The 111,475-nt window shown below is 66.5% G+C and carries 110 protein-coding genes and 1 riboswitch (2 of these 111 only partly in view); of the genes, 44 read left to right on the forward strand and 66 right to left on the reverse strand.

Annotated features, from left to right (window positions below; genetic code table 11):
* Nucleotides 1–344: the final stretch of a sensor histidine kinase gene (locus AO057_RS02770; RefSeq protein WP_057674194.1), read on the forward strand. Its footprint begins 847 nt before the window's first position; only the last 344 of its 1,191 coding nucleotides appear in the window; its start codon lies beyond the left edge, outside the window; it ends in the stop codon at nt 342–344.
* Nucleotides 345–453: 109 nt separating this feature from the next.
* Nucleotides 454–681, forward strand: a complete 228-nt coding sequence (locus AO057_RS02775) for a hypothetical protein (RefSeq protein ID WP_057674195.1) — start codon at nt 454–456, stop codon at nt 679–681.
* A gap of 247 nt (nt 682–928) precedes the next feature.
* Here the strand turns inward: AO057_RS02775 and waaF are convergent, their stop codons facing one another.
* From waaF to radA, 7 genes are all read right to left on the reverse strand, one after another.
* Nucleotides 929–1,933 (reverse strand): lipopolysaccharide heptosyltransferase II, encoded by a 1,005-nt coding sequence (gene waaF / locus AO057_RS02780; protein WP_256380104.1) that lies wholly within the window; start codon nt 1,931–1,933, stop codon nt 929–931.
* 102 nt (nt 1,934–2,035) lie between these two features.
* Nucleotides 2,036–2,242 (reverse strand): zinc-finger domain-containing protein, encoded by a 207-nt coding sequence (locus AO057_RS02785; protein ID WP_057674197.1) that lies wholly within the window; start codon nt 2,240–2,242, stop codon nt 2,036–2,038.
* Between the two features lie 66 nt (nt 2,243–2,308).
* A complete protein-coding gene (locus tag AO057_RS02790; protein WP_057674198.1) occupies nt 2,309–3,247 on the reverse strand; it encodes a branched-chain amino acid transaminase in 939 nt (312 codons plus the stop codon).
* A gap of 52 nt (nt 3,248–3,299) precedes the next feature.
* Entirely contained in the window at nt 3,300–3,737 is a 438-nt protein-coding gene (locus AO057_RS02795) for a hypothetical protein (RefSeq protein WP_057674199.1), read from the reverse strand.
* Nucleotides 3,738–3,750: 13 nt separating this feature from the next.
* Nucleotides 3,751–4,584 (reverse strand): aldo/keto reductase, encoded by an 834-nt coding sequence (locus AO057_RS02800; RefSeq protein WP_057674200.1) that lies wholly within the window; start codon nt 4,582–4,584, stop codon nt 3,751–3,753.
* Nucleotides 4,581–4,988 (reverse strand): GlcG/HbpS family heme-binding protein, encoded by a 408-nt coding sequence (locus tag AO057_RS02805; protein ID WP_057674201.1) that lies wholly within the window; start codon nt 4,986–4,988, stop codon nt 4,581–4,583. The genes AO057_RS02800 and AO057_RS02805 overlap by 4 nt, the downstream gene beginning before the upstream one ends.
* 44 nt (nt 4,989–5,032) lie before the next feature.
* A complete protein-coding gene (radA, locus tag AO057_RS02810; protein ID WP_057674202.1) occupies nt 5,033–6,400 on the reverse strand; it encodes a DNA repair protein RadA in 1,368 nt (455 codons plus the stop codon).
* A gap of 125 nt (nt 6,401–6,525) precedes the next feature.
* Between radA and hpaR the strand changes: the two genes are divergently transcribed.
* Genes hpaR through AO057_RS02880 form a run of 14 tightly spaced genes read left to right on the forward strand, consistent with a single transcriptional unit; the run spans nt 6,526 to nt 19,126 of the window.
* A complete protein-coding gene (gene hpaR, locus AO057_RS02815) occupies nt 6,526–6,960 on the forward strand; it encodes a homoprotocatechuate degradation operon regulator HpaR (RefSeq protein WP_057674203.1) in 435 nt (144 codons plus the stop codon).
* A complete protein-coding gene (locus AO057_RS02820; RefSeq protein ID WP_057674204.1) occupies nt 6,957–7,628 on the forward strand; it encodes a fumarylacetoacetate hydrolase family protein in 672 nt (223 codons plus the stop codon). Before hpaR ends, AO057_RS02820 begins: the two co-directional genes overlap by 4 nt.
* Complete coding sequence (locus AO057_RS02825; protein WP_057674205.1) at nt 7,625–8,377, forward strand: fumarylacetoacetate hydrolase family protein; 753 nt, start codon at nt 7,625–7,627, stop codon at nt 8,375–8,377. The genes AO057_RS02820 and AO057_RS02825 overlap by 4 nt, the downstream gene beginning before the upstream one ends.
* On the forward strand, nt 8,374–9,849 hold the full coding sequence (gene hpaE, locus AO057_RS02830) for a 5-carboxymethyl-2-hydroxymuconate semialdehyde dehydrogenase (RefSeq protein ID WP_057674206.1): 1,476 nt from the start codon (nt 8,374–8,376) through the stop codon (nt 9,847–9,849). The genes AO057_RS02825 and hpaE overlap by 4 nt, the downstream gene beginning before the upstream one ends.
* Nucleotides 9,850–9,851: 2 nt before the next feature.
* Nucleotides 9,852–10,775, forward strand: coding sequence for a 3,4-dihydroxyphenylacetate 2,3-dioxygenase (gene hpaD / locus AO057_RS02835; RefSeq protein WP_057674207.1), 924 nt, complete (start codon nt 9,852–9,854; stop codon nt 10,773–10,775).
* 9 nt (nt 10,776–10,784) lie between these two features.
* Nucleotides 10,785–11,210 (forward strand): 5-carboxymethyl-2-hydroxymuconate Delta-isomerase, encoded by a 426-nt coding sequence (locus AO057_RS02840; RefSeq protein WP_057674208.1) that lies wholly within the window; start codon nt 10,785–10,787, stop codon nt 11,208–11,210.
* Nucleotides 11,207–12,028, forward strand: a complete 822-nt coding sequence (hpaH, locus tag AO057_RS02845; RefSeq protein ID WP_057674209.1) for a 2-oxo-hept-4-ene-1,7-dioate hydratase — start codon at nt 11,207–11,209, stop codon at nt 12,026–12,028. Before AO057_RS02840 ends, hpaH begins: the two co-directional genes overlap by 4 nt.
* 9 nt (nt 12,029–12,037) lie before the next feature.
* Nucleotides 12,038–12,850: an HpcH/HpaI aldolase family protein gene (locus AO057_RS02850; protein ID WP_057674210.1), complete on the forward strand. Its 813-nt coding sequence runs from the start codon at nt 12,038–12,040 to the stop codon at nt 12,848–12,850.
* Between the two features lie 9 nt (nt 12,851–12,859).
* On the forward strand, nt 12,860–13,636 hold the full coding sequence (locus AO057_RS02855) for an SDR family NAD(P)-dependent oxidoreductase (protein ID WP_057674211.1): 777 nt from the start codon (nt 12,860–12,862) through the stop codon (nt 13,634–13,636).
* Between the two features lie 4 nt (nt 13,637–13,640).
* On the forward strand, nt 13,641–15,365 hold the full coding sequence (gene ilvD, locus AO057_RS02860; RefSeq protein ID WP_057674212.1) for a dihydroxy-acid dehydratase: 1,725 nt from the start codon (nt 13,641–13,643) through the stop codon (nt 15,363–15,365).
* Between the two features lie 30 nt (nt 15,366–15,395).
* Nucleotides 15,396–16,385: a Bug family tripartite tricarboxylate transporter substrate binding protein gene (locus AO057_RS02865; protein WP_057674213.1), complete on the forward strand. Its 990-nt coding sequence runs from the start codon at nt 15,396–15,398 to the stop codon at nt 16,383–16,385.
* Nucleotides 16,386–16,409: 24 nt separating this feature from the next.
* Entirely contained in the window at nt 16,410–17,189 is a 780-nt protein-coding gene (locus AO057_RS02870) for a class II aldolase/adducin family protein (protein ID WP_057674214.1), read from the forward strand.
* A gap of 33 nt (nt 17,190–17,222) precedes the next feature.
* Nucleotides 17,223–18,215, forward strand: a complete 993-nt coding sequence (locus tag AO057_RS02875) for a 2-dehydropantoate 2-reductase (protein WP_057674215.1) — start codon at nt 17,223–17,225, stop codon at nt 18,213–18,215.
* Nucleotides 18,216–18,220: 5 nt separating this feature from the next.
* Nucleotides 18,221–19,126, forward strand: a complete 906-nt coding sequence (locus AO057_RS02880) for a DMT family transporter (protein WP_057674216.1) — start codon at nt 18,221–18,223, stop codon at nt 19,124–19,126.
* A 21-nt stretch (nt 19,127–19,147) separates the two neighbouring features.
* On the opposite strand, the gene AO057_RS02885 is transcribed toward AO057_RS02880, so the two are convergent.
* From AO057_RS02885 to alr, 3 genes are all read right to left on the reverse strand, one after another.
* Complete coding sequence (locus tag AO057_RS02885) at nt 19,148–19,528, reverse strand: hypothetical protein (protein WP_057674217.1); 381 nt, start codon at nt 19,526–19,528, stop codon at nt 19,148–19,150.
* 181 nt (nt 19,529–19,709) lie between these two features.
* Nucleotides 19,710–20,921, reverse strand: a complete 1,212-nt coding sequence (locus tag AO057_RS02890) for an HD-GYP domain-containing protein (protein WP_057674218.1) — start codon at nt 20,919–20,921, stop codon at nt 19,710–19,712.
* On the reverse strand, nt 20,918–22,033 hold the full coding sequence (alr, locus tag AO057_RS02895; protein ID WP_057674219.1) for an alanine racemase: 1,116 nt from the start codon (nt 22,031–22,033) through the stop codon (nt 20,918–20,920). The genes AO057_RS02890 and alr overlap by 4 nt, the downstream gene beginning before the upstream one ends.
* Nucleotides 22,034–22,171: 138 nt before the next feature.
* Between alr and lplT the strand changes: the two genes are divergently transcribed.
* Genes lplT through AO057_RS02925 form a run of 6 tightly spaced genes read left to right on the forward strand, consistent with a single transcriptional unit; the run spans nt 22,172 to nt 27,131 of the window.
* The gene (gene lplT, locus AO057_RS02900) at nt 22,172–23,455 is read left to right on the forward strand and encodes a lysophospholipid transporter LplT (protein ID WP_057674220.1); all 1,284 of its coding nucleotides are present in this window, start codon (nt 22,172–22,174) and stop codon (nt 23,453–23,455) included.
* 48 nt (nt 23,456–23,503) lie between these two features.
* Nucleotides 23,504–23,830 carry a hypothetical protein gene (locus AO057_RS02905; protein WP_057674221.1) on the forward strand — a complete coding sequence of 109 codons (327 nt, stop codon included), beginning with the start codon at nt 23,504–23,506 and terminating at the stop codon, nt 23,828–23,830.
* Entirely contained in the window at nt 23,830–24,660 is an 831-nt protein-coding gene (locus tag AO057_RS02910) for an HDOD domain-containing protein (protein ID WP_057674222.1), read from the forward strand. Before AO057_RS02905 ends, AO057_RS02910 begins: the two co-directional genes overlap by 1 nt.
* 34 nt (nt 24,661–24,694) lie before the next feature.
* Complete coding sequence (locus AO057_RS02915; RefSeq protein ID WP_057674223.1) at nt 24,695–25,567, forward strand: DMT family transporter; 873 nt, start codon at nt 24,695–24,697, stop codon at nt 25,565–25,567.
* Between the two features lie 50 nt (nt 25,568–25,617).
* On the forward strand, nt 25,618–26,586 hold the full coding sequence (locus AO057_RS02920) for a Bug family tripartite tricarboxylate transporter substrate binding protein (protein WP_057674224.1): 969 nt from the start codon (nt 25,618–25,620) through the stop codon (nt 26,584–26,586).
* Between the two features lie 59 nt (nt 26,587–26,645).
* Nucleotides 26,646–27,131 (forward strand): glutathione peroxidase, encoded by a 486-nt coding sequence (locus AO057_RS02925; RefSeq protein ID WP_057674225.1) that lies wholly within the window; start codon nt 26,646–26,648, stop codon nt 27,129–27,131.
* Between the two features lie 13 nt (nt 27,132–27,144).
* Here AO057_RS02925 and glcF read toward each other — a convergent pair whose 3' ends face one another.
* The 5 genes from glcF to AO057_RS02950 all read right to left on the reverse strand — a co-directional run bounded on the left by glcF (nt 27,145) and on the right by AO057_RS02950 (nt 32,270).
* The gene (gene glcF / locus AO057_RS02930) at nt 27,145–28,371 is read right to left on the reverse strand and encodes a glycolate oxidase subunit GlcF (protein WP_057674226.1); all 1,227 of its coding nucleotides are present in this window, start codon (nt 28,369–28,371) and stop codon (nt 27,145–27,147) included.
* A 20-nt stretch (nt 28,372–28,391) separates the two neighbouring features.
* Complete coding sequence (gene glcE / locus AO057_RS02935) at nt 28,392–29,471, reverse strand: glycolate oxidase subunit GlcE (RefSeq protein WP_057674227.1); 1,080 nt, start codon at nt 29,469–29,471, stop codon at nt 28,392–28,394.
* Nucleotides 29,472–29,618: 147 nt separating this feature from the next.
* The gene (locus tag AO057_RS02940; RefSeq protein WP_057674228.1) at nt 29,619–31,121 is read right to left on the reverse strand and encodes an ammonium transporter; all 1,503 of its coding nucleotides are present in this window, start codon (nt 31,119–31,121) and stop codon (nt 29,619–29,621) included.
* A gap of 28 nt (nt 31,122–31,149) precedes the next feature.
* Nucleotides 31,150–31,488 carry a P-II family nitrogen regulator gene (gene glnK / locus AO057_RS02945; RefSeq protein WP_057674229.1) on the reverse strand — a complete coding sequence of 113 codons (339 nt, stop codon included), beginning with the start codon at nt 31,486–31,488 and terminating at the stop codon, nt 31,150–31,152.
* 26 nt (nt 31,489–31,514) lie between these two features.
* A complete protein-coding gene (locus tag AO057_RS02950; RefSeq protein ID WP_082605385.1) occupies nt 31,515–32,270 on the reverse strand; it encodes a TorF family putative porin in 756 nt (251 codons plus the stop codon).
* Nucleotides 32,271–32,476: 206 nt separating this feature from the next.
* Here AO057_RS02950 and AO057_RS02955 point away from each other — a divergent pair, with 206 nt between their 5' ends.
* On the forward strand, nt 32,477–33,994 hold the full coding sequence (locus AO057_RS02955) for a YifB family Mg chelatase-like AAA ATPase (protein WP_057674231.1): 1,518 nt from the start codon (nt 32,477–32,479) through the stop codon (nt 33,992–33,994).
* A 265-nt stretch (nt 33,995–34,259) separates the two neighbouring features.
* Here the strand turns inward: AO057_RS02955 and AO057_RS02960 are convergent, their stop codons facing one another.
* Entirely contained in the window at nt 34,260–35,480 is a 1,221-nt protein-coding gene (locus tag AO057_RS02960; protein WP_057674232.1) for an MFS transporter, read from the reverse strand.
* Between the two features lie 90 nt (nt 35,481–35,570).
* On the opposite strand from AO057_RS02960, the gene AO057_RS02965 reads away from it, so the two are divergent.
* On the forward strand, nt 35,571–36,770 hold the full coding sequence (locus AO057_RS02965) for an MFS transporter (protein ID WP_057674233.1): 1,200 nt from the start codon (nt 35,571–35,573) through the stop codon (nt 36,768–36,770).
* Here AO057_RS02965 and AO057_RS02970 read toward each other — a convergent pair.
* The 4 genes from AO057_RS02970 to AO057_RS02985 all read right to left on the reverse strand — a co-directional run bounded on the left by AO057_RS02970 (nt 36,767) and on the right by AO057_RS02985 (nt 42,553).
* On the reverse strand, nt 36,767–37,429 hold the full coding sequence (locus AO057_RS02970; protein ID WP_057674234.1) for an outer membrane lipoprotein: 663 nt from the start codon (nt 37,427–37,429) through the stop codon (nt 36,767–36,769). The two genes, AO057_RS02965 and AO057_RS02970, sit on opposite strands and share 4 nt — an antisense overlap.
* Nucleotides 37,430–37,566: 137 nt before the next feature.
* Entirely contained in the window at nt 37,567–40,287 is a 2,721-nt protein-coding gene (metH, locus tag AO057_RS02975) for a methionine synthase (protein ID WP_082605386.1), read from the reverse strand.
* 23 nt (nt 40,288–40,310) lie between these two features.
* Nucleotides 40,311–40,381: riboswitch (S-adenosyl-L-homocysteine riboswitch) on the reverse strand.
* Between the two features lie 55 nt (nt 40,382–40,436).
* Nucleotides 40,437–41,495 carry an RNA methyltransferase gene (locus AO057_RS02980; RefSeq protein WP_057674235.1) on the reverse strand — a complete coding sequence of 353 codons (1,059 nt, stop codon included), beginning with the start codon at nt 41,493–41,495 and terminating at the stop codon, nt 40,437–40,439.
* A gap of 8 nt (nt 41,496–41,503) precedes the next feature.
* Complete coding sequence (locus AO057_RS02985) at nt 41,504–42,553, reverse strand: homocysteine S-methyltransferase family protein (RefSeq protein ID WP_057674236.1); 1,050 nt, start codon at nt 42,551–42,553, stop codon at nt 41,504–41,506.
* A gap of 70 nt (nt 42,554–42,623) precedes the next feature.
* Between AO057_RS02985 and AO057_RS02990 the strand changes: the two genes are divergently transcribed.
* Both AO057_RS02990 and recQ read left to right on the forward strand, forming a co-directional pair.
* Nucleotides 42,624–43,019, forward strand: a complete 396-nt coding sequence (locus AO057_RS02990; protein ID WP_057674237.1) for a rhodanese-like domain-containing protein — start codon at nt 42,624–42,626, stop codon at nt 43,017–43,019.
* Nucleotides 43,020–44,864 carry a DNA helicase RecQ gene (gene recQ / locus AO057_RS02995; protein ID WP_057674238.1) on the forward strand — a complete coding sequence of 615 codons (1,845 nt, stop codon included), beginning with the start codon at nt 43,020–43,022 and terminating at the stop codon, nt 44,862–44,864.
* Between the two features lie 30 nt (nt 44,865–44,894).
* Here recQ and AO057_RS03000 read toward each other — a convergent pair whose 3' ends face one another.
* Nucleotides 44,895–45,194 carry a hypothetical protein gene (locus tag AO057_RS03000; RefSeq protein ID WP_057674239.1) on the reverse strand — a complete coding sequence of 100 codons (300 nt, stop codon included), beginning with the start codon at nt 45,192–45,194 and terminating at the stop codon, nt 44,895–44,897.
* Nucleotides 45,195–45,372: 178 nt separating this feature from the next.
* Nucleotides 45,373–47,703 (reverse strand): ATP-binding protein, encoded by a 2,331-nt coding sequence (locus tag AO057_RS03005; RefSeq protein ID WP_057674240.1) that lies wholly within the window; start codon nt 47,701–47,703, stop codon nt 45,373–45,375.
* Nucleotides 47,704–47,916: 213 nt separating this feature from the next.
* Here AO057_RS03005 and AO057_RS18395 point away from each other — a divergent pair, with 213 nt between their 5' ends.
* The gene (locus tag AO057_RS18395) at nt 47,917–48,045 is read left to right on the forward strand and encodes a hypothetical protein (RefSeq protein WP_256380078.1); all 129 of its coding nucleotides are present in this window, start codon (nt 47,917–47,919) and stop codon (nt 48,043–48,045) included.
* 10 nt (nt 48,046–48,055) lie between these two features.
* Here AO057_RS18395 and AO057_RS03010 read toward each other — a convergent pair whose 3' ends face one another.
* Genes AO057_RS03010 through modA form a run of 3 tightly spaced genes read right to left on the reverse strand, consistent with a single transcriptional unit; the run spans nt 48,056 to nt 50,742 of the window.
* Nucleotides 48,056–49,213: an ABC transporter ATP-binding protein gene (locus AO057_RS03010; protein WP_057674241.1), complete on the reverse strand. Its 1,158-nt coding sequence runs from the start codon at nt 49,211–49,213 to the stop codon at nt 48,056–48,058.
* Complete coding sequence (modB, locus tag AO057_RS03015) at nt 49,213–49,893, reverse strand: molybdate ABC transporter permease subunit (protein ID WP_057674242.1); 681 nt, start codon at nt 49,891–49,893, stop codon at nt 49,213–49,215. Before modB ends, AO057_RS03010 begins: the two co-directional genes overlap by 1 nt.
* A gap of 30 nt (nt 49,894–49,923) precedes the next feature.
* Entirely contained in the window at nt 49,924–50,742 is an 819-nt protein-coding gene (gene modA, locus AO057_RS03020; protein WP_057674243.1) for a molybdate ABC transporter substrate-binding protein, read from the reverse strand.
* A 189-nt stretch (nt 50,743–50,931) separates the two neighbouring features.
* Between modA and AO057_RS03025 the strand changes: the two genes are divergently transcribed.
* Nucleotides 50,932–52,812: a phosphoenolpyruvate carboxykinase (GTP) gene (locus tag AO057_RS03025; RefSeq protein WP_057674244.1), complete on the forward strand. Its 1,881-nt coding sequence runs from the start codon at nt 50,932–50,934 to the stop codon at nt 52,810–52,812.
* An 85-nt stretch (nt 52,813–52,897) separates the two neighbouring features.
* On the opposite strand, the gene AO057_RS03030 is transcribed toward AO057_RS03025, so the two are convergent.
* Together AO057_RS03030 and AO057_RS03035 are read right to left on the reverse strand one after the other, a co-directional pair.
* Nucleotides 52,898–53,509: a DUF6776 family protein gene (locus tag AO057_RS03030; RefSeq protein ID WP_156404456.1), complete on the reverse strand. Its 612-nt coding sequence runs from the start codon at nt 53,507–53,509 to the stop codon at nt 52,898–52,900.
* Nucleotides 53,510–53,715: 206 nt separating this feature from the next.
* Nucleotides 53,716–54,237, reverse strand: a complete 522-nt coding sequence (locus AO057_RS03035) for a hypothetical protein (RefSeq protein WP_205629990.1) — start codon at nt 54,235–54,237, stop codon at nt 53,716–53,718.
* A 118-nt stretch (nt 54,238–54,355) separates the two neighbouring features.
* Between AO057_RS03035 and AO057_RS03040 the strand changes: the two genes are divergently transcribed.
* Together AO057_RS03040 and AO057_RS03045 are read left to right on the forward strand one after the other, a co-directional pair.
* Complete coding sequence (locus AO057_RS03040; protein WP_057674246.1) at nt 54,356–55,315, forward strand: LysR family transcriptional regulator; 960 nt, start codon at nt 54,356–54,358, stop codon at nt 55,313–55,315.
* Nucleotides 55,316–55,402: 87 nt separating this feature from the next.
* Nucleotides 55,403–55,825 (forward strand): universal stress protein, encoded by a 423-nt coding sequence (locus AO057_RS03045; RefSeq protein ID WP_057674247.1) that lies wholly within the window; start codon nt 55,403–55,405, stop codon nt 55,823–55,825.
* 17 nt (nt 55,826–55,842) lie between these two features.
* Here the strand turns inward: AO057_RS03045 and AO057_RS03050 are convergent, their stop codons facing one another.
* Nucleotides 55,843–56,616 (reverse strand): EAL domain-containing protein, encoded by a 774-nt coding sequence (locus tag AO057_RS03050; protein WP_057674248.1) that lies wholly within the window; start codon nt 56,614–56,616, stop codon nt 55,843–55,845.
* A gap of 28 nt (nt 56,617–56,644) precedes the next feature.
* On the reverse strand, nt 56,645–57,493 hold the full coding sequence (locus tag AO057_RS03055) for a M14 family murein peptide amidase A (RefSeq protein ID WP_082605388.1): 849 nt from the start codon (nt 57,491–57,493) through the stop codon (nt 56,645–56,647).
* 43 nt (nt 57,494–57,536) lie between these two features.
* Between AO057_RS03055 and AO057_RS03060 the strand changes: the two genes are divergently transcribed.
* Nucleotides 57,537–58,055: a flavin reductase family protein gene (locus AO057_RS03060; RefSeq protein ID WP_057674249.1), complete on the forward strand. Its 519-nt coding sequence runs from the start codon at nt 57,537–57,539 to the stop codon at nt 58,053–58,055.
* Between the two features lie 13 nt (nt 58,056–58,068).
* Nucleotides 58,069–58,965 (forward strand): DMT family transporter, encoded by an 897-nt coding sequence (locus AO057_RS03065; protein WP_057674250.1) that lies wholly within the window; start codon nt 58,069–58,071, stop codon nt 58,963–58,965.
* A gap of 19 nt (nt 58,966–58,984) precedes the next feature.
* On the opposite strand, the gene AO057_RS03070 is transcribed toward AO057_RS03065, so the two are convergent.
* The gene (locus tag AO057_RS03070) at nt 58,985–59,983 is read right to left on the reverse strand and encodes a tripartite tricarboxylate transporter substrate binding protein (protein WP_082605389.1); all 999 of its coding nucleotides are present in this window, start codon (nt 59,981–59,983) and stop codon (nt 58,985–58,987) included.
* A gap of 105 nt (nt 59,984–60,088) precedes the next feature.
* Between AO057_RS03070 and AO057_RS03075 the strand changes: the two genes are divergently transcribed.
* Nucleotides 60,089–60,442, forward strand: a complete 354-nt coding sequence (locus AO057_RS03075) for a TfoX/Sxy family protein (RefSeq protein ID WP_057674251.1) — start codon at nt 60,089–60,091, stop codon at nt 60,440–60,442.
* On the opposite strand, the gene AO057_RS03080 is transcribed toward AO057_RS03075, so the two are convergent.
* Both AO057_RS03080 and AO057_RS03085 read right to left on the reverse strand, forming a co-directional pair.
* On the reverse strand, nt 60,439–61,689 hold the full coding sequence (locus AO057_RS03080) for a CaiB/BaiF CoA transferase family protein (RefSeq protein WP_057674252.1): 1,251 nt from the start codon (nt 61,687–61,689) through the stop codon (nt 60,439–60,441). The genes AO057_RS03075 and AO057_RS03080 overlap by 4 nt on opposite strands.
* Before the next feature lie 267 nt (nt 61,690–61,956).
* Nucleotides 61,957–63,153 carry an acyl-CoA dehydrogenase gene (locus AO057_RS03085; protein ID WP_057674253.1) on the reverse strand — a complete coding sequence of 399 codons (1,197 nt, stop codon included), beginning with the start codon at nt 63,151–63,153 and terminating at the stop codon, nt 61,957–61,959.
* A gap of 158 nt (nt 63,154–63,311) precedes the next feature.
* Here AO057_RS03085 and AO057_RS03090 point away from each other — a divergent pair, with 158 nt between their 5' ends.
* Nucleotides 63,312–64,211 carry a LysR substrate-binding domain-containing protein gene (locus AO057_RS03090; protein ID WP_057677148.1) on the forward strand — a complete coding sequence of 300 codons (900 nt, stop codon included), beginning with the start codon at nt 63,312–63,314 and terminating at the stop codon, nt 64,209–64,211.
* A gap of 6 nt (nt 64,212–64,217) precedes the next feature.
* Here the strand turns inward: AO057_RS03090 and AO057_RS03095 are convergent, their stop codons facing one another.
* From AO057_RS03095 to AO057_RS03130, 8 genes are all read right to left on the reverse strand, one after another.
* The gene (locus AO057_RS03095) at nt 64,218–65,366 is read right to left on the reverse strand and encodes a GGDEF domain-containing protein (protein WP_057674254.1); all 1,149 of its coding nucleotides are present in this window, start codon (nt 65,364–65,366) and stop codon (nt 64,218–64,220) included.
* Between the two features lie 72 nt (nt 65,367–65,438).
* Complete coding sequence (locus AO057_RS03100) at nt 65,439–67,532, reverse strand: acetoacetate--CoA ligase (RefSeq protein WP_057674255.1); 2,094 nt, start codon at nt 67,530–67,532, stop codon at nt 65,439–65,441.
* A 98-nt stretch (nt 67,533–67,630) separates the two neighbouring features.
* Nucleotides 67,631–70,708, reverse strand: a complete 3,078-nt coding sequence (locus AO057_RS03105; RefSeq protein ID WP_168163350.1) for a pilus assembly protein — start codon at nt 70,706–70,708, stop codon at nt 67,631–67,633.
* Between the two features lie 13 nt (nt 70,709–70,721).
* Nucleotides 70,722–71,294 (reverse strand): pilus assembly PilX family protein, encoded by a 573-nt coding sequence (locus AO057_RS03110; protein WP_057674257.1) that lies wholly within the window; start codon nt 71,292–71,294, stop codon nt 70,722–70,724.
* Between the two features lie 3 nt (nt 71,295–71,297).
* Entirely contained in the window at nt 71,298–72,311 is a 1,014-nt protein-coding gene (locus tag AO057_RS03115; protein WP_057674258.1) for a PilW family protein, read from the reverse strand.
* Nucleotides 72,308–72,877 carry a type IV pilus modification protein PilV gene (gene pilV, locus AO057_RS03120; protein ID WP_082605392.1) on the reverse strand — a complete coding sequence of 190 codons (570 nt, stop codon included), beginning with the start codon at nt 72,875–72,877 and terminating at the stop codon, nt 72,308–72,310. The genes AO057_RS03115 and pilV overlap by 4 nt, the downstream gene beginning before the upstream one ends.
* Nucleotides 72,874–73,341, reverse strand: coding sequence for a GspH/FimT family pseudopilin (locus AO057_RS03125; RefSeq protein ID WP_057674259.1), 468 nt, complete (start codon nt 73,339–73,341; stop codon nt 72,874–72,876). Before AO057_RS03125 ends, pilV begins: the two co-directional genes overlap by 4 nt.
* A gap of 13 nt (nt 73,342–73,354) precedes the next feature.
* Nucleotides 73,355–73,750: a type IV pilin protein gene (locus AO057_RS03130; RefSeq protein WP_057674260.1), complete on the reverse strand. Its 396-nt coding sequence runs from the start codon at nt 73,748–73,750 to the stop codon at nt 73,355–73,357.
* Nucleotides 73,751–74,032: 282 nt separating this feature from the next.
* Between AO057_RS03130 and AO057_RS03135 the strand changes: the two genes are divergently transcribed.
* Together AO057_RS03135 and AO057_RS03140 are read left to right on the forward strand one after the other, a co-directional pair.
* Nucleotides 74,033–74,641 carry a TetR/AcrR family transcriptional regulator gene (locus AO057_RS03135; RefSeq protein ID WP_057674261.1) on the forward strand — a complete coding sequence of 203 codons (609 nt, stop codon included), beginning with the start codon at nt 74,033–74,035 and terminating at the stop codon, nt 74,639–74,641.
* A 216-nt stretch (nt 74,642–74,857) separates the two neighbouring features.
* Nucleotides 74,858–75,757: an alpha/beta hydrolase gene (locus AO057_RS03140; RefSeq protein ID WP_057674262.1), complete on the forward strand. Its 900-nt coding sequence runs from the start codon at nt 74,858–74,860 to the stop codon at nt 75,755–75,757.
* Here the strand turns inward: AO057_RS03140 and AO057_RS03145 are convergent.
* From AO057_RS03145 to upp, 4 genes are all read right to left on the reverse strand, one after another.
* Nucleotides 75,744–78,482 carry a putative bifunctional diguanylate cyclase/phosphodiesterase gene (locus AO057_RS03145; RefSeq protein ID WP_057674263.1) on the reverse strand — a complete coding sequence of 913 codons (2,739 nt, stop codon included), beginning with the start codon at nt 78,480–78,482 and terminating at the stop codon, nt 75,744–75,746. The genes AO057_RS03140 and AO057_RS03145 overlap by 14 nt on opposite strands.
* A gap of 6 nt (nt 78,483–78,488) precedes the next feature.
* The gene (locus AO057_RS17675; RefSeq protein ID WP_156404457.1) at nt 78,489–78,629 is read right to left on the reverse strand and encodes a hypothetical protein; all 141 of its coding nucleotides are present in this window, start codon (nt 78,627–78,629) and stop codon (nt 78,489–78,491) included.
* Entirely contained in the window at nt 78,626–79,651 is a 1,026-nt protein-coding gene (locus tag AO057_RS03150; RefSeq protein WP_057674264.1) for an ABC transporter substrate-binding protein, read from the reverse strand. Before AO057_RS03150 ends, AO057_RS17675 begins: the two co-directional genes overlap by 4 nt.
* Nucleotides 79,652–79,828: 177 nt before the next feature.
* A complete protein-coding gene (gene upp / locus AO057_RS03155) occupies nt 79,829–80,482 on the reverse strand; it encodes a uracil phosphoribosyltransferase (RefSeq protein ID WP_057674265.1) in 654 nt (217 codons plus the stop codon).
* 133 nt (nt 80,483–80,615) lie between these two features.
* On the opposite strand from upp, the gene AO057_RS03160 reads away from it, so the two are divergent.
* Nucleotides 80,616–81,902, forward strand: coding sequence for a solute carrier family 23 protein (locus AO057_RS03160; RefSeq protein WP_057674266.1), 1,287 nt, complete (start codon nt 80,616–80,618; stop codon nt 81,900–81,902).
* Nucleotides 81,903–81,965: 63 nt separating this feature from the next.
* Here AO057_RS03160 and AO057_RS03165 read toward each other — a convergent pair whose 3' ends face one another.
* Nucleotides 81,966–82,523, reverse strand: a complete 558-nt coding sequence (locus AO057_RS03165; RefSeq protein ID WP_057677150.1) for a cob(I)yrinic acid a,c-diamide adenosyltransferase — start codon at nt 82,521–82,523, stop codon at nt 81,966–81,968.
* Between the two features lie 120 nt (nt 82,524–82,643).
* On the opposite strand from AO057_RS03165, the gene AO057_RS03170 reads away from it, so the two are divergent.
* Nucleotides 82,644–84,071: an FAD-binding oxidoreductase gene (locus AO057_RS03170; protein ID WP_057674267.1), complete on the forward strand. Its 1,428-nt coding sequence runs from the start codon at nt 82,644–82,646 to the stop codon at nt 84,069–84,071.
* A 21-nt stretch (nt 84,072–84,092) separates the two neighbouring features.
* On the forward strand, nt 84,093–87,479 hold the full coding sequence (locus AO057_RS03175) for a putative bifunctional diguanylate cyclase/phosphodiesterase (protein WP_057674268.1): 3,387 nt from the start codon (nt 84,093–84,095) through the stop codon (nt 87,477–87,479).
* Between the two features lie 53 nt (nt 87,480–87,532).
* On the opposite strand, the gene AO057_RS17680 is transcribed toward AO057_RS03175, so the two are convergent.
* The 12 genes from AO057_RS17680 to mnmG form a co-directional block, all read right to left on the reverse strand.
* Nucleotides 87,533–88,252: an OmpA family protein gene (locus AO057_RS17680; RefSeq protein ID WP_057674269.1), complete on the reverse strand. Its 720-nt coding sequence runs from the start codon at nt 88,250–88,252 to the stop codon at nt 87,533–87,535.
* A gap of 114 nt (nt 88,253–88,366) precedes the next feature.
* Nucleotides 88,367–88,783, reverse strand: coding sequence for a hypothetical protein (locus AO057_RS03185; protein WP_057674270.1), 417 nt, complete (start codon nt 88,781–88,783; stop codon nt 88,367–88,369).
* 57 nt (nt 88,784–88,840) lie between these two features.
* On the reverse strand, nt 88,841–89,677 hold the full coding sequence (locus AO057_RS03190) for a DMT family transporter (protein WP_057674271.1): 837 nt from the start codon (nt 89,675–89,677) through the stop codon (nt 88,841–88,843).
* A gap of 142 nt (nt 89,678–89,819) precedes the next feature.
* On the reverse strand, nt 89,820–91,187 hold the full coding sequence (locus tag AO057_RS17390; protein WP_082605395.1) for a deoxyguanosinetriphosphate triphosphohydrolase family protein: 1,368 nt from the start codon (nt 91,185–91,187) through the stop codon (nt 89,820–89,822).
* Nucleotides 91,188–91,235: 48 nt separating this feature from the next.
* Nucleotides 91,236–91,433, reverse strand: coding sequence for a hypothetical protein (locus tag AO057_RS17685; RefSeq protein ID WP_156404459.1), 198 nt, complete (start codon nt 91,431–91,433; stop codon nt 91,236–91,238).
* A gap of 158 nt (nt 91,434–91,591) precedes the next feature.
* Entirely contained in the window at nt 91,592–92,329 is a 738-nt protein-coding gene (locus AO057_RS03205; RefSeq protein WP_057674274.1) for a class I SAM-dependent methyltransferase, read from the reverse strand.
* A 15-nt stretch (nt 92,330–92,344) separates the two neighbouring features.
* Nucleotides 92,345–93,292: a ParB/RepB/Spo0J family partition protein gene (locus tag AO057_RS03210; protein WP_057674275.1), complete on the reverse strand. Its 948-nt coding sequence runs from the start codon at nt 93,290–93,292 to the stop codon at nt 92,345–92,347.
* Between the two features lie 19 nt (nt 93,293–93,311).
* Nucleotides 93,312–93,872, reverse strand: a complete 561-nt coding sequence (locus AO057_RS03215) for an RBBP9/YdeN family alpha/beta hydrolase (RefSeq protein ID WP_057674276.1) — start codon at nt 93,870–93,872, stop codon at nt 93,312–93,314.
* A 36-nt stretch (nt 93,873–93,908) separates the two neighbouring features.
* Nucleotides 93,909–94,694 carry a ParA family protein gene (locus AO057_RS03220; RefSeq protein ID WP_057674277.1) on the reverse strand — a complete coding sequence of 262 codons (786 nt, stop codon included), beginning with the start codon at nt 94,692–94,694 and terminating at the stop codon, nt 93,909–93,911.
* Nucleotides 94,695–94,721: 27 nt separating this feature from the next.
* Nucleotides 94,722–95,336 (reverse strand): LysE family translocator, encoded by a 615-nt coding sequence (locus AO057_RS03225; RefSeq protein ID WP_057674278.1) that lies wholly within the window; start codon nt 95,334–95,336, stop codon nt 94,722–94,724.
* Nucleotides 95,337–95,962: 626 nt separating this feature from the next.
* On the reverse strand, nt 95,963–96,631 hold the full coding sequence (gene rsmG, locus AO057_RS03230) for a 16S rRNA (guanine(527)-N(7))-methyltransferase RsmG (RefSeq protein ID WP_057674279.1): 669 nt from the start codon (nt 96,629–96,631) through the stop codon (nt 95,963–95,965).
* The gene (mnmG, locus tag AO057_RS03235; protein WP_057674280.1) at nt 96,628–98,589 is read right to left on the reverse strand and encodes a tRNA uridine-5-carboxymethylaminomethyl(34) synthesis enzyme MnmG; all 1,962 of its coding nucleotides are present in this window, start codon (nt 98,587–98,589) and stop codon (nt 96,628–96,630) included. The genes rsmG and mnmG overlap by 4 nt, the downstream gene beginning before the upstream one ends.
* A gap of 251 nt (nt 98,590–98,840) precedes the next feature.
* Here mnmG and AO057_RS03240 point away from each other — a divergent pair, with 251 nt between their 5' ends.
* Together AO057_RS03240 and AO057_RS03245 are read left to right on the forward strand one after the other, a co-directional pair.
* Nucleotides 98,841–100,133 (forward strand): Glu/Leu/Phe/Val family dehydrogenase, encoded by a 1,293-nt coding sequence (locus AO057_RS03240; protein WP_057674281.1) that lies wholly within the window; start codon nt 98,841–98,843, stop codon nt 100,131–100,133.
* Between the two features lie 11 nt (nt 100,134–100,144).
* The gene (locus AO057_RS03245) at nt 100,145–100,402 is read left to right on the forward strand and encodes a YkgJ family cysteine cluster protein (protein WP_057677151.1); all 258 of its coding nucleotides are present in this window, start codon (nt 100,145–100,147) and stop codon (nt 100,400–100,402) included.
* A 58-nt stretch (nt 100,403–100,460) separates the two neighbouring features.
* On the opposite strand, the gene AO057_RS03250 is transcribed toward AO057_RS03245, so the two are convergent.
* The 6 genes from AO057_RS03250 to AO057_RS03275 form a co-directional block, all read right to left on the reverse strand.
* Nucleotides 100,461–101,915 (reverse strand): aldehyde dehydrogenase, encoded by a 1,455-nt coding sequence (locus tag AO057_RS03250; protein WP_057674282.1) that lies wholly within the window; start codon nt 101,913–101,915, stop codon nt 100,461–100,463.
* Between the two features lie 27 nt (nt 101,916–101,942).
* The gene (locus AO057_RS03255) at nt 101,943–102,749 is read right to left on the reverse strand and encodes an ABC transporter ATP-binding protein (RefSeq protein WP_057674283.1); all 807 of its coding nucleotides are present in this window, start codon (nt 102,747–102,749) and stop codon (nt 101,943–101,945) included.
* Nucleotides 102,746–103,552 carry an ABC transporter ATP-binding protein gene (locus AO057_RS03260; protein WP_240480721.1) on the reverse strand — a complete coding sequence of 269 codons (807 nt, stop codon included), beginning with the start codon at nt 103,550–103,552 and terminating at the stop codon, nt 102,746–102,748. Before AO057_RS03260 ends, AO057_RS03255 begins: the two co-directional genes overlap by 4 nt.
* Entirely contained in the window at nt 103,545–104,573 is a 1,029-nt protein-coding gene (locus AO057_RS03265) for a branched-chain amino acid ABC transporter permease (RefSeq protein WP_057674285.1), read from the reverse strand. The genes AO057_RS03260 and AO057_RS03265 overlap by 8 nt, the downstream gene beginning before the upstream one ends.
* On the reverse strand, nt 104,570–105,460 hold the full coding sequence (locus AO057_RS03270) for a branched-chain amino acid ABC transporter permease (protein ID WP_057674286.1): 891 nt from the start codon (nt 105,458–105,460) through the stop codon (nt 104,570–104,572). Before AO057_RS03270 ends, AO057_RS03265 begins: the two co-directional genes overlap by 4 nt.
* Before the next feature lie 87 nt (nt 105,461–105,547).
* Nucleotides 105,548–106,738, reverse strand: a complete 1,191-nt coding sequence (locus tag AO057_RS03275; protein ID WP_057674287.1) for an amino acid ABC transporter substrate-binding protein — start codon at nt 106,736–106,738, stop codon at nt 105,548–105,550.
* A 173-nt stretch (nt 106,739–106,911) separates the two neighbouring features.
* Here AO057_RS03275 and AO057_RS03280 point away from each other — a divergent pair, with 173 nt between their 5' ends.
* Both AO057_RS03280 and AO057_RS03285 read left to right on the forward strand, forming a co-directional pair.
* The gene (locus AO057_RS03280; protein WP_057674288.1) at nt 106,912–107,865 is read left to right on the forward strand and encodes an AraC-like ligand-binding domain-containing protein; all 954 of its coding nucleotides are present in this window, start codon (nt 106,912–106,914) and stop codon (nt 107,863–107,865) included.
* A gap of 78 nt (nt 107,866–107,943) precedes the next feature.
* Nucleotides 107,944–108,699 carry a class II aldolase/adducin family protein gene (locus AO057_RS03285; RefSeq protein ID WP_057674289.1) on the forward strand — a complete coding sequence of 252 codons (756 nt, stop codon included), beginning with the start codon at nt 107,944–107,946 and terminating at the stop codon, nt 108,697–108,699.
* An 18-nt stretch (nt 108,700–108,717) separates the two neighbouring features.
* Here AO057_RS03285 and AO057_RS03290 read toward each other — a convergent pair whose 3' ends face one another.
* Genes AO057_RS03290 through AO057_RS03300 form a run of 3 tightly spaced genes read right to left on the reverse strand, consistent with a single transcriptional unit; the run spans nt 108,718 to nt 111,140 of the window.
* Nucleotides 108,718–109,989, reverse strand: a complete 1,272-nt coding sequence (locus tag AO057_RS03290) for an AsmA family protein (RefSeq protein WP_057674290.1) — start codon at nt 109,987–109,989, stop codon at nt 108,718–108,720.
* Between the two features lie 7 nt (nt 109,990–109,996).
* A complete protein-coding gene (locus tag AO057_RS03295; RefSeq protein ID WP_057674291.1) occupies nt 109,997–110,422 on the reverse strand; it encodes a c-type cytochrome in 426 nt (141 codons plus the stop codon).
* A 25-nt stretch (nt 110,423–110,447) separates the two neighbouring features.
* Nucleotides 110,448–111,140, reverse strand: a complete 693-nt coding sequence (locus AO057_RS03300) for a hypothetical protein (protein WP_057674292.1) — start codon at nt 111,138–111,140, stop codon at nt 110,448–110,450.
* Nucleotides 111,141–111,163: 23 nt separating this feature from the next.
* Between AO057_RS03300 and AO057_RS03305 the strand changes: the two genes are divergently transcribed.
* Nucleotides 111,164–111,475, forward strand: the start of a protein-coding gene (locus tag AO057_RS03305) for a hypothetical protein (RefSeq protein WP_240480722.1). It continues 432 nt past the right edge of the window; 312 of the gene's 744 nt are visible here — the first part of the coding sequence; its start codon is at nt 111,164–111,166; its stop codon lies off the right edge, out of view.

Genomic DNA, 111,475 nt, shown 5'->3' on the forward strand with positions numbered 1-111,475 from the left:
TCCTGGTTTCGGGCCTGACCCGCCTGCTGCGCCGCGCCCTGCGCAACCTGCTGGAAAACGCCCGCCGGCATGGCGGCGGCGAGGTGACCCTGACCCTGCAGACCCAGGGCGCGCACGTCGAGATCCGGGTCTGCGACCAGGGGCAGGGCATCCCGCCCGCCTTGCGCGAGCGCATCTTCGAGCCTTTCTTCCGTCTGCCCGGCGCCTCCGAGCGCGAGGGCGGGGTGGGCCTGGGCCTGGCCCTGGTGCGTTCCATCGCCCAGCGCCACGGCGGCACGGTGCACAACGAGGAACGCCCGGGCGGCGGTGCCTGCTTCGTGTTGCGCCTGCCGCTGACCAGCTGACCAAGCAAACGCCCCGGGCGTGAAAAACCGCACGCTGCCGGTCCGGCAGGGGCTGGCGCAAGCGGTCCGTGTTTCCTATTGTTATGACAGACAAGGGGGAACACACACCATGAGCGCCACCGCCACCCGTCCACCGCAGCCCGACCGCTCGACCATCGTCGCGCGGCACCAGAGCTACCGCGGCCTGAAGATCGAGCAGAACCTGCTGAGCCAGTTCACCATGTACGTCGTGGAACTGGACCAGTTCGGCCTGTTCATTTCCGATTCCCGGCCTGAAGCCTTCGATATGGCCTTCGAAGCCCTGTTCAGCGCCAGCCCGCAAGCCCGGACCGCCTGAAAACGCATCCTGAATGTCTTATTTCGAGACACTTTGGACGTCATATCCCCAATTTGTGGGATATGCCGGATGCAAACGGCTGGCTATATTTGTGCCTGTACTGCTGTCACAGTCAAGTTTCAAAGCTTAAGGCCGGTCCCCCGCCAGACAAGAACGAGGGGGCCGCCGTTCGATCCCAACGACGTCCTTTCGAGGACTTTTCAAAGCCACCCGCAAGGGTGGCTTTTTTTTCGGCTGAACCGCACCTTTAGAGCGCAGCGCGCACGCGATCAGCCGTGATGTCGTTGAGGCAGCGCAGATGGCCTAGCGGGCATACACGCTGGAAGCAGGGCGCGCAGTCCAGCGGTGGCTGGTAGGCGGGGTCATCCTTGAGCCAGAGCACTTTCGCGCGCGCGCTGAGCGGCGGCGTGTGCAGCGGGCTGCTGGAGCCGAAGATGGCGACCTGCGGCACGTCCAGCGCGGCGGCCACGTGCATGAGCCCGGTGTCGTTGCTGATGACGCGGCGCGCCGCCGCAATCAGGGCAAAGGCTTCGGCCAGGGTTGTGGTGCCAGCCAGGTTGCGGCAATCGGCCCCGGCAGCCAGCGCAACGATCTCGGTGCCCAGCGGCGCTTCCTTGCCCGATCCCAGCACGATCACCGGCGCGTCGAGCTGCTGTGCCAATTCGGCGTAACGCTGCACAGGCCAGCGCTTGGCCGGGCCGTATTCGGCACCCGGCACGAAGACGTAGTAGCCCCCACGTGCCAGCCCCAGCTTGGCCAGCACGGCATCACACTGGGCCGTATCGACGTGCAGGTGCGGCCGGTCGGCCTCGATACCCGCTTCTCCACTGAGCGCCGAATAGAAGGCCACCATGGGCGGCCGTTTGTCCTTCGGGGGGTTCTTCAAGCGGTGCGTGAGCAGGCCCACGCGCGCCTCACCCAGGTACCCCACGCGCTTGGGGATGCTGGCCAGGAAGGGCAGCAGCGCACTCTTGAGCGAATTGGGCAGCACATAGGCCACGTCGAAGCGGCCCTCGACCTGTTTGGCCAGCGAGCGCCGGGCCTTGAACTGCAGGCCGCCGTGGGCAAAGGGAAACTCGATGACTTCGGCCACCTGCGGCATGGCGCGGTAGACCGGCGCCACCCAGGGCAGGGCCCCGACGGTGAGCCGCTCGCCGCGAGCAGCGAGGCGTCGCATCAGCGGCTCGGTCATGACCGCGTCGCCGATCCACTGGGGCGCAATGACAAGCGCCGCTACTGCGCGGGTCGGCAGCTTTGTCGCGTGCTCGCTCACTCCTCGTCTACCTTTCCAGGTATGCCTCGTCGCTCGCTGCGCGGCTTCGCGCTGCCAACCCGCTCGCGACGCGGCGGGAAATCAGTGGTGCGCGGCGAAATGTTCACCGGCCTTCAACTTGTAGACGGTGCCGCAGTAGGGGCACTTGGCCTCGCCGGTGTGCGCCACGTCCAGGTAGACCTTGGGGTGGCTGTTCCAGATCTTCATGTCGGCCTGGGGGCTGGGGCAATACACGCCGCCCTGGTGGTTCAGGTCCTGGGCCAGCAGTTCAACGGTGGACTTGCTCATATTTGCCTTTTCAATCAGTGAGGGTCAGAACACATCGCTGACGCAAGTGGTCTGACCCGCCAGGTTTCACACCTTGGTGAGCCAGTGGGCGTACTTGGGATTGCGGCCGTTGACGATGTCGAAGAAGGCGCTCTGGATCTTCTCGGTGATCGGGCCGCGCGAACCGCTGCCGATCTCGATGCGGTCGAGTTCGCGGATCGGGGTCACTTCAGCCGCGGTGCCGGTGAAGAAGGCCTCGTCGGCAATGTAGACCTCGTCGCGCGTGATGCGCTTTTGCACGATCTCCAGGCCCAAGTCCTTGGCGATGTGGAACACCGTGTTGCGCGTGATGCCGTTGAGCGCGCCGGCCGACAGGTCGGGGGTGTAGATCACGCCGCCCTTGATGACGAAGATGTTTTCGCCCGCGCCTTCGGAGACGAAGCCGGAGGAATCGAGCAGCAGGGCCTCGTCATAGCCGTCGTCCGTGGCTTCCATATTGGCCAGGATGGAGTTGGTGTAGTTGCTGACCGCCTTGGCCTGCGTCATGGTGATGTTGACGTGGTGACGCGTGTAGCTGGAGGTCTTGACGCGGATGCCGCGCTTCATGCCCTCTTCGCCCAGGTAGGCGCCCCAGGCCCAGGCCGCCACCATCAGGTGGATGGTGTTGCCCTTCGGGGAAACGCCCAGCTTCTTGTCGCCGATCCAGGTCAGCGGACGCAGGTAGCAGCTCTCCAGCTTGTTGGCACGCACCACTTCCTTCTGCGCCTCGTTGACCTGCTCCATGCTGAAGGGGATCTTCATGCGCAGGATCTTGGCGCTGTTGAACAGGCGCTCGGTGTGCTCCTGCAGGCGGAAGATGGCCGTCCCGTTGACCGTGTTGTAGGCCCGTACGCCCTCGAAAGCGCCGCAGCCGTAGTGCAGGGTATGGCTCAGCACGTGGATCCTGGCGTCACGCCATTCCACCAGCTGGCCGTCCATCCAGATTTTTCCGTCGCGGTCGGACATCGAGGTCGGTAGGGGGCTCATCGGTTCTTTCCTAGGTAGGTGCTGCCCGTTTGGCCGGGCCAAAACGCTGATTTTACGGGGCCGGCGGCAGGCCCGGCATGGTGGTCGATCCGGGGTCGGTCACGTCCGGGCGGCGGAACTCCCAGCGCACCAGCTTGCCCGCATGGAATTCGCAGGTCACCGAGGCTTCGGACGGGTCGGTCCAGCGGAACTGCTCGGGTTGGCTGTCGGGCGGGCTCTGCGCTTCACCCAGCGAACGGGTCATGGCCACCACGTGCATCAGCGTCATGCCGGGCCTGAGCTTGGCCTGCAGCATCACGGCGCTGCCCACATAACCCAGGGGGCTGTCGGCCGCACGCTTGAGGATGTGCATGAGGCGGGTGAAGTGCAGCATCAGCCACAGCATGAGGGCGCCAACGGCAAAGGCCACGCCGGCCCAGCCCCCGAAGCGGTAGCCGGCCACGACCAGCGCCACGGCGCCGATGGGAATCAGGATTTTCTGAAAAGACATGGCCCCGATTGTCTCAGAGCATCTCCAGCGGCACAGGCCTGCCGGGCGGCGGGAACAGTTGGTCGAGTTCGGCCAGCTGGGCCGGATTCAGCGTGATCTCGCGGGCCGCCGCATTCTCCCGCACTCGGGCCGGGCTGGCCGACTTCGGGATGGCGATCACGCCCTCCTGCGCCAGCAGCCAGGCCAGCGCGGCTTGCGCCGGGGTCATGCCGTGGCGACGGGCGAAATCCTGCAGGCCCTTGTGGCCCAGCAGGCGCGCCTGCTCGATCGGCGAATAGGCCATGACGGGCACGCCGCGCTCGCGCAACCAGGGCAGCAGGTCCCACTCGATGCCACGACGGCCCAGGTTGTAGAGCAACTGGTTCGCAGCGCAGGTCTCGCCTCCAGGAACGCGCCAGAGCTCCTGCATGTCGGCCAGGTCCAGGTTGCTCACGCCCCAGTGGCGAATCTTGCCGGCCCGCTGCAAGGCCTCGAAAGCCTCCACGGTCTCGGCCAGCGGGTGTTGGCCACGCCAGTGCAAGAGGTAGAGATCCATATGGTCGGTCTTCAGACGCTTGAGGCTGCGCTCGCAGGCCGCGATGGCCCCCTGGCGCGAGGCGTTGTGCGGATAGACCTTGCTGACGAGAAAGGCCTGATCACGCCGACCCACGAGCGCCTCGCCCACCACCTGCTCGGCCCCGCCCTCGGCGTACATCTCGGCGGTATCGATCAGTGTCAGGCCCAGGTCCAGGCCGAGCTGCAGGGCGGCGACTTCGGCCTTGCGCGCGCTGCGGTCCTCGCCCATGTACCAGGTGCCCTGGCCCAGGGCCGGCACCTGCTCGCCCGAGGGCAGGCGCACGGTTTTCATGCGGCGAACTTGCCGGCAATGTAGTCCGTGACCTGCTGGTCCTCGGCCGAGGTCAGGCCGCTGACGCCGATGGCGCCGCGCAGGGTGCCGTCCTTGTCCTTGAGTGGCGAGCCCCCGGGCAGGGCCGTAAGCAGCGGGTCGCAGAAGTAGCCCATCTCGATGTTCTCGCGGTGCAGACGCTCCAGCACTGCCTGGGTCGTCACACCCATGCGCGCCGCGCTGTAGCCCTTGCCTTGCGAGATGGCGACACTGCGCACCGGCGCGCCCTCCATGCGCACGAAAGCCAGCAGCAGGCCGCTGGCGTCGCAGACCGAGACACAGACCGGCTTCTTGAAGTTCTGGGTGGCGTGGGCCATGGCCTGGTCGATCAGGTCACGGGCGATGGCGAGGGTAAGGTTGGACATGACAACTCCTGAGCATTGAATGCACAGGATTGTAGGAACAGGCCCTACTCCAGCGTCCGCAGCACCTGCAGCGCTTCCTCCACACGCTCCACGGCATGGATGGTCAGGCCCTCGATGGCTTTCTTCGGCGCATTGGCCTTGGGCACCACGGCCACGGTGAAACCCAGCTTGGCGGCTTCCTTCAGGCGCTCCTGCCCGCGCGGCGCGGGCCGCACCTCGCCGGCCAGGCCCACTTCGCCGAAGGCGAGAAAGCCCTTGGGCAAAGGCTTGCCGCGCAGCGAGGAGGTGATGGCCAGCATCACGGCCAGGTCGGCCGCCGGCTCGCTGATGCGCACGCCGCCCACGGCGTTGACGAAGACGTCCTGGTCCAGGCAGGCCACGCCGGCGTGGCGGTGCAACACAGCCAGCAGCATGGCGAGACGATCGCGGTCCAGGCCCACGGAGAGGCGGCGTGGCGACGGCCCGCCGCTGTCCACCAAGGCCTGGATCTCCACCAGCATGGGGCGCGTGCCTTCCAACGTGACCATCACGCAACTGCCGGGCACGGGCTCGGCGTGCTGGCTCAGAAAGATGGCGCTGGGGTTGCTCACGCCCTTGAGACCCTTTTCCGTCATGGCGAAGACACCGATCTCGTTGACGGCGCCGAAGCGGTTCTTGATGGCGCGGATCAGGCGGAAACTGCTGTGCGTGTCGCCCTCGAAGTAGAGCACCGTGTCCACCATGTGCTCCAGCACACGCGGGCCGGCCAGCGCGCCCTCCTTGGTCACATGGCCCACCAGCACGATGGCCGTGCCGCTGGCCTTGGCGGCGCGCGTGAGGTGCGCGGCGCATTCGCGCACCTGCGCCACCGAGCCGGGGGCGGAGGTGAGCTGGTCGGAGTAGACGGTCTGGATGGAGTCGATCACGGCAATCGCCGGCTGGTGCGCATCCAGCGTGGCCAGGATCTTCTCGAGCTGGATCTCGGCCAGCACCTGTACCCGTGAGCCGTCCAGCCCCAGGCGGCGCGCGCGCAGCGCCACCTGGGCGCCGCTTTCCTCGCCGGTGACGTAGAGCGTTTTCTGGCCGGCGCGTTGCAAGGCATCGAGCGCCTGCAGCAGCAGCGTGGACTTGCCGATGCCCGGATCGCCGCCGATGAGCACCACACCGCCTTCGACGATGCCGCCGCCCAACACCCGGTCCAGTTCGTCCTGGCCGGTGGGCGTGCGCTCGACGTCCGAGGCCTCGATGTCGGCCAGCGCGACCACCTCGGCGGTTTTGGCCAGCGCGGCAAAACGGTTCTTCGTTGGCGCGGCGCTCTCCGCCACGGACTCGATCAGCGAGTTCCAGGCATTGCAATGCGGGCACTTGCCCAGCCACTTGGGGCTGATGCCGCCGCACTCGTTGCAGGTGTAGATGGTCTTGTCTTTCGCCATCCGTGCATGGTACCCGAATACTGTATGAACTTACAGCCCGGGTAAGTCCGGGGCCTGCGGGGCGGGGCCCGGCTTGAATGCGGCGCCAAAACATTTAACATATTAAATAAATCGACACCCCCGACATGTCCACCGCCTTTCGCCATCGCAACCTGCCCCGCCTGCTGCTGCAGGCGCGCGAAGCCGTGATGACGCACTACCGCCCCGGCCTGCGCGACCAGGGCCTGAGCGACCAGCAGTGGCGCGTGCTGCGCGTGCTGGGCGAGCACGGCGTGGTGGAAACCGGCCGCGTGGCGCGCGAGGCCTACATCCTCGGCCCCAGCCTCACCGGCGTGCTGGCCCGCATGGAGCGTGACGGGCTGGTGCAACGCGAGCGCGACGCGGCCGACCAGCGCCGTACCGTGGTGCGCGCCACGCCCCGCGGCCTGGCGCTGGTCGCTACCCTGTCCCAGTCGATCGAGGCGCATTACCAGCGCCTGGAGCGCGGCCTGGGTAAGGAAAAACTGGGGCAGCTGTATGCGCTGCTGGACGAACTGATTGCCCTGGAGGAGCCCGCATGAGCCACGCACCCGTCCTGGCGGCCGGCACGGTCTATGGTGTGCTGCTCAACTCGAAGGACGAGTGGGCCGCCTGGACCGCGCAGATGAACGAGCCGCCCTACAAGGCGCCGCCGCAGGCACCCGTGCTCTACATCAAGACCGCCAACACCTGGAGCGCCTGCGGTGCGGCCATCGCGGTTCCTGCCCGCGCGCCGCAGGTCGAGATCGGCGCCAGCCTCGCCATGGTCATCGGCACTGCCGCGCACCAGGTCAGCGCTGACAACGCGCTATCGCACGTGGCGGGCTACGTGCTGGTCAACGACCTCTCGCTGCCACACGCCAGCTACTACCGCCCGCCCATCAAGTACAAGAACCTCGACGGTTTCCTCGGCATCGGGCCGTGCTGCGCCACACCGGCCGAGGTGGGCGACCCGAACCGGCTGCGGCTGGAGGTGCGCGTCAACGGACAGCTGCAGCAGACCGTGGACCTGGGGCGCATGCTGCGCCCGGCGGCACAGCTGATCGCCGACGTCAGCGAGTTCATGACCCTGCGCCACGGCGATGTGCTGCTGCTGGGCCTGGGGGACAAGCGGCCGCTGGCCCGCGCGGGCCAGCGCATCGAAATTTCCGCCATCGGCATGCCCGCGCTGGGCACGCTGAGAAACACGCTGGTGGAGGAAACCCCATGAAACACGCACGCGTGGCCTATGACGGCGCGATCCACGACGCCACCGAACGCGACGGCCGTCTGCTTCTGGCCGATGGCCGCCGGGTCGACTTCGATGCCGTGACCTGGCTGCCGCCACTGGCCCCCGTGCCCTGGCCACGCACGGTCCTCGCCCTGGGCCTCAACTACGCCGACCACGCGAAGGAACTGGCCTTCAAGGCCCCCGAGGAGCCGCTGGTCTTCATCAAGGGCGAAGGCTCGCTGATCGGCCATCGCGCCCATACCGTGCGGCCCGCCGGGGTGGACTACATGCACTACGAATGCGAGCTGGCCGTGGTGATCGGCCAGCGTGCCAAAAACGTGAAGCGGGCCGACGCCTACGACTTTGTGGCCGGCTATACGGTCGCTAACGACTACGCCATCCGCGACTACCTGGAGAACTGGTACCGGCCCAACCTGCGCGTGAAGAACCGCGACACCTGCACGCCGCTGGGCCCCTGGCGCGTCGACACCGGGGACGTGCCCAATCCCATGGCGCTGGCCCTGAGCACCACGGTCAACGGCAAGCTCACGCAGTCCGGCCACACGCGCGACATGATCTTCGACGTGCCCTACCTGATCGAATATTTCAGCAGCTTCATGACGCTACAAGCCGGCGACCTGATCCTGACCGGCACGCCCGATGGCATCGTCGACTGCCGGCCCGGCGATGTCATCGTCACCGAAATCGAGGGCATCGGTACCCTCGTCAACACCATCCGCTCCGCATGAACACCGTCATCAACCACCTCATCAACGGCAAGCCGGTGGCCGGCGTCGATTACTTCGAAACCGTCAACCCCGCCACGCAGGAAGTGCTGGCCGAAGTCGCCGCCGGTGGCGCCGCCGAAGTGCACGCCGCCGTGGCCGCCGCCAAGGACGCGTTCCCGAAGTGGGCCGGCCTGCCCGCCCCCGAGCGCGCCAGACTCATCCGCAAGCTCGGCGAGCTGATCGCGCAGCACGTGCCCGAGATCGCACGCACCGAGACCGCCGACACCGGCCAGGTCATCGCCCAAACGGCCAAGCAGCTGATCCCGCGCGCCGCCGACAACTTCCATTACTTCGCCGAAATGTGCACGCGCGTGGACGGCCACACCTACCCCACGCCCACGCACCTGAACTACACCCTGTTCCACCCGGTGGGCGTGTGTGCGTTAATTTCCCCCTGGAATGTGCCCTTCATGACGGCCACCTGGAAGGTGGCGCCGGCCCTGGCCTTCGGCAACACGGCCGTGCTCAAGATGAGCGAGCTCTCGCCCTTGACCGCCGCCCGCCTGGGTGAGCTGGCGCTGGAAGCCGGCATCCCGGCCGGCGTACTCAACGTGGTGCACGGCTACGGCCAGGAAACGGGTGAGCCGCTGTGCGCCCACCCGGACGTGCGCGCCATCTCCTTCACCGGCTCCACCGCCACGGGCAACCGCATCGTCAAGGCCGCGGGCCTGAAGAAGTTCAGCATGGAGCTGGGCGGCAAGAGCCCCTTCGTGATCTTCGACGACGCGGACCTGGAGCGCGCGCTCGACGCCGCCGTCTTCATGATCTTCTCCAACAACGGCGAACGCTGCACCGCGGGCAGCCGCATACTGGTGCAGCAGAGCATCTACGCCGACTTCGTGCAGAAGTTCACCGAGCGCGCCAGGCGCATCGCGGTCGGCGACCCGCAGGATGAGAAGACCATCATCGGCCCCATGATCAGTCAGGCCCACCTGGCCAAAGTCCGCAGCTACATCGAGCTCGGCCCGAAGGAAGGTGCCACGCTGCTGTGCGGCGGGCTGGATCGCCCGTCCTACGCACCCGAATTGCCGGCGCGCGTGAACAAGGGCAACTACGTCTGGCCCACCGTGTTCGCCGACGTGGACAACCGCATGCGCATCGCGCAGGAAGAGATCTTCGGCCCCGTAGCCTGCCTGATCCCTTTCAAGGACGAGGCCGACGCGATTCGCCTGGCTAACGATATTCAATACGGCCTCTCCAGCTATGTCTGGAGCGAGAACCTGGGCCGCGCGCACCGTGTGGCCGGCGCCATCGAGGCCGGCATGTGCTTCGTCAACAGCCAGAATGTGCGGGACCTGCGCCAGCCCTTCGGCGGCACCAAAGCCAGCGGCACGGGGCGCGAGGGCGGCACCTGGAGCTACGAGGTGTTCCTGGAGCCCAAGAACGTGGCGGTGAGCATGGGCCATCACCACATCCCACATTGGGGGGTCTGACCATGGGCAAACTCGCGCTCGCCGCCAAGATCACCCATGTGCCCTCGATGTACCTCAGCGAGCTGCCCGGCCCGCGCCAGGGTACACGGGCCGACGCGATCGACGGCCACAAGGAAATCGGCCGGCGCTGCCGCGAACTCGGCGTGGACACCATCGTGGTGTTCGACACGCACTGGCTGGTCAATGCCAACTACCACGTGAACTGCGCGCCGCACTTCAAGGGCCTGTACACCAGCAACGAGCTGCCGCACTTCATCAGCAACCTGGCCTACGAATTCCCGGGCAACCCGGCGCTGGGCCAGCTGCTGGCGAAAGTCTGCAGCGAGCACGGCGTCGAGACCCTGGCCCACCCGGCCACCACCCTGGCGCCCGAGTACGGCACCCTGGTGCCCATGCGCTACATGAACCAGGACCAGCATTTCCGGGTGATCTCGGTCTCGGCCCTGTGCCAGGTGCACTATCTCAACGACAGCGCGCGCTTGGGGTTTGCCATGCGCCGCGCAGTGGAAGAGCACTACGACGGCACCGTCGCCTTCTTCGCCAGCGGCTCGCTCAGCCACCGCTTTGCACAGAACGGCCTGGCACCGGCATACGCGCACAAGATCTGGAGCCCGCTACTCGAACGCATGGACCGCGAGGTCTTGCGCATGTGGCAGGCCGGCGAGTGGCCGGCCTTCTGCGAGATGCTGCCCGAGTACGCCAGCAAGGGCCACGGCGAGGGTTTCATGCACGACACCGCCATGCTGCTGGGCGCGCTGGGCTGGTCCGAATACACGGGCCGGGCCGAGATCGTCACGCCCTATTTCGGCGCCTCCGGTACCGGCCAGCTCAATGCTGTGTTCCCGGTGCTGCCGGTGCAGGGCCGCGCCATCCCGGCGGCGCAGGCCTCGAACGCCGAGGGCTACCGCGCCTTTCCCCGACTCTGAGAGAACGCCATGCCCCACCTCGTCATCCTCTACACCGGCAATCTCGAAAAAGAGACCGACATGACGGCGCTGTGCCGCAGCCTGGCCGACGTCATGCTGGTGCAGCACGACGAAAGCGACAAACCGGTCTTCCCCACGGGTGGCACGCGCGTGCTGGCCTACCCGGCCGCGCACTACGCCGTGGCCGACGACGGCACGGCCGGCAAGGCGGCGGGCGGCAGCGGCGACTACGCCTTCGTCTACCTCAATCTGCGCATGGGCCGCGGCCGCTCCCCCGCCGTCCACAAGCGCGTGGGAGACGCCCTGCTGATGGCCACCAAGGCGCACTTCCAGCCCCTCTTTTCGCAGCGCCACATCGGCGTGACGCTGCAGATCGACGAAGGCCCGGAAGTGTTCGACGCCAAGCACAGCAACCTGCACCCACTTTTCAAATGAGCAGCTTCACCCCCGAGCTCACCCAACAACTGGCTGCCGAACTGCAGCAGGCGCAGGACACGCGCACGCAGCTGGAGCATTTCTCCAAACGCTTTGCCGGCATGAGCATCGAGGACGGCTACCGTGTCAGCCGCGCCTGGGTGGCGCTGCAGCTCGCCGCAGGCCGTCGGGTCATCGGCCACAAGATCGGCCTCACCTCGCGCGCCATGCAGCAGTCCAGCCAGATCGACGAGCCCGACTACGGCACCCTGCTCGACTCCATGCTGTACACCTGCATGCCAGGCCAGGTGCTGGACATCCCGGCGGCGCGCTTCATCGCACCGCGCGTGGAAGTGGAGCTGGCCTTCGTGCTCAAGGCACCACTCAAGGGGCCGAGCGTCACGATGGAGCAGGTCCTCGCCGCCACCGACTACGTGACGCCGGCCATCGAGATCATCGACGCGCGCATCGAGCAGTTCGACCGCCACAGCAAGGTCATGCGCAAGGTCTACGACACCATCAGCGACAACGCGGCCAATGCCGGCATTGTGGTCGGCGCCGCGCGCGTCCGACCGTCTGAGGTGGACATGCCCTGGGTCGGCGCCATCCTGCGCCAGAACGGCGTGGTGGAGGAAACCGGGCTGGCCGCCGGCGTGCAGGGCCACCCGGCCATCGGCATCGCCTGGCTGGCCAACAAGCTCGCGCCCTGGGGCGAGCATCTCGAAGCCGGGCAGATCGTGCTGGCCGGCTCCTTCACGCGCCCGGTGCCGGGCAAGGCCGGCGACCTGTTCGAGGCCGACTACGGCCCCCTGGGCCCCTTGAATTTCCGTTTTGTCTGAGGAGTCCGCATGAAAACACCCGTCAACCCCTTCAAGCAGGCCATCGCCAAACAACAGGCCCAGATCGGCCTGTGGGTCAACCTGGGCCACCCCGTCAGCACCGAGATCTGCGCCGGCGCCGGCTTCGACTGGCTGCTGCTCGACGCCGAGCACTCACCCACCACCCTGCCCACGCTGCTCTCGCAACTGCAGACCATCGCGGCGTATCCGGGCTCGCACCCGATCGGTCGGGTGCCACTGGGCCACGGCGAGGCCGGCACGGCCACCATCAAGCAGTTCCTGGACCTGGGCTTCCAGACCCTGCTGGTGCCCATGGTGGACACGGCCGAACAGGCCGCCGCCCTGGTGCAGGCCATGCGTTATCCGCCCGAGGGCGTGCGCGGCATGGCGGGCACACGCGCGGCGCGCTGGGGTCGTTACCCCAACTACGGCAAGGAAGCCAACGAGCAGGTCTGCCTGCTGGTGCAGGCCGAGTCGCGCACCGCACTGGACAACCTGGATGCCATCGCCAACACGCCCGGCGTAGACGGCGTCTTCATCGGCCCGGCCGATCTCTCGGCCTCGCTGGGTTACATCGGCCAGGCCACCCATCCCGAGGTACAAAAGGCCATCGACGATGCCATCCGCCGCATCGTGAAGTGCGGCAAGGCCGCGGGCATCCTGATCAGCGACGAGACGCTGGCGCGCCACTACCTGGCGATCGGCGCGACCTTCGTCGCCGTGGGCCTGGACACCCAGATTCTGGTGCGCCAGACCTCGGCGCTGGCCGCGCTCTACAAGGGCAACGTGAAGCCCCTCGCCGCCGGCGACAAGGTCTACTGAAGGCAAACCGTGAGCGACCACCGACGTGTCTGTCTGATCACCGGCGCCGCCACTGGCATCGGCGCGGCCTGCGCACGCGAATTCGCGGCGCACGGCTGGCAACTGGCCCTGAGCTGGCTGGACGAAGCCAACCGTGTGGAGCTGCTGGACGTGGCCACCGAATGCGAGGCGCATGGCGTCAGCCCGCTGCTGCTGCATCTGGACGTGGGCCAGGACGACAGCTGCACGGCCTTCGTACAGGGCGCGCTGCAGAAGTTCGGCCGCATCGACGCGCTGGTCAACTGCGCCGGCACCACGCGCTTCATTCCGCACACCGATCTCGATGCCCTCACGCCTGAAGAGTTCCACCGCACTTTTGATGTCAACACCGTGGGCTTGTACCGCATGACACGCGCCTGCGTGCCGGCACTGAAGGCCAGCGGCCAGGGCAGCGTGGTCAACATCTCGTCCATCGGCGGCGTGATCGGCCGCGGCTCGTCCATGGCCTATGCGGCCTCCAAGGGCGCGGTCAACACCCTCACGCTCTCGCTGGCACGCGCGCTGGGGCCGCAGGTCCGCGTCAACGCCATCGCACCGGGTTTTGTCGAGGGCGGCCTGCCCAGCCGTGTGCTGGACGCCGTGCGCCATGCCGATGTGCTGCAGGTGCAGACCGAAAGCTCGCCGCTGAAGCGCGTCTCGCAACCGGAAGAGGTTGCGGCGCTGGCCTGTTTCATCACCGAACGCGCGCCGGGCATGACGGGCACGGTGATCGCCATGGACAATGGCCTGCACCTGAACGCGGGATGAACGCATGACCGAACCGAAACACAAATTCCGCTCTGCCACGCTCGTGGAGGGCACCATCCGCGCCACCACGCGCAGCTTCCTGCATGCCCTGGGCCAGGACAAGGACGACATCGCGCGCCCGCACATTGGCGTCTTCCACACCGGCGGCGAGATGAGCCCCTGCAACCTGAACCTGCGCGATCAGGCCCAGCACGCCAAGACCGGCATCTACGCCGCAGGCGGCACGCCACACGAGTGCCCGGTGGTCTCGGTCTCCGACGGCCTGACCATGGCGCATTCGGGCATGCGCTTCTCGCTGATTTCGCGCGAGCTGATCGCCGACAGCGTGGAGGCCTCGGTGCGCGGCCACCAGTGGGACGGCATTTTCGGCATCGGCGCCTGCGACAAGAACCTGCCTGGTCTGATGATGGGCATGGTGCGCTGCAATGTGCCCAGCGTCTTCGTGCACGGCGGCTCCGCGCTGCCGGGGCAGATGCCGGGCGTGGACGGGCGCGACCTCAACGTGGTCGACACCTACGAAACCATCGGCAAGGTACTGGCCGGCGACGCCACACTGGACGAGCTCGATGCCATCAGCCAGGCCTGCCTGCCCACGGCCGGTGCCTGTGCGGGCCAGTTCACGGCCAACACCATGGGCATGGTGTCCGAGGCCCTGGGCCTGGCGCCCATCGGCTCCAGCATGGTGCCGGCCGTCTTCAGCGAACGCGCGCCGCTGATGCGCCGCGCCGGCAAGCAGCTGATGCAGGCCGTGATGGGTGAGGCGCCGCTGCCGCGCGACATCGTCACCCGCCAGGCGCTGGAAAACGCCTGCGCCGTGGTCTCGGCCACCGGCGGCTCGACCAATGCGGCGCTGCACATCCCGGCCATCGCGCACGAGGCCGGCATCAAGTTCCACCTCGACGACGTGGCCGAGGTCTTCGCGCGCACGCCGCTGATCGCCGACCTGCGCCCCGGCGGCAAGTACCTGGCGCGCGACATGTATTACATCGGCGGCGCGGCCGTGGTGCTGCGCGAGCTGCTGCGCAGCGGGCACCTGCACGGCGACGCGCTGACCTGGACCGGCCGCACACTGGCCGAGGAAATTGCGGATGCCAACGATCCCGACGGCCAGGTGGTGCGCCGCTTCGAGAATGCCATCTCCAGGGACGGCGGCCTGGCCGTTCTCAAGGGCAACCTCTGCCCCGACGGTGCGCTGCTCAAGACCGCCGGCCTCAAGGCCCTGGTGCACCGCGGCCCGGCCCGCGTGTTCGAGTCCGAAGAGGAGGCGCAGGCCGCCGTGCAGGCCCTGCGCTACCAGCCGGGCGACGTGATCGTGATCCGCAACGAAGGCCCCAGAGGCAGCCCCGGCATGCGCGAGATGCTGGGCATCACCGCCCTGCTCTATGGCCAGGGCATGGGCGACAAGGTGGCCCTGCTGACCGACGGGCGCTTTTCCGGCGCCACGCGCGGCCTGTGCATCGGCTACGCCGGGCCGGAAGCGGCCGACCGGGGGCCGATCGCCGCGCTGCGCGACGGCGACATGATCGCCATCGATGCGCGGCCGCAGACGCGCAGCATCACGGTGGAGCTGCATCCGGAAGAAATCAGCCATCGCCTGGCCGGACTGCAGGTAAACACGGGTATCGCCCGTGGCGGCCTGCTGGAAAAATATGCCCTCACAGTACGCCCGAGCCACCAGGGCGCGGTCACCCATTCCGGGGCCGTCACCTGGTTGCGCGACGTTTCCTGAATTTTGCAAGCTCATCACAAGGAGACACCCATGAGCATTTCCCGTCGTCACGTCATCCAGTCCGCCGGCGCCACCGCGCTGCTGGCCAGCCTGGGCCAGCAGGCCATGGCCCAGGCCCAGATCGACACCCTGAAGATCGTCACCGGCTTCGCTGCCGGCGGCACCTCGGACAACACCTGCCGTCGTGTCGGCACGCGCCTGACCGGCCCCTATGCCAAGACCGTCGTGGTCGAGAACAAGACCGGCGCCGGCGGCCAGATCGCCATCCAGTACATCAAGGGCCAGCCGGCCGACGGCACCTCGTTGCTGCAGTCGCCGACCTCGATGTTCACCATCTACCCGCACATCTTCAAGAAGCTGCCCTATGACCCGGTGGCCGATGTGACCCCGGTCACCCTGGCCTGCGTGTTCGACTTCGGCTTCGCCGTCGGCCCCCTGGTGCCGGCCAGCGTGAAGAACGTGGCCGACTTCATCGCCTGGGCCAAGGCCAATCCCACCCAGGCCAACTTCGGCTCCCCCGCTGCCGGCTCCACGCCCCACTTCGTGGGCGCCCTGCTGGGCAAGAGCGGCGGCATCGACCTCAAGCACGCGGCCTACCGCGGCACGCAACCGGCCATGCTGGACCTGCTGGGTGGCCAGATTGCCGCCGTCAGCGGCCCCATCGGCGACATCACGCAGCACCTGGCCACCGGCAAGATCCGCATCCTGGCGACTTCGGGCGCCAAACGCAACCGCTTCGCACCCGACGTACCGACCTACGCCGAGCAGGGCTTCAAGGAGCTGACCCACAGCGAATGGTTCGCCTTCTTCCTGCCCCCGAAGGCCGCGCCCGAGCTGGTGGCCCGCATGAACAGCGCGCTCAAGGCAGCCCTGGCCTCCAAGGACGTGATCGACGGTCTGGCCACCTTCGGCCTGGAAGCCATGTCGAACTCGCCCGCCGAACTGGCCGATCTGCTCAAGCAGGACACGGCCAAGTGGGCGCCCATCGTCAAGGCCATCGGTTTCACCGCCGACGCTTGAGCACAGAGTGAAGGAGCGCCTGCCATGAATGCCATTCTGAAATCGGCACCTCCCGTGCACATGCACCCGGAGGAATGGCAGGCGCGCCTGCAGCTGGCGGCCTGCTACCGCATCTTCGCGATGCTGGGCTGGACCGAGATGATCTACAACCACATCACGCTGCGCCTGCCGGCCAGCGTGAGCGGTGGCGAAAAGCACTTCCTGATCAACCCCTTCGGCCTGCATTACAGCGAGGTCACCGCCAGCAACCTGGTGAAGATCGACCTGCAGGGTCGCGTGCTCGACGGCTCCACGCATCCGGTCAACCCGGCCGGCTTCACCGTGCACTCGGCCATCCACGAGCACATCGCCGGGGCGCATTGCGTCATGCACACCCACACCACGGCCGGTGTGGCCGTGGCCTGCCAGCAAAACGGGCTGGCCCAGAACAACTTCTATTCCGCCCAGCTGCACGACATGGTGGCCTACCATGACTTCGAGGGCATCACCATCCACGCCGACGAGGCGCCGCGCCTCCTGCACAGCATCGGCAATAGACCAGCGGTGATCCTGCGCAACCACGGCCTGCTGGCCTGGGGCGCCACGCTGGCGCAGACCTTCGCCATCCTGTGGACGCTGCAGCGCGCCTGCGAGATCCAGCTGGCCACGCTCAGCATGGGCCCGGCCATTCCCGTGCCCGAAGCCATTGCCGCCAGGTGCACGCGCGACGCGCTACAGTTCAACCCGAACCATGGCGCCGGACAGGACGTGTTCGACGCGCTGGTGCGGCAGGTGGACCGACTGGACACCAGCTACAAGAACTGACCCGCCTGCGGGCCTCACGGGGAGAGGGACGACATGAGCGACAAGCCTTACGGCAAGGTTTGCATTTATGGTGCCGGCGCCATCGGCGCCTGGATGGGTGTGCGGCTGGCGCGTGCCGGTTGCCAGGTCAGCGTGGTGGCGCGCAGCGCTACGCTCAGCGCCCTGCAGCAGCACGGCTTGCGCTGCCAGATCGACAAGGAACTGCTCAGCGTGCCGGTAAAGGCCAGCGCCAACCCCGCAGACCTGGGCACGCAGGACCTGGTGATCCTGGCCGTCAAGGCACCGGCCCTGCCCGAGGTGGCGCGCCAGATCGCCCCGCTGCTGGGCCCCGCCACCGTGGTGCTGACCGCCATGAACGGCGTGCCCTGGTGGTTCTTCCAGGGTTTCGGCGAGAAGTTCGCCGGCACCCAGCTCAAGGCCATCGACCCCAAGGGCGAGATCGCCAGGGCCATCCCTGCCGCGCACATCATCGGCGGCGTGGTGCATGCCAGCTGCTCGATCCGGGAGCCGGGCTGCGCCTTGCACCACTTCGGCAACCGCCTCATCATCGGCGAGCCCACGGGCCAGAAGACCGAGCGCGTGCAGCAGCTCGTGCAACTGCTTAGCCAGGCCGGCTTCGAGACCGAGCTCTCGGCCCAGATCCAGAAGGACATCTGGTACAAGCTCTGGGGCAATATGACGGTCAACCCGGTCAGTGCGCTGACCGGCGCTACCACCGACAAGATCCTGGGCGACAAGCTGGTACGCGACTTCATCTCGAAGGTGATGCTCGAGGCCAAGGAGATCGGCGCGCGCATCGGCATCCCGATCTTCCAGCAGCCCGAGGACCGGCACGCCGTCACGATGAAGCTGGGCGCCTTCAAGACCTCGATGCTGCAGGACGTGGAGGCCGGTCGCCCCGTGGAGATCGACGCGCTGGTCACCGTGGTGCAGGAGCTGGGTGCGCTGACGGGTGTGCCCACCCCCTACACCGACGTTCTGCTGGGCCTGTCGCGCTTGCAGGCGCGCACACGCGGCCTGCTCTAGATCGCATGTCGTCATCGCCCCACGCGCTCAGCCGCGCCGCCTTCTTCACGCTGCTCTTCACCGCCTGCCTGTTCGGCGCCAACCATGTGGCGGCCCGCCTGGCCTTCAACCACGGGCTGGACGTGGCCACCGCCGTGCTGGTGCGCAGCTTCGTCACAGCCATCGTGGTCGGCGCCATCGTCTGGCAGCAAGGCGTGTCGCTCGTCGTCACGCCGCGCCAGCGCGGCTTCCTCTTGCTCATCAGCGCCCTGGTGGCCGTGCAGAGCCTGTGCCTGTACGCCGCCGTGGTGCGTCTGCCCGTGGCTCTGGCCCTGCTGACCTTCAACACCTATCCGCTGTGGACCGCCCTGTTCGCCTGGCTGCTCTACCGGCACCGGCCGGAACGCGCCGTGCTGCTGGCCATGCCGGTGCTGCTGTTCGGGCTGGCACTGGCGCTCGACGCGCTGGGGGCGGCCTCGGGCCTGGGTGCCGCCGGGCAGTGGAGCCGCATCGGCGCAGGTGTCGCCTTTGCGATGGTGGCCGCCGCCGTGTTTGGCGCCGCCCTGGTGCTCACGCAGCATGAAGCCGCGAGCGTGGACGGTCGCCTGCGCACGGCCATCACCATGGCCTTGGTCGGCCTGCTGGCGCTGGTGGCCGTGCCGTTGCAAGGCGGCCTGCACCTGCCCCAGGCGGCGGCCGGCTGGTGGGGCCTGGCCGGCCTGACGCTGTTCTACGGCACGGCCTTCACCATCATGTTCACCTTGCTGCCCCGTCTGGGCGTAGTCGGCAGCTCACCCATCATGAACGTGGAGCCGGTGGCGGCGCTGGTGCTGGCCTGGGTCCTGCTGGGCCAGGCCATTGCGCCGGTGCAGGTGGCCGGCGCGCTCATCGTGGTGGGCACCGTCATGGCCCTGGGCCTGCGCCGGCGCTGAAGGTCTCAGGCCGCTGGGCGCTCATCTGGGCAGGCAGCGGAAACTTCCGTTCGGAAAGTCTTCGTATTCCCCGCTGTTGCCGAAGCTGATGCCGCCGACGCAGGCCGCATAACGGTACTGGCCTTCGACCACAAAGTCGGTGCTGGCACCCGGCTGCACATTGTTGGAGTGCGTATAGAAACCGCCCTTGGGGCCTTCGCCGCAACCCTTTTTGGAATACTTCAGGTCACCGCAATAAAGCACGAAGATCTGCTTGTTGCAGGTGTTGGTCAGGGTGACACGTCCGTTCTTTTCGCTGGCGTCGACACAGCGCTGCGCGCTCTCGCCCGGGTTCCTGGCATGTGCATTGACGGCCACGACCATCAACAATGCGGCGGCGGCCAAGATGCGTTTCGAACTCATAGGTGCTCCCTGATCAGGTTGGTTGGTTTTCAGATAGTTGTACAGGCCGTGTGCGGCCCAGGGCAATCTAGCCGGCCCGCGCATGCGGCCGGCTCGGGACTAACCCGCACCGGCCTGCGTGCGTGTGAAAAATTCACGGGTTGCGGATCGCAAGGGGGTGGCCCCCGCGCGCCGCCCGTTTTCAGCGCCGGATCTTCTCGCGCGCGCGTCGCACGCGCTCGACGTTGATCGCCACCTTGCCGCTGCGAAACAACATGGGGGAGGCAATGGCGTAAGCCGGGTCCGAGGTGTCCAGGCAGTGGTAGTTGAAAGCCGGCATGCCGTTCTTGTCGACGATGACGATGACCCAGGGCGTGTTGGCACGCTGCCCGCGCTGCACCGCCACGGCCGTCTCGCCGCTCACGAGGCGCACATAGGTGCCGGGCGGATAGAAACCGACCGCTGCAGTGAGTGCGCCTCCAACCGATGCGGTGACTTCCTTCTCGGTCTTCAGGTAGATGGACTTGGCCGACTCCAGCGGCGAGAGCGCCTCGCGCGTGCGCCGCGCCGCCATCTTGGCAACAAAGACGTCGGTCATGCTCAGCAAGCGGCGCGCCTGCAGGTTGTGTGGCACCCCTTCGGCGCTGTCGGGCTGGTGGTGCCAGCGCACCAGGTCCAGCTCCTCCACGTCTTCGATGCCCAGCCAGACCAGGATCTTCAGGCTGAGCTGCGGATGGTCCTGGATCAGCTGTCGCTGTTCGGGCGTGGGAGCTTCGTTCTGCCGGGCCAGCACGTCCTGCTCGCGGGCCATGCCGATGTTCATGGTCAGCGCTGCGCTCATCAGTGACTGCCGCTGCTGCGGGTTCAGGCCCAGCTTTTGCGCCGCCAGCTCGCAGACGCAGGCACACAGCAGGGCATGCGTGGCGCAATAGCCCAGGCTGCTGTCGGCCAGGGCCTGGAACAGACAGAACAGGCTGTCGTCGGCGTCTGCCAGGAGCAGGGCGCGCGCCTTGTTCTCCAGGGCCGCCAGGCGCGGCAAGGGATTGAGCGCCAGCCCCCCCTGGTAGAGGATGCCGCGCAGCACCTCCTGCAGGTCCATCCAGCCGCCGTTGAGCTGCTCGCCGACCATGTAGTCGCGCTCGCGGATCGCGCTGGGCATGGGCAGGCGCGCGATCGCGTCGACCTCCACCCCTTCCATCAGCATGGTGTGCACCATGCGCTCGTAGGAGCGCTGCCAGGCTTGCGCCTCGGCCTCGGTGGTCGATGCATTGTGGGCGTAGAGCTTGTCGCGGTGCTGCTCGGAGACGATGGGCTGGCCCTTGCGCAACAGCAGCAGGCCGTCGGGGTTCCAGACGTTGACCGGCAGGGGCTTGCCCACAGGCAGCATGGCGATGGGGATGGGCACGTATTTCATGCGAGCCCCACCGGCACGCGCGCGGCCAGCGCACACATCAACTCGTAGCCCACGCTGCCCCCGGCCTGGGCCACTTCGTCGATGGGCAGGAGGGCCCCATTGGAGGCGCGCCCCCAGAGCGTGACTTCGGAGCCCATGCCCGCGGCGGGCACTGGCGTGAGGTCCACCGTGATCAGGTCCATGCTGACACGCCCGACCAGCTGGGTGCGCACGCCGTCCACCAGCACCGGCGTGCCGCGTCCGGGTGTGCCCGGGCTGGCGCGCAGGTAACCGTCGGCATAACCGCAGGCCACCACGCCGATGCGCATGGGCTGTGCCGCGGTGAAGGTCGAGCCGTAGCCCACGCTGTCGCCGGCGGCCAGCTGCTGGATGCCGACGATGCGCGAGCGCAGCGTCATGGCGGGCTGCAACGCCCAGTGGGCCGCGCTGTGCTCGGGAAAATCGGGTGAGGCACCGTAGAGCACGACGCCGGGCCGGATCCAGTCCGAGCGCAGGCTGGCTGCGGCCTGCGGCCCCATGTGGCGCAGGACCGCCGCGCTGTTGCTCAGGGACCGTTCGCCCGGCAAATCCTGCGTGGCGGTGTTGAAGGCGGCCAGCTGCTGCGCCACGCCCTTGGCGCCATCGGCGTCGCTGAAATGCGTCATCAGCGAGATCTCGTCCACCTGCGGCAGCGCGTTCAGACGGTGCCAGGCCGCGCGGAACTGATCCGGCTTGAAACCCAGGCGGTTCATGCCGCTGTTCATCTTGAGGAAGACGCGGTGCGGTGTGTGCGTCTTGTGCACGGCCAGCATGTCGATCTGCTCATTGCAGTGCACGGTGTGCCAGAGGTCCAGGCGCGAACACAGCTCCAGGTCGCGCTGCTCGAACACGCCTTCGAGCAGCAGGATGGGCCCGCGCCAGCCCAGGCCCCGCAGACGCTCGGCCTCCCCCAGGTCCAGCAGGGCAAAACCGTCGGCACCACGCAACCCTTCGTAGACACGCTCGATGCCATGACCATAGGCATTGGCCTTGACCACCGCCCACACCCGCGCATCGGGGCTGGACTGGCGCGCGCGCGCCAGGTTATGGCGCAGGGCTTCGACGTGGATCAGGGCTTGGATCGGGCGTGACATGCTGGCGGAACTATCTTTGGACGGGGCGTTCAGTCAACCCCTTGCGATGAATTGTGACATTGCCCGCCATGCTATAACCCAGCGTCGATTGGATTTTCACAACAAGCCTCAAAGCACGAGTTCCCGGTCCCCCAGCCCATGAAACGCGGTTTCTACACCATCATGTCGGCGCAGTTCTTCAGCTCGCTGGCTGATAACGCGTTGTTCGTCGGGGCCGTGCAGCTGCTGCGCAGCGAGGGCGCACCCGAGTGGCAGCAGGCGGCGCTGGTGCCCATGTTCGCCCTCTTCTACGTGATCCTGGCGCCCTTCGTGGGCGCTTTTGCCGACGCCCAGCCCAAGGGCAAGGTCATGCTGATCAGCAACGGCATCAAGATCATCGGCTGCCTGATGATGCTGTTCGGCACGCACCCGCTGATGGCCTACGCCATCGTGGGCCTGGGCGCGGCGGCCTATTCGCCCGCCAAGTACGGCATCCTCACCGAGTTGCTGCCGGCCTCGCAGCTGGTCAAGGCCAACGGCTGGATCGAGGGGCTGACCATCGCCTCCATCATCCTGGGCGTTCTGCTGGGCGGCCAGCTGGTCGGGCATGCCATCTCGTCCACGCTGCTGACCATCGACCTGCCACTGATCAACACCGGCATCGACAGCCCACCGGAAGCGGCGATTTCGGTGCTGATCCTGGTCTACCTGCTGGCGGCCTGGTTCAACACCCGCATCCCGCACACCGGCGTCGAGATGCGCCCCATGCCGCGCAACCCGCTGGCCCTGCTGCCCGACTTCTGGCGCTGCAACACCCGGCTCTGGCAGGACCGCCTGGGCCAGATCTCGCTCTCCACCACCACCCTGTTCTGGGGCGTGAGCGGCAACCTGCGTTACATCGTGCTGGCCTGGGCCGCGGCGGCGCTGGGCTACAGCGTCACGCAGGCCTCCTCGCTGGTGGGGGTGGTGGCCATCGGCACGGCCGTGGGCGCCGTGGTGGCCTCCATGCGCATGCGGCTGGAAGATGCCACGCGCGTCATGCCCCTGGGCATCGCCATGGGCGTGCTGGTGATCCTGCTCAATTTCATCGACAACGTCTGGCTGGCCGCGCCTTTCCTGGTGCTGCTGGGCGGCCTGGGCGGCTTCCTCGTGGTGCCCATGAACGCACTGCTGCAGCACCGCGGCCACAACCTCATGGGCGCCGGCCGCTCCATCGCCGTGCAGAACTTCAACGAGCAGTCCTGCATCCTGGGCCTGGGTTTTCTCTACAGCTTCTCCACCGGCATGGGTCTCTCGGCCTTCGGCGCCATCGCCAGCTTCGGCATCCTGGTGGCCGGCTTCATGTGGCTGATCAAGCGCTGGCACGCCAGCAACTGCGTCAAGTACCCGGAAGAAGTCGAGCATCTGCTCGACATCGCCCGCAACGACCACCTGCACGGCTAGGCTGCGGTTGCACTGCGCAGGCCCCTCTGCGCTAATATTGCCTGCACCATGGCCACGCGCACCCGCCACCTCGCACCGCACGACCTGCAGCCCGGCATGGTGCTGGCCCAGGCCCTGACCCTCGTCGAGCACGGCATCGTCACCTACACCCTGCCGGGCGGGCATGTCCTGACGCAGGAGAACCAGCACCAGCTCGCCAGCCACCACGCCGTGTGCGTCCAGGTCGAGCAGGAGGACACGCGCACCGATGCCCAGCGCGAGGCCGACGCGCTGCGCCAGGCTGGCCGCCTGAAGATGATCTTTCGCCATGCCGATCTCGGCGCCCCGGAAAACCAGGCGCTGATCCAGGCGCTGCTGACGCACCGGAGCGCATGATGCCCATCCAGGCCAGCGAAGTCGTGGCGCGCTTGCAGGCGCTGCCGGCATTCCCCGCCATCGTCACCCGCATCCTGGAGACGCTCAATGACGAACGTGCCGCACTGGAACTGCTGGAACAGCATCTGCAATCCGACCCGGTGATCAGCGCGCGCATCCTGTCGGCCGCGAACCGGCTGATCCGGCACTCCGGGCGCGAACCGGTGGGCGATGTGCACACCGCCGTCAGCTACCTGGGTCTGAACCGGGTGCACGACGTCGTGGTGTCCACCAGCCTGCTGGACTTTGCGCAGAACAGCCATTGCGCCAGCGTGTTCTGGGAGCGCAGCCTGGCCGTGGGCCTGTGCGCGCAGGAACTGGCCGGGCTGGCGGGCGAAAACCCGGACCACGCGCTGGTGGCCGGCCTGTTGCATGGGGTGGGCATCCTCTGGCTCCATGTCTGCCACCCGCACGAATACCAGCAGGTGCTGATCGAGCGCCAGCTGCACGACAGCGACCTGGCGCAGGCCGAGCGTGCGCTGCTGGGCATCGATCACCTCGAGATCGGCCGTCTGCTGGCCGAGCACTGGGATCTGCCCAGCGACATCGTGCAGGCCATCGCCGGCTACCGCACGCCGGCGCACGGCGCGCTGCCGCCCCTGGTGGCCGTCGTCCATCTGGCGACCGTCATCTGCAGCGGCCTGGACCTGCCCTTCCAGCCGGACAGCGAAGTCCGCCACCTTGCACCGCAGGCGCTGCGCGCGCTGGGCGAGGACTGGGAAGACAAGATGCCGGACCTGCTGGGCCGGGTCGAGGTGCGTTTCGCCCAGTCCCGCACCCTGCTGAAATAGGATCTGCCAACCGCCGGTCCTGTTTGCGTTTCTCATGCACACACAACTTGCCGCCTGGGCCCTGGTGCTCAACGCCTTCGTCTGGGGCGTCTCCTGGTACCCCTTCCGACTGCTGGAGGCCGAGGGCCTGCACCCGCTGTGGTCCACCTTCCTCATCTACGTTCTGGCCTTCGCCGGCCTGCTCGCCTGGCGCCCCGGGGCCTGGCGCCATTTCCTGCGCCACCCGCTGCTGTGCCTGCTGCTGGTGGCCTCGGGCCTGACCAATGTGGGCTTCAACTGGGCCGTCACCATCGGCGACGTGGTGCGCGTGGTGCTGCTGTTCTACCTGATGCCGGCCTGGTCCGTGCTGCTGGCCTGGCTGCTGCTGGGTGAGCGCCCGGGCCTGAGCGCGCTGCTGCGCCTGCTGCTGGCGCTGGCCGGCGTGGTCATCGTGCTCAAGGCACCCGACTCATCCTGGCCCGTCCCCAGCGGCCTGGCCGACTGGCTGGCGCTGCTGGGCGGCTTCAGCTTTGCGCTGACCAATGTATTGCTGCTCAAACTCAAGGACACGCCCGACGAAGCGCGCATGACGGCCATGTTCGGTGGCGGCGCGCTGCTGGCCCTGGCCACGGCGCTGCTGGGCGGCCCCTCGGGTCTGGTGCCGCTGCCGCCCGCCTTCGCCACCGGCTGGCTGCTGCTGGTGCTGCTCACCAGCCTGGCCTTCCTGTTTGCCAACCTGGGCCTGCAGTACGGCGCGGCGCGATTGCCGGCGGCCACCACGGCATTGGTGATGCTGACCGAGGTGGTGTTTGCGAGTGTTTCGTCGGTGCTGCTGGGGGCGGCGGAGTTGGAGACGCGCACGCTGCTGGGTGGGGCCTTGATCCTGCTGGCAGCGCTGTGGGCCTCCTGGGGAGACCGCGGGCACTGAGCAGGGCGCTGCGCTGCTACGATGGCTCCAACAACACCGAGGAGAACCGCATGCATCGCCGACTCATCATCACCCTGGCGGCCACCCTGCTCATGCTGGGCACGAACATCGCCCGCGCGACCGACTATCCCACCAGACCTGTGACCGTGATCGTGCCGCAGACGGCCGGTGGCACCAACGACATCGTGGGCCGCCTCATCGCGCAAAAGCTGGGTGAGGCGCTCGCCGGCAGTGTCGTGGTGGAAAACCGCCCGGGCGCCGGCGGCAACATCGGCACCGTGTATGCGGCCAAGGCGCCGAAGGATGGCCACACCCTGCTCATGACCATCAGCAGCGCGCAGGCGATCAACCCCGCCGTCTACAAGAACCCGGGCTTCGACCCGGTCAAGGACTTCACGCCCCTGGCCCTCGTGGGCGCCGTGCCCAATGTGCTGGTGGTCAATCCGGCCTTCCCGGCGAAGAACCTCGCAGAGTTCCTCAAACTGGTGAAGGCCAACCCCGGCAAGTACCCCTATGCCTCGGCCGGCAACGGCACGCTCAACCACCTGCTGGGGGAGATGCTCAACAGCACGGCCGGCGTGAAGCTGCAGCACATCCCCTACAAGGGCGTGGCCCCGGCCATGACCGACGTGATCGGCGGCCAGGTGCCCATGGCCTTCACCAGCCTGCCCTCGGTGCTGCAACACCTCAAGGCGGGCCGGCTCATTGCGATTGGCGTGAGTTCCCCCGCCCGTTCTCCCGTGCTACCCGACGTGCCCGCCATCGGCGAGCAGGTGCCGGGCTACAGCGGCACGCTGTGGGTGGGCCTGTTTGCCGCGCGCGGCACGCCGCCGGAGATCGAGGCCAGGCTGCAGGACGCGATGAAGAAGGTGCTGGCCGCCCCTGACACGCAGGAGAAGCTGCAGGCCCAGGGCGTGGAGCTGGCGAACGCCACACCAGCGCAGTTCGCCGCGCTGCTGCAGGAAGACATCACACGCTGGGCAAGGATCGTCAGGGAATCGGGCGCGACGATCGATTGAGTTCCGGAGTCTGCATCGCCTATCGGTTCGAGCAAGGCCCTGTCGCCGGATCCTGCAACATGCCCACTGTCTATGACTTCGAAGCAGAGATGATCGGCGGCCAGCGTGTCGCCCTGAACCAGTTCAGGGGCCAGGTCATGCTGATCGTCAACACCGCCAGTGCCTGCGGCTTCACCCCGCAGTTTGCGGGGCTGGAAGAGCTGCACAAGACCTATGGCCCCCAGGGCCTGGTGGTGCTGGGTTTCCCCTGCAACCAGTTCGGCGCCCAGGACCGCGGCAGCAACGACGAGATCGCCAGCTTCTGCCAGCTCAACTATGGCGTGAGCTTCCCCATGATGGCCAAGGTCCAGGTGAACGGGCCGCAGGCCCATCCGCTGTACCAGTGGCTGGTGCGGGAGGCCCGGGGTGTGCTGGGTACGAAGTCCATCAAATGGAACTTCACCAAGTTCCTGATCGGCAAGGACGGCACGGTGCGCAAGCGCTATGCGCCCTTTACGAAACCCGAGCGGCTGCAGCGCGATATTGAGGCCGCGCTGGCCGTCTGATCGCCTGACCGGCTCAGGCCTGCGCCAGCGCCTCGTCCAGCAACTCCACCCAGTGCTTCACCGGCGTGCCGGTGCCACTTTGCAGGTGCGTGATGCAGCCGATGTTGGCCGAGACGATCTGCTCAGGCTGCATCTCGCCCAGGTTCCTGAGCTTGCGATCGCGCAGTTCGTAGGCCAGCTTGGGGTTGAGCACCGAGTAGGTGCCGGCCGAGCCGCAGCAGAGGTGGGGCTCGACGCGACAGGTGTTGACCTTGAAGCCCAGCGCACCCATGTGCTCTTCCACGCCGCCGCGCAGCTGCTGGCCGTGCTGCAGGGTGCAGGGCGGGTGGAAAGCAAGCTGGCCGGCCTTGGCCGAGACCTTGCCGCGCAGCTGGTCCACCAGTTCCGGCAGCAGCTCGCTCAGATCTTTGGTCAGTTCGCTGATGCGTCGGGCCTTGGCCGCGTACTGCGGATCGTCCCGCAGGATATGACCGTATTCCTTCACGGTCACGCCGCAGCCGGAAGCGTTCATGACGATGGCTTCCGCACCGGCTTCGATGTGCGGCCACCAGGCGTCGATGTTGGCCCGCATCTCGGTCATGCCACCGTCCTGGTCGTTCAGGTGGAACTTCACGGCACCGCAGCAGCCGGCCTTGGCGGCCACCATGGTCTGCATACCGGCGGCGTCGAGCACACGCGCCGTGGCGCTGTTGATGTTGGGCATCATGGCCGGCTGTACGCAGCCTGCGAGCATCAGCACCTTGCGCGCATGGGTGCGCGTGGGCCAGGCGCCGGCGTCTTGCGCGGCCGGCACCTTGGCCTTGAGGCTGGCGGGCAAGAGGCCGCGCACGAGCTGGCCCATTTTCATCGCCGGGGCGAACAGCGGCGAGGTCAGGCCCTCTTTCAGCGCCCAGCGCACGAAACGTTCGCCGGCAGGGCGCTCGACCTTGGCGTCCACGATCTTGCGGCCGATATCAACCAGGTGGCCGTAGTCCACGCCGCTGGGGCAGGTACTTTCGCAGTTGCGGCAGGTGAGGCAGCGGTCCAGGTGGGCCTGGGTCTTGCGCGTGGGCGCCGTGCCTTCGAGCACCTGCTTGATCAGGTAGATGCGGCCACGCGGGCCGTCGAGCTCGTCACCCAGCAACTGGTAGGTGGGGCAGGTGGCGGTGCAGAAGCCGCAATGCACGCACTTGCGCAGGATGGCTTCGGCCGCCTGGCCGTCGGCCGTGTGCTTGAACTCGGGGGCGAGATTGGTTTGCATGGGAGGTTCGCCTGTCCTGCTCAGAAATCGGGGTAGAGGCGGCCGCGGTTGAAGATGCCAGCCGGATCGAACTGCTTCTTCAGTTCGCGGGTGATACGGTCCAGCGGCGCGGCCAGCGGGGTGAAGACACCGGCACTCTTGTCCTCGGCGCGGAACAGGGTGGCGTGGCCGGTGGTGCTGTCCAGCACCTCGCTCATGTCGGGGCGCCGCGGCAGCGGCAGCTTGAGCCAGCGCTGGGCGCCGCCCCATTCGATCAGCGTGGGGCCCAGGTTCAGCGGCGGGGCGGTGTCGGGCACGCTCAGGCGCATCAGCGATTCGCCCTGCGCCAGTTGGAAGAAGGGCGCGGTCTGCTCGCGCAGCGCATTCCACAAGAGCGTGGCCTGGCCGGCGTCCATGACGGTGCCACCCATGCTTTTCTGCGCAGCGGCCACGGCCGCCTGCGCACCCCGCAGGCGCACCATGAGCGCGCCTTCATGCCAGCAGGAGGCGTTGACGGGCAGGGGCAAGGCACCCCACTGGTTCAATTGCGCGAGCGCGCGGGTTTCGTCCAGTTCGAACACCAGGGTGCTTTCGGCCACGGCACGCGGCAGCACCTTGAGCGAGACCTCGGTGATCAGGCCCAGCGTGCCCATGGCACCGGCCATCAGGCGCGAGACGTCGTAGCCCGCCACGTTTTTCATGACCTGGCCGCCGAAGGTCAGCAGCTCGGCCTTGCCGTTGAGCAGCTCCAGGCCCAGCACGTAGTCGCGCACGGCCCCCACGCTGGCACGCGCCGGGCCATTCAAGCCTGACGCGACCATGCCGCCCACGGTGGCCATGGCGCCGCCGGTGGCGAAGTGCGGGGGTTCGAAAGGGAGGTATTGCCCGCGCTCGGCCAGCACTTCCTCCACCTCGGCCAGCGGGGTGCCGGCACGCACGGTGATGACGAGTTCGCTGGGTTCGTAGCTGACGATGCCCTGCAGGGGCCGGGTGTCCAGTATCTCGCCTTGCAGCGACTGGCCGTAGAAATCCTTGCTGCCGCCGCCGCGGATGCGCAGTGGGGTGCCGGCCTCGGAGGCCTGGCGCACGCGCTCGATCATGTTTTGGAGAGCTGTATCCATACCGCCATGTTAACGGCTGATGGCCGTGCAGACGAAAAAAGACCCGCTCGAGCTTGCGCTCTTGCGGGCCTGAACCAGAGGAGACTCTCGCTTGCCCTGGTGCGGCAGCCGGACCCTGATGAAGTTCAGCTGCCGTCCATTGCTCGTTTAACGGTTGTAGGCGGTTTCGCCGTGGGCCGTGATGTCCAGGCCCTGACGCTCGTCTTCTTCGCTGACGCGCAGGCCGATGGTCAGATCGACGATCTTGTAGGCGATGAAGGAAACCACACCCGACCAGACGACGGTGATCAGCACGGCCTTGGCCTGGATCCACACCTGTGCGGCGATGGAATAGTCGGCCGGAGCCACCATGCCGGCCGTGACCCAGTCACCCACCAGGCTCGGGCCACCCAGGGCCGGGCTGTTGAACACGCCGGTCAGCAGGGCACCGACGATGCCGCCGATGCCGTGCACGCCGAACACGTCGAGCGAATCGTCGGCACCGAGCATCTTCTTCAGGCCGCTGACACCCCACAGGCAGGCGAAACCGGCGATCAGGCCGATGATCAGCGCGCCACCGATGCCGACGTTGCCGGCAGCGGGGGTGATGGCCACGAGGCCGGCGACGGCGCCGGAAGCAGCACCCAGCATGGAGGACTTGCCCTTGAGCAGCGCCTCACCGATGGACCAGGCCAGCACGGCAGCGGCGGTAGCCACGAAGGTGTTGGCGAAGGCCAGGGTGGCGAAGCCGTTGGCTTCCAGGGCGGAGCCGGCGTTGAAGCCGAACCAGCCCACCCACAGCAGGGAGGCACCGACCATGGTCAGCGTCAGGCTGTGCGGGGCCATGGCTTCCTTGCCGTAGCCGATGCGCTTGCCCACCATGTAGGCGCCCACCAGGCCAGCGACAGCGGCGTTGATGTGCACCACGGTACCGCCGGCGAAGTCCAGCGCACCCATCTGCCAGATGTAGCCGGCCTTGCCGTTCATGGCATCGACGACTTCCTTGGCGGTGTAGGCGTCCGGGCCCATCCAGAACCAGACCATGTGCGCGATCGGCGCATAGCTGAAGGTGAACCACAGCACCATGAACATCAGCACGGCCGAGAACTTCATGCGTTCGGCGAAGGCACCGACGATCAGCGCGCAGGTGATGCCGGCGAAGGTGGCCTGGAAGGCGGCGAACACGATCTCGGGGATCACCACGCCCTTGCTGAAGGTTGCAGCATTGGCAAAAGTGCCGGCGACGTTGTCCCAGACGCCCTTCATGAACAGGCGGTCAAAGCCTCCGATGAAGGCGTTGCCTTCCGTGAACGCGAGGCTGTAGCCATAGATGAACCACAGCACGACGATCAGCGAGAAGGTCACCATGACCTGCATCAGCACGGACAGCATGTTCTTGCTGCGGACCAAGCCGCCGTAGAACAGGGCCAGGCCAGGCACGGTCATCATGATGACCAGCAGGGTGGCCACCATCATCCAGGCGGTATCGCCCTTGTTGGGCACGGGTGCGGCAGCAGCCGGTGCGGCAGCGTCTGCGGGCGCTGCAGCGGCCGGGGCAGCAGCCGCTGCGGGAGCGGCGGCCTCGGTGGCCGGAGCGGTCTGGGACCAGACTGCAGCCGAGCCGGCCAGCAGGCCCAGGCCCAGCACGAAGGAGACAATTAGTTTTTTCATGTCAGTGTTCTCTCTTGTTGTGGGAGCCTCAGAGTGCTTCCTTGCCGGTTTCACCGGTGCGGATACGCACGACCTGCTCGAGGTTGTAGACAAAAATCTTGCCGTCGCCGATCTTGCCGGTACGCGCCGAGCCCTCGATCGCCTCGATGACGCGATCGACCAGCTCGTCAGCCACGGCCGCCTCGATCTTCACCTTGGGCAGAAAGTCGACCACGTATTCGGCGCCGCGGTACAACTCGGTATGACCTTTCTGGCGACCGAAGCCCTTGACCTCGGTAACGGTGATGCCCTGCACCCCGATGGCCGAGAGGCCTTCTCGCACCTCATCCAGCTTGAAAGGTTTGATGATGGCTGTAACGAGTTTCATGGGTTCTCCTCTGGTTTGAGTTGAATTTAGAAGGTGTACTTCACACCCAGCACAACAGTGGCGGCTTCCAGTTGGCGGCCGTTGACCTTGTAGAGACTGGCCTTGCCATCGGTACCGACCGCTGCGATGGTGGCGGACAGGCCCTTGCCCAGATCCTTGGCCAGCGTGACCGAGTAATCCGTGTAGCTGTATTGCTTGTTGGCGGCGCCCTCGATTGCCTGGTAGCCCACGTGCGGGACGACGGAGTAACCGCTGCCCAGGTCAAAGGTGCCCGACAGGTCATAGTAGGTGCTGCCACTGCTCTTGCCGTAGCCGAACAGGTCGGAGAAGGCGTAGGACACCTTGGCGGTGTAAGCGCCGTAGGTCAGAGCACCGTAAGCCTCGTCGGTATTGGCGTTGACATTGGACGCAGGAGCAGCGTCCTTGTAGGTGTTGCCGATGTACTCGTAGCGCAGGTAGCCGACGTCAAAGGACAGGTCCTTGGTGAGAGCGCCCTTGTAGCCGGCATAAAGATCCAGCTCCACATCACCCTTGGTTTCCACATTGGCGGCGGTGCCGGCTTCCTTGATCCAGCGGATCTGCGAGCCCCAGGCACCGACGTAGAAGCCGCTGCTGTGGGCGTAGTCCACGCCACCTTGCACAGCCGGGGCCAGGGCCGACTGGGCGATACCACGGTAACGGTATTCGCTGACGGCACCCACGTTGTAGGCCAGCTGGGCCATGACAGAAGAGCCGGCGGTCAGGGTCAGGACAGCCAGGGCGATCTTGGATTTCAGGTTCATGTCGTACTCCATTAGAGGGTTAAAGGGGACGAACCGAATAAGCAGGGACCGTGCCAGCTCAGATGCACAGAATTTCCACACGAATGTGTACACGTATCCGTACAAGCTGCGTTAAGATAACTGTACGAATATACAGATTGCACCAATAGTGTGCGCCCTCTGATGAGCAAGCACAAGACTTGCACCGATTTGTGGAGGAAATTGCCATGAGCCTGTCACTGGTGCATAGCCGGGCCCTGCTGGGCCTGGAAGCCGCCGCGGTCACGGTGGAAGTCCATCTCGCCAATGGCCTGCCCAGCTTCACGCTGGTGGGGCTGGCCGAGACCGAAGTCAAGGAGGCACGCGAACGCGTGCGCTCGGCCATCCAGAACGCCGGGCTGGAATTCCCGCACAACAAGCGCATCACGGTCAACCTGGCGCCCGCGGATCTGCCCAAGGACTCCGGGCGTTTCGACCTGCCCATCGCCCTGGGCATTCTGGCGGCCAGCGGGCAGATCGACGACGACGCCCTGGCAGGCCACGAGTTCGCGGGCGAACTTTCGCTCTCGGGCGAACTGCGCCCGGTGCGCGGCGCCCTGGCCATGGCGCTGGCCCTGCGCGCCATGCCGACCCGGCTGGTACTGCCGCCGGGCAGCGCCGAGGAAGCCGCCCTGGTGCCGGACATCACCATCTACAAGGCAGGCCACCTGCTCGACGTGGTGCAGCAGTTCCTGCCCGGCCGTGACCAGGCCGCGAGCGATGCACCCGCCTGGTCACGCCTGGCTTCGCAGCCGCTCCACTTAAAGAACGAGGGCCCCGATCTGGCCGACGTCAAGGGCCAGGCCGGTCCGAAACGGGCCCTGGAGATCGCTGCGGCCGGCGGCCACAGCATCCTGTTCAGCGGCCCGCCGGGCGCCGGCAAGTCCATGCTGGCCGAACGCCTGGCCGGCCTGCTGCCCCCCATGTCCACCGACGAGGCGCTGGAAAGCGCGGCGGTGGCCAGCCTGGCCGGGCGCTTCGATCCGGGGCACTGGGGGCACCGCCCCACCTGCAGCCCGCACCATTCCGCCAGTGCCGTGGCCCTGGTGGGGGGCGGTTCGCCGCCGCGCCCGGGCGAGGTCTCGCTGGCCCACCATGGCGTGCTTTACCTCGATGAACTGCCGGAGTTTCCACGGGCCGCGCTCGAAGCCTTGCGCGAGCCGCTGGAAACCGGCCGCATCACCATCGCGCGGGCGGCGCGGCGCGCCGAGTTCCCGGCGCGCTTCCAGCTGGTGGCCGCCATGAACCCCTGCCCCTGCGGCCACCTGGGCTCCGCCCAACGGTCCTGCCGCTGCACGCCCGACCAGGTGGCACGCTACCAGGGGCGGCTGTCCGGCCCGTTGCTCGACCGCATCGACCTGCACGTGCAGGTCGGGGCCCTGCCAGCAGCCGAACTGCTGCAAGCCAGGGCGGGTGAGCCCAGCGCGGCCGTGCGCGAACGTTGCAACGCCGCGCGGGAACGCGCCCTGGCACGCCAGGGCAAGCCCAACCACTTGTTGAATGGACAGGAAATCGACACGCACACCCGGCCCGAGGAAGCCGCCCTGCGTTTTCTGGACGCGGCCGCGGTGCGCCTGGGCTGGTCGGCGCGCGGCCTGCACCGCACGCTCAAGGTGGCACGCACCATTGCCGACCTGGCCGGGGCGCCGCGCATCACGCTGGAGCACGTGGCCGAGGCGCTGCAGTACCGGCAGGCCCGGCCTTAGGGCCTGTTCACGCCCATTTCTCAAGATGCGTTGCGGATCAAAAAAGTCATGCGGTAGGCGCGTGGACGCCGCCGGGGTAGGCCCCCGGCCAGTCCGCGCAACACCCCGCATGGCCTTTTTGGCCGCAACCCGCAGGGAATAGGGTGAAAACGGCGCCACTCGTTGTTGCACTCCTCACCCAGACAGTCAGTCTGGGCCTCGTCGCGCGCCTAGATTGGCGCCGTTTTCACCCTATTCGCACTTGAGAAATGGGTGTGAACAGGCCCTACTCCAGCAGCATCAGCGCCTGACGCCGGCGCAGGGCTTGCGCAAAGAACAGCCCCACGGCAACGAGCACGGCGCTGCCGCCGGCGATCACCGCCGTCGAACCGTACCGGCCGACCAGGTTGGCGGCCAGCAGCACACCGATCGACTGGCCCATGAACAGGGCCGAGGCAAACAGTGACACGGCCGTACCGCGCGCGGCCGGCGCCATCTGCGTGGCATTGGTCTGCATGGTGTTGTGGAACATGAAAAAGCCAAAACCCGCCAGCAGGCTGGCCGGCACCGAAGGCCACCAGACCGGTGCGTAGGCGATCACCAGGGTGGACAGGCCCAGCAGGGTGACACCGCCGCGCGCCAGGCCGTGCTCGCCCAGGCGCGGGATCAGGAAACGCGCCACCGCCATGTAAAGCATGCCCCCCAGGCCGAACAGCGCGACGATGGCGCCCGACGCCGAGAGCGAGAGCCCCAGCTCATGGTGCAGATGCGAAGCCCAGATGGCCAGCACGCCAAAACCGGAGGCGCCTTCGATCAGCGCGACGATGAGCACGACACGCGACCAGCGCCCCGTGACAATCAGCAGCGCCTGCTGCACGAAACCCGGGCGCACCTCGGGCACGGGATTATGCGTGGCCGGCGCCTCGCCGCGCTGGCGCCGTTCATCGCGCCACAGCAGCAGGCCCACCACGCCGAAGAGCCCGGTCATGAAGGCAAAGGCCCAGCGCCAGCCCAGGGTGTCGGTGAACAGGCCGCCCAGCAGCTGGCCGCCGGTGATGCCCAGCGTGGTGCCCAGGCCCACGCGTGCCAGCGTCTCCTGGCGCTGTTCGTAGGACACGGCGTCGCCGATCCAGGCCAGCGAGAGCGGGATGATGGCCGCCGCCCCCAGCGCCACCAGCACACGCGCCAGCACCAGCATGTCCAGACTGGCCGCGAAAAGCGCCAGCACGCTGCCCACGCTGCAGCCCAGCGTGGCCCAGGTCACGATGCGGAACTTGCCCAGGCGGTCACCCAGCGGGCCATAGAACAACTGGCACAGGCCATAGACCACGGCGAACACCGAGATCACCTGCGCCGCCTCGGCCAGGCTGACGGAGAACACACGCGCGAGCTCGGGCAGCATGGCGTCGCACAGGCGCTGCGCCGCCATGCTGGCAAAGGTGGCGAAGGACAGCAACAGGACGGAGCGGCGTGTGGAAGCGGAAATCGTGGCGGTGCCGGAGCTCATGCAGAAATGTAGAGGTGGGAATCAGCGGGCAGGACACGCCCGGGTCTGCAGGGCGATGCGCGAGAAGCGTACTGAATCATAATCGTCGCCATGCAAGCGCGCTCGGCCCCTGCCCTGATCGGCTGGCTCTCGCTGGCCCAGCTCATCAGCTGGGGCAGCGTGTTCTATGGCTATTCCCTGCTGCTCGAACCGGTGGAACGCGAGCTCGGTCTCAGCCGCGCCGAGACCTCGCTGGCCTTCAGCCTGGCCCTGCTGGCCGAAGGGCTGCTGGCCTGGCCGGTGGGCCGGCTGATCGACCGCGGCCATGAGCGCGCCGTGATGACCGGTGGCTCGCTGGTGCTGGGCGCCTGCCTGCTGCTGCACAGCGCCGTCGACAGCCAGGCCAGCTTCTACCTCGCCTGGCTGGGGCTGGGCGTGGGCCTGTCCGGCACGCTCTACCCGCCGGCGTTCGCGGTGGTGATCCGCCGTTACCCGCACAACTTTCGCCGCGCCATCATCGTCATGACCTTCCTGGGCGGGCTGGCCAGCACGGTCTTCATGCCGCTCACCGCCTGGCTGATCGCCAGCCTGGGCTGGCGCCAGGCGCTGTGGCCGCTGGCCGCGCTGCACCTGCTGGTGTGCGCCCCCATCCACGCGCTGATGCTGCGTGGCGCACCGCCGCCTGCGGCCCCGCACCCGACCGCGCCCCACGCCCCTTTGCGGCGCCATCTGCTCAGCGCGCCCTATCTGCTGGTCGGCGTGTTCATCGTGCTGCTCATGGGCGTGACCGCTGCCTTGCCGGCGCACATGGTCAGCCTGCTGCGCAGTTATGCACTGCCCGAGCAGGGCGTGATCGCCGTCACGGCGGCCATCGGCGTGCTGCAGGTCGCCGGGCGCGCCTTGCTGTATTTCTTCGAGCACCACATGGACCTGCACCGGGTCAACCGGCTCATTCCCTGCCTGATCCCGCTGGGCCTGCTGGCCCTGCTGCTGGCGCCGCTGGCGGGCGCCCTGCAGATGGCCGTGGTGCTGCTCTTCGTCGTGGTCTATGGCATGGGCAACGGCATGCTGACCATCGTCAAGGGCACGGCGGTGGCCGAGTACGTGAGCCGCGAGCAGGCCGCCAGCCTCAACGGCGCACTGGGCCTGCCCATGGCACTTGGGCGGGCGGCCGCACCCTGGCTGCTGGGCCTGATGTGGACACCCACGGGCGCCTACACATCGGGCCTGGTCTTGATGCTGGCCCTGGCCCTGATCGGCGTGCTGGCCCTGGTACTGGCGCAGCGCCTGGCCCGACGTCCGGGTCTTTAGTTGGCCGCGGGCAGAGGAAGCAGGGCGTTGCCGTCGATCCGAACGCGCGCGCCCACGCCGACAGGCGCATCCAGCTCCAGCGTACGCTGGCTGCCGTCATCCATGCGCAGGTCCACCTGGTAGACCGTCACCTTCTTCATCTTTTTCTCGACCTGGTTGCCGGCAATGCCGCCACCGATGGCGCCGATGATGGTGGCCAGGTCCTTGCCCTGCCCCTGGCCCACCTGGTTGCCGACGATGGCGCCCAGCACGCCACCGGCGACCGCGCCCGTGCCGCTGCCCTGGCCCTCCCGCTCGATGGGTGTCACCGCCGTCACGGTAGCGCAGTCGGGGCAGACCGGCTTGGCGGGCGCGGCCTTGGCCTCCACGGGTGCCGCAACAGGCGCCGGCCTGGCCGTCTTCGTCGCTGCGGGCCTCGGTGCAGGTGCCGGCACCGCAGGCGTGGCCTTTTCGGCAACGGGCTGACGGGCAGCAGGCTCGGAGACGGAGGCCGGCGCGGCAATAGCGGGCGACGGCGCGGCCGCCTCGGGAGACTTCTGCGCCTGCGTGTAATAGAGGGCGCCGCCCAGACCGACGACGGCAACGCCCAGCACGCCCACGGCCGCCCAAAGGGTCTTGGCACCGGTCGCAACGACGGCGCCGGGAGAAATATTGCTCATGTGATGTTTCCTGGTTGAGAAGGCATGGAGAAACGGTGGCCATGCCACCGGCTTTCATCTTCAACGCCCTGATCGTCCGATGGTAGACACGACCGGCACCAAACCGGTGCCGGCACGTGTAAAACAGCGTAAAGCCGTCAGAGATTGGGCGCGAGCAGTCGCTGCAGTTGCTGCTCGCTCATGCCGCGGCGGCGCGCCAGGTCGTGCAGCTGGTCCTCGCCGATGCGGCCCACGTTGAAGTAGGTGCTCTGCGGATGCGCCAGATAGAAACCGCTGACACTGGCCGCCGGCGTCATGGCCAGGCTCTCGGTGATGCCCATGCCGATCTCTTCGCACTGCAGCAGCTCGAACATCTCTTTTTTCACGCTGTGGTCCGGACAGGCCGGGTAACCGGGCGCGGGGCGGATGCCCTGGTACTTCTCGGCGATCATGTCCTCGTTGCTCAGCGCCTCATGGGGCGCATAACCCCAGAGGTCGGTGCGCACGCGGTGGTGCAGGCATTCGGCATAGGCCTCGGCCAGACGATCGGCCAGGGCCTTGAGCATGATGGCGGAGTAGTCGTCATGGTCGTCCATGAAGTACTTCTCCTTCTTCTCCACGCCGATGCCGGCCGTGACGGCGAACACGCCCACGTAATCCGCCGCCGTGCCCTTGGGCGCGACGAAGTCGGCCAGGCAGCGGCTGGGGCGCATGATGCCGTCCACCATCTGCTTCTCGGTCTGCTGGCGCAGGCCGTACCAGGTCATGGCCACGTTATGGCGGCTCTCGTCGGTGTAGAGCTCGATGTCGTCGTCGTTCACGCTGTTGGCCGGGTACAGGCCCAGCACGGCGTTGGCCGTGAGCCAGCGGCCCTCGATCAGGCGCTGCAGCATGCGCTTGCCGTCGGAGAAGACCCGCTGCGCTTCCGTGCCCACGACCTCGTCCTTGAGGATGGCAGGGAAGGGGCCGGCCAGGTCCCAGGTCTGGAAGAAGGGGCCCCAGTCGATGTATCTGGCCAGCTCGGCCAGGTCGAAGTTCTTGAACACGCGACGGCCGATGAACTTCGGCTTCGTCGGCGCATAACCGTCCCAGACGATGGGCGTCTTGTTGGCGCGCACCTTGTCCAGCGACCACAGCGGCGTCTGCTTCTTGTTGGCGTGCTGCAGGCGCACCTTGTCGTAATCGGTATTCAGATCGGCGATGTACTGCGCCGCCTGCTCGCTCAGCAGGCCCTGCGCCACGCTCACGCTGCGTGAAGCATCGGGCACGTAGACCACCGGGCCTTCGTAGTGCGGCGCGATCTTCACGGCCGTGTGCACGCGGCTGGTGGTGGCGCCGCCGATGAGCAACGGGATCTTGCGGATGCGGAAATGGTCGTCCTTCTGCATCTCGGCCGCCACGTACTGCATCTCTTCCAGGCTGGGCGTGATGAGCCCGGAGAGGCCCACGATGTCCGCCCCCTCGACCTTGGCCATGGCCAGGATCTCATGGCAGGGCACCATGACGCCCATGTTGATGACCTCGAAGTTGTTGCACTGCAGGACCACGGTCACGATGTTCTTGCCGATGTCGTGCACGTCGCCCTTGACGGTGGCGATCACGATCTTGCCCTTGGCGCGCACGTCCTGCCCCGCAGCTTCCTGCTGGCGCTTTTCTTCTTCGATGTAGGGGATCAGATGGGCCACGGCCTGCTTCATCACACGCGCGCTTTTCACCACCTGGGGCAGGAACATCTTGCCGGCGCCGAAGAGGTCGCCCACGATGTTCATGCCGTCCATCAGCGGGCCTTCGATCACGTGCAGCGGGCGCCCACCCTTGGCCAGGATGGCCTGGTAGGCCTCTTCGGTGTCGGTGGTGATGTGGTCGTTGATGCCGTGCACCATCGCGTGTGACAGGCGCTGCTCCACCGTACCGCTGCGCCATTCGTTTTTCTTGCTGTCGTCCTTGGCCGCGCCCTTGGCGGTCTCGGCGATCTCGACCAGGCGCTCGCCGGCGTCAGGGCGGCGATTCAGCACCACATCTTCCACGCGCTCGCGCAGGATGGGTTCCAGATCGTCGTAGACCCCCATCATGCCGGCGTTGACGATGCCCATGTCCATGCCCGCCTTGATGGCGTGGTAGAGGAAAACGGTGTGGATGGCCTCGCGCACCGGATCGTTGCCGCGGAAGCTGAAGGAGACGTTGGACACGCCACCCGAGACCTTGGCGCCCGGCAGGTGGTGCTTGATCCAGCTGGTGGCCTCGATGAAATCCACCGCGTAGTTGTTGTGTTCCTCGATGCCGGTGGCGATGGCAAAGATGTTGGGGTCGAAGATGATGTCCTCGGGCGGGAAATCGACCTCGTCGACCAGGATGCGATAGGCACGTTCGCAGATCTCGATCTTGCGCTGGTAGGTATCGGCCTGGCCTTTTTCGTCGAAGGCCATCACCACCGCTGCCGCGCCGTAACGCTTGACCAGCCGTGCCTGGCGCTTGAACTCCTCGACGCCCTCTTTCATGGAGATCGAGTTCACGATGCCCTTGCCCTGGATGCAGCGCAGGCCCGCCTCGATCACGCTCCACTTGGAGCTGTCGATCATGATGGGCACGCGGGCAATGTCGGGCTCGCTGGCGATCAGGTTCAGGAAGCGCACCATGGCAGCCTGGCTGTCGAGCATGGCCTCGTCCATGTTGATGTCGATCACCTGCGCGCCGTTTTCCACCTGCTGGCGCGCCACCGCCAGCGCCTCCTCGAACTGACCGTTGAGGATCAGACGCGCAAAGGCCTTGGAGCCGGTGACGTTGGTGCGTTCCCCGATATTGACGAAGAGGCTGTCAGCGCCGATGTGCACCGGCTCCAGGCCGGACAGCTTCATGGGGGGAACGGAAATATCGGACATGCGGCTCACCTGAAAAAATCCATGGCAGGTGAGCGTCGTTGGGACATCCAAGCCTGACAACACGGTCCGTGCTGCTGCAACGCTCCTTGGATTGCCCCGATTTTAATGGGTATTGCACCCACCCGCCATCCGTGTGTACTGAATGAGCTTCAGCCCTGTACCGGCCGCACCGGGATCACGCGACGCTCCTGTGCACTCCTGTCCTGCACGGCCCGCGCGCGCAGCTGGCCACAACCGCCGTCGACGTCCTGCCCCGCCGACTGGCGCAGCTTGGTCAGGATGCCGCGCTGATGGAGCCGGCGCGCCAACGCGACCGCCTGCTCCGGACCCGGCCGTTTGTACGGCAGGCCTTCGACTGTGTTGTAGGGGATCAGGTTGAGGATCGCGTGCTTGCCGTGCAGCAGCCGCACCAGGCCTTCGACTTCTTCCTCGCCGTCGTTGACGCCGGCCAGCAAGGTCCACTGGTACTGGATCGGATAGCCGCTGGCGCGCGCATAGGACTCGCCTGCCTCGACCAGTTCTTGCGGAGAGATGCGCGGGGCACGCGGCAGCAGCTCGGCGCGCAGGTCGGCGCGCGTGCTGTGCAGCGAAAGCGCCAGCGCCGGCTTCACGCGCCCCAGCGGCAAGGCCTCGAAGACGCGGGGGTCGCCGACCGTCGAGAAGACCAGGTTCTTGTGCCCGATATTGCCCGCCGTGCCCAGCAGGTCGATGGCCTCCAGCACGTTGTCCAGGTTATGGGCCGGCTCGCCCATGCCCATGAACACCACGCGCTTGACCGGCTGGCGGGTGCGCGCCAGCACCACCTGGGCCACGATCTCGGCGCTGCCGAGCTGCCGGATCAGGCCGGTGGTGCCGGTCATGCAGAACACGCAGCCCACGGCACAACCGACCTGGGTGGAGACGCACAGGGCCGGGGTGCGCCCCGGCGGCAGCAGCACGCTCTCGACCAGCTGACCGTCGGCCAGGGCCACCACCAGGCGGTGCGAGCCGTCTTCACCCGGATGCTCGGAGACCAGGGTAACCAGGCCGGCCAATTCGCGTTCGAGCGCCGGCAGGGCCGTGCGCAAGGTAGTCGGCAGGAAGTTCTCGATCGGCCGGCTGCCATGGTCCTGCGGCAGGGCCTGCGACCACAGGCGCAGCACGCGGTGTTCGTGGCGGGGGTTGGCGCCGAGCGAGCGCAGCCGTTGGCGCAGCGACTCGACGCGCATAGAGGGCTCTAGGCCGCTTCGCGGTAGAACGGCCCGGCGCTGCCCAGAGCGCGCGTGGCCAGCGGTGTTACAGCGGCGTGGATGGCACCGATGTGCTCGGGCGTGGTGCCGCAGCAGCCCCCGACGATGTTGACCAGGCCCTCGGAGGCAAATTCCTTCAGCAGACGCGAGGTCACCTCGGGGGTCTCGTCGAACCCGGTCTCGCTCATGGGATTGGGCAGGCCGGCGTTCGGGTAGCAGCTGATGTAGGTGTCACCGGCCACCTTGGCCAGCTCCTGGATATAGGGCCGCATCAGCGCCGCACCAAGCGCGCAGTTCAGGCCCACGGCCAGCGGCCGGGCATGGCGCACGCTGTGCCAGAAGGCGGTCACGGTCTGGCCACTCAGAATCCGGCCCGAGGCATCGGTCACGGTGCCGCTGATGATGAGCGGCAGGCGCTGGCCGGAGGCCTCGAAGTACTCGTCGATGGCAAACAGCGCGGCCTTGGCATTGAGCGTGTCGAAGATGGTTTCCACCAGCAGCACGTCGGCACCGCCTTCGACCAGGGCTTCGACCTGTTCGTAATAGGCTGCGCGCAGTTCTTCAAAGGAGGTGTTGCGTGCACCAGGGTCGTTCACATCCGGGCTGATGCTGGCGGTCTTGGGGGTGGGGCCCAGGGCGCCCGCCACGAAACGCGGCCGGTCCGGCGTGCTGTACTTGTCGCAGGCCTCGCGCGCGATGCGGGCCGAGGCGAGGTTCATCTCGCGCGCCAGGTGCGCCATGTCGTAGTCGGCCTGGGCCACGGTGGTGGCGCCGAAGGTGTTGGTCTCGACCAGGTCGGCACCGGCGGCCAGATACCCCTCGTGGATGTCGCGAATGATGTCGGGGCGGGTCAGGGACAGCAGCTCGTTGTTGCCCTTGACGTCCTTGTGGAAGTCCTTGAAACGCTCGCCGCGGTACTGGGCCTCGCCCAGCTTGAAGCGCTGGATCATGGTGCCCATGGCACCGTCCAGGACGACGATACGGCGGGCCAGGATACCGGGCAGGGTTTGGGCGCGGGTGTAGTGCAGCGGCTTCATAGCCCTCCATTGTAGAAAGGCTGGCCCGGCCAGCCCAGGGCCTGCCCAAAACCCGGGACAATAGAGCCCCATGAAACATCTTTTGCCCCGGGAAGCCTGGGAGTTCCTGCAGCAACAGCCAACGGCGCTGTTTCTCGACGTGCGCATGGAGATCGAGTCGCTTTATGTCGGTCGTCCGCCGGGTGTGGTCAATATTCCCTGGTACGAATACCCTCAGCTGACGCCGGATGCGGCGGCTTTCGTGGTGGCCGTGGAGCGCGAGGTCGGTGGCGACAAAAGCCGTCCCATGGTCCTGCTGTGCCGCAGCGGCAAGCGCACACTCGATGCCGGCCAGGCGCTGGCCCAGGCAGGCTACACCGAGGTCTACAACGTGCTGCACGGCTTCGAAGGCGACCTGGACGACCACTTCAAGCGCTCCACCCTCAACGGCTGGCGACACGATGGTCTGCCCTGGGAGCAGATGTAGTTGTCTCCCCCTCTGGATATCCTGCGCCGCGTCTTCGGCTACGAAGCCTTCCGCGGCCCGCAGCAGGCCATCATCGAACATGTCGTCGCCGGTGGCGACGCCCTGGTGCTCATGCCCACGGGCGGCGGCAAATCACTGTGCTACCAGGTGCCGGCCATCGCTCGCCAGCAGGCGGGCCATGGCACCGCCATCGTGGTCTCGCCCCTGATCGCCCTCATGCACGACCAGGTCGGCGCCCTGCACGAGGCCGGTGTCGAAGCGGCCTTCCTGAACTCCAGTCTCTCGGGTGAAGAGGCCGCGCAGGTCGAGAAGCGCCTGCTGCGCGGCGAGTTGACCCTGCTGTACGCGGCACCCGAACGTGTCACCACGCCACGTTTCCTGGCCCAGCTCGATGCGCTGGCCGAGCGCGGCCAGGTGGCCCTGTTCGCCATCGACGAGGCGCACTGTGTGAGCCAGTGGGGCCACGACTTCCGGCCCGAGTACCGCGCGCTCACCGTCTTGCACGAGCGCTACCCCGGCGTGCCGCGCATCGCGCTGACCGCGACGGCCGATGCGCTGACGCGCGCCGACATCCTGGAGCGCCTGCAGCTCGAAGAAGCGCAGCAGTTCGTCAGCAGCTTTGACCGGCCCAACATCCGCTACACCATCGTCGAGAAGAAGGATGCGCTGACGCAGCTGCTGCGTTTCATCGAACGCGAGCACGCGGGGGATGCCGGCATCGTCTACTGCCAGTCGCGCAAACGCGTGGAGGACGTGGCCCGGTCCCTGGTTGAAGCCGGCATCGCGGCCCTGCCCTACCACGCCGGCCTGGATCAAGCGGTGCGGCAGCAGAACCAGAACCGCTTCCTGCGCGAGGAAGGCCTGGTGATGGTGGCGACTATCGCCTTCGGCATGGGCATCGACAAGCCCGACGTGCGTTTCGTCGCCCACCTGGACATGCCCAAGAACATCGAGGGCTATTACCAGGAAACCGGTCGCGCCGGCCGTGACGGCGCCGCCGCCGACGCCTGGATGGCCTATGGCCTGCAGGACGTGGTGAACCAGCGCCGCATGATCGACGAAAGCCCGGCCGGTGAGGACTTCAAGCAGGTCATGCGCGGCAAGCTCGACGCCCTGCTGGCACTGGCCGAAGCGACCGATTGCCGCCGGGTGCGGCTGCTGGGCTACTTCGGCGAGAAAAGCGAGCCCTGTGGCAACTGCGACAACTGCCTGCATCCGCCGGCCGTGCAGGACGGCAGCGAACTGGCGCGCAAATTCCTGAGCTGCATCTACCGCGTGCAGCAGGCCAGTGGTATCAGCTTCGGCGCCGGCCACATGATGGACATCCTGCGCGGCAAGCAGACCGAAAAAGTGGCCCAGTACGGGCACGAGCAGCTCAGCACCTTCGGCATAACCAAGGAGGCCAGCGAGAGCGAGCTGCGAGCGGTGCTGCGCCAGCTGATCGCGATCGGCGCGGTGGCGGTGGACGGGGGCATGTTCAACACCCTGCGGCTGACCGACGGGTCCCGGGCGGTGCTCAAGGGGGAAGTGAAGGTGCAATTGCGGGAGTCGGTGGCAACGCCATCGGCCAAGCGCAGCCGCCGGGCCGGCGCGCTGGCCCCGGCAGCGCAAGCGCTGGGGGTGGATGACCAGGTGCGCTTCATCAACCTGAAGACCTGGCGCGCCGAGGTGGCGCGCGAACACAACCTGCCGGCTTATGTGATCTTTCACGACGCCACGCTGGCGGAGATTGCGCGGCGCCGCCCGCACACCCTGGAAGATCTGCAGGGCATCAGCGGCATCGGCGCCAAGAAGCTTGAAGCTTATGGCGCCGATGTGTTGAGGGTGGTGGCAGAAGGGGCTTGAAGGCCGTCTGCCGACGGCCTGGTTTCCCGCTCAGTGGCGGCGGAAGTTGCTTTCATAGGACATGGCCGCGGCGGACATGGTGTTCTGTAGGCGTTCGATGGCGCGGCTATGGCGCTGCATCTTGGAACTGTCGCACAGCTGCTGGCGGTGGTGCTGCATGAGCTTGTCGAACTTGGTGCGGCAGGGCTCCAGCACGCCGGCCAAGTGCAGGGCGATGTAGGCCACATGGTCCGCCTGGGTCTGGCGGAACTCGTCGGTCCACTGCTTGAAAAGCTGCCACTTGTAGGTGCCTTTTTCCGGCACTTTGATGATGTCTTTGCGCATGGTCATAAAGTCCTCTGCTGCGGGTCCAACGACTTCGGTGATCTTGCCGGGACCGTCCCGGCAGCCCATTCCGGCGCCCGCCATGGACCTATGACGCCTGAGCCATGTAAACGGTTGACATAGGCCTGCTGGACCAGGCCGACAGGCTGTATCCAGGCGCAACAAGTCCCTGGATTCCTGGGGGTTATTGCATGAAACCGACGCTGCGGCTTTCCCGCACTTCGGGCTTGATGCGGTGCTCGGCCTCGAGCTGTTCCAGGAATTCCAGCGCATCGAAACCGCCCCCCAGGATGCCGGCTTGACGCTGCACCGCAGCAAAATCACCCAGACAGAGCTGGTCCAGCAAGTCCAGCCGGTGCTGCAACTCGGGGCTGAGCTGATCGGCCTGACCACCCAGGGCCTCGGTCACGAACATGGCATGGCGCTGCTCGCGCGTCAGCGCCTTGAAGCGGATCTTGAAGGTGAAACGCCGCAGCGCCGCCTGGTCGATGCGGTCGAACAGGTTGGTGGTACAGATGAAAACCCCCTTGTGGCGCTCCATGCCTTGCAGCATCTCGTTGACCTCGGTCACCTCGTAGGTGCGCTGGGCACCGCGCCGGTCCTGCAAAAAGCTGTCGGCCTCGTCCAGCAGCAGCACGGCGTTCTCGGCCTCGGCCTCGGCGAACATGGCGGCCATGTTCTGCTCGGTCTCGCCGATGAACTTGCTGACCAGGTCGCTGGCCTGGCGGATCATCAGCGGCCGCCCCATCTGCTCGGCCAGGTGGGCAGCCAATGCCGTCTTGCCGCTGCCCGGCGGGCCGTAGAAGCACAGGCTGCCGTGGCCGCGCGTCTGCAAGGCCTGCACCATGCGCGGCAACTCGAAACGGCTCTCCACGTTCAGCAGGGCCAGGTCGTAGTGCGTGTCCTGCGGACGCGCCGGTACGTTTTCGCGCCGGCTGCCCAGAGCCAGGTCGGCATTGCGCAACTGCCGTTCGATCAGCGCCTCCAGCCCCCCCTGGGCGTTCGCCGCTTCGGGCGCCGGGACGACTAGGCCGGCAAAACGCACGGCGGTATGGATCTGGGCCGGGGTCAGCCCCTTGCGCGCCACCAGGCGGGCCACGAAGGCGTCGGACACGGCCACCCCCTCCAGGGCCCGGTGCACCAGCTGTTCGCGCGCACCTGGGGGCGGCGATTTCAGCTCCAGGTGGTAGGCAAAACGCCGGCGGAAGGCCGGGTCGATCTGCTCGATGCGGTTGGTCACCCAGACCGTGGGCACGGCGTTGGATTCCAGGATCTGGTTGACCCAGGCCTTGCCGCTGACGCTGCTGGACGCCGGTGCCCCGGACTTCTCGGCGCGCACCAGCAGCTGGGCCGCCTCGCTGGAGATGGGCGGGAAGACGTCTTCCACCTCATCGAACAGCAGGGCCGATTGCGCGCTGCCCTTGAGGAAGACCTGCGCGATCTGCAGCGAGCGGTAGCGCTCGCGCCCGCTGAGTGAATTGCCGTCGCGGTCCGCGTACTCCACTTCGAACAGCTCCAGCCCGGCGGCCTGAGCCGCCACCTTGGCCAATTCGGTCTTGCCGGTCCCCGGCGGGCCGTAGAGCAGCACGTTCACGCCCACCTCGCGCCGCGCCACGGCGTTGCGCAGCAGGGTGGTCAGCATCTGCGCCTCCTCGCCGACAAAGGCAAAGTCCTCCAGCGCCAGGCCGCTCTTGCTAGCCGGGCGGGTGAAAACGGCCATCAGCTCGGCCTGGTCGCGGTAGGCGCGCATGAGCACCGGCGGCAGCTTCTCGCTGACCTTCATCAGGTCGGCCAGGTCGGTGATGTTGTGCTCGGAGATCAGGTTGTCGACCAGGCCGATGCGCTCCAGCCGCGAGCCGGTGCGCAACGCCTCGCCCACCTCCTCGGCCTTGACGCCGGCCACTTCGGCGATGACGGCGTAGGCCTCGGCGGCATTGTTGACCTTGAACTCCACCAGCAGGCTGCGCAACTCGCGCTGGTAGCGCGTCAGCGTGCCGTAGAGCAGCAGCGCGCGCTCGGCCTGGTTGAGCTGCAGCAGCTTAGCGAGGGCGTCGATGTTCTTCTGCACCAGCGTCGACTGCTTCTTCAGGGTCTGGCGCAGCCAGTCGCCAGTGGCGCCCAGCACCGCCAGCAGATCACGCGGCTGGCTTTTGGCGTAGTCATCCAGGTAGAAGAACAGTGTGCCTTCCTCGTAAGGCCCGCGCCAGTCGCCGTAACGCGCCAGGAAGCCCTCCATGTCCAGGGTTTCGTGGCCGGTCCAGTGCTCGTTGCCCGCGCAGCGCCAGGCTAGGTAGTCACGCAGACGTTGCAGCACCGGCTGCGGCCAGACAAGGTGCCGGCCCGCCAGGTCGATCACGCCGTGCAGGTCGCGCCGCGCGTTGAAGGCGCCACCCATGCGGCTCACCAGGGTCAGCACGAAATGCGAACACATCAGGTCCAGCACCGGCGCATCGCGCAGGCCGGGTGAGGCCAGCAAGGGCCCGTATGCCTTGTCGATCGTCAATCGCTTGACCATGCAATGCCCTCCATCAGGACCTGCTCCCTGGACGCATTCACGATAGCGCAGACCACGACCGCTGGGAAGCCCCGCCCGGCCATGACCGCCCGGCCGGATGGCGCTTGACTTTCGCGCCGCTGCAGTACACGCTTGCCGGTTGACGGCCTCGGGTCTACCGCGCGCACCATGTAAAATGCGCGCAGTCGATTACCCGTCTATTGAGGAAACACCATGTCCCACAAGCCGTCCCCGTCCGCTGATCCGATCGAAAGCATCGTGCACTCCATCCCGGTCGTGATTCCGGTGCTCGGCGCCCTGATGATCTTCCTGCTGGCCTTCATCGCCGTCTTCATGGCCTGAGCCCGGCGCCTCAGCCGCCCGTGCGCTGAGGCATGATGTGGATCCCCTGCCGGGGGATCTGCACCAGCAGCTTTCCCCCCACGCCCGATCCCAGTCGCCGCAGTTGAGCGGTCGACAGGTTGAGCGTCAGCTTTTCCGAAGACAGGCCTTCGGGCACCAGCGCGCACAGGCTGGTTTCGCCCAGGGCCAACACCTCCACCAGTGTGCACAACAGCCGGTTGTGCGTATCGTCAGCCAGCGCGGCCGCATCCGGCAAGAGCACATCCACGTGCTCGCCTGCCAGCACCCAGGTCACCGCCACGCCATCGTCCAGGCGGTGCTTGTCGATCACCTGCAGATCCAGCCCGGCGCCATCCCGGCCCTCCCAGCGCAACACACCCCGGTCACCCGGCTGGCGCAGGAAGCGGCCGCGGAAATGGTTCTGGATGCCCACCAGATCGGCCACGCGGGCATTGCGTGGGCTGGAAAACACGCGCTCCGGCGGTCCGCTTTGCAGGGTGGCCCCGGCATCGACGATCACGACGCGATCGGCCAGGCGGCGCGCTTCCGACAGATCGTGCGTGACCAGCACCATGGGGGTGGAGACCTGCTGGCGCAGCGCGGCGAGTTCGCGGTACAGCGTCTGGCGCGTCGGCGCGTCCACGGCGGAAAAAGGCTCGTCGAGCAGCAGCACGCCGCCCTGCTCGACACGGCCATCCTGCGGCCGCAGGATGCGGCGCAGGGCCCGGGCCAGCGCCACGCGCTGCTGCTGGCCGCCCGAGAGCTGGGCCGGCCGCCGCTGCTCCAGCCCGGCCAGGCCGAGCCGCTCGAACAGGGCACGCAAGGAGGCGTCCTGCCGGATGTCCAGGCTGGACGGGCAGGCCACGGCCACGTTCTCCAGCGCAGTGAGATGCGGAAACAGGGCGTAGTGCTGGAACACCAGGCCCACGCGGCGCTGTTGCGGTGTCAGGTGGATGCCACGCGAACTGTCGAACCAGAACCGATCCCCGACCTGGACTGTGCCCTGCAGTTGCGGCGCGCGCAGCAGACCAGCGACCGCGCGCAATAGCGAGGTCTTGCCGCTGCCCGAAGGGCCGACCAGCGCAATCAGTTCCCCGGCGGCACACTCGAACTCGGCCGCCAGCGGCATCGGCGCCTGGTTCTGCAGCCGGACCTGGAGCCTGCCCATCAACGCTCCTGCAAGGTGCGCGCCGCCGCCTGGCGCCGGTCCGCTGCAAAGACCAGCGCCAGCGCCAGCAGCGAGAACAGCACCAGCGCCAGGGCCATGCCGTGGGCGCCAGCCAGGTCGAAGGCCTGGACCCGGTCATAGATGGCCACGCTCAGGGTGCGCGTCTCGCCCGGGATGCTGCCGCCCACCATCAGCACCACGCCGAATTCGCCCAGGGTGTGCGCCACCGTCAGCGCCACACCGGCCAGCAGGCCGGGCCAGGCCAGCGGCAGCTCGATGCGCCAGAAGGTCTGCCACACACTCAGGCCCGAGACCCAGGCCGCCTCGCGCAGGCTGTGCGGCAAGGCGGCAAAGGCACGCTGGATGGGCTGCACCATGAAAGGCAGGTTGACCAGCACACTGGCCAGCAACAATCCCTCGAAACTGAACACCAGGCGCAGGTTCAGCGTCGAGCCCAGCCAGGCACCGAGCGCCGAGCCCTGGCCGAAGACCAGCAGCAGGTAAAAACCGATCACCGTGGGGGGGAGCAGCAGCGGCAACATGAGCAGCGCCTCCACCAGCGGCTTGCCACGCCAGGCACTCAGCGCCAGCCAGCGCGCCAGCCACAGGCCCGGCGGCAGCAGCAGCAGCGCAGTGGCCGCGGCGAGCAGCAGGGAGACGCGGGCGGCCTGGTAGTCCATGCGCCGATTATGTCCGCGGGCTCTGCGCCATCAGACGGTGAAGCCGTAACGCCGGAACACTGCCTGGGCAGCGGGCGTCTGCAGATAGTCATACAGGCGCTGGGCACCGGGTGGCGCATCCCTCAGCAGCACCATGCGCTGGCGCATGGGCTGGTGCAGGCTTTCCGGAAGCAGGATGGTCCGGACCTGGCGTGCCACTTCCGGGGCCAGCGCCAGGGCCTGCGCGGTGATGCCGGCCTGGGCGGCGCCGGTTGTGACGAACTGGGTGGCCTGGGCGATGTTCTCGCCCAGCACCAGTCTGGTTTTTGCCAGGCTCCACACACCCAGCTTCTCCAGTGCTTGCTGGGCGGCCCGCCCATAGGGCGCATGCTCGGGGTTGGCGATGGCGAACTTGCCGACCTGGGACCATCCCGCCTGCAAGCCCTTGAGTTCCGGGTCCAGTTGCAGCGTCGAGGCCGCCGGCACGATCAGCGCGATCCGCCCCAGGCCGTAGACAGCACCGCGATCCGCCAGCCCGTCCGGCAGACGCCGCGTCAGACCCGCCTCGGCCAGCTGCAGGACCCAGCTCTCGTCAGCCGACATGAAAAGATGCACCGGCAACCCCTGCCGGATCTGGCGCGCAAAGTTGCCGGACGATCCAAAACTGGCCTCGACCCTGAGGCCCGTTTCCCTCTGGAAGGTCTCCAGCAGCTGAGCCAGTACAAACTTCAGGTCGCTGGCTGCAGCAACGCGCAGCACGGGCGGGTTGGCCCAGCTCGGCCGCACCGCCAGACCCAGGGCCAGCAGCCCCAGGCAGTGCCGCCGCCGCAGGCCCGGGCTTGCTTTGGAAGTCTGTTTTTGATGAGGCATAAAGTTATGCATGTTTTGCATGGATTTCGGCTGTAACCCGGATGTAACCCGGGATCCACTTCATACAATGGCCCGCACAGCGGTGCCAGCCGCCTCTTGAGGCCCTTGGTGCCAGGCATTTTCCGGCAGTTGCGGGCCACCCCTCGCGGGCCGGTTTCGAAGAGATCACCATAACCAGGAGCCTAATCCATGAATTCCCCCGTGATGCAGGGCCTACACCTCAATGCACCGAGCCATGTGAAACACGCCCGGCTGCTGGCCTGGGTGGCCGACATGGCCGCCCTGTGCAAGCCCGACGCCATCTACTGGTGCGACGGCAGCGACGAAGAGTACCAGCGCCTGTGCGAGCAACTGGTCCAGGCCGGCACGTTCACCAGGCTCAACGAAGCCAAGCGCCCCAACAGCTTCCTGTGCCGCTCCGACGCCAGCGACGTGGCGCGCGTGGAAGACCGCACCTTCATCTGCTCGGCCCGCAAGGACGATGCCGGCCCGACCAACAACTGGGTCGAGCCGACCGAGATGCGTGCGCTGCTGCAGTACGGCAAGGCCGATGGCACGCCCGCCCTCTTCAACGGCTGCATGAAGGGCCGCACCATGTACGTGGTGCCCTTCTCCATGGGCCCGCTGGGCAGCGACATCGCCCACATTGGTGTCGAACTCTCCGACAGCGCCTACGTGGCCGTCAACATGAAGCTCATGACACGCATGGGCAAGCCCGTCTTCGAGGTGCTGGGCACGGACGGCGATTTCGTGCCGGCCATGCACACCGTGGGCGCGCCGCTGCAGCCGGGCCAGCAGGACAGCAAGTGGCCCTGCAACCAGACCAAGTACATCGTGCACTACCCCGAAACGCGCGAGATCTGGTCCTACGGTTCCGGCTACGGCGGCAACGCGCTGCTGGGCAAGAAGTGCTTCGCGCTGCGCATCGCCTCCAACATGGGCCGCGACGAAGGCTGGCTGGCCGAGCACATGCTGATCCTGGGCGTGACCAGCCCCAAGGGCAAGAAGTACCACGTGGCCGCCGCCTTCCCCAGCGCCTGCGGCAAGACCAATTTCTCCATGCTGGTCCCGCCGACGGGCTTCGAGGGCTGGAAGGTCACCACCATCGGTGACGACATTGCCTGGATCAAGCCGGGCAAGGATGGCCGCATGTACGCCATCAACCCGGAAGCCGGCTACTTCGGCGTGGCCCCCGGTACCAACTACAAGACCAACCCGAACTGCATGGAATCGCTCAAGAGCGATGTGATCTACACCAACGTCGCTCTGACCGACGACGGCGATGTCTGGTGGGAAGGCATGGACGGCGCGGCGCCGGCCCACGCCATCGACTGGCGGGGCTTGGACTGGACACCCCAGATCGCCAAGGAAACCGGCGCCAAGGCGGCCCACCCGAATTCGCGTTTCACCGTGGCCGCCACCAACAACCCGGCCCTGGACCCCGAATGGGACAACCCCAAAGGCGTGACCATCGACGCCTTCATCTTCGGTGGTCGCCGTTCCAACACCGTGCCGCTGGTGACCGAGGCCCGCAACTGGGTGGAAGGCGTCTACATGGCCGCCACCATGGGTTCGGAAACCACGGCGGCCATCATCGGCCAGCAGGGCGTGGTGCGCCGTGACCCGTTTGCCATGCTGCCCTTCACCGGCTACCACATGGGTGACTACTTCCAGCACTGGCTCAACCTGGGCGAGAAGGTTGCCGCGCAGGGCGGCCGCCTGCCGTCCATCTTCACGACCAACTGGTTCCGCAAGGGTGAGGACGGCAAGTTCGTCTGGCCCGGCTACGGCGAGAACATGCGCGTGCTCAAGTGGATGATCGACCGCATCGAGGACGAGGTCCAGGGCAAGGAGCACTTCTACGGCCTGACCCCGAGCTACGACGAAGTCAACTGGAAGGGCCTGGACTTCACGCCCGAGCAGTTCCACGCTGTGACCAGCATCGACAAGCAGCTCTGGCTCAGCGAGCTCAAGCTGCACGACACGCTGTTCGAGCAGATCGATGCACGCCTGCCCAAGGCCCTGCGCGATACACGCCAGCGCATCGAAAAGCTGCTGACCGCCGGCTGATCCGGCTGCCGCCGGCAAGTAAAAAGCCACCGCGAGCGGTGGCTTTTTTACAGGGTGCGTCAGCCAGCGGCTGGCTGGCCGGCCTTCAGTTCTGCTCTGGTGGCGCCACGCTGACGCCCCGGCTGGCGCGGACGTTTCCGGAAGGCTCGCGCAGCCTGAGCGCGACCGCCTCGGGCACCAGGCCTGGCGGCAGCTGGATCTTGCCTTCGGTCTTGATGTACCGCCCGACCCGCATCTGGGCGTTGCCCGCGGTTCGCTGCCCCGCGGGGGGGTACTCCCATAGCGTGGGACGCCCCTCCAGGGTTCCCTGGACCAGGAACTCCAGCGTGCCCTCATAAAGGCGCCCCTCGTTGGAAATGGTGAACTCGTAGCGCAACTGGCCCGGAACGGCGTTGTCGCGTACGACCTGGAATGCCTGGATGTCCAGGCCTTCGAGCTTGCGCAACTCCATCACATCCGGCTTCGCTGCGGCCGGGATGCTGCGCTCCGGCTGTGCCGCTTTCTGCGGGTCCCCGGGCTGGGGTGCAGACACGGCGACTGGGGCCGACCCGGCCACCCGCTGCCGGTACCGCTCGAAAAGAATCCCCGCGTAGAACAGCGCCGCACAGACCAGCACCAGGCCGGCCATCCTGAACCCGCCCAGCACCATGGCTTTCCAGCGTGGCAGGGGTTCGTTGATCACGATACTCGGCGGCATTTGCGCAAACAAGGTCCGGCCGATAGAAAAGGGCATGCCCATGTGTTTATGAATCTCTAGTTTACAGACGAGACACTCGCTTCCCATCCTGGCTATGCAGCCCGATTATCACCGGGAGCTTGCCCCTGCACATGAGAAAAAGCCACCGCATGCGGTGGCTTTTTCTTGCGGCCCATGGCCGCGCGCTGCGGTAGACCGGCCTGGTCTTACTCGTTCCAGATGCGATTCGTCAGGCGTGCGACGCGACCCGCAGCAGCGTAATTCACCACCGGGACCACCGTCTCGCTGGCCACGGCATCTTCGGCGTCATCCTGGACGCGGCTGGCTGCCGCCTGGATATCGGCCATCACGCGGGGGTCCTTGCGGGCCAGATCCCACAGACGCTCGTCGGCACGGCGACGGGCCAGGCCTTGCGACCAGCCGTCCAGGCCGACCATGACGCGGCCAGCCAGGCTGCGCGCCGTCGGGGCCAACAGGGCCAGGGCCGCAAAACCGATCACCCACATCAGCACCCAGGCGGCCAGCAGGTGACCATCCGCCCAGGTTTCCATGAGCTGGTCAGCCACCACCACCAGGGTCGCCACCATGGCGGCCAACAGCACGCCGGCCAAGCCGCGTGTCGCGTCCAAGCCCTTGCGCAGGATGCCGGCGCTGTGCATCACACGCTCCATGCGCTCCACGCCCGGATGACGGGTCGGGTACTCAAGGTGTACGAAACTGTTGTTCATGGTGAACCTCCTGGTTGAGATCTTTGCTGCAATGCGGGAATGTTAGGGTTTTTACTACTGTTGTTCAACTTTATATTAATGATGAGCGTCATTCATGATGGTGATATATTATCTCCCCATGGCTGAACTCAACTTCCGCACCCTGGATCTGAATCTGCTGCGTGTGTTCAACGAGGTCATGACCGAGCGCAGCCTGACCAAGGCAGCCAGCAAGCTAGCACTCACTCAACCAGCCGTCAGCAACGCACTGCGCCGTCTGCGTACCGTACTGGGCGACGAACTCCTGCGCCGCAGCGGCCAGGGCCTGGAGCCCACGCCGCGCGCCCTGGCCTTGTGGCCGACGGTGCAGCAGGCCCTGCAGGCTTTGCAGGAGACGCTGGCGCCGGGCAACTTCGTGCCCGGTCAGGCCAACACCACCTTCGTGCTGGCCATGGCCGACGCCACGGCCGCCGAACTGATCCCCGGCCTGATCGCCGTCATCGACCGCGAGGCCCCGGGCGTGACCATCCGCGTGGTGCCGCTGACCACGCGCGATCCGCGCCGTCTGCTCGACGAGGAGGCAGCCGACCTGGCCATCGGCTACTTTCCGGCCGTGCTGGCCTCACTGACGGCCCAGGCCCAGGCCGGTGAGACCGTGGCCTTCGAGCACCAGCGCCTCTACCTCAGCAACTATGTCTGCGTGATGCGGCGCGACCATCCCCTGGCCCGCGAGGAGCTGACGCTGGACCGTTATTGCGCAGCGCGCCACCTGCTGGTCAGCTTCTCGGGCCGGCCCTACGGCTTCATCGACGAGGCGCTGGCCGGACTGGGTCGGCAACGCCACATCGTGCTTACCGTCAACCAGTTCTTCACAGCCGGCCGCGTGGTGGCGACGTCCGATCTGCTGACCGTGCTGCCGCGGCATTTCGTGAGCGTGACCGGCATCGCCGACCAGCTGGTGCTGCGCGAATTGCCCTTCAAGGTCCCGGCCGTGCACGTCGATGCGCTATGGCACCGGCGCCTGCAGCACAGCGGCGCGCACGCGTGGCTGCGCGAGGTGCTCGCGCACCTGCCGCAACAGCGTCGGCAGGACGAATAAGTATTACCCCTTCTTTTTGACCAGGGTCAATCGGTCGTACGATCGGCCCGATAAACTCCGGTACACCGAAAAGAAAGGAAATCCCCCATGAAAATTCTTCTGGCCGTTGATGGCAGCGAGTACACCAAGAAGATGCTGGCCTACCTGACCACGCATGACAGCCTGTTCAGCGCAGACAACAGCTACACCATTTTTACGGCCCAGCCCCAGTTGCCCCCCCGTGCGCGCGCGGCTGTCGGCAAGGAAATCGTCGACAAGTACCACACCGAAGAAGCCGAGAAGATCGTGGGCCCGGTGTCCAAGTTCCTCGCCCGCCATGGCATCGAGGCCAAGAGCCAGTGGAAGGTCGGCCATGCCGGCGAGACCATCGCCAAGGCTGCCGAGTCCGGCAAGTTCGACCTGGTCGTCATGGGCTCGCACGGCCACAGCGCCCTGGGCAATCTGGTGCTGGGGTCGGTCGCCACGCAGGTGCTGGCGCACTGCTCGGTGCCCGTGCTGCTGGTGCGCTGAGCCGCACCCGCCAGCCGTCACCGGCCAAACGCGGCAGGTGACGGCAGCTCCGCCAGGGACCGGAACGCCGGCCTGGCGAAGTAATACCCCTGGAAGAGTTCCACCCCGAGATCCTGCAGCGCCAGGTACTCCTCGCGCGTCTCGATGCCCTCGGCAATCACCTGGATGGAAAGCTCACGGCAGACCGCCATCATGCCCCGCACGATGGCCTGTCGCCGCCGGTCGTGATCGATCCCGCGGATCAGCGCCATATCCAGCTTGATCAGATCGGTCTGGATCTCCGCCAGCAGGTTCAGGCCCGCATGCCCCGCGCCGAAATCGTCCAGTGCCGTCAGGAAGCCTCGCTCCTTGTAGTGGCGCACGATGTTGCGCACATGGCCCAGGTCGGTGATGTACTCGTTCTCCGTGAACTCGAAAATGATCTGCCGGATCGGAAAGTTGTACGTTTCGGCCGCCTCGATCGTGGTGCGTATGCACAGCTCGGGCCGGTACACCGCGTTGGGCATGAAGTTGATGCTGATCAGCGAGGGCACCTGCAGTTCGGCCGCCAGCTGGATGGCCTTGACGCGGCAGGCCTGGTCGAAGGCATACCGGTTGTCTTCGTTGACATGCTGGAAGACCTGGGCGGCCGGTTCTCCCTGCAGGCCGCGCACCAGCGCCTCCTGCGCATAGACGGTCTGCGTGCTGGCGTGCACGATGGGCTGGAAGGCCATGGCGAAATCGAAGCCCAGGCCGGCCCCGGCCGCACATTCGGCACAGCCGATCTTGCGGAAGTTCTTCTGTTCAAGCATGACAACACGGCTCCAGGGTCTTGCCCATTCAACGTTGCAGGGTGCTCTGGGCGCCGTCCGCCATGGCGCCCGCCCAGGTCACGCCCATCCATTGCCTCAAATCTTGCCACATACGCTGGATCTCCACGTTGCGCGGGGTCAGCAAGGCGCTGGGCAGCTCGATCGTCACCACGGGCATGCCCTTGTGCACGCCACCGTAGTGGCCCAGCGAGCCGGGGAAGATGCCCACCTGGTCCAGGTAGAGCCGTCCCAGGCGACGCGGTGGCTCGATCGGGCCGTCGAAATCCAGCACACCATAAGGCGCGTGGATGCTGACGATCAGGTTGGGCTTGAAGCGCTGCATCTCGTCGTGCAGGTAACGGCTCTCGGGCTCGCTCAGCGGCGTCTTGCCCGGCCAGCGGCGCGGGTCCTTGCGGGTGCGCTTTTCCCAGTAGAAGGCCGCATCGCGCTCCCAGTTGGGCGTGGGGAAATTGCGGTTGAGGTCGACACCATTGGCATTGACGCGGCGCGCCGGCTTGTCGAAGAGGCCGTCGGGGTTGAGCGCGGGGATGAAACGCCAGTGGATGGGCTCGTTCGCGTCCTGGGCCAGCCGGATCCAGTGCAGCGCCACCGAAGCCGATGACAGCTCGTCGCCATGCATGCCGCCGATCACCAGCACGCGCAGGCGCGCCGTGGCAGGCTGCACGTCGCGCGTGTAGATCATCCGGCCCTTGACGCTGCGGCCCTCGCTGACTTGAAGGCCAGCGGCCTGGCACAGGGCCCAGCTCACGTTCGGCAGACGGGCGTAAAACTCGTCGCACGCCCGGTCAGCAGCGCGCACGCCATCGACCAGCAACAGCGGCACGGTCGCGGCCGCCATCCATTTCCAGAAACGCATGCCGGCATTCTATGGCGCCCCCGATTTCAGGTAAATTGCACGGATGTCAGTTTCCTCCCCGGGCTCGCGCGCCCGCCCGCCGAGCTTCACCCAGGCCGAGTTCCGAGCCGCCCTGGGCATGTTTGCCACCGGCGTCACCATCGTCACCGCGCGCGCAGCCAACGGCAAGCTCGTCGGCCTGACGGCCAACTCCTTCAACTCGGTCTCCCTGAACCCGCCACTGGTACTCTGGAGCCTGGCGCACGCAGCCGCCTCCATGGCCGTGTTCAGCACCGGTTCGCATTACGCCATCAACGTGCTGGCCGCCGACCAGCAGGCCCTGGCCCAGCGCTTCGCCACCAAGGGCGTGGACCGCTGGGCCGGGGTAGACCACAGCGAAGGCCTGGCCGGCGCCCCGCTGCTGGCCGGTGCCGCCGCCACCTTCGAATGCTTCAATCGCAGCCGTTATGAAGAGGGCGACCACGTGATCTTCGTCGGCGAGGTCGAACGCTGCACGCACCGGGCCGACGCCTCCCCGCTGCTCTTCCACGGCGGCAGGTTCTACGCCGAACACCCCCTCTGACCCCACGCCAGCGATGATGCAACGCAAGGACCACCTCGATGGCCTGGCCGCCGGCGTCCTGCTGGCCTGCTGCATGTTCTGGGGTTTTCAGCAGGTGCTGGTGAAAGCCACCCTGCCGGAGCTGCCGCCCATCTTCCAGGCCGCCTTGCGCTTCGTCGGCGCCACCGCCTTGCTGATGCTCTGGTGCCGCTGGCGCGGCGTGGCCCTGTTCGCACGCGACGGCACGCTGGGGCCCGGCCTGCTGGCCGGCGCGCTGTTTGCCGGCGAGTTCGCCTGCCTCTACATCGGCCTGCAACACACCACGGCCTCGCGCCTGACCGTCTTCCTCTACACCTCACCCTTCTGGGTGGCCCTGGTGCTGCCCCTGCTGGTGCACGCCGAACGCCTGCGCACCGTCCAGTGGTTCGGCCTGCTGCTGGCCTTCGTCGCCCTGGTGTTCGCCATGCGCGAGAGCTTTGTCGCGCCAACGACCGAAGGGCAGCTGCTCGGCGACCTGCTGGCGCTGGCCGCCGGCCTGTCCTGGGGCATGACGACCGTGACCATCCGCGCCAGCGCATTGGTGCGCAGCTCTCCCGAGAAACTGCTGTTCTACCAGGTGGCCGTGAGCGCGGCCGTGCTGCCGCTGCTCTCGCTGGTCCTGGGTGAAACCTGGACCTGGCAGTTCAGCCCCTTCGCCATCACTTCGCTGCTGCTGCAGACGGTGGTGGGCGCCTTTGCCAGCTACCTGGTGTGGATGTGGATGCTGGGGCGCTACCCGGCAACGAAGATTTCCGCCTTCGCCTTTCTCACGCCCCTGTTCGCGCTGCTGTTTGGCGCGCTCTGGCTCGGCGAGCCGCTCACGCCCAGCCTGCTGGCCGCCATGGCCCTGGTGGCCGTGGGCATCGTGCTGGTGAACCGCAGGACGGCTTGATGCCGCCCCGCGGGCCCGCTCAGATCTTGCCGGCCGCCTTGAGGCGGTCGATCGTCGCCTTCTCGGCCGCGAAGGTGCGCTCGGCGTAGGCCGTGTACTCGGCCGTGCTCATGTAGATCGATGGCATGTAGAACTTGTCCAGCGTGTCGATCACGCGCTGGTCCTCCAGCGTTCTGCGGAAAGCATCGTGCAGGACCTTGACCAGGGCCGGGTCCATGTTCTTCGGGCCGCCGATACCGAAGGGCGACTCGGTCACCGTGTCCCAGCCGCTTTCCTTGACCGTCGGCACGTCGGGGAAGGCCTTGTTGCGCTTGCTGCCCAGCGTGGCCAGCAGGTTCAGCTTGCCGGCGACGACGTGAGGCGCGAACTCGGTGGTGCCGCTCATGAGCGGGATGTGGCCGCCCAGGATGGCTTGCAGGATCTCGGCCGAGCCCTTGTAGGGGATGTCCTGCAGCACGATGCCGGCCTTGGATGCGAACTCCTCGATGGCCAGGTGCGGCGTGGTGCCGGTACCGGTGTGGCCGTAGTTGACCTTGCCGGGATTGGCCTTGGCATAGGCCACCATTTCCTTGAGCGTCTTGTAGGGTGCATCGGGGCGCGCGGCCAGGCCGAAGGTATAGCCGGTCAGACAGACGATGTGCGTGATGTCCTTGACCGGGTCGAAGCTGGTCTTCTGCATGTGCGGGATGCGGTAGATGCCCAGCGGCAGCTGCGTGAGCGTGTAGCCGTCGGGCTTGGCCTGCACCATGGCCGCCGCCCCCAGCGTGCCGCCGGCGCCCGGCTTGTTCTCGACGATCACCGTGCCGCCCAGGGCGCGGCCCGCTGCCTCGGCAAAAGCGCGCATCACCGCATCGCTGCTGCCGCCCGTCGGCCAGGGTGCGATCAGCGTGATGGGGCGGTTGGGAAACTTGTCCTGCGCGAGCGCCCAGGGGCTGACGAGCGCCGGCGCGGCGGCCAGTGCGGCGCTGCGTGTCATGAGCTGGCGGCGGGTCAGGGAGCGCTTGAGGGGTGCTGTCATGTCTGTCTCCTGTTTGTTGGAATGGCCTTCGGATTGTGATCCGGCTGGTGCGGGAAAACTGTCGCCTAGGTGCAGGCCGGGCCCGTCGCCGTTATAGTCCAGCGCATGCCACGTCGCAACGAGTTTCTGGCCCTGGTCCTGGACCTGATGGCGGCCTTGGGCGTCATCTCCTCACGCGCCATGTTCGGCGGCCACGGCCTGTACTGCAATGGCCTGTTCATCGCCATCGTCACCGGTGACAAGCTCTATTTCAAGGCCGACGCCCAGAGCCAGCCCCGCTTCGAATCCGCCGGCCTGCAGCGCTTCCAGTACACGGCGCGCGGCAAACCGGTGCAGTTGATGTATTACGCAGCCCCGGCCGAGGTCTACGAGAGCCCCCAGGCCATGGCCGAATGGGGCCAGCTCGCCCTGGCCGCTGCGGTGCGGGCGCGCCGACCGGCACGGAAAAAACTGAACTAGACGATGCCGCTGGCGCGCAGCGCCGCAATGCGTCCGGCGTCCAGTCCCAGGCCTGCCAGCACCTCCTCCGTGTGCTCACCCAGCGCCGGCGGCGCACGGTGCAGCACCGGCGGCGTGGCGCTCAGGCGCAAGGGGCTGGCCACGCTGCGGATCGTCGGCACGCCTTCGGCGGCCACGGCCTGCGGCGAGCGGGGCTGCTCGATGGCCAGGCCGCGCGCCTGCACTTGTGCATCCGCAAAGGCCTGGCCGATGTCGTTGATCGGACCGCAGGGCACGGCCTTGTGCTCCAGCGCGGCAATCCATTCGGCCGTGCTGCGCGTGCGCGTGATGGCCTCCAGCTGCGGCACCAGATCGGCGCGGTGCAACACGCGCTGCGTGTTGCTGGCGTAGCGCGCATCCTGCGCCAGTTCGGGCCGGCCCGCCACCTCGCAGAAGCGCGTGAACTGCCCGTCGTTGCCGATGGCCAGCAGCATGGCGCCATCCTTCGTCGGCATGTCCTGGTAGGGCACCAGGCTGGGGTGGCTGTTGCCCTGGCGCTGCGGTACCCGTCCGGTGTTGAGGAAACCGCCGGCCTGGTTGGCCAGGATGGCCATGCCCACATCCAGCAGGGACATGTCGATGTGCTGGCCCTCGCCCGTGCGGTGCCGCACTTCCAGCGCTGCCAGGATGGCGGTCGATGCGTAGACCCCCGTGAAGATGTCCGTCAGCGCCACGCCCACACGCTGCGGGCCGCCGCCGGGCACCTCGTCCGGGCGGCCGGTGATGCTCATCATGCCGCTCATGGCCTGCACCATCAGGTCGTAGCCCGCGCGCTCGGCATAGGGGCCGTCCTGGCCAAAGCCGGTGACCGAGCAGTAGATGAGTTTCGGGTTGACTTGCTTGAGGCTCGCGTAATCCAGCCCGTAATGCGCCAGGCCGCCGACCTTGAAGTTCTCCACCAGCACATCGCTCTGCTCGGCCAGCTGGCGGATCAAGGCCTGGCCTTCCGGCTTGGCGATGTCCACCGTGATGGAGCGCTTGTTGCGATTGGCGCAGGTGTAATAGGCCGCGTGCTCAGTGTCGTTCCCCTGCGCGTCCTTCAGGAAGGGCGGGCCCCAATGGCGCGTGTCGTCACCGGCGCCGGGGCGCTCGATCTTCACCACGTCGGCACCCAGGTCGGCCAGGATCTGGGTGCACCAGGGGCCGGCCAGGACACGGGACAGGTCCAGCACCTTGATGTGCGGTAGGGCGGCGGGTTTGTTGCTCATGGTTCTGTCCTTCTTGCTGACGTAGCACCTGCCATGTGGGTGACTGCCGGGGGCCTCATAGGCGCTGCGCTTTGCCAAATCGGCCCCCGGCAGTCACCCACATGGCGAGAGGGGAAGTTTCTTCCAGGCGACGCGCCAAATACCTTCGCTGCTGAAGCGGGGCAGGGGTGGCGGCCGATTTGGCAAAGCGCAGCGCCTATGAGGCCGCCGCCCCTGCCCCGCTTCAGCGCCAGGACGTCTCTGCACGAAGCCAGCAAAAACCCAAACTCAGTTCGCAAACGCGGCAATGCCCGTCTGCGCGCGGCCCAGGATCAGCGCGTGGATGTCGTGCGTGCCCTCATACGTGTTGACCACCTCCAGGTTCACCAGGTGGCGGGCCACGCCGAATTCGTCGGAGATGCCATTGCCGCCCATCATGTCACGCGCCAGGCGCGCGATGTCCAGCGCCTTGCCGCAGGAATTGCGCTTGAGGATGGAGGTGATCTCCACCGCGGCCGTGCCCTCGTCCTTCATGCGGCCCAGGCGCAGGCAGCCCTGCAGGCCCAGGCTGATTTCGGTCTGCATGTCGGCCAGCTTCTTCTGGATCAGCTGGTTGGCCGCCAGCGGGCGGCCGAACTGCTTGCGGTCCAGCACGTACTGGCGCGAACGGAACCAGCAGTCCTCGGCCGCACCCAGCGCGCCCCAGGCGATGCCGTAACGCGCCGAGTTCAGGCAGGTGAAGGGGCCCTTGAGGCCTTGCACTTCGGGGAAGGCGTTTTCTTCGGGCACGAAGACGTTGTCCATCACGATCTCGCCGGTGATGGAGGCGCGCAGGCCCACCTTGCCGTGCACGGCCGGGGCGCTCAGGCCCTTCATGCCCTTCTCCAGCACGAAACCGCGGATCGGGCCGACGGCGCCGCTCTCGCTGACCTCCTTGGCCCAGACCACGAAGACATCGGCGATGGGGCTGTTGGAGATCCACATCTTGCCGCCGGTGAGCTTGTAGCCGCCGGCGGTCTTCTGCGCACGCGTGATCATGGAGTTGGGGTCGGAGCCGTGGTCGGGCTCGGTCAGGCCGAAGCAGCCGATCCACTCACCCGTCGCCAGTTTGGGCAGGTACTTCTGCTTCTGCGCCTCGCTGCCGAACTCGAAGATCGGCACCATCACCAGCGAAGACTGCACGCTCATCATGGAGCGGTAGCCGGAATCGACGCGCTCGACCTCACGCGCGATCAGCCCGTAAGCCACGTAGTTCAGGCCCGGGCCGCCGTATTGCTCGGGGATGGTGGGGCCCAGCAGGCCCAGCTCACCCATCTCACGGAAGATGGTGGGGTCGGTCTTCTCGTGGCGGAAGGCCTCCAGCACGCGGGGCGCCAGCTTGTCCTGGCAATAGGCGGCGGCGGCATCGCGCACCATGCGCTCGTCGTCGCTGAGCTGCTGGTCCAGCAGGAAAGGATCGTTCCAGTGAAAGGTGGCGTTGGCCATGGTGGGTACTCCAGAAATCTGCCGCCATCGTAGCCGCCCCAGCCACCCCGGGCAAACGAAAAGTGGGCATCCAGACATGAGTTGAATGCATATATAAACCCGGCAAGCCACTTGAAACCACTCAGGCGGAGCGGCCAGTTGTGTATATTTCGCACACCATGCGCCGCAAGATCCCTTCGTTGCAAGCCCTGGCCTGCTTCGACGCCGCCGCCCGCCACGAGAGCTACACGCGCGCCGCGCAGGAGCTGGCCTTGACCCAGAGCGCGGTGTCGCGCCAGATCGCTGCGCTGGAAGACTACCTGGGCATTGCGCTGTTCCGGCGCACGCGCCACGGCGTGGCGCTCACCCTTGGCGGCGCCGACTACGCGCGCCAGATCGCGCCGCGCCTGCAGGCGCTGGAGCGCGACACCCTGGACGCCATGTCGCGCCAGGGCACGGCTGGCAGCATTTCACTGGCCGCGGTGCCGACCTTCGCCACCCGCTGGCTCATGCCGCGTCTGCCGCAACTGGCGAACTCGCATCCCGAACTGGTGGTGCACATCGAAACGCGCACCCGCCCCTTCCTCTTCGCGGATACCGGCTTCGACGCCGCGCTCTATTCAGGCACAGCCGAGCAGGTGGCCAACTGGGCCGGCACGCGCGCCACCGCACTGATCGAGGAAGAAGTGGTGCCGGTCTGCGCACCGGCCCTGCTGGGCGGGCGCAAACGGCTGCAGCCCCGGGATCTGACCGGCTTGCCGCTGCTGCAGCAAAGCACCCGCCCCGAAGCCTGGCGCCAGTGGTTCGAGGCCATGGGCGTGGAAGCCCCCGCCGCGCTGTCTGGCCCACGCTATGAGCTGTATTCGATGACGGCCGCGGCTGCCGCGCAGGGTCTGGGCCTGGCCCTGGTGCCGCGGCTGCTGATCGAGCCGGAACTGGCGCGCGGCGAACTGGTGGTCGCCTGCCCGCGGCCCCTCAAGAGCGGGCGCACCTACTGGCTGGTGCTGCCGGATCGCGGCGAGCCGCGCCCGGCACTGGCGGCCTTCGCCGCCTGGCTGCAGCAAGCTGCAAAAGGCTGAAACCCCTCAGAGCTCTTCCACCCGGTTGCGCCCGTTCTGCTTGGCCAGATAGAGCGCGCGGTCGGCCGCGCCGATCATGTCGTCGCGCTCATTGCCAGAGGACAGCTCCAGCGCGTGCAGCCCGATGCTGATGGTCATCTTGAGGGACTGCCCGTCGACACCAGAAAAACGCGCCTGCGCCACCGCCGCGCGCAGGTCTTCAGCCAGGGCCTGTGCCCCAACTGCATCGGTATCGGGCAGGATGGCAATGAACTCCTCGCCGCCCCAGCGGCCCACGAGGTCCTGCGCACGCAGACGTTCCCGCAGGCACCCGGCCACGTCCCGCAGCGCCTGGTCGCCTGAAAGATGGCCGTGGGTATCGTTGATCTGCTTGAAATAATCGATGTCGATGAGCAGCAGGGCCAACGGTCGCTGGCTGCGCCGCGCCAGCGCGATCTGCTGGGTCAGGACCTGCTGGATGGAGCGCCGGTTGCTCAGGCCGGTCAGGTCGTCCTGCATGGCCAGGGTGTGGTTGCGCACATCCGCCTGCTCCTTGGTCATCAGCACCAGGCCCATGGCGATGAGCACGATGATCAGGGTGGACATCAGGACGCTGAAGGCATGGGCCGGATGGGAAGCGGTGACCTGGTTCAGATCCACCTGTCCGGACAGGGCGGCCACGAAGCGCAGCAACAAGGCGAGGATGATCATCACCAGGCCGGCCACCACGAAATACTGTCCGCCCCCCGGTGTCGCATGGCGCCGCGCGATGATCAGCTGCAGCAGCACCAGGGACTGGAAACTCAGCAGCAGGGTGGCCAGCTGGGGGCGGGCCTGCGGATGGTTCATCAGCAACGTCACGAGCAGCGGCATCGCCAGCACCGGGCCCCAGATCAGCCAGCGCCGCGCAGGCCGCTGCTGGAACTCGCACAGACCCTCGGCAAACAGGGCAAAGGTGGCCACCAGCAGGGTGTTGGCCAGTACCACGGAGAGCCAGTCGCTGATCTGGCCGCGCAAGGCGAACAGCAGGTAGGTCAGCGTCTGCGCCCCCATGGCCCAGGCCCACCAGACCATGCCGTCGCGGCGCGAGCGACGCGCCACGATCCCCAGGCCGATGCCCAGGACCGCTGTGACAAGGATGTTGACCAGCAGCAAGGTGGGCGTATGCATCTGCATCGCTCCATTATTGCGAAAGTCCTCCCTCCACGCCATGACCGGATGCTCTGGCCCGGCCGGGCGCGACGAAGCTCAAGCGCGCAGATGCAACCGGGCGAAGTCCACGTACCAGCCCAGGCAACCCGGGTTCGCCATGGCATCCTGGTTGACGACCTTCTCCAGCGGCTGGCCCAGCAGCAGCTTCTTGATCGGCAGCTCCTGCTTCTTGCCCGTCAACGTGCGCGGGATCTCGGCCACCTGCAGGATCTCGTTGGGCACGAAACGCGGCGACAAGGCGATCTTGATGGCGTCGTTGATCTTCGCCTTCATGGCGTCGTCCAGCACGTGGCCGGGGCGCAGCACCACGAACAGCGGCATGTAACTCTCGCGGCCCAGGTACTCCAGGTCCACCACCATGGAGTCCAGCACCTCGGGCAGGGCCTCCACCGCGCTGTACAGCTCGCTGGTGCCCATGCGCAGGCCGTGGCGGTTGATGGTGGCGTCACTGCGGCCGTAGATGATGCAACTGCCGCGCGGCGTGATCTTCAGCCAGTCGCCGTGGCGCCAGACCGGACCGGCTTCGGGTCCGGCATCGCCGCCGCCGGGCCGCCGGCCATGGCCGGCCGGGTACATGTCAAAGTAGCTGGAGAGGTAACGCTGGCTGCCCTCGTCTTTCCATAGATACAAGGGCATGCTGGGTATGGGCTGGCTGCAGACCAGTTCGCCGACGGCGTCGACCACCGGCTCGCCTTGCTCGTTCCAGGCCTCGACCGCACAGCCCAGCACGCGGCACTGCATCTCACCCGGCACCTGGGGCAGCTCGCGGTTGCCGGCGATGAAGGCACCGGCAAAGTCGGTGCCGCCCGAGATATTGCTCCACCAGATGTCCGGGGTACCGATGGCTTTCATCTGCGCGTTCGTCCAGCGCTGCACGTCCTCGCTCAGCGGCGAGCCGGTCGAGCCCAGGGCGCGCACCTGGCGCAGCGGGCCGCACTGCTTCAGATCGATCCCGGCCTTCATGCAGTTGGCAAAGAACGCCGCGCCGGCGCCGAAGAAAGTGGTTTTCGTGTCGGCCGCGAAGCGCCACAGCGTGGTCCAGTCCGGCGCCTGCTTGTTGCCTGCTGCGTCGACGGTGGCGCCGCCGGGGCTGCCGTCGAAGATGCAGACCGTGGTACCGGTCAGCAGGCCGCCGAGCTGGCAGTTCCACATGACCCAGCCCGTGGAGCTGTACCAGTGGAAGCGCTCGCCCCAGCTGTTGGGCGCATAACTGCAGCCGATGTCGGTGTTCAGTGTGAAGGCCAGGGCCACGATCAGGATGCCGCCATGCCCGTGCACGATGGGTTTGGGCAGGCCGGTGGTGCCGCTGGAATAGACCACCCACAGCGGGTGGTCGAAAGGCACGCTCAGGGGCTTGAAAGCCGCCGTCTGCGCGTCCTTGCGCGCCACCGTCTGCGCCCAGGGCGCCACGCTCACACCGGCGCGTACTTCGATGTCCGGCAGACCCAGGCTGGGCAACACGATCAAGTGCTGCACCGTGGGCAGCGCGGCGCAGAGCTCGGCCACCACCTCGCGCCGGTCGGTGTCGCGCCCGCCGTAGCGCACGCCATCGCAGGCGATCAGCGCCTTGGGTTCAATCTGCTTGAAGCGGTCCAGCACGGCGGCCATGCCCATGTCGGGCGCGCACAGGCTCCAGATGGCGCCGATGCTGGCTGTGGCCAGGAAAGCCACCATGGCTTCGGGGATGTTGGGCAGGTAGGCCACCACCCGGTCGCCCTTCTTCACACCCTGGGCCTGCAGGTGCAAGGCCAACGACGCCACCTGGCGCTGCAGCTCGGGCCAGCTCATCTCGCGCGCCGGCTCACCCGTCGCCAGGCTCTGCTCGTTGTGGCTGACGATGGCCGGAAAGCCTGCGGCGTGCGCCATCTGCGCGTGCCGCAGCACCTGCTGCACGTAGTTCACCTGGGCACCGGGGAACCAGCGTGCACCGGGCATGCGGTTGTCAGCCAGAGCCGCCGCATGGGGCGTGGGGGAATGGACGCCGTAACAATCCCAGATGCTTTGCCAGAAGGCGTCCAGGTCGCTCACCGACCAGCGCCACAGCGCGTCGTAGCTGTCGAAGGCCAGGCCGCGCTGCGTGCGCAGCCAGTCCTGGTAGAGGCGGATTTGCGGGGTGTAGGGCGTTTGCATGGTCTCCTGCCGGGTCTTTTTTCTGACTCGGCGCACTCTAGCACCAGGCCAGCCCCGCCTTGCCGGGTACGTGCCAGCCCGTACCCGGCCCGCCCGGCTTATTTCTGCCCTTCGACGTACCAGTAGTTCTTGCGGCGCACCGGTGTCGTCGACGGCTGGATCTTCGAGCCCTCGATGCCGGACTTCTTGGCGTTCGGCGCGCCGATGATGAAGGGCACGTTCTTGCTCAGCGTCTGCCCGTTCACCGTATAGGTGACCTGCACGATGCCGGTCACCGGCGAGGGCGGCAGGCCGCCGCCGGTCAGTATCTGGTTCGTCGCCGCCTTGCAGAACAGCGGGGCCGCATAGATCTTGGCGCGCCCCAGATTGTTCACGCAGGAGTTGCTGCTCGGCGGCACCGGCTTGTTGGTCGCGAAATAGGTCACGCCCAGGGAGGTCACCGGCGCATTGACGACCTTTTCGCCGTTCTCCAGGTTCAGGTAGCAGCCATCGTTGCCGCTGGTCGACGAGTCGCCGATGACGGCCATCGTGGACGGCGTAATCGGGCTGGGCGTGACCACCGGCTTGTAGCCGATGTTCCTGTCCATCACGGTGAAGAATGCGTCGATGGACGACTGGTTCAGGGGTTTCTCGCGATCGCCGCTGCCCACCATCACCGCCACGAAGTTCGGCCCCTGCACCACGTCGGGGGCGAAGAAGAATTTGCGCGGATAGGTGGCCCCGCCCTGCAGCGCCGCCAGCTTGTAGAGCGTCCAGTTCGCCTTGTCGCTGTTCGAGGCGTTCTCCAGGTCGATGCGATAGACATTGCCGCCCACATCGACCGCGTACGCACGGTCGATCTTGCCGTCCAGGTTCACGTCCATCAGGGTCACGTCGGCCGGCACGCTGCGGTCGGTGGGAAAGACGCGCAGCAGCTGGCCATCGATGGCGTCGATCACCAGCACGGCATTGCCCATGGTGGTGGTCCCGGGTGTCGCCTGGTCTTCGGCGACCGCGTCGTAGCCGGCGCCCATGATGATGACCGGGTTGCCCCAGCCCTGGATACGGGCGACCTTGGGCTCGGACCAGGTCTGTCCCAGCACGGCGAAACCCGTGTCTGCCGAGGTGCGCTTCCACATGTACTTCGGCGCTGCCGGATCGGTCACGTCCAGCGCGTACAGGATGCGGCCGCCGCGGCGCATGCCCGCATAGATATGGGCCTTTTCGCTCACGCCCAGGCTGTCGATCTTCTGGTAGACGCCAATCGGGCCGTCCAGCAGATAGTCGCGCGGCTGCGATGAGGTCAGGCTCGACGGCGTTGTCGACAGGCGGATGGCCGGCGAGTTGTCGCGCAGGCGCTTGTACTTGCCGAAATGCTCGCTCGGCGCGAAGGTCCACAGTTCGTGGCCCGCGTTCGTCCCGCTCTGGTTGCCGTTGACGACGTGCAGCAATCCGTCGTTGGCACCATAAAAGAGCAGCACACCGGTCGTCCCGCCATAGTTCACCACCGCCGGGCGCGAATGCAGCACATCGCCGTGCACACTGGGTCGTATCGTGGTCGTGCCTCCCGGCCCCTGCTCATCGCCGGCGTTGTCCGTGCCGCGTATCCAGTTGATGATGGCCGTCCGCTCGGCGGCGCTGGCGGCGTTGAGCACGGCCTGCGTGATGCCGGTGTTGCCGTCGACAAACTGGCTGTCCGGCGTGGTGGCCAGGTCCATGCCCGGGTTGCAGTTGCCCGGCAGGCAGGTGTAGACCTTGCGGCCATCCTGCGACAGGGCATAGGTGCTGCGCAGGCGCTGGGCCGCGCCGCCTTTTTCCACCACTTCGCCGTCCGGGGAGTCGGACGGCGAAGGCGGTGTGCCCATCGGCTGGTTGGCCCAGAAGCTGCTGTCCTCGGTCCAGTAGGACACCGCGTTGGGCGCGATGAAACCCGTCGAACTGCTCACGATGGGCGTGCCATTGGTGTCGGTCAGCGCGATGGAGTCCGTCACCGGGTCGTAGGAGAACTGGTACTGCTTGACGTTGCCGCGCCAGCGGGGCCGCGCCTGCTCATCGGGCCTGAACATGCCCATGTAGACCTGGTTCAGGTAGGTTCCACGCGCGTTCACGCTCACCGGCAGGCTGGCCGAGGCAAACACACTGTTGACGGCCTGAAGCTGGTTGAAGATCTTGAGAATCGCGTCCACAACCGCGTCGACGCTGGCTCCCTGGTAATAGCTACCACCGCCGTTGCTGGCCGTGCTCTTCATCAGCGCCGGGAAACTGCCATCGCTGTTGTTGCCCTTGAGCACCGCGATGGCGTGGGTGGTGATGGCCTGCTCGCCGTCCTTGCTGCTGACATCCATGCGTGTCATGAAACGGGCCATTTCATCGACCCAGTCGGCCTGGTCGGTGCCCAGCGCGGCGTTGACGATTTCAGCCTTCAGTGCATCGCGCTCGGCCTGCGTCAGGCTGGGCAGGTCGGCCTCCACGCGTGCGGCCAGCAGGTTGCGCACGTTCTTCTCGGGGTTGGAGATCTGCGGTGAGCCGTTGCCGATCACGATGATGTGGTTGTTGGCGCAGGAGATGGACGACGGGCTGTTGTAGGCGCCGGTCGACAGGAAGGCACTGGTGTCCCGCTTGCTGGAATGCTGCCCGTTGAGCGGATTCAGCCCCTTGTAATACAGGTAGGCCTCGTACAGCGCCTGCCCGTAGTCGGCGTTGCTGCCCTTGTCCGTATTGATGTCCAGGGCCTTGATGAAGGCCTTGAAGAGCGTCTTGTTCGCCGTGGTCAGCGCCTTGATGGCCTGGCGCGGATAGGCGCCGCTGTAGGGCGTCTCGTTCATCAGCAGGACACCGACATTGAACAGGGCCGTTCCGTCGTCCGCGGTCGGCAAGGCATCGATCACGTTGTAGAGCGCACATTTCTCGATGGCGAACTTGGTGCCCTGGTTGGCCGGACCGATGGCGGTCGTGATGTTGTTGTCCTTGTAGTAGCAGTTGGGCGCCCCCGTGACCGTGGCCCCCCAGTTGGCCGAGGTATCCCAGACAAACAGCACGTTGGGCTTGTCGGCACTCGCCGCGGCGCCGACGTAGAGATCGATGTCCTCGGCCCAGGCCGAGGACATCACCAGCGACAGGCTGCTCGCCAGCAGCCATTGCCACCATCCGCCGCGCACCGTCATCCGCGAGGTCTTCTTCATGTCGTTTGGCTGCATTTTTTGACCTTGTTCATTTGCATGCACTTTCGGCATCGGTCACCAGCACCCGCAGGGACACACCCTGGTTGATGGCGACTTCCGTCTTGCTGGCGGGATCGGCCACGGAGGCGCGGATGTTCCACTCGCTGTTCGAGCACAGGGAATCGCCCGTCGCTGCGGCGGCCATCTCCGATTCGAGGCCGCTGTTGTTGGCGGCCGAAGATCCCATGCAGGCCAGGTCTGCGGGGATGCCCGGATTCAGCTCGCTGGTCTTGATCGTCTTCACCTTGTTGCAGCGCGGCTGCGGATTGCGCGTGACGGTGTAATCGCTCTTGCCGTCGCCATCGATGTCCACCGGCAAAGGGGTCGCGGCAATCAGCTCGGGTGCGGTCGAGAACTGGATATTGCTGATCGTCGCTGCCAGCCCCACCTGCGCCGCGGCCAGCGCTTCGTTGCGCACCTGGGCATTGCCCGTGATCTTCACATTGGTCGCGGTCATGTTGAAGACCGTGACCGTGAGCAGGCTCATGATCATCAGGAAGATCAGCGTGATGATCAGCGTGGCGCCGCCCTGCCGCCGGGTCTGGATGACTAGCGTGTTCATGATTCAGTTTTCCCTCGGGCCGGCCACGTTCTGCAACTTGGCGGTTGCCACGAACACCTTGCGCTTGTATTTGTCGTTGTAGGGACCCAGGGTGCCCTCCAGGCCCATGACATAGCGTTTGGTGTCCGTGTACGCGTGTTCCTCGTCCGCCGTCCTTGCCAGCACGTAGACCCGTGCCGTCACGACGTTGGCCCAGGCGTTGTCCGCCGCACCCGCCACACCGCTGAGCCCGGTGCGGTAGACATCCGGGCTGCCATCGTTGTTGGTGTCGAAGCCGTATTCCAGCGCAATGTGCTCGATGCCCACCGCCAGCGGCGTCACCACCACCTTGTCGCCGGCCAGCTCGGCACGCTTGAGCGTGGGCACGGTATCGGCGCCGGCACCGCTGCATTCGTTGCACTTCGCCACGTAATAGATCCGGCTCAGATAGCGGCGGACGTCGCCGGGCCCGCTGCAGCTGAGGTTGCGCAGCGTGAAGGCGCCTTTCTGGGTCGACGCGACAAAGACTGTACTGGCCAGGTCGTTGTTGCACTGGGATGTCTGCACATAGGCGACGGCGGCGCTGTCCACCACGCTGGCCTGTGCAGTGGTGTTCGTGTCGAGCCGGCGCAGCACCACGGCCGAACTGCTCGCCGAGGGGTTGCTGGCGCAGGTGACGCCGGCCATCGCACCGGCCGCTTTTCCTTCTATCGGGTCAGGCCGCTTCTTGCTCGCGTCATCCCAGCCCAGCTGGTCGAGCGTCGTGGCGCAGGGATTGGGCTGCGTGTAGACCCCGCCGGCATACGGCACATCACCGTAGAAGCCGGCCGCGGCCATCTCCTGGGACAGGAAGTCCACGGCATAACGCCCGTTTTCGATCTGCCTTGACGTGTTGTCCAGTTCGCGGCCGGCCTGGCTGCTGTTCGCAAACATCATGGCCAGCCCCGCCACGACGATCAGGCCGATGGCCATGGCGACCATCAGCTCGACCAGCGTGACGCCGGCCTGGGCCCTGCCGATTGCGCGATACCGCTTCATGAGAGCACCGACATCTGCACGACCACCGTTGCTGCGCGGCGCGCGGCCTCGCTGCTGTAGGCGTCCTTGCCGCACTCGACCACGGGCGCCCCGGTTTCACGCAGCCCTTGCCAGACCACGGCGACCATGTAGACCTGCGGGGAGGACACCGGGTCGGGCTGCGAGATGCAGCCGCGCGCACTGATCAGCGTGCCGACCTTGTCACCGTTGAGCACTTCTGCGGCGCCCTGCAATTGCGCCGCCCACTCGCACAGGTCACGCGCGGCCGTCGTCGTCAATGCGGTGCAATCCTGCGCCGCCCCGGTCCCGATGTCGTTGGCCAGGTAGGCCGTGACCTGGGAGCGGTTGGCCTCCATGCGTTGTGCCATGTCCTTCACCAGCACCAGCGCCTGTGCGCGCTGGTAGCTTTCCATTTGCGACACCGTGGCCTGGGTCTGCATGCCCAGCATGCCCATGATGCCGAAGGAAACGATCAGCATGGACACCAGCACCTCGATCATGGCGCCGCCGAACTGCGCCGCTCGCTTGTGCTGCGGATGGGATGGGGTGGTGGAGCGGGCACTCATGGGCAGGCCTTGATCTTGGTTGTCGGCATGCCCGACGGATCCACGGTAATGCAGCGGTAGCTGTTGTCCCCGTCGAAAAGCTCGAAACGCACGGTCGAGGTCGCGCCGCTGAGCCGGCCCGAGCTGTCGTAGGTGATGCTCGTGGGCGAACGGGTCATCTGTATCTTTCCACCGACCGGGTTTCGCTGGCCGATGAGTTCCGCATCCGCTGCCGTCTTGACGATCCAGCCTCCGGTCCAGTCCACCACCGGACTCAGCATCACGTCCTTGTTGCGCTTGACCGCCTCGCTGCGCGCGCGCATCAGGTCCGAGATCAGGTCTTGTGCGGCGCCGCGTGCCCGCTGGCTCGCGATAAGCGACTGCATGCCCGGCGCGGCGACGGTTGCCATGATCGTGAGGATCACGATGACCGTCATCAGTTCGATCAGAGTGAATCCGCGTTGGCGGGCGGGCATCTTGCTCATGTCCTTCTCCGCATCACCAGCAGTTCGCCGGCAGCTTCGTGTTGTTCTGGTCGATGCTGATCGTCCCGCAGCTGTCCTTGGTCTGCGCGCCAAGCGGAGTCGCCGTGACCACGAAGCTCGGCGCCGTGCCCGTGCCCAGCGTGATCGCAACGCTGTAGTTGGAACTTGCCTTGGCCGGGATCGTGACCTTGAGCTCTTCCACGGTGGCAACGTACTTGCGGGTGTCCACCAGCATCTGCTGCTGGCGTGTCGCGATATTCATCAGTGCGGACTGCGCTTCGGAGCGATTCGACTTGCGTATCGCATTGCTGTACGAAGGCAGGCCTACGGCGACGAGGATGCCGATCACCGCGATGGTGATCATCAGCTCGACCATAGTGAAGCCCTGCTCCAGCTTCTTAGCTTGCATGTTTCTGGCCGCTGACACGGCTCCTGGTTTTCTATCCCAACAAAGTCCCCGCCGATATGCAATGGACTGCATAACGACGTCTGGTGCGAATTTTCGTCCCGAGCCCCTCCAAGTCCAGTTACTAAGTTACTTATTTGGTGTGCAAATGTGTATGTGTGTAAGTGAAAGTTAATAGCTGTTTCGAGATGAATCAAAAACAGCACTTATGGCCTTCCGGGGACCGGCATTAGCCCTGTTCATGAGGGCTCTTGAAATTTCGCACAGTTGTGCTAAATTTCAGCCATGTCGCCCGATACCAAAACTGCCAAGAGTGAACTGACGCGTGCCGCCATCGTGGGCGCCGGCATGGACTTGGCCGCGGCCGAAGGCCTGGAGGCGCTGACCCTGCAGGCGGTGGCTGACCGGGCAGGCCTGTCCAAGAGCGGGGTGTTCTCGCGCATCGGTTCGCGCGAAGCCCTGCAGAAGGCGGTGATCGAGGAGTTCGGCCGCCGCTTCCTGGCCGACGTCTTCGTGCCCGCCATGCAAAAGCCCAAGGGGCTGCCGCGGCTGGACGAGATCGTGGCGCGCTGGCTGGCCCGCATGAGCCGGCCCGAGGCCCACAACAGCTGCATCTACGTGCCTGGCGCCTTCGAACTCGACGACCGCGAGGGCGAGTTGCGTGACCTGCTGCTGCAGGAGGTCACGCGCTGGCGCGCCGCCTTGCGCCGCACGGTGCTGCAGGCGGTCGAAGCCGGCCAGCTGCTGGCCGACACCCACCCCGAGCAACTGGTCGGGGAGATCTACGCCCTGGCCATCGGCCTCTTGCACGACACGCGTTTCCTGCGCGACCCCGCAGCACCCGCCCGTGCCGCCGCCAGCTGGCAGCGCCTGCGACGAAGCTACCTGGCCTGAACGCCAGCGGCCGGCCGCCAACCCCCATGTCCCGCCTTCTTCTTTGTGTCCGCCCCAATTTCGCACGATTGTGCGAAGAAAGGAACTCACCATGTGGATCATCTTTTCCGGCCTCGGCCTCTACCTGCTGGTGCGCGGCGTGATCGCCGCCTTCCAGTCGTTGCGCAACATCCCGCGCAGCAATCGCGACTGGATCTTTTTCTGAGGGCCCCCGCCATGTCGACCAGCCCCCAGACCGCCAGCGCCAGCTACTACGGCAACAGCGCCCTCGTCCGCCTGGCCCGCCTGGGCCTGTCTCTCTCGCAGCAGCTCTGGCCGGGCCTGGCGGTGCGCGCGGCCCAGCGCCTCTTCGGCACGCCGCTGCCGCCGCGCTGGCTGCGCCGGCCCCGCGCCTGGCCGACGCACTGGTTGATCGAGCGCTGGCCCTTCGAGCGCGCCGGTCTCACGCTGTACCGGGACAGCATGGCAGCGGGCGATGCACCCGCCGTGCTGCTGGTGCACGGCTGGGGCGGCCACGCCGGCCAGATGCTGCCGCTGGCAACAGCCCTGGCCAGGGAAGGTCTGCAGCCCGTGATCCTGGAAATGCCGGCGCACGGGCGCAGCGCCGGCGGCACCAGCAACCTGCCGCAGTTCGCGCGCGCCGTGGAATACGCAGCGGCACGGCTGCAGGCACGCGGCCTGGCCCTGCACGCGGTGGTGGCGCACTCCCTGGGAGCCAACGCGGCGGCGCACGCGGCCAGCCGCAGCCTGGCCGTGCAGCGGCTGGTGCTGCTGGCGCCGCCGGCCTCGCCGCATGACTACACGCATCTGTTCGCCCGCATGTTCGGACTCAGCGAGCGCACGCGCGGCGCCATGCAGCAGCGCATCGAGGCGCGCGAGGGCATCCTGATGCCGCAGTTCGAGCCGCCGGCGGTGGGCCCGCGCATCCGCCAGCCCGTGCTGGTGGTGCATGACCGCGGCGACCGCATCAACCGCTATGCCGATGGCGAGGCCTACGCCCGGGCCATCGCCGGGGCGCAACTGCAGGCCACGGAAGGACTGGGGCACATGAAGATCCTCAAGGACCCGGCCGTGCTGGCCGATGTGGCCGACTTCGTCAGCCTCAAACCACGCTGAAGTTGTCGGCCAGGTAACGCCCGAAGTCCTCGGCGCTCATGGGCTTGCCGAAGTGGTAGCCCTGCAGCAGGGTGACGCCCTGCTGGGCCAGCACGCCTGCGATGTCCTCGGTCTCCACGCCCTCGGCCACGGTCTGCAGCCCGAAGGCCGAGGCGATCTTGACCACGGCCTGGATCAGCTGGCTGCCCTGCTCGGTCCTGGCGCGGCGCACGAAGGAGATGTCGATCTTGATCTTGGAGGCCGGCATGTCGTGCAGCTGCGAGAGCGAGGAAAAGCCGGTGCCGAAGTCATCGATGGCGATGCCGAAGCCGGCCTCGGTCAGTTCGGCCAGGCGCTTTTCGGTGTGCTCGGCGTCTTCCATCGCCACGCTCTCGGTGATCTCCAGGTCCACCACCGAAACGGGGATGGCCAGCCGGTCCAGGTCTTCCAGCAGGTCGGCGGTGAAGGTGGGCGTGAAGAGCTGGCGGCGCGAGACATTGACGGAAATGCGCATGTCCAGCCCGCGCTGGCGCCAGCGGTGCAGGCTCTCGATGGCCTGGCGCCAGACCTGCTGGCCCATCTCGCGGATCAGGCCCAGGTTCTCGGCCATGGGCACGAAGGTGGCCGGTGAAACCCAGCCATAGGTTTCGTCCTGCCAGCGCGCCAGCGCCTCGCAGCTCACCACGCGGCGGGTGCGCGCGTCCACGATGGGCTGGAACCAGGTCTGGATCTTTCCTTCCCGGATGGCCGTGGCCAGCCGGTTCTGGATATAGAGCGCCTTGCGGTCCTCCTCGCGCTGCGCAATCTCGGAGAAGAAGCGCACCGTGTTGCGCCCCTGCTGCTTGGCCGCGAACATGGCACGGTCGGCCTGCGAGAGCAGGGTCTCGACGGTCTTGGCGTCCGTCGGGAACAGGGCCACGCCCATGCTGAAGGTGGCGTTGAACTCCGCCTCGCCCAGGCGGATCGGCGTCTGGCAGACCGCGGCGAGCTTGCTGATGGCCTCCTCGGCGTCGGCCTGGCTGCCCAGGTCGGTGAGCAGCACCACGAACTCGTCACCCCCCCAGCGCGCCAGCGTGTCGCCGGCGCGCAGGCAGTGGCGCATGGCGCCCGACAGCGCCACCAGCAGCTCGTCGCCGGTCTTGTGGCCGAACTGGTCGTTGACGTGCTTGAAGTGGTCCAGGTCCAGGAAACCCAGCGCCACCGTCAGGCCGCTGCGCTCGGCGCTGCGCACGGCCATCTTGCAGCGGTCCTCCAGCAGCACGCGGTTGGGCAGGCCGGTCAGCGCGTCATGCAGGGCCATGTGCGTCACGTGCTTTTCGAGCTGGTAACTCTGCGTGATGTCGCGCAGCACGCCGCGCACGCTCCCGCCACGGCGCGTGCCGCTGATGAAGCGGTACTCGATCCACAGCTCCTTGTCGTCGGGGCGGCGCAGGCGCAGGCGCCCGGCCAGGCTGCTTTTCTCGCCCTCACCCAGCTGCAGGAACTGCATCTGCAGGTTTTCCACGTCTTCCAGATGGATGTGCTCGAAGATGCGCGCGCCGGTCTGCACCTCGATACCGGCCAGCCGTGCCCAGCCCGGACTGGCGCGCAGGTAACGACCGTCGGCGGCCAGTTCGACCACGCCTTCCTCCAGCATGTCCAGCGTCTGCAGGTGGGCAAAGTGCTCTTCGTCGTGCTGCAACACGCTTTGCATGAGCGTGTGGCTGGCCTCGGCCGCTTCGCCGATCTCGTCGGGCTCGGAGCGCGCCTGCGCCAGCGCCTGCTCCACGGGCGCGCTCAGCGCATGCTCGCGGGCGAACAGGGTGGTGGCGCGCGACAGGCTGGCGATGCGCAGGGCCCCGGCATTGGCCCAGCGGCCCAGCACCAGCCACAGCACCGCGGCCAGCAAAGCCATCAGCGTGAAGCTGCCCAGCAGCACCAGCGCCGGCGACAGGGCCTGCTGCACGTTATGCCGCAGCACCAGCACCGGCACCCCGGGCTCATCGGCCAGGACCGGCAGGCTGCGCTGCTCCTGCTGACGCTCGCCGTCGCTGATCGGACCACTGTAGTCGACCGACAGCTGGCGGCCGAAATCCTGCGAGCCGCCGGAGCTGGCCAGCACCTGACCGTCGTGCACCAGGTAAAGGCTGATGTCCGAAGCGCTCAGCTGGCGCAGCACGCCATGGTCCAGCGGCTGCAGCAGCACCAGCTGCCCGGTGCCCTGGACCCCCAGCCACAGCGGCACGCTCTGCACCCTGAACACGGTGCGGTGCTCCGCGCTGTAGAACCAGCTCGGTTGGGGCCGGCCGATCGAGAAATGCCGGCGCAGCACGGGGCCCTCCGGGCCGTACTGGAACACGACCCGGCCCTTGTCATCCAGCACGACCCCCGAGGGAAAGCGGTCGAGCTTGCCCTCCAGCGCCGCGAAATAGGCACGCAGGCGCAGCCAGTTGGCGGCCTGGTCGCCCTGCGCAAACACCCGCATGAAATCGATCTGCGACTTCACCTCATCGGCGTTGCGCAGCCAGGTGTCCTGCAAGGACGCATAGCTGCGCTCCAGGTGCCGCAGCGCCTCGTCTGCACTGCGGCGCTGGGCCTGCTGGACCTGCATCTGGTACCCCAGCAGGGCCAGCAGGCTGCCGCTGAGCGTGACGATCAGGAAGACCAGGGCAAAACGCGCGACCAGCTGGCGCTGCAGGCTGTGCCGCGCGGCATCCTGCCAGGTCGAAGGGCTTGCCAGGGGAGCGTCAAACGGGCTGCGTGGCATGGTCGGTCAGGGCATGCGCCCGGCCCAGATGGTGTTGATCATGTCCTCGGCCTGGGCCCGCGCCCCCAGACCATGGGCCAGCAAAGGCCAGACCGGCGCCTGACGGACCGCCTGCGCGACCACGGCCCGGCGTTTCCCTGTCGTCAAGGCGCGCTCCCCGCCCAACGTGCATCGACCAGGCTGCGTACGCTCAGGCCCTTGGCCAAAATCTCGGGCTCGGTGGCGCGCAAAAAGCGGTCCACCGTGGCCAGCTGCTCATCGGAAATGCGGCCATCGGGTGAATAGATGTTCTTGCGCAGGCGTAGCACATCGAGCAGCGTCTTGCGTTCCTCGGGCTCGCCCGGGCTCAGCGCCTCCACCATGTCTTCGGCCTTGTGCGTGGCGACCCAGACCAGCGTGCGCTTGAGTGTGCGGACCATTTTCTCGACCAGCTCGGGGCGAGAGGCAATCATGTCCTCGCGCGTGGCGACCATGCCGTTGAGGAACAGGCCGCCCATCTGCTTGCGTGTGGTGTCCAGGTCATGGTAGTCGGCCAGCACGTAAGCGGTCTTTTGCCGCACCAGGCGGGTGACAAAAGGCTCGTCGCCCACGATGGCGTCGACCGACCCGGAGCTCAGGGCCGCATGCTGGCTGTCATAGGACTGCCCGGCCGACACATAGTTGACCTGGTCGGGCTTGAGCCCGGCCTGGGTCAGCAGGTATTCGGCGAACAGCTGCGAGGTGGAGCGCCCGCCCGGCACATGGCCTTTCACACCCACCACCCGGCCCTTGAGGTCGGCCATCGTCTTCACCTTGCCGCGCAGATTGGCGCGCACCAGCAGGGTGTAGGCCGGGACACGCGTCATGGGCGCGATGCAGACCACCGGTTTGCCATTGAGCTTCTGCAGGGCCAGGGCCGACAGGCCGGCCGCCGCAAAATCACTGTTGCGTTCCAGCATGGAGCGGATGGCCTGCGGGCCACCCCCGGTGTAGCGTATGTCCAGCTCCAGCCCCTCCGCAAGATCGGCGCCGATCTTGCTGGCCAGTGGAATGGGCAGATACAGGAGATTGCCGGGGCCGGGCACGGAAATGGTGGCACGACTGGGCATTGCGGCGGCGGCCGGTCCGAAGAAACCACCCGCTACGGCCAGCTGCCCGGCACGGGCCAGAAAATGCCTGCGCTCAAACATGACGGCACCTCGTTAGGGCCTGTTCGCACTTGAGAAATCAGTGTGAACAGGCCCGAATTGATCCAGTGGGCAGATTACCCGAATTCACGTCTGGACGGCACAGGCGCCCGGCAAAAGCCCGGGTTTCGTGCACAGGTGCACAGGTGCACAGCCGCACGGACGGGCACCGTGGTGCGGCTACTGGGTGCCGAAGATGCGATCGCCCGCATCGCCCAGCCCCGGCAGGATGTAGCCGTGGTCGTTGAGCTCGCGGTCGATGGCCGCGGTATAGACCGGCACGTCCGGATGCTCCTTGTAGAGGGTGTTGATGCCCTCGGGGCAGGTCAGCAGGCACAGGAACTTGATGGAGCGCGGCTTGCACTGCTTCAGACGCGCCACGGCCGCCGCCGCCGAGTTGCCGGTGGCCAGCATGGGATCGACGATCACAACGTCGCGCTCCTCCATGTGCTTGGGCATCTTGAAGTAGTACTCCACCGCCTGCAGGGTCTTCGGGTCGCGGTACAGGCCGACGTGGCCCACGCGCGCGCCCGGCACCACCGAGAGCACGCCGTCCAGGATGCCGTTGCCCGCGCGCAGGATGCTGGCGAACACCAGCTTCTTGCCGTCGATGACCCGGCCCGTCATGGTCTCCAGCGGCGTCTCGATCTGCACGTCCTGCAGTGGCATGTCGCGGCAGACCTCATAGATCATCAGGCTGGCCAATTCATTGAGCAGGCGGCGAAAGCTGCTGGTACTGGCCTCCTTCTTGCGCATCAGCGTCAGCTTGTGCTGCACCAGGGGGTGGTCGATGAGGTGGACGTTGGCGCGCGCGGCGGGGTCGATGGCGATCATGGTCCTGTCATTCCTGCAAGAGATTGAAAAACAACGCGGATATTGCCGCATTTTGCGTCGAAGGAGCCGGGCACTGGGCGTTTTCAGGCAAATGGCCTAGCATCGCAGCACCTCAACCCAAGGAGACGCATTGATGAGCCTCTTTCAATGGACCGAGAAAAGCGCCGACGTGCTGCAGCAGGGCGGCGTGATCGCCCCCGACGAGCGCCTGCCCTGGCCGCAGACCGCCGTGATGGGCGTGCAGCACGTGATCGCCATGTTCGGCGCCACCGTGCTGGCCCCCATCCTCATGGGCTTCGACCCCAACATCGCCATCCTCATGAGCGGCATCGGCACGCTGATCTTCTTTTTCATCACCGGCGGCAAGGTGCCCAGCTACCTGGGTTCGAGCTTCGCCTTCATCGGCGTGGTGATCGCCGCCACGGCCTACGCCGGCAAGGGGCCGAACGCCAACATCGGCCTGGCCCTGGGCGGCATCATCGCCTGCGGCGCGCTCTACACCCTCATCGGTGTCATCGTGCAGGCTGTCGGCACCGGCTGGATCGAACGCTTCATGCCGCCGGTGGTCACCGGCGCGGTGGTCGCCGTGATCGGCCTGAACCTGGCAGGCATCCCGGTGAAGAACATGGCTGCCGGCAATTTCGACAGCTGGATGCAGCTCGTCACCTTCGTCTGCGTGGGCCTGGTGGCCGTGCTCACGCGCGGCATGGTGCAACGCCTGCTGATCCTTGTGGGCCTGATTGCCGCCAGCATCATCTACGCGGTGCTCACCAACGGCATGGGCCTGGGCAAGCCCATGGACCTCTCGGGTGTGATGAATGCCGCCTGGTTCGGCCTGCCCAACTTCGCCACCCCGGTGTTCGAAGCCAACGCCATGCTGCTGATCGCCCCCGTGGCCATCATCCTGGTGGCCGAGAACCTGGGCCACATCAAGGCCGTCACCGCCATGACCGGCAAGAACCTGGACCAATACATGGGCCGGGCCTTCATCGGTGATGGCGTGGCCACCATGGTCAGCGGCGGCGCCGGCGGCACGGGCGTGACCACCTATGCCGAGAACATCGGCGTCATGGCCGCCACCAAGATCTACTCCACCGCCATCTTCTTCGTGGCCGCGCTGATCGCCGTGCTGCTGGGCTTCTCGCCGAAGTTCGGCGCCGTGATCCAGGCCATCCCTCTGCCGGTGATGGGTGGTGTCTCCATCGTGGTCTTCGGCCTGATTGCGGTGGCCGGTGCCAAGATCTGGGTCGACAACAAGGTGGACTTCAGCGACAACAAGAACCTGATCGTCGCCGCCGTCACCCTGGTGCTGGGCACGGGCGACTTCACGCTGCGTTTCGGCCAGTTCGCGCTGGGCGGCATCGGCACCGCCACCTTCGGCGCCATCCTGCTGTACGCGCTGCTCAATCGCAAACGCTGAGCAGCACGCGCCAGTAAAAAACGCCCGCCGGTTTGACCCGGCGGGCGTTTTTCATGGATCCGTTCAGGCATTCTTCAGGCGTTCGCTCTTCCAGTAGACGTCATCCCCGCCATTCATGCGGTTGAGCACCCGCGCCAGCACAAACATCAGGTCGGACAGGCGGTTGAGGTACTGGCGCGGCGCCTCCTTGATGGCTTCCTCGTTGCCCAGCGCCACCACGGCGCGCTCGGCGCGGCGCGCCACCGTGCGGCAGACGTGCGCCAGCGCCGCTGCGCGCGAGCCGGCCGGCAGGATGAATTCCTGCAGGCGCGGCAGCTGTTCGTTGTGGGTCGCCAGCGCCTCGTCCAGGGCCAGCACGGCCTCTGGCTTGAGCAGCTCGAAGCCGGGGATGGACAGCTCACCCCCCAGGTTGAAGAGCTGGTGCTGGATCTCCACCAGCAGCGTGCGCACGTCGGCGGGCATGTCTTCGCAGAGCAGCACGCCGATGTTCGAGTTGAGTTCGTCCACCTCGCCCATGGCGTGCACGCGCAGGCTGTTCTTGGAGACGCGCTGGTTGTCCCCCAGGCCGGTGGTGCCGTTGTCGCCGGTACGGGTGGCGATTTGTGTCAGGCGATTTCCCATGGCGGTCACCTTGGATCAAAATGGAGTTCTCGCTGCGCCCCGGTCCATCCGGAGGCAGAATCACTGCATTATTCCCCAGCCCCGCCGTACGGGGCAAAGCCCCTCGGCCCGGAGACCGTCATGAACGCACCCACACCAAGCGCCCAGCTGCAGCCCGAAGCCCACCCGCGCAGCGTCCCCGCCGCGCTGATCGACGCCCTCAAGGCCCGCTTCGGCGAGCGCTGCTCCACCGCCCTGGTGGTGCGCGAACAACATGGCCGCGACGAATCGGCCTACACCAGCGTTCCCCCGCCCGCGGCCGTGGTCTTTGCCGAAAGCACGGCCGACGTGGCTGCCGCCGTGAAGCTGGCCAGCGACTACAGCGTGCCCGTCATCCCCTTCGGCGTGGGCTCCTCGCTCGAAGGCCATCTGCTGGCCATCCAGGGCGGCATCAGCCTGGACGTCAGCCGCATGAACAGGATCCTGGCCGTCAACGCCGAGGACCTGACCGTCACCGTGCAGCCCGGCGTGACACGCAAGCAGCTCAACGAGGAGATCAAGAGCACCGGCCTGTTCTTCCCCATCGACCCGGGCGCCGACGCCAGCCTGGGCGGCATGAGCGCCACGCGCGCTTCCGGCACCAATGCCGTGCGCTACGGCACCATGCGCGAGAACGTGCTGGCGCTGGAAGTGGTCACCGCCAGCGGCGAAGTCATCCGCACCGGCACGCGCGCCAAGAAAAGCAGCGCCGGCTACGACCTCACGCGCCTCATGGTGGGCAGCGAAGGCACATTGGGCGTGATGACCGAGATCACCCTGCGCATCTATCCGCTGCCCGAGGCCATTTCGGCCGCCATCTGCTCCTTCCCCAGCATCGAGGCCGCGGTGCGCAGCACCATCCAGATCATCCAGATGGGCATCCCGATCGCGCGGGTGGAGCTGATCGACGCCCACACCGTGCGCATGGTCAATGCCCATTCGAAGCTGAGCCTGCGCGAGGAGCCGCTGCTGCTGATGGAATTCCACGGCTCGCCCGCCAGTGTCAAGGAGCAGGCCGAGACCGTGCAGGAGATCGCCAGCGAGCACGGCGGCAACGCCTTCGAGTGGGCCGTCACGCCCGAGGAGCGCACCCGCCTGTGGACCGCGCGGCACAACGCCTACTTCGCCGCCATCCAGAGCAAGCCCGGCTGCCGCGCCATCTCCACCGACACCTGCGTGCCCATCAGCCGCCTGGCCGACTGCCTGCTCGACTCCGTGGCCGAGGCCGACGCCAGCGGCCTGCCCTACTTCCTGGTCGGCCACGTGGGCGACGGCAACTTCCACTTCGGCTACCTGATCGATCCGGCCAGCCCCGAGGAATACGCCACGGCCGAAAAACTCAACCACCAGCTGGTGCACCGCGCGCTCAAGCTGGGCGGCACCTGCACCGGCGAGCACGGCGTGGGCATGCACAAGATGGACTTCCTGCTCACCGAGGCGGGCAGCGGCGCGGTGGACATGATGCGCACCATCAAGCGCGCGCTCGACCCCAAGAACATCATGAACCCGGGCAAGATCTTCACGCTCTAGGAACCGACAGGCCCCGCCCCCATGACCCGCCCGGCCCCGCCCCCGCCCGGCCCCCAGATCGACACCCGCCGCAGCGCGCTGGGCGCGGTATTGCTCTACGCCAGCTTTGCCGCCCTGTGGATCCTGCTGTCCGACCGCGCCGTCGAATGGCTGCTCAAGGATCCCGAAGCCATCCTGCTGGCCAGCACCTTCAAGGGCTGGCTCTTTGTGGCCGTCACCTCGGCCCTGCTGTTCCTCCTGCTGCGCCAGCGTGCGGCCCCGTCATCCGAGTCGCGCCGCCCCGCCCGTACGCAACGCCTGTCACTGGCCCTGCTGGCTCTGCTGTCGGTCACGATCATCGCCCTGGTGGTGCTGACGGTCTGGCACGGCCTGCGCGAGGAAAAGGAAAAGGCCTATGCCCAGCTGCTGGCCATCTCGGAATCCAAGGCCCGCGAGATCTGGACCTGGCACAAGGAGCGGCTCAGCGACGCCTCCTGGGCCAACAAGGCACCCTATCTGCGCAACCAGTGGCTGCGCTGGCGCAACGAAGGCGACCTGGCAGCCGGCCGTGGGCTGCAGGCGTTCCTGAAAAATTACGTCAGCGATGCCGCCTTCCCGCGCATGGAAATCGTCGATGCCCAGGGCCACAAGGTGCTCGACAGCAACGACCCCGACCTGCTGCCGGCCAACCCGGAGTCGGCCCCCTTTGTCGACCCGACCCTGCACCTGGCCGTGCTGCGCGCGCTGACGCTGGGCCAGCCCATGCGCGCCGGCCCCTGGCGCGATGCCACCGGCACGCTGCGCCTGGCTTTCGTGGGCCCGCTGGCCGGCGAAACCGCCCATCCCGCCGCGCTGGTGCTGCACATCGACCCGCCCGAATACCTGCACCCCGCGCTGACCGACTGGCCCCTGCCGCAGAAAAGCGCCGAGGCTTTCCTCTTCCGCCAGGACAACGACCAGCTGCTGTTCCTCAGCGAGCTGCGCCACCGCGGCGACGCCGCGCTGCGCATGCAGCTGCCGCTGGCCGGCGGCGATCAGCTGAGCGTGCAGGTGCTGCGCGGCGAGGTGCCCTCCGGCGTGTTGATCGAAGGCCGGGACTACCGCAACGTGCCGTCCTACGGCGTGGCGCAAAGCATCGGCGATACCGAATGGTGGCTGCTGGCCAAGCAGGACCGCTCCGAACTGCTGCACAACGCGCTGGTGCGCAGCGCCTGGATGGTGCTGGCCGGCGCCCTGGCCCTGCTGGCCTTGGGCGGCGCGCTCTACCTGCACAACGAACGTCTGCGCCTGCAGGACTCGGCCCGCGAGATCGAGGAGTTGCGGCGCATCGAGCATTCGCTCAGCGAAAGCGAAGCCCAGTACCGGCTGCTGGCCGAGAACAGCAGCGACGTGGTGTGGCTCTACGACCTGGTCAACCAGCGCTTTCTCTACGCCAGCCCCTCGATCGAGGGCCTGCTGGGCTACAGCGTGAGCGAGACCCTCAAGCTCTCGATGCGCGACGTGGTCAGCCCCGAGATGTATCCGGTCACCGTGGCACGCATCAAGGCCCGCGTGGAAGCCTTCCTCGGCGGCGACGAAAGCGCACGCACGCAAACCCTGGAGTCGATCAATGTACACAAGGGTGGCCGTCACATCCCGGTGGAGGCCGTCAGCACCCTGCTGGCCGACGAGCGCGGCCAGATCACGCGCATGCTGGGCGTGTCGCGCGACATCTCCGAGCGCAAGAAATCGCAGGCCCAGCTGCTCCAGCTCTCGCAGGCCATCGAACAGAGCCCGGCCAGCGTCATCATCACCGGCCTGGACGGCAACATCGAGTACGTCAACCAGGCCTTCGTGACGACCAGCGGCTACCAGCGCCATGAGGTGCTGGGCGAGAACCCCCGCATGCTGCGCTCGGGACGCACGCCGCCCGAGGTCTATGCCTCCATGTGGTTCACGCTCAACGCCGGCCAGCCCTGGCACGGCGAGATGATCAACCGCCACAAGAGCGGGCGCGAGTACGTGCAGAGCATGAACCTGGCCCCGGTGCGCGACGCGCAGGGCCAGGTCACCCACTACCTGGCCGTGCAGCTGGACGTGACGGCGCAGAAGGATGCCGAGGACAAGGCGCACCAGCTGGCCTGGTTCAACCCGCTCACCGGCCTGCCCAACCGCCACCGCCTGCTGCAGGACATCCAGGACGTGCTGGACGCCCACGGCCGCACGCACGAGCAGTGCGCCCTGCTGCTGCTCAACCTGGACCGCTTCCAGACCGTCAACGACGCGCTGGGCCACGGCGCCGGTGACCAGCTGCTGAAGAAAATGGGCGAACGCCTGGGCGATCTGCTGCATGCCGACGACCGGCTGGCCCACCTGAGCGCCGACGAATTCGCCATCCTGCTGCACGGCGGCGACGCCGGCAGCGAAGGTACCAGCGCCCGGGCCCTGCGCGTGGCCCAGACCCTGCAGGAGCGACTGGACCAGCCCTTCGAACTGGAGAGCGCCGTGGCGCTCAAGATCAGCTGCTGCATCGGCATCACCCTGCTGCCCCAGGGCCAGGCCGACAGCCCGGGCGACGTGCTGCGCCGTGCCGACACCGCCCTGCACCGTGCCAAGGACAGTGGCGCGGGCCAGACCGCCTTCTTCGACGTGTCCATGGAGCAGCTCATCAGCCGCCGCTTCCTGATCGAGCGCGATCTGCGCCGCGGCCTGGCCGCCAACGAGCTGCGCCTGTACCTGCAGCCCCAGGTCAACGCCCAGGGCCGCGTGGTGGGGGCCGAGGCGCTGGTACGCTGGTTGCACCCCGAACATGGCCTCATGGCCCCGGGCACCTTCATCCCCATCGCCGAGGAAAGCGAGCTCATCACCGAACTGGGCCGCTGGGTGCTCAAGACCGTCTGCCGGCATCTGGGTGAACTGCGCCGCGACGGCCTGCGCCTGCCGATTGCCGTCAACATCAGCCCGCGCCAGTTCCACCAGCCCGGTTTCGTCCACGTGGTGCAGGACACCCTGTTGGCGCAGGGCGCTTCACCGGACGACCTGGTCATCGAGATCACCGAAAGCATCGTGATGGACCAGATGGACAGCGTGGTGCAGAAGATGTCGCACCTGACCAGCCTGGGCGTGAAGTTCTCGCTGGACGACTTCGGCACCGGCTACTCGTCCCTCGCCTACCTCAAGCGCCTGCCCATCCACGAACTCAAGATCGACCGCAGCTTCGTGCAGGACGCCCCCACCGACCCGAGCGACGCCGCCCTGGTGGAAGCCATCCTCTCGGTGGCACGCCACATGCGCCTCAAAGTGGTGGCCGAAGGGGTGGAAACCATCGAGCAGGCCGACTTCCTCAACGCGCGCGGCCAGGTCATCCAGCAGGGTTATCTGCATGGCCGCCCGGCCCCTGCCGACGAGGTGCTGGCGCGCTGGCGCCAGAGCCAGCGGGGCGACGCCTGAAGCGGATAAAAAAGGCGGGCCGTAGCCCGCCTTTTTTGACTTGCGTGCAGCGCTTACTGCGTCACGCGCACACGCGTTTCTTCCTTCACCGTATAACGCACTTCCACGCGACGGTTCTTGCTGCGGCCCTCGGCCGTGGTGTTGTCTGCCACCGGATCGGCCGCCCCCTTGCCATCGGTGGTGATACGGCTGGCCGCCACACCCTTGCCCACCAGGTAAGCCTTGACGGCATCAGCGCGGGCCTGCGACAGCTTCACGTTGGACTGGGCATTGCCCTGGCTGTCGGTGTAACCCGTGATGGTCAGGCCGGCCTCCGGGTACTGCTTGGCTGCGTTGACCACTTCATCCAGCTTGCTGCCGGCGCCGGGCAGCAGGCGGCTGGAGCCGGTGGCGAAGCTGGCGCCCTCCAGGCGCACGGCCTTGTCGACGACCTGCGTGCGGAACGTTTCTGCCGGAGCCGCAGCGGGCACCGGGGCGGGGGCGGGCGCCACCACGGGCGCTGGGGCCGGTGCAGCCGCCACCGGAGCGGGGGCTGGTGCCGGCGCGGGAACGACCGGCTTGGCCGTCACGCCGCCTTCGCACTCGGGGATGGCCAGTTCCGGCGTCCAGGAACCGGTGTGCCAGCACAAGCCAAAACCGCTGCGCACGACGAAGCCGTTGCTATCGCTCCAGTAACCGGGATTGGCGCGCACGTTCTGCGCCTGCAGGGAGCCGCTGACCACCAGCAGGGCGATGCCGGCAACGATCAGGGTGGTCTGCTTGCGTGTACTCATGGTGGCTCCTTTGGGTTGTAACCATTTCAGTCTAGTCAAATATCCGTGTTTGTACATTGATGCAAAACAGATTCGTAATGCACGTCTCCAGAAATTCTCAGAATGGAACAGCGCTCAAGACCCTTGCCTGTGCAGGCAGGCCCAGAGCGGCAGGGGGCCATAAATCCGGTACGACCCTGCCGTGCCGTCGCTCACGTAGAGATAGCCCGTGCGGTCTCGCTCCTGCACATGCAGCCGGTAGGCCAGGCCGTCGCGGCGCTGGGTGTTGGGCGCGAACTCCACCGCATACAGCGCCTTGATGCCCAGCTGCGTGTCACCCGGTTTCAGTTCGGAAGCCCGCTGGCGCAACCGGTCCATGCAAGGGTCCGTGAAGAAGGACAGTTGCAGGACCTGCATTTCCTTCTCGATCTGCCCCTGCGTGGCCGACGGCGGTGGCGGCACGCGGGTGCCCGGGCCGGCGCAGCCGGCCAGCAGGGCCACCAGCGCCAGGACCGACGGGGCGGCCCAGCATCGTTGCGGTGTCTTGCGCATCACAAAGGCTCCCTGTGCTACAGCCTGCTTTATCGCGGAGCGGCCGCGCGCTGTCAATCAGCGCTGCTGCCGGATCACCAGCGTGATGCCGCCCAGGATGGCGGCCGAGGCCAGCAGCAGGCGCAGCGTCAGTGGCTCCCCCAGCCAGAGGATGCCGCCCACCGCCGCGATCACCGGCACGCTGAGCTGCAGCGTGGCCGCACTCGTGGCCTTGAGGTGCGGTAGCGCGGTGTACCAGATGGCGTAACCGATGCCCGAGGTGATGGCACCGGAGGCGATGGCGTAGAGTGCGCCCGCCGTGTCGACCTGCGCGCTCTGGAGAAAAACAAAACTCATGAGCAACGCCACCGGCACCGTGCGCACGAAGTTGCCCGCCGTCACACGCAGCGCATCGCCCGCGCCCTTGCCGCGCAAGGAGTAGACGGCCCAGGCCAGGCCGGCGGTGATCATCAGCAGGGCGGCGCCGAGTGGCGGCGCGGACAAACCAGGCAGCAGCAGGCCCACCAGCCCCGCGAGCGCGAGCACCAGGCCGGCCCACTGCATCATCGAGAAATGCTCACCCTTGGCCAGCCCCCAGCCGATCATGCCGGTCTGCACCGAACCGAAGAGCAGCAGCGCGCCGGAGCCGGCGGGTAGGCTGAGGTAGGCAAAGGAGAAGGCAGCCGCGTAAGCGAAGAGTGCGAGGGCCGAGGGCCAGCTGCCGCGGCCCGTAACGCCGCGGCGTGTGAGTTGCACCAGCAGCCAGAGGGTCAGCGCACCGGAGATCAGGCGGATGGTGGTGAAGCTGGCGGCGTCAATGGGGGTGTGCTGCAAGGCGGCGCGGCAGAGCAGGGAGTTGCCGGCGAAGGCGAACAAGGCAATAGCCGTTAGATACAGCTGGCGAAGAGAGGACATCTAAGGCCGTCCTTTTTGATGCCTAGCCTAGTTGCAATCCCACTTGGCTGAGCTGCTTGAGAATTTGCGTGGCGCTTCAAATCCAGCAATGGCACGGCGCCCTGCCACTTTAGAAACCAGTCTAGGAAATTAGCAGACCAACCTAAATAGGTTTGAAGATAGAGGCACCGGACTCTCGTAAGCGGCTGTAAAACTCGACTGCATATCGATCGGTCATACCTGCAACAAAATCACAGATCAGGCGCTTCTTTGAGTCAGTGTCCGTAAGTCGCCCAAACATCACCTGCAAATCATCGGGCAGAAGCAAATGCCCCTCTTCGGAGTCAAGTGTTTCAAAAATCGTTTTAACGACTTCATAGCCGCGGTATTCCACGACCTTCAGACGTGGAGACATGATCATCAGCAAAAAATTCAGATGCTTTAGCGATTCGATCTTGATACGAATCTCGCGTGCAACCTCAACTTTCGAAAACTTGATATCGGCGCCGGTGCCATGTGTCACCGACACACCACGCATGAATCTACCGATTAGTTCGGAGGTGAATTCGGATCTCATTTTGGCGTCACTCGCCAGCATTTTCGAAGTTGTGTATTGCTCCAGAGCCGGCGTATCTGCCCCATTAAGCATGAATAAATCCGTCAGAGCAGCGAACACCTCATCTGGGGTCACCTTGGGAACTTCTTTAGCCACCTTCTCGTGAAGCTTCGTCAATAGCGACTCATCGCCCACCTTTGCCAACAATTGCATTGGGTGGCTAAAGCCGCCCTTCATGGCATCTTCCAGGTCGTATGTCGAATACGCAATATCGTCTGCGATATCCATGATCTGACATTCAACCGTCTTGAATTTTGTCGAGGCAGTCGGTACGCCCACATGTGCTTTTATTTTCTCGACCAACTCCCTTTCGGATTCGTAATAGCCCTTTTCAAGCGGCGTATCTTTTTTTCTTCGCAGTGGGATTGGGTTGTCGTACTTTAAAACGGCTGCGAGACTACGATAAGTTAAGTTCAGGCCTAAGCGTCGATCGATTCCTTCGGGTGTAATCCCACAAATATCGTCGCTCGGACCGATTGCAGCTTGGATCTTTTTCTCTACACGGGAGAGAATTCGCAGCGTTTGCGCGTTTCCCTCAAACCCACCGTATTTCTTCATGCAATCATCTAAGGCATGCTCGCCATTGTGACCAAATGGTGGGTGCCCCAGATCATGAGCAAGGCCTGCAAATTCAACCAAGTCTAGGTCTATCGACCTCCGTTTAAACGCTGGCGTTCTCTTGTTAATCTGCTGAGCGAGTCCCTTTGCGATCTGTGCAACCTCTAACGAGTGAGTCAGCCGATTGCGAAAAAAATCTGACTCGTGTCCAGGGAATAGTTGCGTCTTCCCTTGAAGCCGTCGAAATGCAGGAGAGTGCAAGAGTCGGGCAAAGTCACGTCGAAATTGACTTCTCCCCAAATCGAGTTCTTCCTTTTCCTTGCGAACTCTTTGATAGTCTTTTGCGCTGTAAAGCATCTCTCCCCTCCCCCAGAAAAGCAAAAAGCCACCATCGGTGGCTTTTTCTTATTTCTTAGATAGTGTCTTCGGTGCTGGCTTTGTTTTTGGTTTGACGATCTTCAAATTTGCTCGAACCTCGGCCGTAGCCGCAACTTTTGCTTCCAACATTTGATTGAAGAAGCCCAGTCGACCTTTGGCGGCACGACGAGCCTCGTCAACAACGGCAAAGTCAGCTGCTCTCATGTGCATATCCACCTCCATCATGGCAAGAGCCTTCCTGCTATCGGTTTTTGATTATTCTTCAGATTCACAACCTTCGCCAGCGTTTTTACGGAAAACGTCGTGAAATAGTAAAACGCCAAGAAACCGTGTCTGGCGCCGGGGCAAATACTGACCTGCTGTAAAGCCATATATCCGCTGTCCTATTGAAAGATGGCCTGATACACCCACACCGGCTTCCCCTGCGCCCCCTCCAGCTTGGCCACCGGTGTCAGCCCCATCGCCTCAAACTCCAGACTCACCAGCCAGGCCCCGGGTTTGAGTTCCGCCCGCGCCTTCTCGATGGCCCGCGGCATGCTCTCGGGCCGCTGGAACAGATAGACCAGGTCGTAGCCCGACCAATCGGCTTTCCAGATGTCACCCCGCGCCACCTGCGCCCAGGGGCAGCGGCGTGCGCAGAGCCAGCGCAGGGGCCGGCTCCATTCGATGCCGTGCAGTTCGGCCAGGGGGTAGGCCTGACGCAAGGCATCCAACCCATGGCCCAGGCCACAACCAGCGTCCAACACTTTCGCACCCGGCTCCAGCGGCACGACGTTGGGCAGTTCATTCAAGGCGTTTACCGGCGTGGGAAACAGCGGTGCATCGCGCCAGGCGTTGAGCGGGTAGATGAGGGCCAGCAATGCGAGCGGCAGCAGCCAGCCCCAGGCCGGCAGGCTGAGGCCGCCGGCTAGCAGGAGTGAAAGCGGGTAGCCGAAGCCGATGAAAAGGCGGCGCCACCAGCTGCCGCCCAGCAGGCTGAGGAACACGCCGAGCAGCGTGGACGCAGCGAGTGCATCGACCGTGCTAAGGCCGGCACGCAGGAGCAGCGAGAGTGTGAGCCAGCACAGGCCCCAGCTCAGCAGGGCCGGCAGCGGCCAGGGCAATTTGGCGAGCAGGTTCATGCGCTCGCCCTGGTCTTAATTCCCGTTGCCGCCGCTGCGGCGCAGCCGGTCGATCAGGCCGTTGAGCTCATCCAGCGAGCCGAACTGGATGCTGAGCTCGCCCATCTCTTCCACGCGGCCGTGGCGCTTGACGCGCTTTTTCACACGCACTTCCACTTCGGCGGTGAGCAGGTCCGACAGCTCTTCTTCCACGCGCTTGAGGTCGCGCGATTTTTCCTTGCCGGGCTTCTGCGGCGTGAGCGAGAACTCGGCGCTCAGTTTCTTGACCAGGTTCTCGGCCTCGCGCACCGACATCTTCTTGGCGGTGATCTGGTTGGCGGCGGTGATCTGCGTGGCGCGGTCCAGCGAGAGCAAGGCACGGGCGTGGCCCATGTCGATGTCGCCGGCCATGAGCAGGGTCTGCACCGGTTCGGCCAGGTTCAAGAGGCGCAGCAGGTTGCTGGCGGCGCTGCGCGAGCGGCCCACGGCCTGCGCGGCCTGTTCGTGCGTCAAACCGAATTCGCGGATCAGGCGCTGCAGGCCATGCGCTTCTTCCAGCGGGTTCAGGTCTTCGCGCTGGATGTTCTCGATGAGGGCCATGGCGGCGGCGGACTCGTTGGGCACGTCGCGCACCAGCACGGGCACGCTGTCCAGGCCCGCGAGTTTGGCGGCGCGGAAACGGCGCTCGCCGGCAATGATCTCGTGCTTGCCGGCGTTGGGGCCGTCGGTCAGCTTGCGCACCAGGATCGGTTGCATGATGCCCTGGGCCTTGATGGACTCGGCGAGTTCATACAAGGCCCCTTCGTCCATGCGGGTGCGCGGCTGGTACATGCCGGCCACCATCTCGTCGAGCTTGAGGCTGCCGGTGCTCTGGCCTTCGCGCGCCTCGTTCATGGCGGCCACTTCGGCGCGGGTGTCGTCGACCTTGGGGCCCAGCAGGGCTTCGAGTCCGCGGCCGAGGCCCTTGGGTTTCTTGGTGACCATATCGTTCTACTCTCTGTTATCAGTTCGCTGTGTTCAATTCCTGGAGGGCCATCAGGCGCTCCAGCAGGGCGTGGCCCCGGGGCCAGTCGCCCAGGTTCGAATCGGCATTGAGGTGGCCGGCATTGCCGGCGTCGACGAATTCGGAACCCCAGTCTTGCGCCAGACCCTGGGCCATGTCGAAGGGGCAGCGGTCGTCGTTGCGGCTGGCGACCAGGATGCTTTTGAAAGGCAGGGCCTTGCGCTCAATCGGCCACCAGCTGGGCAGGATGGCGCGGGTCTCGTCGCGCGCCACGTCGCCGGGCGCCACCAGCAGCGCGCCCTTGACGCGGTGCACGTTGCGCGAGTGCGCGGCCCAGGCCGCGACCAGGATGACACCCAGGCTGTGCGCCACCAGCACGGCCGGCTCGGGGCACAGCAGCACGGCTTCTTCCAGCTGCATCTGCCAGTCGCCGCGCATGGGGCGTTCCCAGTCGTGTTGCTGCACGCGCGTGTAGCCGTACGCGGCCTCCCACCGGCTCTGCCAGTGACCCGGGCCGGAGTTGTGCCAGCCCGGCAGGACGAGGATGCTTGCGGGATGCATGCTATTGTTTTTGTAGCTGACGAGCGGGCCGGTGGATCACATCTTCTGGATGCGGTCGACCATCTCCTGCGCGAAGCTCACGAAGGATTGCGCGCCCTTGGACGCCGGGTCGAACACCACACCGGGCACGCCGTAGCTGGGTGCTTCGGCCAGGCGCACATTGCGCGGGATGACGGCGTCGAACACCTTGTCGCCGAAGTGAGCCTTGAGCTGGTCGCTCACCTGGGCCTGCAGGGTGATGCGCGGGTCGAACATGACACGCAGCAGGCCGATGATCTGCAGGTCGGGGTTGAGGTTGGCGTGCACCTGCTTGATGGTGTTGACCAGGTCGGTCAGGCCTTCGAGCGCGAAGTATTCGCACTGCATGGGCACGATGACCCCATGCGCGCTGCACAGGCCGTTGAGGGTGAGCATGGAGAGCGAGGGCGGACAGTCGATGAGCACGAAGTCGTATTCGTCGCTGACCTTGGCCAGGGCTTCCTTGAGGCGCCGTTCGCGGCGCTCCACATCGACCAGCTCCACTTCGGCGCCCGCGAGTTCGCGGTTGGCGCCCAGGATGTCGTAGCTGCAGCCGCCTTCGATGAGCTTGTCGCTTTTGACACGGGCCTCGGCGATGGAGGCGCTTTCGAGCAGCACGTCATAGAGGGTGAGCTTGAGTTGCCGCTTGTCCACCCCCGAACCCATGGTGGCATTGCCCTGGGGGTCCAGGTCCACCATCAGCACACGCTGCCCCACCTTGGCCAGACCTGCCGCGAGGTTGACGGTCGTTGTCGTCTTGCCCACGCCACCCTTCTGGTTGGCCACGCAGAAAATTTTCGCCATCAGGTCGTCCCTTTTATATATGTGAGATCAGCGGGTGAAAGCAAGACGCAAGCCGAAGCCGATCAGGCAGAGGCCGGCAATTTTCTCCAGCATGCGGCCATACAGCGGGTTGGCGCGCAGACGGTCGGCGAGATAGTGCGTGAGCAGGGTCATGCCCAGGCCGTAGAGAAAAGTCAGAAAGGCGATCGTCACGGCCATGAAGCCGAAGGTGAACAGGCCCTGGTGCGTGGCCGGGTCGACGAAGAGCGGAAAGAAGGCCAAGTAGAACATGATGGCCTTGGGATTGAGCAGGGTGATGACCATGGCCTGGCGCAGGTAGTGGCCGGCCTTGATGTTCAGCACCGGCGCCGCGCCGGGTTTGGCCAGCAGCATCTGCACACCGAGGAATGCGAGGTAGGCCGCCCCGCCCCACTGCAGCAGATTGAAGGCGGTCGGGTAGGCGATCAGCAAGGCGGCCACACCGGCCACCGCGGCCCACATCAGCACCTGGTCGCCCAGGATCACCCCCAAGGTCGCGGCCAGCCCGCCGCGCACCCCACCCTTGCTGGTGGACGTGATCAGCGCCAGATTGCCGGGGCCCGGGATCAGCAGAAAAATGATGACGGTGACGACAAAAGCGCCGTAGTCGGCTACGCCAAACATGGGGGGATGGGGTCTTGAATGGGGGGGCTTGGGGAAGGGTTGAGTGTACGGCAGCTTTTTGGGGGTTCTGGTCGGTTGGGCTGCTGGTTTGCCCGGATTTGGTGTTTCACGTGGAACACTTTTAGGCCCGCGTCTTTGCCTGCGGCGCTTTTGTAATCCCCCCCTATCCCCCCAGCCCCCTTCCCACCCCCGCCGGGGCGGGAAGGGGGAGCCCGATTTGGTAGTTGGTTTTCTGGACAGGCTTCTATGAAGCGGGGCGTCGCCACTGCTACTTCTGGCCTGGACTTCTTGGCTGCGGTCGTAGTGAACGGCTCGGAAGTAGCTAGCCACTAACGGTGGTTGGCTACGCCAACCTGCCGTTTTCGAGCCCAGAAGGCGGGCCGCGCGCACCGCTCTTTTCTCGTCGCTGGCGCGCAGCCGCCAGCCAGAGCCGCACCGACCCATCACCGTTTACTACGACCCGTTCCGAGAAATATGGGCACCGAGACCACGGCGGCGACCTCACGCTCGTAGGAGCGTAGCCGGCACGCAATTCCAAAATTGGGCTCCCCCTTCCCGCCCCGGCGGGGGGGGGGAGGGGGCTGGGGGGATAGGGGGGGATTACAAAAGCGCCGCAGGCAAAGAGGTCAGGTCGAAGCAGAAGGCTTCATCCAAACGATGCACCTCTCCGCCCCCAAGCCAGGAACAGAAAGCTGTTCCACGTGAAACACCTGCACCCCGGCCGGGAGCGCCGCCAGCTCCTCCACCGGCGACTTCCCCTTCATCGCCATCCAAACCCCCGCCGGCGCCAGGGCCGAACGGGACCAGGACGTGAAGTCCACCAGGGAAGCAAACGCCCGGGAACTGACCACGTCGTAATGGTCGTCCAGGTTTTCCACCCGGGCGTGCAGGCCCTTGAGGTTGGAAAGTTTCAGGGTCAAGGCGGCCTGCTGGATGAAGGTGGCTTTCTTGGCCACGGTGTCCACACAGCTCACGGCGATGTCCGGGCAGCAGATGGCAATGACCACGCCCGGCAGGCCGGCGCCGGAACCGACATCGAGCAAACGGAAGCCCTGCCCGTCCGCCGGCTGGCGGCTGGCCAGTTGCTGCCGCAAGGGGCGGATGACGGCCAGGCTGTCGAGCAGGTGGTGGGTCAGCATCTCGGCCGGGTCACGCACGGCTGTCAGGTTGTAGACCTTGGTCCACTTCTGGATCAGGGCCAGGTAGTCCAGCAACTGGGTGATCTGGGCCTCGGACAGCTCCAGGCCAAGTTCGGCCACGCCCTGTTTCAGGGCCGTCGGGAGATCCAGGCTCATGCCGCCTCGGCCACTTCGGTCTTGGCGAAACCGCGGAAACCACCTTTTTTCAGGTGGATCATCAGCAGGGAAATGCTGGCTGGGGTGATACCGGAGATGCGGGAAGCCTGGCCCAGGGTTTCCGGGCGGTGCTTTTGCAGCTTCTGGCGGGCTTCGATGGAGAGGGCGGAAACCTGCATGTAGTCCAGATCGGTGGGCAGCTTGAGGTTTTCGTAATGAGAGGCGCGCTCCACTTCGTCCTTCTGGCGGTCGATGTAGCCGGAATACTTGGCGGCAATCTCCAGTTGCTCGACCACGGGCTCGGCCAGCTCACCCAGTGTTTCACGTGAAACATCGGGGTTGGCGTACTTGCCACCGTCCAGGGACATAAGGCCGGCGTAGCTCACATCCGGCCGGCGCAGCAGGTCGAAGAGGTGGTACTCGCGCTCGATCGTGGTGCCCAGCACCCGCTCGGCCTCGGCCGCGGACAGGATGCGGGGGTTCACCCAGGTGGCCTTGAGGCGCTCTGTTTCACGTGAAACAGCGTCGCGCTTGCGGCAAAAAGCGCCCCAGCGGATGTCGTCGACCAGGCCCAGTTGGCGGCCGGTTTCGGTCAGGCGCAGGTCGGCGTTGTCTTCGCGCAGCTGCAGGCGGAACTCGGCCCGGCTGGTGAACATGCGGTAGGGCTCGGTCACACCCTGGGTGGTCAGGTCGTCGACCAACACGCCCAGATAGGCTTCGTCACGACGCGGTTGCCAGGCTTCGGCGCCCCGAACCTGGAGCGCGGCGTTGATGCCGGCAAACAGGCCCTGGGCCGCTGCCTCTTCATAACCGGTGGTGCCGTTGATCTGGCCGGCGAAGAACAGGCCCTGGATCTGTTTGGTCTCGAAGCTGCCCTTGAGCGAGCGCGGGTCGAAGTAGTCGTATTCGATGGCGTAACCCGGGCGCAGGATGTGGGCGTTTTCCAGCCCCTTCATCGAGCGGACCAGGTCGTACTGAATGTCGAAGGGCAGGCTGGTGGAGATGCCGTTGGGGTAGTACTCGTTCGTCGTCAGGCCTTCGGGCTCCAGGAAGATCTGGTGGCTGTCCTTGTCGGCGAAGCGGTTGATCTTGTCTTCGACGCTGGGGCAATAACGCGGGCCCACGCCCTCGATCTTGCCGGTGAACATGGGGCTGCGGTCGAAGCCGGAGCGGATGATCTCGTGCGTGCGCTCGTTGGTGTGGGTAATCCAGCAGGGCATCTGCTGCGGATGCATGGCCGCCTTGCCCATGAAGCTGAACACCGGCACGCTGTCGCCCACGCCGCCGGGCATGCCGTCGCCCGGCTGTTCGGTGCACAGGGAGAAGTCGATGGACCGGCCGTCAATGCGCGGCGGGGTGCCAGTCTTCAGGCGACCCTGCGGCAGCTTGAGTTCTTTCAGCCGGGCCGACAGGCTCACGGCCGGCGGGTCACCGGCGCGGCCGGCCGCGTAGTTGTTCAGGCCCACGTGGATCTTGCCGTCCAGGAAGGTGCCGGCGGTCAACACCACGGTGCGGCTGCGGAACTTGATGCCGACCTGGGTGACGGCGCCAACCACCCGGTCGCCCTCCACCATCAGGTCGTCCACGGCCTGCTGGAACAGCCAGAGATTCGGCTGGTTTTCCAGGCGGCGGCGGATGGCGGCTTTATAAAGAATGCGGTCGGCCTGGGCGCGGGTGGCACGCACGGCCGGGCCCTTGGAGCTGTTGAGGATGCGGAACTGGATGCCGCCCTCGTCGGTGGCGATGGCCATGGCCCCGCCCAGCGCGTCCACCTCTTTCACCAGGTGGCCCTTGCCGATGCCGCCGATGGAAGGGTTGCAGCTCATCTGGCCCAGGGTCTCGATGTTGTGCGTCAGCAGCAGGGTCTTGGCGCCCATGCGCGCGGATGCCAGCGCGGCTTCGGTGCCGGCATGGCCGCCGCCGACGACGATGACATCGAATTCTTGTGGGTAGAGCATGGAGGAATCCCGGTGGTCGTGCACGCGTGCTGCGCGCCCTGGGCCAAGTAGATGAAGAAGGTGAACACCCGCTTTAGGCCCGAAGACCGCATTTTAACGGGCGGGCCCGTTTTGTGTGCGTTCCCGTCAGGCGGCGCACCGCATGCCGCTCGATGCGGGAACGGCATGGACTCACAAGCAGACCGCCTTGGACAGCGCGTCCCCCACGGCTTAAGCTGGCGGCACCCGCAACCCCCAGAGGTGAGAGACCGATGACAACCACTGCCAGCCCGCACGCCCTGCCCTCCTACCTGCAGGCCGACCACCTCGGCCCCTGGGGCACCTATCTGCAACAGGTCGACCGGGTGACGCCCTACCTCGGCCCGCTGGCACGCTGGGTCGAAACGCTCAAGCGGCCCAAGCGCTGCCTCATCGTGGACGTGCCCATCCTTCTGGACAACGGCACCATCGCGCACTTCGAAGGCTACCGCGTGCAGCACAACACCTCGCGCGGACCGGGCAAGGGCGGCGTGCGCTTTCACCAGGACGTGACGCTGTCGGAGGTGATGGCCCTGTCGGCCTGGATGTCGGTGAAGAACGCAGCGGTCAACGTGCCCTACGGCGGCGCCAAGGGCGGGGTGCGCGTGAATCCCAAGACACTTTCCCTCGGTGAACTGGAGCGCGTCACGCGGCGCTACACCAGCGAGATCGGCATCATCATCGGCCCGAGCAAGGACATCCCGGCCCCGGATGTCAACACCAACGAACAGATCATGGCCTGGATGATGGACACCTACTCCATGAACGTCGGCGAGACGGCCACCGGCGTCGTCACCGGCAAGCCCCTGGCGCTGGGCGGCTCGCTCGGGCGGCGCGATGCCACGGGGCGCGGTGTGTACACCGTGGGCGTGGAGGCGGCGCATCAGATCGGCCTGAAGATCGCGGGCGCGCGTGTGGCCGTGCAAGGCTTTGGCAATGTGGGCAGCGTCTCGGCGAGGCTGTTTGCCGAAGCGGGCGCCCGCATCGTGGCGGTGCAGGACCACGCCGGCACCATCTACCGCGAAGCGGGGCTGGACCTGGCCGCCCTGGCCGAGCACGTGCGGCTCACCGGCAGTGTGACCGGCTTTGCATCCGCCGAGCCGCTGGCCTCCGCGGCCTTCTGGCAAGTCCCCTGCGACATCCTGATCCCGGCCGCGCTCGAAGGCCAGATCACGGCGGCCAATGCCGGGCTGATCACCGCCCGCATGGTGATCGAGGGCGCCAACGGCCCCACCACACCCGAGGCCGACGACATCCTGCAGGAGCGCGGGGTGCTGGTGGTGCCCGACGTGATTGCCAACGCGGGTGGTGTGACGGTGAGCTACTTCGAATGGGTGCAGGATTTCTCCAGCTTCTTCTGGAGCGAGGACGAGATCAACGCACGACTGGTGCGCATCATGAAAGAAGCCTTCGCCGTCATCTGGCAGGTGGCGCAGGACAACCGCGTGAGCCTGCGCACGGCCACCTTCATCGTGGCCTGCAAGCGCATCCTGCACGCACGCGAAATGCGCGGGCTCTATCCCTGAGAATGGAGGGCATGAACTGCCGCCCAGGCTGCGCTGCCTGCTGCATCGCGCCCTCCATCTCCAGCCCCATCCCCGGCATGCCGCAGGGTAAACCTGCCGGCATGCGCTGCGTGCAGCTGGACGCGGCGGGCCGCTGCCTGATCTTCGGCCGGCCTGAACGGCCGGCGGTCTGCAGCAGTCTGGCGCCCTCGCCAGCCATGTGCGGCGACTCAGCCGAACAGGCCATGCACTATCTGCAGAAGCTTGAAAAAGAAACCGCGCCGACCTGAAACAGGCGGGCGCGGTCGAGTCGAAGAAGCTTCTTGTTGTTCTTCGGTCTTGTTCTTCTTAGAACGGGTAATGACGCGGCGTGGTCTGCAGCGTGATCCAGCGCAGTTCGGTGAACTCATGGATGCCGGCCTTGCCGCCGAAACGGCCGATGCCCGAACCCTTGACGCCGCCAAAGGGCATCTGAGCTTCGTCGTGCACGGTGGGGCCGTTGACGTGGCAGATGCCGGAGTCGATACGGCGCGCCACGTTGAAGGCACGGGCGATGTCGCCGCCGAAGACCGCGGCGGAGAGGCCGTACTCGTTGTCGTTGGCGCAGGCCACGGCTTCTTCGACACCGTTGACGCGCACGATGGGTTTCACAGGGCCGAAGCTCTCCTCGTGGTAGATCTTCATGGCCGGGGTCACGTGGTCCAGCACGGTGGCGGGCATCAGCGTGGTGGTGGCCTTGCCGCCGCACAGCAGCTTGGCGCCCTTGGCCAGCGCGTCGTCGATCAGCGCATTGCAGTGCTCCACCGTGTTCATGCCGATCACCGAGCCCAGCACCACCGGCTCGGGTTTGCGCGGGTCGCCCAGCGGCAGCGCCTTGGCCTTCTCGACGAACTTCTTCACGAAGGCGTCGGCAATCTTGTTGTCCACGATGATGCGCTCGGTGCTCATGCAGATCTGGCCGCTGTTGGCGAAGCAGCCGAAGGCCGCGCCGTTGACGGCGTCGTCGATGTCGGCGTCATCCAGGATGACCATGGGGGCCTTGCCGCCCAGCTCCAGCACCACGGGCTTGAGGTACTTGGCGCAGGTCATGGCGATGATCCTGCCCACCTTGGTCGAACCCGTGAAGTTCACACGACGCACGGCCGGATGCGCCACCATGGCCTCCACCACGGCGCCGGCGTCGGCCGGGGCGTTGGTGATGTAGTTCACGACGCCGGGCGGGAAACCCGCGTCCAGGAAAGCCTCGATGATGAGCTGGTGGGTGCGCGGGCAGTTCTCCGAGCCCTTCATCACCACGGTGTTGCCACAGGCCAGGGGCACGCAGATGGCGCGCACCCCCAGGATGACGGGCGCGTTCCACGGTGCGATGCCCAGCACCACACCGGCGGGCTGGCGCACGGCCATGGCCAGCGAGCCCGGCACGTCCGAGGGGATCACCTCGCCGGCCACCTGGGTGGTCAGCGCGGCGGCCTCGCGGATCATGCCGGCCGCCAGGAAGACGTTGAAGCCGGCCCAGCTGCCCGCTGCGCCGGTCTCGGCCGCCACGGCCTCGATGAACTGCGGCGTCTTGGCCTCCAACGCATCGGCGGCCTTGAGCAGCAGCATGCGGCGCTCGCTGGGGCCGGTCTGGCTCCAGGTCTTGAAAGCCTCGGCGGCGGCCTCGACGGCCATCACGGCATCGGCCGGCGAGGCGGCGGGGGCACGCGAGGCCACGCTGCCATCGAGGGGATTGCGGCGCTCGAAGGTGGCGCCGCGCTCGGCCGTGACTTTCAGGCCGTTGATGAGCATGGACATGTCGGACATGGTTTTCTCCTTGAGGAAATCGATTCGTTAAACAGTAGTGTTCTTGCGGCGGCGCTGCACCGCATCGGCTGCGGTGGTCTGGTCGGCGGCATCGGCACCCAGATAGGCTTCGCGCACGACGTTGGAGCGCTCCAGCAGCCGGGCCGGGCCGCTGGCCACCAGCGTGCCGCGTTCCAGCACGTAGCCGCGGTCGGCCACGGCCAGCGCCTTCTTGACGTTCTGCTCCACCATCAGCACGGTGGTGCCGCCGTCGGCGATGCGGCGGGCAATCGCCAGCAATTCGTCCACCATCCGCGGCGCCAGGCCCAGCGAGGGCTCGTCCAGCATCAGCAGGCGCGGCGCACTCATCATGGCGCGGGCCACGGCCACCATCTGCTGCTCACCGCCGCTCATGGTGCCGGCCAGCTGGTGGATGCGTTCGCGCAGCTTGGGGAAGTCGTTCAGCACCTGCTCCATACGACGCGCGCGCTCGGCCTTCGGGCACAGCCAGCCGCCGAGTTCCAGGTTTTCCAGCACGCTCATCTGGGGAAAGAGCTGGCGGCCTTCGGCCACGAGGGTCACGCCGCTCTTGACGATCTCATGCGTCTTCTCCGCCAGGTCATCGCCGTCGAGCAGCACCATGCCGCTGCGCGGGATCAGGCCCATCAGGGCCTTGAGCAGCGTGGTCTTGCCGGCGCCGTTGGGGCCGAGGATCACGGTCAGGCCGGGCTTGACCTCGAAGCGCAGGTCGCGCAGCACGAGGAAGGCACCGTAACCGGCACTCAGGCCGCGCACCTGGAGGTGGGCACGCTTGAGGTCACCCAGCACGAAGGGGGTATCGCGGTACCACATCATGCGGCCACCTCCTCGTCTTCGGTCGAAGGTTCGGCCATCTCGTCGCCCAGATAGGCTTCGATGACCTCGGGGTTGCGCACCACGTTGCGCGGGGTGTCGTCGGCAATCTTGCGGCCCTGGTGCAGCACGATGACACGCTCCACATGGCGCAGCAGGGTGGTCACGGCGTGCTCGATCCAGATCACGGTCAGGTCCAGCTCGTCGCGCAGGCGGCGGATCAGGCGGGCCATCTCCTCGATCTCGGCTTCGGTCAGGCCGGCAGCCACTTCGTCGAGCAGCAGCAGCTTCGGTCTTGTGGCCAGCGCCATGCCGATTTCCAGCAGGCGCTGCTGCGAAGGGGTGATGGCCGCGGCCGGCAGATCGGCCTGGGCCGAGAGGCCGATCAGTTGCAGGATGCTCATGGCGTCGCGCAGCGCCCAGGGCACACCGACCTCGTCGCCCCAGAAAACGTACTTGCGGCGGCGCCGGCCGGCGAACTTGAGGCCGAACTCGATGTTGGCTGTCACGGTCATGTCGGGAAAGACACGCGGGGTCTGGAAGGTGCGTGCCACGCCGTGCGCGGCAAACCGGTGGGGACCACGACCCGTGAGATTACGCCCGTTGGACACCAGACGACCCGAGGTGGGAACGAGCACACCGGAGATCGCATTGAAGAAGGTGGTCTTGCCGGCGCCGTTGGGGCCGATGATGCCCACCAGTTCACCGGGCGCAAAACTGGCGCTGACGGCGTCCACGGCCACCAGGCCGCCAAAACGCACGGTCACGTTGTGCGCCTCCAGCAAGGGCGTAGCTTGCTCAGACAAAATGGCTCTCCTTCTCGCGGCGCTTGACGCGCTGCTTCTCGCGTTCCTTCTCGCCACTCAACTCGCTGCGGATATCGCGCGCCCACGCACGGCTGTCGTTCCACCAGTCCTTGAACGTGGCCCAGCGCAGCGAGGCCAGGCCGCCCGGCAGGTAAAGCACGCACAGGATGAGCAGCAGGCCCAGCGACATCAAATAGATCTGCGGGAACTGCAGGCGCAGCGACTCGGCCAGCACGCTGAAGATGATGGCGGCCAGCAAGGGGCCCCAGAGCGTGAGCACGCCGCCGATCAGGGTGATCAGCACGGTCTGGAAACCGATGAAGGGGTTGAAGACCGTGTGCGGGTCGATATAGGTCCAGCGCACCGCCATGGCCGCGCCCACGGCGCCGGCAAAGGCAGCGGTGATGGCAAAACCCGCGATCTTGACCAGGCGCGTGTTCACGCCCAGGGTCTGGGCCCGCTGCTCATCCGCGCCGATGCCCATGAGGGCCAGGCCGAAACGCGTGCGCCGCACCACGATGGAAGTGGCCACCGCCAGCAGGGCCAGGGCCAGCATGGTGAGGTAGATGGTGTCGCGCTCGGGCACCACGGTGAGCACGCGCCCCACGGTGCCGGTGACCGTCTTCTCGAAATAGGTCACGGCGTGCAGGATGAGCTCGGTCATGCCGAAGGTCAGCACGGCGAAGTAGGTGCCGCGCAGGTGCAGCACGGCCGCGCCCATGACAATGGCCACCAGCACGGCGATGCCCGCGCCGATGGCAATGGTCTCGACCCAGCTGAACTGGCCCAGCAGGATGGCACTGGTGTAGGCCCCGATGCCGAAGAAGGCCGAGGTGGCCAGGGACAGGTAACGCGTGCTGCCGCAGAACAGGCCCCAGCTGGAGGACAGGGCCACGTACATCAGGCAGGTCAGCGCCATGGAGACCACGAACTCGCTGGCGTAGAAAGGCAGGGCCAGGCACCAGCCAGCAAAGGCCAGCAGCACCAGCAGGTCGCGGATGAGGAATTGACGGGAAGTCATGCCTTGCGTCCTTTACGGGCAAACAGGCCTTCAGGACGCAGGAGCAGCACGGCGATGAACACCGCGTAGGACAGCAGGGCCTTGAGCGAGGGGTTGGTGAAGTGCATGCCCAGGGCCTCGATCACACCCAGGAAGAGGCCGCCGAGCAGCGCGCCGCTCATGCTGCCGAAACCGCCCAGGGTGATGACGATCAGCGCCGTCACGGTATAGGGCTGGCCCATATAGGGGGTGATGGTGTAGGCCATGGACAGCAGCGCGCCGGCGATGCCCGAGAGGCCCAGGCCGATGCCGAACATCAGCGGGTGCAGGCGTTTGGTGTCGATGCCCATGAGCTGCGCGCCGATGGGCGACTGCATGAGGGCGCGCACGCCCTTGCCCAGCAGCGTCATGCGCAAGAGCACGATGAGCGCACCGGAGAAAAGCAGGGCCAGGAAAAAGACCAGCAGCTTGTTGGCGGCGAACTGCACTTCGCCGAACTTCACGGGTTCGGTCAGGTAGTCGTAGCCGCGCAGGTCGCCGCCCCAGAGCCAGGACACGAAGTTCTGCACCAGGAACATCAGGCCGAAAGCCACCATGAGGCCACGTGCCTCGAACACGTCAAGGTTGGGCGAAGTGGCGGTGAGGCGGCGGAAGCACAGGAAGTGCAAGACGACACCGAGCACCATCAGCACCAGGAAGGCCACTGGCACCATCAGCAGCGGCGAGATGCCGAACTGCGTCTGGACCAGCCAGGTCAGGTAGGCGCCGACCATGAGGAACTCGCCGTGGGCGATGTTGAGGATGCGCATCAGGCCGTACTGGAGGTTGAGCCCCAGGGCGACCAGCGCATAGATGCCCCCGGTGATGAGACCGGAGGCGATCAGTTCGAGCCAGGCAGTAATAGACATGTTGAGAAGGTTCCGCCCACCCCTGCCTGAGCAGAAGCGGGCGGAAAAAGGGAACAAGGACGGATCAGAGACCCGTCAGGAAAGAAATCACCACGCCGGTTTCGGGGCCAGCTTGGCGGTGGCGACCTTCTGCGGCCACACCACCTCGAACTCACCCTTTTGCCACTGGCCTACGGTGCCCGGGGTGCCCACGTTCTCGCTGCCGACGAACTTGATGTCGCCCAGGATGGTCTTGTGCGTGGTGTTGGCCACGTAGTCGCGGATAGCCTTGCGGTCCAGGCCATGCGTCTTCACGGCGTTGGTCAGGATCTCCAGGCCGGCCCAGGTGGCGCCGCTGGCCCAGCGGTCGGGTTCCTTGCCGCCGAACTTCTTGGTGTGCGCGTCGAAGTAGGCCTTGGCGCCGGGGCTGGTCTTGCCGTTCCAGGAACCCATACCCAGCACGCCTTCGGCACCGGCCGGGGTCATGACGTTGCGGTAGAGCTGGAAGGCGGTGCCGACCGAGGCGTAGAAGTACTTGGGGTTGAAGCCGATTTCCTTGGCCTGCTTGCTGGCCAGGATGGTGTCGGGCGGGTAGGTGAAGCCGACGAAGGCGTCGGGGTTCTTGTCCTTCATGGAGCGCAGCACCGGCGACAGGTCCTTGACGCCACCAGGGTAGCTCTTGTCTTCCACCATCTGGATACCGCTGCCCTGCAGCGCCACTTTCAGCGCGGCGTAGTTCTCCAGGCCGAACAGGTCGTCCACGTAGATCACGGCGATGGTCTTGACGCCATTGGCCTTGAGCATGTCGACCAGGGCTTCCGTCATCGGCTTGGGCTGCTGCAGCAAGAGGAAGAAGTAGGGCAGCTTCATCTCGATCAGGCGCTTGGACAGGGCCGTGGGCGCCAGGAAGGGATAACCGAAACGGTTGGCCAGCGGGGCTACCGCGAAGTTGGCGTTGGAACCCCAGGGCGGCAGCACCAGGTCGACCTTGTCGGAACCCATGAGCTTTTCATAGGAACGCACGCAGGTCTCGATATCGCTGCGGTCGTCGGAGCTGATCAGCTCGATCGGGCGCTTCTCGCCCTTGACGTTGAGGCCGCCGGCCGCGTTCTGCTGCTCGGCCCAGAGCAGGTAGTTGGGCTCCTGGCTGACCTGGGCGCCGCCGGTCCACGGGCCGGTGCGGGCCATGGCATAACCCACACGCACCGGCGCGGCTGCGAACAGGTGCGGGGCAAAGGTGGCGGCACCGACAGCAGCGGCAGTGCCTTTGAGCAGGGTACGTTTTGTTTGTTGAACCATGGTTGTCTCCGTTGGATTTGCTTTTCAGGATCGCACAGCAATACTAGAAAGCCCGACGGCTTGCGGCTTTGCTGAACGTGCACAAAGTAGTTGACGGTTCATGCAAGAGCACCAGGGTTAACCCTAGCGTCGGGTTTGTCCCGGGGCAGTGATGCGCCGATAATCCGGCCAACATGACCCACGCCACGGCCGTCACCACCGACGATTACGCACCCGCCGACCGCGCGCCGGTCTGGCGCGACTGGGTCTGGAAGCAGTTCGGCGGCCTGGAATCCGACCTGTACGGCGACACCGACTTCGACGGCCACATCGCCTCGGCCCGCGCCGGCGACCTCATCCTCACCAAACTCGAAGCCAACCGCCACCGCGTGGTGCGCACCCGCGACATGGTGCGCGCCAGCGAAGAGGGTTACCTCAAGATTGTCGCGCCCATGAAAGGCTCGGCGGGCGTGGAGCAGATGGGCCGCCAGGCCTGGGTGACCCCGGGCGCCTGGACCATCTACGACACCACCGGCAGCTACTCGGTGGCCAACCCCGAGCGGGTGGAGCACCTGATCGTCATGCTGCCCAAGGCCCAGATGATCGAGCGCGGCCTGCGCCTGGAGAACCTGATGGCGCGGCCCGTGGGCGGCGCCAGCGGCATCGCGCGTGTGGCGCTGTCCACCATGCGCAGCACCTTCCAGGAGCTGCCGCACATGAGTGCCGATGCCGCGCGTGGTGCCGGCGAGCTGATCGCCCAGCTGGTGCGCCTGTCCCTGATCGAACTCTCGGGCCAGGAAACCCAGCTGACCCAGCGCGAGGCGCTGAAAGACCGCATCCGCGGCTACGTGGCCCTGCACCTGCGCGACCCCGACCTGACGGTGGACCAGATCGCCGTGGCCCTGAATTGCAGCAAGCGCCATCTCTACAACGCCTTCACCGACGAAGACCAGACCCTGGCCAGCTACATCCAGGGCCTGCGCCTGGAGGCCTGCATCCGCGAACTGCAGCACCCCATGGCGCAGACGCGCCCGATCACCGACATCGCCCTGTCCTGGGGCTTCAACAGCCCCTCGCACTTCAGCCGTGTGTTCCGCGAACACACGGGCAAGAGCCCCAGCGAATTCCGCGCCGCGTCGCCCACGTGACCCCGCAGCGTTGATCGTTGCGCCGGCATGGTGGACAGTGCGGAATCATCAGCACACGTATCTGGAACAGGAGCCGTCATGCACATCCCCTCCCTGAAAGAAGTCGTCAGCGAACAGGAATGGCAGCTGCGCTGCGACCTCGCCGCCGCCTACCGCCTGGTGGCGGCCTACGGCTGGAGCGACCTGGTCTTCACGCACATCAGTGCGCGCATTCCCGGGCCCGAGCACCACTTCCTGATCAATCCCTACGGCCTGATGTTCGACGAGATCACAGCCTCCAGCCTGGTGCGCGTGGACCAGGACTGCAACAAGCTCAGCGACTCGCCCTTCCCCGTCAACCCGGCCGGTTTCGTGATCCACAGCGCCATCCACGCCGTGCGCGAGGACGCCGGCTGTGTGCTGCACACGCACTCACGCGCCGGCGTGGCGGTCAGCGCGCAGAAGTGCGGCGTGCTGCCGATCAGCCAGCAGTCGACCTTCGTGCTGGGCTCACTCGGTTATCACGCCTACGAAGGCGTGGCCCTGCGCGACGAAGAGAAACCGCGCCTGCAGGCCGACCTGGGCACGGCCAACTACCTGATGCTGCGCAACCACGGCCTGCTGACCGTGGGCAAGACCATCGCCGAGGCCTTCCTCAACATGTACATCTTCGAGAACACCTGCCGCATCCAGCTCGACGCGCAGGCCGGCGGCGAACTGGTGCACGTGAACCCGAAAATCCTCGAAGGCATTGCCGGTGTGATGAAAACCGCCACCGCCGGCCAGGGCGCCAACCTGGCCTGGCCCGCGCTGCTGCGCAAGGCCGAGCGCCTGGACCCCGGCTACAAGACCTGAACGCTCAGTGCGAGCCCGCTATTTGCTGAACAGCTCGCCCAGCTTGCCGCCCATGGACGCACCGGCACCCGTGCCCACGCCGGGCATCAGCAGGGTTCCCAGGGCGGCGCCGATCTTGGCACCCGCCGTCAGCGACACCTCGGGCTCGTCCACCGTGCCGCTCACCAGCAGCGGCACGCCCAAGGCGCCACCCAGGTCCACGTTCACCCGCCCGCCCAGCTGCTGCGTGGTGGACACACTGACCTGGCCGGTGGCGCTGAGCGAGCCCGAGCTGGCCGCCAGGTTCTGCAGTTCGATGGCCTTGCCACGCGTCGTGACCTGACCGGACAGCGTGTCCAGCGGCGTCTTGCCGCCACGACTCACCCCCACGGTCTGCACCGCCTTGGCCAGGTCGATGCCGTGCAGCATGCCCTTGCGCACGGTGAACTTCGACTGCGTCTGCAAAAGATCGAGCAGCGCCGAGGGCTGGCGCGCCCGCGCGCTGAGCGTGGTGCTGGCCTCCAGCCGGCCGCTCAGGGGCTGGCGGGCGCGTACCGCCTCGGTCGGCTCGGGAGCCGTGAGCTGCGAGAGCTCGACGTCGCGCGTCTGCAGCTGGCCCTTGAGCAGGAACTCGGCACCGGTCTCACCCACGGGCTGCACCTCCACGCGTCCCTGCACCGTGCCGCCAGCCACCTGGAGCAGCACCTCCCAGGCCAGCTCATCGCTGCGGCGCAAGTCCAGGCGCGTGCCCTGCAGGCGCCCGTGCACGACATCCAGCGCCAGCCGCTCGGGCAGGGCATCGCTGTCGAGCTGGGCCTCGGCCTGGATCACGATGGCCTTGCCCCGGGCATCGACCCAGCTCAGCTCGTCGAGCACGGTGCGCCGCGGCAGCAGGTGCAGCGAAGACGCGGTCTGCGGCGACTTGTCGCGCTGGCGTATCTTCTGCAGCGAAGCGAGCAAGGCGTCGATGCCCTGCTGGGGCAGCACGGCACGCCGGACCACCAGGGTGGAGATCGCGACGCGGCCGATCAGCAGATGCAGCCAGGCCGGCCGCAGCTCGATGCGCTCCACCTTCAGCGGCTGGCGCGTGCGCAACTCCACGCCGTCCAGCGCCACGCCAGGCAGCGGCCACAGCGTGAGCCCCACGCGTTCCAGCTTGAGCGGCACGCCCAACACGGCCGTGGCTTCCTGCTCGACACGCAGGCGGAATTCGTCGGTCGACACCCAGCGATGCACGACCAGCAGCACGGCGGCCAGCACCAGCACCAGTGCGGCCAGCGCCCAGAACAGGTATTTGCGCGCGCGGCGCATACAGGCCTCAGCCCTTGACGGGCGCCTTCTTCAGCTGCTCGATGCGCTTGGCTTCCTCGCCGCGGATGCGTTCGAGCATGCGGGCATCCGGATCCTTCCAGTTGCCGCCCGACGCGCGCGCCATCCAGGCCACGGCACGCGCAAACTCCTCCAGGCTCAGGTCAGTGCGTCCGCCCTTGGGCGGCATGGCCCGCACGCCCACCCAGCCATGCGCCGTCGGCACGTGCTGGCCCTCGGCGATCAGCTTGCCCCAGGCCTTTTTGTCCCCCACGCGCGGCACATTGGCCAGTCCCGAGTTGGCGCCGGGACCGTGACAGGCGATGCAGGTCTCGCGGTAGACCTGCTCGCCGGACTTGAGTGCAGGCGCCGTCTGCGCCTGGACCGCCGCCGGCACGGCCCAGCAAAAAAGCAGGCTGGCAACAAGCTGTTTCATGATGATCTCCTGGGTGGTACGGGTTTCAAAAAAGACGTTCAGGTGTCCAGCGCAGTCCGAAAGACAGCCAGCGGCTGGCACTGGCGCCACCATACTGCTGTCCCGTCGTGACGTCGAGCTGGAAAAGATTGGGAATCACCGAATAGCGCAGACCTGTCTGCCAGTATGGCTGGGTCTTGTCGTCCCCGAAAGACTCGGCGATCAGCGCCAGGCGCGGTTGCGGGTAATACTCACCGCCCAGGCCCCAGGTGTTGCGATCCTGGTTGCTGGCCTTGTCACGCAGCCAGCCCACATTGGCGTGCACAAAAAAACGGTCCTGGGCCAGGGACGCCGAGAAGGGCAGGTAGACGTAGGTATTGCCCAGCTGGTTGGGACCCGGGGCGATCTCCGGGTGCTCGACCCGCCCCACGCCCAGCCCCCAGCCCCAGCCATTGGTCGTCAGCGGCTTGAAGAGGGTCTTGAGCTGCAGGACATAGTCGTCTGTCGAACCGGTCTCCTTGTAGCTGGCGCGGCCGCCACCCAGGGTGATCTCCAGATTGCCGGTGGGATTGCACGCCGGCAGGGCCCAGAATTCGCTGCTGCCTTCATACTGCCGCACCCAGCTCTCGAGCTGGCAGCTGCCGGCCGTCGTCAGGCGGGCGTCGTCGGTCACGAAAGGGCGCGCGGCCCAGGCCGGTGTCGCCAGAAAAAAAGCGGCGAAGATGATGGCAAACTTCATGCTGGCATTCTAGGAGAGCCCCTTTGCAACTTCATTTCTTTCGGATCCTGACCGCGGCCTGTCTGGGACTCGCGGCACAGTCGGCCATGGCGCAGGACAGTGGCAAGGCCCCGTCCCCTGCCTTCAAGCTGACCGCCGGCCTGTACCAGTCCAGCGGCGGTGGCGCGGCGAGCAGCGACTCGACCGACATCAACCTGCGCCACAGCTCGAAACTGGGCAATGTCTGGATCGGCCGGTATGTGGCGCCGGCCCGCGAGCTGATCCAGGACCGTGTCGGCTGGGACCGCACCTGGTCGGTCGGGGCGGTGCGCATCCAGCCCTCGGCGCAACTGGCC

The sequence above is a fragment of the Curvibacter sp. PAE-UM genome (assembly GCF_001432305.1).
Lineage (GTDB): Bacteria > Pseudomonadota > Gammaproteobacteria > Burkholderiales > Burkholderiaceae_C > Hylemonella.

Coding starts and splice junctions, on each gene's coding strand:
- AO057_RS03045 (WP_057674247.1), top strand. CDS start 55,403: ATGAAAATTCTTCTGGCCGTTGATGGCAGCGAGTACACCAAGAAGATG.
- AO057_RS02795 (WP_057674199.1), bottom strand. CDS start 3,737: ATGTCTTTTCAGAAAATCCTGATTCCCATCGGCGCCGTGGCGCTGGTC.
- AO057_RS02970 (WP_057674234.1), bottom strand. CDS start 37,429: ATGAGCAATATTTCTCCCGGCGCCGTCGTTGCGACCGGTGCCAAGACC.
- AO057_RS03175 (WP_057674268.1), top strand. CDS start 84,093: ATGACCCGCCCGGCCCCGCCCCCGCCCGGCCCCCAGATCGACACCCGC.
- metH (WP_082605386.1), bottom strand. CDS start 40,287: ATGTCCGATATTTCCGTTCCCCCCATGAAGCTGTCCGGCCTGGAGCCG.
- AO057_RS02955 (WP_057674231.1), top strand. CDS start 32,477: ATGAGCCTGTCACTGGTGCATAGCCGGGCCCTGCTGGGCCTGGAAGCC.
- AO057_RS03245 (WP_057677151.1), top strand. CDS start 100,145: ATGAACTGCCGCCCAGGCTGCGCTGCCTGCTGCATCGCGCCCTCCATC.
- AO057_RS02880 (WP_057674216.1), top strand. CDS start 18,221: ATGTCGTCATCGCCCCACGCGCTCAGCCGCGCCGCCTTCTTCACGCTG.
- AO057_RS03165 (WP_057677150.1), bottom strand. CDS start 82,523: ATGGGAAATCGCCTGACACAAATCGCCACCCGTACCGGCGACAACGGC.
- AO057_RS03085 (WP_057674253.1), bottom strand. CDS start 63,153: ATGGCCAACGCCACCTTTCACTGGAACGATCCTTTCCTGCTGGACCAG.
- AO057_RS02920 (WP_057674224.1), top strand. CDS start 25,618: ATGCATCGCCGACTCATCATCACCCTGGCGGCCACCCTGCTCATGCTG.
- AO057_RS03275 (WP_057674287.1), bottom strand. CDS start 106,738: ATGGTTCAACAAACAAAACGTACCCTGCTCAAAGGCACTGCCGCTGCT.
- mnmG (WP_057674280.1), bottom strand. CDS start 98,589: ATGCTCTACCCACAAGAATTCGATGTCATCGTCGTCGGCGGCGGCCAT.
- AO057_RS03225 (WP_057674278.1), bottom strand. CDS start 95,336: ATGTTTGGCGTAGCCGACTACGGCGCTTTTGTCGTCACCGTCATCATT.
- AO057_RS03185 (WP_057674270.1), bottom strand. CDS start 88,783: ATGCGCAAGACACCGCAACGATGCTGGGCCGCCCCGTCGGTCCTGGCG.
- AO057_RS02905 (WP_057674221.1), top strand. CDS start 23,504: ATGGCCACGCGCACCCGCCACCTCGCACCGCACGACCTGCAGCCCGGC.
- AO057_RS02865 (WP_057674213.1), top strand. CDS start 15,396: ATGAGCATTTCCCGTCGTCACGTCATCCAGTCCGCCGGCGCCACCGCG.
- glnK (WP_057674229.1), bottom strand. CDS start 31,488: ATGAAACTCGTTACAGCCATCATCAAACCTTTCAAGCTGGATGAGGTG.
- AO057_RS03295 (WP_057674291.1), bottom strand. CDS start 110,422: ATGAAACAGCTTGTTGCCAGCCTGCTTTTTTGCTGGGCCGTGCCGGCG.
- AO057_RS03100 (WP_057674255.1), bottom strand. CDS start 67,532: ATGCAAACGCCCTACACCCCGCAAATCCGCCTCTACCAGGACTGGCTG.
- AO057_RS03255 (WP_057674283.1), bottom strand. CDS start 102,749: ATGATGTGGTACCGCGATACCCCCTTCGTGCTGGGTGACCTCAAGCGT.
- AO057_RS03130 (WP_057674260.1), bottom strand. CDS start 73,750: ATGCAAGCTAAGAAGCTGGAGCAGGGCTTCACTATGGTCGAGCTGATG.
- AO057_RS02800 (WP_057674200.1), bottom strand. CDS start 4,584: ATGAAAACCGTGCGCCTGCCCTCGGGCGAGCAGGTGCCGGCCCTGGGC.
- AO057_RS02820 (WP_057674204.1), top strand. CDS start 6,957: ATGAGCCACGCACCCGTCCTGGCGGCCGGCACGGTCTATGGTGTGCTG.
- AO057_RS03280 (WP_057674288.1), top strand. CDS start 106,912: ATGACCCACGCCACGGCCGTCACCACCGACGATTACGCACCCGCCGAC.
- AO057_RS03030 (WP_156404456.1), bottom strand. CDS start 53,509: ATGCCGCCGAGTATCGTGATCAACGAACCCCTGCCACGCTGGAAAGCC.
- AO057_RS03115 (WP_057674258.1), bottom strand. CDS start 72,311: ATGAAGCGGTATCGCGCAATCGGCAGGGCCCAGGCCGGCGTCACGCTG.
- AO057_RS03055 (WP_082605388.1), bottom strand. CDS start 57,493: ATGCGTTTCTGGAAATGGATGGCGGCCGCGACCGTGCCGCTGTTGCTG.
- hpaD (WP_057674207.1), top strand. CDS start 9,852: ATGGGCAAACTCGCGCTCGCCGCCAAGATCACCCATGTGCCCTCGATG.
- AO057_RS03090 (WP_057677148.1), top strand. CDS start 63,312: ATGCGCCGCAAGATCCCTTCGTTGCAAGCCCTGGCCTGCTTCGACGCC.
- AO057_RS03060 (WP_057674249.1), top strand. CDS start 57,537: ATGTCAGTTTCCTCCCCGGGCTCGCGCGCCCGCCCGCCGAGCTTCACC.
- AO057_RS03135 (WP_057674261.1), top strand. CDS start 74,033: ATGTCGCCCGATACCAAAACTGCCAAGAGTGAACTGACGCGTGCCGCC.
- rsmG (WP_057674279.1), bottom strand. CDS start 96,631: ATGAGCCTGGATCTCCCGACGGCCCTGAAACAGGGCGTGGCCGAACTT.
- AO057_RS03110 (WP_057674257.1), bottom strand. CDS start 71,294: ATGAACACGCTAGTCATCCAGACCCGGCGGCAGGGCGGCGCCACGCTG.
- glcE (WP_057674227.1), bottom strand. CDS start 29,471: ATGGATACAGCTCTCCAAAACATGATCGAGCGCGTGCGCCAGGCCTCC.
- AO057_RS02965 (WP_057674233.1), top strand. CDS start 35,571: ATGCAAGCGCGCTCGGCCCCTGCCCTGATCGGCTGGCTCTCGCTGGCC.
- AO057_RS03010 (WP_057674241.1), bottom strand. CDS start 49,213: ATGGGCAGGCTCCAGGTCCGGCTGCAGAACCAGGCGCCGATGCCGCTG.
- AO057_RS03205 (WP_057674274.1), bottom strand. CDS start 92,329: ATGAACCTGCTCGCCAAATTGCCCTGGCCGCTGCCGGCCCTGCTGAGC.
- AO057_RS03220 (WP_057674277.1), bottom strand. CDS start 94,694: ATGGCGAAAATTTTCTGCGTGGCCAACCAGAAGGGTGGCGTGGGCAAG.
- ilvD (WP_057674212.1), top strand. CDS start 13,641: ATGACCGAACCGAAACACAAATTCCGCTCTGCCACGCTCGTGGAGGGC.
- AO057_RS02985 (WP_057674236.1), bottom strand. CDS start 42,553: ATGAAGCCGCTGCACTACACCCGCGCCCAAACCCTGCCCGGTATCCTG.
- AO057_RS02885 (WP_057674217.1), bottom strand. CDS start 19,528: ATGAGTTCGAAACGCATCTTGGCCGCCGCCGCATTGTTGATGGTCGTG.
- AO057_RS03025 (WP_057674244.1), top strand. CDS start 50,932: ATGAATTCCCCCGTGATGCAGGGCCTACACCTCAATGCACCGAGCCAT.
- AO057_RS02910 (WP_057674222.1), top strand. CDS start 23,830: ATGCCCATCCAGGCCAGCGAAGTCGTGGCGCGCTTGCAGGCGCTGCCG.
- alr (WP_057674219.1), bottom strand. CDS start 22,033: ATGTCACGCCCGATCCAAGCCCTGATCCACGTCGAAGCCCTGCGCCAT.
- AO057_RS03250 (WP_057674282.1), bottom strand. CDS start 101,915: ATGTCCGACATGTCCATGCTCATCAACGGCCTGAAAGTCACGGCCGAG.
- AO057_RS03005 (WP_057674240.1), bottom strand. CDS start 47,703: ATGGTCAAGCGATTGACGATCGACAAGGCATACGGGCCCTTGCTGGCC.
- AO057_RS02875 (WP_057674215.1), top strand. CDS start 17,223: ATGAGCGACAAGCCTTACGGCAAGGTTTGCATTTATGGTGCCGGCGCC.
- AO057_RS03210 (WP_057674275.1), bottom strand. CDS start 93,292: ATGGTCACCAAGAAACCCAAGGGCCTCGGCCGCGGACTCGAAGCCCTG.
- AO057_RS02925 (WP_057674225.1), top strand. CDS start 26,646: ATGCCCACTGTCTATGACTTCGAAGCAGAGATGATCGGCGGCCAGCGT.
- AO057_RS02790 (WP_057674198.1), bottom strand. CDS start 3,247: ATGAGCCCCCTACCGACCTCGATGTCCGACCGCGACGGAAAAATCTGG.
- AO057_RS03265 (WP_057674285.1), bottom strand. CDS start 104,573: ATGACTTCCCGTCAATTCCTCATCCGCGACCTGCTGGTGCTGCTGGCC.
- AO057_RS03290 (WP_057674290.1), bottom strand. CDS start 109,989: ATGCGCCGCGCGCGCAAATACCTGTTCTGGGCGCTGGCCGCACTGGTG.
- AO057_RS03285 (WP_057674289.1), top strand. CDS start 107,944: ATGCACATCCCCTCCCTGAAAGAAGTCGTCAGCGAACAGGAATGGCAG.
- modA (WP_057674243.1), bottom strand. CDS start 50,742: ATGCCTCATCAAAAACAGACTTCCAAAGCAAGCCCGGGCCTGCGGCGG.
- AO057_RS02850 (WP_057674210.1), top strand. CDS start 12,038: ATGAAAACACCCGTCAACCCCTTCAAGCAGGCCATCGCCAAACAACAG.
- AO057_RS03050 (WP_057674248.1), bottom strand. CDS start 56,616: ATGCTTGAACAGAAGAACTTCCGCAAGATCGGCTGTGCCGAATGTGCG.
- hpaE (WP_057674206.1), top strand. CDS start 8,374: ATGAACACCGTCATCAACCACCTCATCAACGGCAAGCCGGTGGCCGGC.
- AO057_RS03215 (WP_057674276.1), bottom strand. CDS start 93,872: ATGCATCCCGCAAGCATCCTCGTCCTGCCGGGCTGGCACAACTCCGGC.
- glcF (WP_057674226.1), bottom strand. CDS start 28,371: ATGCAAACCAATCTCGCCCCCGAGTTCAAGCACACGGCCGACGGCCAG.
- AO057_RS03145 (WP_057674263.1), bottom strand. CDS start 78,482: ATGCCACGCAGCCCGTTTGACGCTCCCCTGGCAAGCCCTTCGACCTGG.
- AO057_RS02980 (WP_057674235.1), bottom strand. CDS start 41,495: ATGCGCGTCGAGTCGCTGCGCCAACGGCTGCGCTCGCTCGGCGCCAAC.
- AO057_RS03080 (WP_057674252.1), bottom strand. CDS start 61,689: ATGAGCAACAAACCCGCCGCCCTACCGCACATCAAGGTGCTGGACCTG.
- AO057_RS03270 (WP_057674286.1), bottom strand. CDS start 105,460: ATGTCTATTACTGCCTGGCTCGAACTGATCGCCTCCGGTCTCATCACC.
- AO057_RS02950 (WP_082605385.1), bottom strand. CDS start 32,270: ATGAACCTGAAATCCAAGATCGCCCTGGCTGTCCTGACCCTGACCGCC.
- hpaR (WP_057674203.1), top strand. CDS start 6,526: ATGTCCACCGCCTTTCGCCATCGCAACCTGCCCCGCCTGCTGCTGCAG.
- AO057_RS03190 (WP_057674271.1), bottom strand. CDS start 89,677: ATGTCCTCTCTTCGCCAGCTGTATCTAACGGCTATTGCCTTGTTCGCC.
- AO057_RS03065 (WP_057674250.1), top strand. CDS start 58,069: ATGATGCAACGCAAGGACCACCTCGATGGCCTGGCCGCCGGCGTCCTG.
- upp (WP_057674265.1), bottom strand. CDS start 80,482: ATGATCGCCATCGACCCCGCCGCGCGCGCCAACGTCCACCTCATCGAC.
- AO057_RS03095 (WP_057674254.1), bottom strand. CDS start 65,366: ATGCAGATGCATACGCCCACCTTGCTGCTGGTCAACATCCTTGTCACA.
- AO057_RS17680 (WP_057674269.1), bottom strand. CDS start 88,252: ATGAGTACACGCAAGCAGACCACCCTGATCGTTGCCGGCATCGCCCTG.
- AO057_RS03125 (WP_057674259.1), bottom strand. CDS start 73,341: ATGAGCAAGATGCCCGCCCGCCAACGCGGATTCACTCTGATCGAACTG.
- AO057_RS18395 (WP_256380078.1), top strand. CDS start 47,917: ATGTCCCACAAGCCGTCCCCGTCCGCTGATCCGATCGAAAGCATCGTG.
- AO057_RS17390 (WP_082605395.1), bottom strand. CDS start 91,187: ATGCTTTACAGCGCAAAAGACTATCAAAGAGTTCGCAAGGAAAAGGAA.
- AO057_RS02890 (WP_057674218.1), bottom strand. CDS start 20,921: ATGAAATACGTGCCCATCCCCATCGCCATGCTGCCTGTGGGCAAGCCC.
- AO057_RS03000 (WP_057674239.1), bottom strand. CDS start 45,194: ATGACCATGCGCAAAGACATCATCAAAGTGCCGGAAAAAGGCACCTAC.
- AO057_RS02940 (WP_057674228.1), bottom strand. CDS start 31,121: ATGAAAAAACTAATTGTCTCCTTCGTGCTGGGCCTGGGCCTGCTGGCC.
- AO057_RS03300 (WP_057674292.1), bottom strand. CDS start 111,140: ATGAAGTTTGCCATCATCTTCGCCGCTTTTTTTCTGGCGACACCGGCC.
- AO057_RS02960 (WP_057674232.1), bottom strand. CDS start 35,480: ATGAGCTCCGGCACCGCCACGATTTCCGCTTCCACACGCCGCTCCGTC.
- AO057_RS03035 (WP_205629990.1), bottom strand. CDS start 54,237: ATGAACAACAGTTTCGTACACCTTGAGTACCCGACCCGTCATCCGGGC.
- AO057_RS02840 (WP_057674208.1), top strand. CDS start 10,785: ATGCCCCACCTCGTCATCCTCTACACCGGCAATCTCGAAAAAGAGACC.
- AO057_RS02990 (WP_057674237.1), top strand. CDS start 42,624: ATGAAACATCTTTTGCCCCGGGAAGCCTGGGAGTTCCTGCAGCAACAG.
- AO057_RS03070 (WP_082605389.1), bottom strand. CDS start 59,983: ATGACAGCACCCCTCAAGCGCTCCCTGACCCGCCGCCAGCTCATGACA.
- AO057_RS02785 (WP_057674197.1), bottom strand. CDS start 2,242: ATGAGCAAGTCCACCGTTGAACTGCTGGCCCAGGACCTGAACCACCAG.
- AO057_RS17685 (WP_156404459.1), bottom strand. CDS start 91,433: ATGATGGAGGTGGATATGCACATGAGAGCAGCTGACTTTGCCGTTGTT.
- hpaH (WP_057674209.1), top strand. CDS start 11,207: ATGAGCAGCTTCACCCCCGAGCTCACCCAACAACTGGCTGCCGAACTG.
- AO057_RS03040 (WP_057674246.1), top strand. CDS start 54,356: ATGGCTGAACTCAACTTCCGCACCCTGGATCTGAATCTGCTGCGTGTG.
- AO057_RS03140 (WP_057674262.1), top strand. CDS start 74,858: ATGTCGACCAGCCCCCAGACCGCCAGCGCCAGCTACTACGGCAACAGC.
- AO057_RS03150 (WP_057674264.1), bottom strand. CDS start 79,651: ATGTTTGAGCGCAGGCATTTTCTGGCCCGTGCCGGGCAGCTGGCCGTA.
- radA (WP_057674202.1), bottom strand. CDS start 6,400: ATGGCGAAAGACAAGACCATCTACACCTGCAACGAGTGCGGCGGCATC.
- AO057_RS02870 (WP_057674214.1), top strand. CDS start 16,410: ATGAATGCCATTCTGAAATCGGCACCTCCCGTGCACATGCACCCGGAG.
- AO057_RS02825 (WP_057674205.1), top strand. CDS start 7,625: ATGAAACACGCACGCGTGGCCTATGACGGCGCGATCCACGACGCCACC.
- pilV (WP_082605392.1), bottom strand. CDS start 72,877: ATGAGTGCCCGCTCCACCACCCCATCCCATCCGCAGCACAAGCGAGCG.
- lplT (WP_057674220.1), top strand. CDS start 22,172: ATGAAACGCGGTTTCTACACCATCATGTCGGCGCAGTTCTTCAGCTCG.
- AO057_RS02915 (WP_057674223.1), top strand. CDS start 24,695: ATGCACACACAACTTGCCGCCTGGGCCCTGGTGCTCAACGCCTTCGTC.
- AO057_RS03105 (WP_168163350.1), bottom strand. CDS start 70,708: ATGCAGCCAAACGACATGAAGAAGACCTCGCGGATGACGGTGCGCGGC.
- AO057_RS03170 (WP_057674267.1), top strand. CDS start 82,644: ATGAACGCACCCACACCAAGCGCCCAGCTGCAGCCCGAAGCCCACCCG.
- AO057_RS02775 (WP_057674195.1), top strand. CDS start 454: ATGAGCGCCACCGCCACCCGTCCACCGCAGCCCGACCGCTCGACCATC.
- AO057_RS02805 (WP_057674201.1), bottom strand. CDS start 4,988: ATGTCCAACCTTACCCTCGCCATCGCCCGTGACCTGATCGACCAGGCC.
- AO057_RS03160 (WP_057674266.1), top strand. CDS start 80,616: ATGAGCCTCTTTCAATGGACCGAGAAAAGCGCCGACGTGCTGCAGCAG.
- AO057_RS03075 (WP_057674251.1), top strand. CDS start 60,089: ATGCCACGTCGCAACGAGTTTCTGGCCCTGGTCCTGGACCTGATGGCG.
- AO057_RS03240 (WP_057674281.1), top strand. CDS start 98,841: ATGACAACCACTGCCAGCCCGCACGCCCTGCCCTCCTACCTGCAGGCC.
- modB (WP_057674242.1), bottom strand. CDS start 49,893: ATGGACTACCAGGCCGCCCGCGTCTCCCTGCTGCTCGCCGCGGCCACT.